The 82,681-nt window shown below is 50.7% G+C and carries 54 protein-coding genes, 1 tRNA gene and 1 pseudogene (1 of these 56 running past the window's edge); 20 read left to right on the top strand and 36 right to left on the bottom strand.

The genetic code is table 11. The features are described from left to right. From GK091_RS25665 to GK091_RS25645, 5 genes are all read right to left on the bottom strand, one after another. On the bottom strand, positions 1 to 1,584 hold a 1,584-nt coding region (locus GK091_RS25665; RefSeq protein WP_212593008.1), incomplete at its 3' end, for a choice-of-anchor Q domain-containing protein. Positions 1,585 to 1,635: 51 nt separating this feature from the next. Next, positions 1,636 to 1,788, bottom strand: coding sequence for a hypothetical protein (locus tag GK091_RS25660; protein WP_164043584.1), 153 nt, complete (start codon positions 1,786 to 1,788; stop codon positions 1,636 to 1,638). A 45-nt stretch (positions 1,789 to 1,833) separates the two neighbouring features. Further along, complete coding sequence (locus GK091_RS25655; RefSeq protein ID WP_164043583.1) at positions 1,834 to 2,226, bottom strand: hypothetical protein; 393 nt, start codon at positions 2,224 to 2,226, stop codon at positions 1,834 to 1,836. A gap of 172 nt (positions 2,227 to 2,398) precedes the next feature. Beyond that, complete coding sequence (locus GK091_RS25650; protein WP_164043582.1) at positions 2,399 to 6,541, bottom strand: hybrid sensor histidine kinase/response regulator transcription factor; 4,143 nt, start codon at positions 6,539 to 6,541, stop codon at positions 2,399 to 2,401. Positions 6,542 to 6,712: 171 nt separating this feature from the next. Beyond that, positions 6,713 to 6,922, bottom strand: coding sequence for a hypothetical protein (locus GK091_RS25645; RefSeq protein ID WP_164043581.1), 210 nt, complete (start codon positions 6,920 to 6,922; stop codon positions 6,713 to 6,715). Between the two features lie 2,398 nt (positions 6,923 to 9,320). Between GK091_RS25645 and GK091_RS25640 the strand changes: the two genes are divergently transcribed. The 3 genes from GK091_RS25640 (at position 9,321) to GK091_RS25630 (ending at position 11,418) form a co-directional block, all read left to right on the top strand. Next, a tRNA-Lys gene (locus GK091_RS25640) sits at positions 9,321 to 9,396 on the top strand. Between the two features lie 874 nt (positions 9,397 to 10,270). Next, positions 10,271 to 10,642: a LytTR family DNA-binding domain-containing protein gene (locus GK091_RS29715; RefSeq protein ID WP_317166355.1), complete on the top strand. Its 372-nt coding sequence runs from the start codon at positions 10,271 to 10,273 to the stop codon at positions 10,640 to 10,642. 59 nt (positions 10,643 to 10,701) lie between these two features. Next, positions 10,702 to 11,418 (top strand): CPBP family intramembrane glutamic endopeptidase, encoded by a 717-nt coding sequence (locus tag GK091_RS25630; protein WP_246202409.1) that lies wholly within the window; start codon positions 10,702 to 10,704, stop codon positions 11,416 to 11,418. 267 nt (positions 11,419 to 11,685) lie between these two features. On the opposite strand, the gene GK091_RS25625 is transcribed toward GK091_RS25630, so the two are convergent. Continuing rightward, positions 11,686 to 12,771, bottom strand: a complete 1,086-nt coding sequence (locus GK091_RS25625; protein ID WP_164043580.1) for a glycoside hydrolase family 43 protein — start codon at positions 12,769 to 12,771, stop codon at positions 11,686 to 11,688. A gap of 569 nt (positions 12,772 to 13,340) precedes the next feature. On the opposite strand from GK091_RS25625, the gene GK091_RS25620 reads away from it, so the two are divergent. Continuing rightward, positions 13,341 to 14,663, top strand: coding sequence for a DUF4932 domain-containing protein (locus tag GK091_RS25620; RefSeq protein ID WP_164043579.1), 1,323 nt, complete (start codon positions 13,341 to 13,343; stop codon positions 14,661 to 14,663). A gap of 475 nt (positions 14,664 to 15,138) precedes the next feature. Here the strand turns inward: GK091_RS25620 and GK091_RS25615 are convergent, their stop codons facing one another. From GK091_RS25615 to GK091_RS25590, 6 genes are all read right to left on the bottom strand, one after another. Continuing rightward, entirely contained in the window at positions 15,139 to 15,402 is a 264-nt protein-coding gene (locus GK091_RS25615; protein ID WP_164043578.1) for a hypothetical protein, read from the bottom strand. Between the two features lie 39 nt (positions 15,403 to 15,441). Beyond that, positions 15,442 to 15,843, bottom strand: coding sequence for a hypothetical protein (locus GK091_RS25610; RefSeq protein WP_164043577.1), 402 nt, complete (start codon positions 15,841 to 15,843; stop codon positions 15,442 to 15,444). A 43-nt stretch (positions 15,844 to 15,886) separates the two neighbouring features. Continuing rightward, the gene (locus GK091_RS25605) at positions 15,887 to 16,930 is read right to left on the bottom strand and encodes an AI-2E family transporter (RefSeq protein ID WP_164043576.1); all 1,044 of its coding nucleotides are present in this window, start codon (positions 16,928 to 16,930) and stop codon (positions 15,887 to 15,889) included. A gap of 450 nt (positions 16,931 to 17,380) precedes the next feature. Then, the gene (locus GK091_RS25600) at positions 17,381 to 18,361 is read right to left on the bottom strand and encodes a mechanosensitive ion channel family protein (protein ID WP_164043575.1); all 981 of its coding nucleotides are present in this window, start codon (positions 18,359 to 18,361) and stop codon (positions 17,381 to 17,383) included. Between the two features lie 201 nt (positions 18,362 to 18,562). Continuing rightward, a complete protein-coding gene (locus tag GK091_RS25595) occupies positions 18,563 to 19,468 on the bottom strand; it encodes a hypothetical protein (protein ID WP_164043574.1) in 906 nt (301 codons plus the stop codon). A gap of 95 nt (positions 19,469 to 19,563) precedes the next feature. Next, the gene (locus GK091_RS25590) at positions 19,564 to 20,115 is read right to left on the bottom strand and encodes a sensor histidine kinase (protein ID WP_164043573.1); all 552 of its coding nucleotides are present in this window, start codon (positions 20,113 to 20,115) and stop codon (positions 19,564 to 19,566) included. Positions 20,116 to 20,527: 412 nt separating this feature from the next. Here GK091_RS25590 and GK091_RS30145 point away from each other — a divergent pair. Continuing rightward, positions 20,528 to 20,645 (top strand): annotated as a pseudogene (locus tag GK091_RS30145) (transposase); the annotation flags it as partial. 308 nt (positions 20,646 to 20,953) lie between these two features. Here GK091_RS30145 and GK091_RS25585 read toward each other — a convergent pair. The 9 genes from GK091_RS25585 to GK091_RS25545 form a co-directional block, all read right to left on the bottom strand. Continuing rightward, positions 20,954 to 22,150: an MFS transporter gene (locus GK091_RS25585; protein ID WP_212593007.1), complete on the bottom strand. Its 1,197-nt coding sequence runs from the start codon at positions 22,148 to 22,150 to the stop codon at positions 20,954 to 20,956. 350 nt (positions 22,151 to 22,500) lie between these two features. Further along, positions 22,501 to 24,153, bottom strand: a complete 1,653-nt coding sequence (locus tag GK091_RS25580) for an insecticidal delta-endotoxin Cry8Ea1 family protein (RefSeq protein WP_164043572.1) — start codon at positions 24,151 to 24,153, stop codon at positions 22,501 to 22,503. Positions 24,154 to 24,351: 198 nt separating this feature from the next. Continuing rightward, positions 24,352 to 30,687 carry a putative Ig domain-containing protein gene (locus tag GK091_RS25575; RefSeq protein WP_164043571.1) on the bottom strand — a complete coding sequence of 2,112 codons (6,336 nt, stop codon included), beginning with the start codon at positions 30,685 to 30,687 and terminating at the stop codon, positions 24,352 to 24,354. 272 nt (positions 30,688 to 30,959) lie between these two features. After that, on the bottom strand, positions 30,960 to 32,534 hold the full coding sequence (locus GK091_RS25570) for an insecticidal delta-endotoxin Cry8Ea1 family protein (protein ID WP_164043570.1): 1,575 nt from the start codon (positions 32,532 to 32,534) through the stop codon (positions 30,960 to 30,962). An 86-nt stretch (positions 32,535 to 32,620) separates the two neighbouring features. Then, positions 32,621 to 33,904 (bottom strand): serine hydrolase domain-containing protein, encoded by a 1,284-nt coding sequence (locus tag GK091_RS25565; RefSeq protein WP_246202408.1) that lies wholly within the window; start codon positions 33,902 to 33,904, stop codon positions 32,621 to 32,623. 707 nt (positions 33,905 to 34,611) lie between these two features. Continuing rightward, on the bottom strand, positions 34,612 to 34,878 hold the full coding sequence (locus tag GK091_RS25560; RefSeq protein ID WP_164043568.1) for an ATP-binding protein: 267 nt from the start codon (positions 34,876 to 34,878) through the stop codon (positions 34,612 to 34,614). A gap of 1,175 nt (positions 34,879 to 36,053) precedes the next feature. Further along, positions 36,054 to 39,590 (bottom strand): hypothetical protein, encoded by a 3,537-nt coding sequence (locus tag GK091_RS25555; RefSeq protein ID WP_164043567.1) that lies wholly within the window; start codon positions 39,588 to 39,590, stop codon positions 36,054 to 36,056. Positions 39,591 to 39,925: 335 nt separating this feature from the next. Beyond that, the gene (locus GK091_RS25550; protein ID WP_164043566.1) at positions 39,926 to 41,530 is read right to left on the bottom strand and encodes an insecticidal delta-endotoxin Cry8Ea1 family protein; all 1,605 of its coding nucleotides are present in this window, start codon (positions 41,528 to 41,530) and stop codon (positions 39,926 to 39,928) included. 226 nt (positions 41,531 to 41,756) lie between these two features. Continuing rightward, positions 41,757 to 43,043: a serine hydrolase domain-containing protein gene (locus tag GK091_RS25545; RefSeq protein WP_164043565.1), complete on the bottom strand. Its 1,287-nt coding sequence runs from the start codon at positions 43,041 to 43,043 to the stop codon at positions 41,757 to 41,759. Between the two features lie 178 nt (positions 43,044 to 43,221). On the opposite strand from GK091_RS25545, the gene GK091_RS25540 reads away from it, so the two are divergent. From GK091_RS25540 to GK091_RS25525, 4 genes are all read left to right on the top strand, one after another. Then, positions 43,222 to 46,320 carry an ATP-binding protein gene (locus GK091_RS25540; RefSeq protein WP_164043564.1) on the top strand — a complete coding sequence of 1,033 codons (3,099 nt, stop codon included), beginning with the start codon at positions 43,222 to 43,224 and terminating at the stop codon, positions 46,318 to 46,320. A 630-nt stretch (positions 46,321 to 46,950) separates the two neighbouring features. Beyond that, positions 46,951 to 47,760, top strand: a complete 810-nt coding sequence (locus GK091_RS25535) for a 2Fe-2S iron-sulfur cluster-binding protein (RefSeq protein ID WP_164043563.1) — start codon at positions 46,951 to 46,953, stop codon at positions 47,758 to 47,760. Positions 47,761 to 47,782: 22 nt separating this feature from the next. Continuing rightward, complete coding sequence (locus GK091_RS25530) at positions 47,783 to 48,787, top strand: FAD binding domain-containing protein (RefSeq protein ID WP_164043562.1); 1,005 nt, start codon at positions 47,783 to 47,785, stop codon at positions 48,785 to 48,787. 54 nt (positions 48,788 to 48,841) lie between these two features. Continuing rightward, on the top strand, positions 48,842 to 51,124 hold the full coding sequence (locus tag GK091_RS25525) for a xanthine dehydrogenase family protein molybdopterin-binding subunit (protein WP_170312805.1): 2,283 nt from the start codon (positions 48,842 to 48,844) through the stop codon (positions 51,122 to 51,124). Positions 51,125 to 51,511: 387 nt separating this feature from the next. On the opposite strand, the gene GK091_RS30140 is transcribed toward GK091_RS25525, so the two are convergent. Further along, positions 51,512 to 51,694, bottom strand: a complete 183-nt coding sequence (locus GK091_RS30140) for a CPBP family glutamic-type intramembrane protease (protein ID WP_394351899.1) — start codon at positions 51,692 to 51,694, stop codon at positions 51,512 to 51,514. A gap of 444 nt (positions 51,695 to 52,138) precedes the next feature. Between GK091_RS30140 and GK091_RS25515 the strand changes: the two genes are divergently transcribed. Together GK091_RS25515 and GK091_RS25510 are read left to right on the top strand one after the other, a co-directional pair. Next, the gene (locus GK091_RS25515; protein ID WP_164043560.1) at positions 52,139 to 52,315 is read left to right on the top strand and encodes a site-specific integrase; all 177 of its coding nucleotides are present in this window, start codon (positions 52,139 to 52,141) and stop codon (positions 52,313 to 52,315) included. An 18-nt stretch (positions 52,316 to 52,333) separates the two neighbouring features. Beyond that, positions 52,334 to 52,639 carry a site-specific integrase gene (locus tag GK091_RS25510; RefSeq protein WP_164043559.1) on the top strand — a complete coding sequence of 102 codons (306 nt, stop codon included), beginning with the start codon at positions 52,334 to 52,336 and terminating at the stop codon, positions 52,637 to 52,639. Positions 52,640 to 52,876: 237 nt separating this feature from the next. On the opposite strand, the gene GK091_RS25505 is transcribed toward GK091_RS25510, so the two are convergent. Beyond that, positions 52,877 to 53,770 (bottom strand): MBL fold metallo-hydrolase, encoded by an 894-nt coding sequence (locus tag GK091_RS25505; RefSeq protein WP_164043558.1) that lies wholly within the window; start codon positions 53,768 to 53,770, stop codon positions 52,877 to 52,879. A 95-nt stretch (positions 53,771 to 53,865) separates the two neighbouring features. Further along, the gene (locus GK091_RS25500) at positions 53,866 to 54,756 is read right to left on the bottom strand and encodes a helix-turn-helix domain-containing protein (protein WP_164043557.1); all 891 of its coding nucleotides are present in this window, start codon (positions 54,754 to 54,756) and stop codon (positions 53,866 to 53,868) included. 623 nt (positions 54,757 to 55,379) lie between these two features. Here GK091_RS25500 and GK091_RS25495 point away from each other — a divergent pair. Then, complete coding sequence (locus GK091_RS25495; protein ID WP_246202407.1) at positions 55,380 to 55,952, top strand: class I SAM-dependent methyltransferase; 573 nt, start codon at positions 55,380 to 55,382, stop codon at positions 55,950 to 55,952. Here GK091_RS25495 and GK091_RS25490 read toward each other — a convergent pair. Continuing rightward, entirely contained in the window at positions 55,949 to 56,335 is a 387-nt protein-coding gene (locus GK091_RS25490; protein ID WP_164043555.1) for a hypothetical protein, read from the bottom strand. The genes GK091_RS25495 and GK091_RS25490 overlap by 4 nt on opposite strands. A gap of 509 nt (positions 56,336 to 56,844) precedes the next feature. On the opposite strand from GK091_RS25490, the gene GK091_RS25485 reads away from it, so the two are divergent. From GK091_RS25485 to GK091_RS25475, 3 genes are read left to right on the top strand one after another with little or no spacing between them, the layout of a single operon-like run. Further along, on the top strand, positions 56,845 to 57,894 hold the full coding sequence (locus GK091_RS25485; protein ID WP_164043554.1) for a sensor histidine kinase: 1,050 nt from the start codon (positions 56,845 to 56,847) through the stop codon (positions 57,892 to 57,894). Between the two features lie 14 nt (positions 57,895 to 57,908). After that, positions 57,909 to 59,396 (top strand): TlpA family protein disulfide reductase, encoded by a 1,488-nt coding sequence (locus GK091_RS25480; RefSeq protein WP_164043553.1) that lies wholly within the window; start codon positions 57,909 to 57,911, stop codon positions 59,394 to 59,396. A gap of 8 nt (positions 59,397 to 59,404) precedes the next feature. After that, positions 59,405 to 60,097, top strand: coding sequence for a LytR/AlgR family response regulator transcription factor (locus GK091_RS25475; protein ID WP_164043552.1), 693 nt, complete (start codon positions 59,405 to 59,407; stop codon positions 60,095 to 60,097). A gap of 293 nt (positions 60,098 to 60,390) precedes the next feature. On the opposite strand, the gene GK091_RS30135 is transcribed toward GK091_RS25475, so the two are convergent. The 7 genes from GK091_RS30135 to GK091_RS25440 all read right to left on the bottom strand — a co-directional run bounded on the left by GK091_RS30135 (position 60,391) and on the right by GK091_RS25440 (position 70,015). Continuing rightward, positions 60,391 to 60,657, bottom strand: coding sequence for a transposase (locus tag GK091_RS30135; RefSeq protein WP_394351898.1), 267 nt, complete (start codon positions 60,655 to 60,657; stop codon positions 60,391 to 60,393). 235 nt (positions 60,658 to 60,892) lie between these two features. Next, positions 60,893 to 62,989 carry a discoidin domain-containing protein gene (locus tag GK091_RS25465; RefSeq protein WP_164043551.1) on the bottom strand — a complete coding sequence of 699 codons (2,097 nt, stop codon included), beginning with the start codon at positions 62,987 to 62,989 and terminating at the stop codon, positions 60,893 to 60,895. 65 nt (positions 62,990 to 63,054) lie between these two features. Beyond that, positions 63,055 to 63,441, bottom strand: a complete 387-nt coding sequence (locus GK091_RS25460) for an L-rhamnose mutarotase (protein ID WP_164043550.1) — start codon at positions 63,439 to 63,441, stop codon at positions 63,055 to 63,057. After that, the gene (locus GK091_RS25455) at positions 63,428 to 65,782 is read right to left on the bottom strand and encodes a PDZ domain-containing protein (RefSeq protein ID WP_170312804.1); all 2,355 of its coding nucleotides are present in this window, start codon (positions 65,780 to 65,782) and stop codon (positions 63,428 to 63,430) included. The genes GK091_RS25460 and GK091_RS25455 overlap by 14 nt, the downstream gene beginning before the upstream one ends. A gap of 57 nt (positions 65,783 to 65,839) precedes the next feature. Next, the gene (galA, locus tag GK091_RS25450) at positions 65,840 to 68,275 is read right to left on the bottom strand and encodes a beta-galactosidase GalA (RefSeq protein WP_164043549.1); all 2,436 of its coding nucleotides are present in this window, start codon (positions 68,273 to 68,275) and stop codon (positions 65,840 to 65,842) included. A 112-nt stretch (positions 68,276 to 68,387) separates the two neighbouring features. Then, complete coding sequence (locus GK091_RS25445; RefSeq protein WP_164043548.1) at positions 68,388 to 69,455, bottom strand: aldo/keto reductase; 1,068 nt, start codon at positions 69,453 to 69,455, stop codon at positions 68,388 to 68,390. A 263-nt stretch (positions 69,456 to 69,718) separates the two neighbouring features. Further along, a complete protein-coding gene (locus GK091_RS25440; protein WP_317166354.1) occupies positions 69,719 to 70,015 on the bottom strand; it encodes a RagB/SusD family nutrient uptake outer membrane protein in 297 nt (98 codons plus the stop codon). A gap of 406 nt (positions 70,016 to 70,421) precedes the next feature. Here GK091_RS25440 and GK091_RS25435 point away from each other — a divergent pair, with 406 nt between their 5' ends. After that, positions 70,422 to 71,033: a helix-turn-helix domain-containing protein gene (locus GK091_RS25435; protein WP_212593005.1), complete on the top strand. Its 612-nt coding sequence runs from the start codon at positions 70,422 to 70,424 to the stop codon at positions 71,031 to 71,033. A gap of 640 nt (positions 71,034 to 71,673) precedes the next feature. Continuing rightward, on the top strand, positions 71,674 to 72,087 hold the full coding sequence (locus GK091_RS25430; RefSeq protein ID WP_164043545.1) for a serine hydrolase domain-containing protein: 414 nt from the start codon (positions 71,674 to 71,676) through the stop codon (positions 72,085 to 72,087). 696 nt (positions 72,088 to 72,783) lie between these two features. On the opposite strand, the gene GK091_RS25425 is transcribed toward GK091_RS25430, so the two are convergent. The 3 genes from GK091_RS25425 to GK091_RS25415 all read right to left on the bottom strand — a co-directional run bounded on the left by GK091_RS25425 (position 72,784) and on the right by GK091_RS25415 (position 78,733). Further along, positions 72,784 to 73,812, bottom strand: coding sequence for a sterol desaturase family protein (locus GK091_RS25425; RefSeq protein ID WP_164043544.1), 1,029 nt, complete (start codon positions 73,810 to 73,812; stop codon positions 72,784 to 72,786). Between the two features lie 311 nt (positions 73,813 to 74,123). Continuing rightward, complete coding sequence (locus GK091_RS25420) at positions 74,124 to 75,632, bottom strand: RagB/SusD family nutrient uptake outer membrane protein (RefSeq protein WP_164043543.1); 1,509 nt, start codon at positions 75,630 to 75,632, stop codon at positions 74,124 to 74,126. A 17-nt stretch (positions 75,633 to 75,649) separates the two neighbouring features. Beyond that, complete coding sequence (locus tag GK091_RS25415; RefSeq protein ID WP_246202417.1) at positions 75,650 to 78,733, bottom strand: SusC/RagA family TonB-linked outer membrane protein; 3,084 nt, start codon at positions 78,731 to 78,733, stop codon at positions 75,650 to 75,652. A gap of 983 nt (positions 78,734 to 79,716) precedes the next feature. Here GK091_RS25415 and GK091_RS29925 point away from each other — a divergent pair. The 3 genes from GK091_RS29925 (at position 79,717) to GK091_RS29985 (ending at position 81,222) form a co-directional block, all read left to right on the top strand. Then, positions 79,717 to 79,845 carry a hypothetical protein gene (locus GK091_RS29925; protein ID WP_262889226.1) on the top strand — a complete coding sequence of 43 codons (129 nt, stop codon included), beginning with the start codon at positions 79,717 to 79,719 and terminating at the stop codon, positions 79,843 to 79,845. Continuing rightward, entirely contained in the window at positions 79,845 to 80,084 is a 240-nt protein-coding gene (locus GK091_RS25410; RefSeq protein ID WP_164043541.1) for a hypothetical protein, read from the top strand. The genes GK091_RS29925 and GK091_RS25410 overlap by 1 nt, the downstream gene beginning before the upstream one ends. Before the next feature lie 436 nt (positions 80,085 to 80,520). Next, the gene (locus GK091_RS29985) at positions 80,521 to 81,222 is read left to right on the top strand and encodes an AraC family transcriptional regulator (RefSeq protein WP_164043540.1); all 702 of its coding nucleotides are present in this window, start codon (positions 80,521 to 80,523) and stop codon (positions 81,220 to 81,222) included. Positions 81,223 to 81,363: 141 nt separating this feature from the next. Here the strand turns inward: GK091_RS29985 and GK091_RS25400 are convergent, their stop codons facing one another. Next, positions 81,364 to 82,681, bottom strand: partial view of a sensor histidine kinase gene (locus GK091_RS25400; protein WP_164043539.1) — the 3' portion only. The gene runs 326 nt beyond the window's last position; the window shows 1,318 of its 1,644 coding nt (coding positions 327-1,644); the start codon falls outside the window, past its right edge — the gene reads right to left on this strand; its stop codon occupies positions 81,364 to 81,366.

The raw sequence follows: 82,681 nt of genomic DNA, 5'->3' as shown, positions 1-82,681 counted from the left end.
AGCATAGCTGCCCGTGACGTTGCCCACCGTGGCGGTGAAGGTGATGGGGTTGCCCACACAGACGGTGTTGTCCAGCGTGCTGAAGCCCCCAATGGTGGGTGCCGCGGGGACGTTAGTCAGGCTGAAATTGACCGTGGGCGATGCCCCGTTGGCTGTGGCTGCTATGGTATAGGGGCCGCCCGTTGTAGCATTGGCCGTGACACTGGCCCCGGCTATGCCACTGGCAATGCTGGCCGTAAACGATGCTGAATTAATGCTGGCTCCCGAACCCGGCCCGGTGTAGGTCACTACCCCATCGTTGACCGGCTCGCTGTTGCTACTGCTGACGGTTACCCGCAACGGATTGGTAAAAGCCGTACCGACTGTGGTTGACTGATTGTTGCCGCTGGTGAGGGCCAGCGTAAAACCCCGTGACTCGAAGGCTCCGGCATCGGGGGCACCCACGCGGGCAACACCCCGGGCATCGGTGGCGACCGTCGTGCTGACACCCGCATTGATAGCCACACTACCCGGTAGTAAAGGAATGGTTGGCAGGCAGTCGCCGGTAGTAAGTGAGCTTAGACCCAAACCCGCCGTGCCAACGTTATTTTTATCAGACGAAATCGGCGTAAAACCCGCCCCGCTAATATTGGCGGCTGTGGCATTACCAGTAAACACATTGCCACCACCCGAAACACTGTTTAGTGTTCCGGACGTGCCCCCAAAAACAAAGAAAGTGGCGCCTGTCGGACCAAATACATTGTTTTGCAGGTACAGAGATGTTGCATTTGTACTTTTCTCGGCTTCTATACCCCACCGTACGGTAGGCATAGTAAAGGTCGAATGAATAACGGATAAGGAACCAGGCCCGGAGATACATCTGAGACGAATACCGCTACTACCATTACCAGCGGCAGCACCTCCGGTAATTGTATTATTAATCAGCAAAACAGAAGATTCATAAATATCTATCCCTACATCACCAATATTATCATTGCGAATAGTACAAGTAGTAAGGCGAGCCGTTGCGCCCTGATACATGGACATAGTTGAACCAATATTGCCAGTATTATTGTCGAAGAACGTTTGATTGATTATTGCAGTACCTTCAAACAGTGCTATTCCGCCACCCAAACCGGCTGCGTTGTTTTTGATTAGGCAGCTTGAGATAATAAGCGTATTTGACGCTACGTTACTATTAATTGCCCCGCCTATCTCATCCGGGTCACGACCATTTCGTAATTGTAGATTTGACAAGGTTAACCGATTGGCACTACCGGCAAACGTTAATAACCGGAAGTTCGACGCACCTGTGCGGACAATGGCGGTTCCGCCCACGCCCGTAGCGGGGCAAAGCGTGCTGCCGCTGGTAATGGTACCACTAAAGGCCAGCTCAGGCAGGGCTGAAGTCAGACTAATGGTCTGGTTGGCAGGTAGCGTAATGAGGTACGAACCTGAACCGGCATTGGCCGTGGTGATGGCCGCGCGCAGGGTATTGGAGCCGCTGTTGGCGGTGCTGGTGACGGTGATGGCCGTCTGCGCTTGAGCTAGTGGGCCTGCCCTTACAAGGAGCAGGAAGAAAAGAAAGTAGAGAGTTGGTTTCATAACAATGTATGTAAGTATTTATAAGAGAGAAATGATGACTTTCCATTAAAGCTATTCTAGCCCAATGTCCTTACTGCTCTCTGCACCCGATGACGTACCACCACCAATGCGAGCATTATTGCTCCCATTGGCATTGCCCCCCGTGATGACAAAGCCATTCAGCACGGCGGTGTTATTAATGCCACCCCCGTTGTTACTGACCACATGGTAACTGTTGTCGCTGGTGGTGCTGGTGCTGCCAATCTCACCCTAGAGGGTGCTGCTGGAAGGCTGCCCGCTGACGGGATTGATGGCTGGGCGCTGAGTCAGGACCATCTCGCTGCCCGCAATGCCCCCGTAGATGGCCATCCCGTTCTTCATGGCAAAGCTGGTATTGCGAGTCGTGGTACTAGTGGGCTTGTACACCCCGGCCGCAACCCACACCTGCTGTCCGGCACTGCTGGCATCGATCATAGCTTGCAGATCGCCCGAGGCACTGGCCCACGAGTTACCACTGCCACTACCGCTGGCCACCGGCTTCACGTAGCGAATTGCTTGGGCCTGGGCCAGCAGGCTGGTGTAAAGCAGGACTATCAGGAAGAGGCCGGACCGATAAACTTCCCGCACGAACCCTTTTGAAAAGAAACGTAGTGATGTATGCATAGAAGCAGTTGGAGAGAAATAGTACGACCGGAAATCACCCCGGCAAGTAGCACCCATGCTCCTTTATTCCTTACCACTTATGTCGCATTCTTTACCACTCAGGTCGCACTGACACCAAAAAAGCCCGGTTTCCTGGGCTTTTTTGGTTAATTTGGTAACTCTTTATCTTATTTTAGGAATTATTGACTGATTTTTCGGCCCTTTTATAATGAGAAGGTAACACGCCATACTGCTCCTGAAATACCTTGGAAAAATAGGACAGGTTGTCGATTCCGACGGCATAGGCCACCTGAGAGACGTTCTCTTCCCCCCCCGCCAGAAGTTCAGCCGCCCTGGCCAGCCTGACTTTCCGGATGAAGTTGACCGGCGATGTATTAAGCACCACTTTGAGTTTTCGGTGCAGTTGCGAGCGACTCAGGTTCACCGCTTCGGCCAATACCTCCACCCCGAAGGCCGGTTCGTCGATGTGCCGATGCACCACATCGGTCAGCTGCTCAACAAACTGTTTTTCTACCGTCAGCAACACCGATACGAATTCCTGCCCGACGGGTTCGTTTGCCTTTGGTGCCTGTTCATTCGCGCTGAACCACTGATAGAGCCGTTGCCGCTGCTGCACTAAGTTCCGCACCCGGGCTACAATCTCGGCCCGGTTGAAGGGCTTAGTCAGGTAATCGTCCGCCCCCAGTTCAAAGCCTCCGATGCGATCTTCGACGGTGGCTTTGGCCGTCAGCATCACCACCGGAATATGGCTGGTAGCGGGCTGGTTTTTCAGTGCCTTGCAGAAACCAAAGCCATCGAGCCGGGGCATCATCAGATCACAGATGATGATATCGGGCAGACTAGCGGTGGCTTTTCCTAGTCCATCCTGCCCGTCGACTGCTTCGACAATCTGGTATTCCTGCTCAAAAATACTGCGGACAAAGGTGCGGATATCGGCATTGTCGTCGATGATGAGCAGGATATTGTCGGAGACCGTTGCCGACTGCCCGTTGGTGACTCTCGGGTCAGGGTCAGGGAAACCCGCGGAAACGGACGGCTCCGGTAGCGGCACCTCCCGGGGCAGCCGGGCTAAAGGTGGGATCGACTCAGCCGCAATCGGTTCGTCTACCATCGTCAGCGGCAGATAGACGGTAAACGTCGTACCTATGCCTTCGGTGCTATCGACCGAAATCGTACCCTGCAGGACTTTCACCAGTTCGTTGACCAGGGCCAGCCCAATACCCGTGCCTTCGTAGTTCCGGTTCGAATGGCTATCTACCTGATAAAAGCGGTCGAAAATCCTGGGCAGATTGGCCGTGTCAATACCAATCCCCGTATCCGTCACCTGCAGGGTTACCCCACCGGCCTCATACGCAACGTTCAGGCGCACTTCGTTGCCGTCGGTGGTAAACTTAAAGGCGTTGGAAAGCAGGTTCGTGGTGATTTTCTCGACCTGATCGCCGTCGAAACGAGCCCAGTAGGCCAGTTGATTCTGCGTGACGATGAACCGGATGGCCCGGTTGTCGGCCAGCGAACTGAACGAACTGGTCAGGGTCCGGAAAAAGGCGGCCATGTCGCCCGGTTCGGGTTCGGGCCGAAGCTGGTTGGCTTCTAACTTACTTAAATCCAGGAGCTGGTTGATGAGACTAAGCAGCCGGTTGGCATTACGCTGGATTAGCGGAAAGCGGGCATCCTGGGCGTAATCGTTAACGGCTTGTTCGATAGGCCCCAGAATGAGGGTCAACGGAGTACGAAACTCGTGGGAAATATTGGTAAAAAACTGGGTTTTCAGCGCGTCTAACTCGGCTAACCGGGTTGCTTCCTGCTGCTCGAAGTCGATTTGTTGCTCCAGCAGCAGTCGTTGCGTCTGAAACCGGTAAAGCTGCCAGACAACGAAGCCCAACCCAAGGGCATATACCAGATAGGCCCACCAGGTGCGGTAAAATGGCGGATGAATCCGAATGGTCAACGCGACGGGTTTGCTCCAGCTCTCGCCATCAATAGAGCCTTCCACCTCAAACGTATACGTACCATCGGGCAGTTGGGCGTAATTGGCAAATCGGTTCGTACCGGCCTCTACCCAGCGTTCGTCGATGCCGCCGAGCCGGTAGCGGTACTGATTTTTGGCCGAGTTAGCATAATCCATGACCGCAAATTCGAGTGTCAACAGATTTTGCGTGTGCGACAAATCGAGTTGTCGGGTCTGTTCGATGCTTTCCGGCAAAATACCATCGGGGGGCCCCACAGTAACCGGTTCGTTGTTGATTTTCAGTCCGATGATATGGACCGGGGCAACGGGTCCGACGGTAGCCACCACGTCCTTAGGCTGAAACGCCGTCAGCCCGTTCACCCCCCCGAAGAGCAGTTCGCCGGAGGCTGTTTTAACGAACGAGCCCGTGTTGAATTCGTCATCCTGCAACCCATCAGCTTTTGTATAATTACGAAAAGTCAATGTCTTTGGGTTGAACTGAGCCAGACCCCGGTTAGTACTCAACCAGAAGTTCTTGAACTCATCGGTCAGGATACCATAAACGACTTTGTTGGGCAGTCCCCGGGCTTCGGTAAAATGCGTAAACCGGCCGGACCGCGTCTGTTTATCGAGTTGCTCTAGCCCGCCCCCTTTGGTACTTACCCAAAGGTACTTATCCGGTTGATAGGGGTCGTCGATGCAACTCGACACAAAATCATTGCTCAGGCTTTCGCGATTGTCAACATCATTTTTATAGATCGAGAACACGGGGGTTGTCTGCGGATGATCGGCCCGAATAAGACCATTCTGGGTACCGATCCAGCCCGTCCCGGCCCGATCGAAATACAGGGAGAAGGTTTCAATATCAGCACCCCGCTTAGGCAGCAAGGACTGGTAGGAAAATACCCGAAACGTTTCGCTAGCCGGGTCGAACCGCAGGAGATTACCATTCGTGGCCCCAATCCAGAGGTGACCGGCCTTATCTTCCCGGGTTTGGTTGCCGTAAATCCCGAACGCAGTGCCCGGCGGCAGCAAATAGGTGTTGAGCCGTTGCCAGTTTTCCGAAAATTTGACCAGTTCGTACCGCTGCGCATCCGCATAAGCGACAGACATCCAGAAAAAACCCTGTCGATCCTGCATCAGGTAGGATTGCAGACCATGCGCGGGCAAGTTCGTGTTGCCGCCAAGAGGCAGCCGGCGATTGGCGGACCGATCTAACCGGCCATAGTCGAACTGATTCCGCACATAAATCTGTCCCCGTCGATCCCGCATTACGTACGAGAGGGACGTATTGGGCAAGAATGTCTGAAACTGTTTGATACGCGGACTGAATTTACGCAGACCATAGCCCGCCGTACCCACCCATATATTACCGGTCTTGTCAACGAGCAGTTTAGTAATGCCATACAGATTCGGCGGCATGACGGCAAATGCATTACGTTCTGACAGTTGATCCTGCGCGTAGAGTTGCGCAGGCGACATCAGCCACAAAAAATCGGGCGTCGCCACGGCTACCGTTTGAGGATCAAGGGCATCCAAATACAGATTGGCGTTTTTGGCAGGTGGTAGCTTAATTCTTTTTCGGTTGGTCTGCTGCCAGCCAACGAGCGTATCAGCACTGAATCCAAACCAGTAATCAGGTTGTTGTCCGTCTGGGGTTGCCTTGAACAAGGTGGCTAACGAGCCAAACCGCCTGATCTGCGAATAGCGGGTCGGCTGCGGATGCTGCCAGTTCAACGTGTATAGTTCTCTGGCCGCACTAACCACCGCCTGCCCATTGGCACGAAATAAGATATGGCTCGGGGAGCTGCTGCTGGCTACCCCGGGGAGCGGAAACGAGAATCGGCTAAACTGGACGTGGGGTGTGGCATTTGCCTTGTCAGGAAAACCGGTTTTAAGGGCCCCGGACAGCGTAATTTTAACGAGTTTATTCTGGCTGGTGCCCACCCAGATATTGCCTTCGGGATCTTCGGTCAAGAGAATAATCTCATAATTACCGGCATCGGGCAAAGCCGGGTCGCTCATGTCGATATGATAAAACCGGTGCGTTCGATCATCGTAGAGATTCAGACCCTTATTGAGCGTTCCTATCCATAACCGGTCCCGACTATCCACCAGCAGGGCCGAACACGCACTGGTCGACAAACTATACTTATTATAGGGGTCGTGGGTAAAAACGGTAAAATTATAGCCATCGTAGCGGTTCAGCCCATCTTTGGTAGCTACCCAGATAAACCCCTTTTGGTCCTGTTTGATACTGAAGATCATGCCCTGCGACAACCCATCGGAGATGGTCAGTTCCTGCCAGCCTTTAACTTGCGCAAATAGAGTAACGGGAAGCAGTATTAATAAACAAAGAAGACGCATTTTGTGCGAATAATAGAATTGGTATAGTACGTAAATATAACTGGCATAGTACATAAAAGCAGGCTCGTTCCGATAAAAGCAGGCTCGTTCCGATTGGTAACCAGCCGCATTACTCTGCCCAATTAAGCCCCCAGCAAGTAGCCTGCCAGAAATACGGGTTTACCTGAGAGCCTACAGCAGCGGGCAATGCAGCTGCCACACACCCAACTCATCGATAGGGTAGTCCCGCTCGCCGAGCGTTTCCAGCCGCAGAAAACCACTGGCAACTTCCCGTATGTTAATCGCTAACGTTTTGCCTGCCACCGGGTTGCCCAACACCGATACTCGCAGCGATTCGGCCATCTCAGCACTCAACCGGCTGCCCGAATCGCAGGCTGCCACTAAGTTTTAAGCATAGCTTACCTCGGCACTACTACCATCCGGACTCGCTCGCAAACTAATCACGACGTCGTTGGTGTAGAAGTGAGCGAGTAGGTGACCGGATTCAGAGTAGCCGCCAGTTCGTTGACCACGGAGAAGCTCACCGGGTTTCCATTCCGCCCCCGTACTGGGCACAAACGTCACTGACCGCGACCTGTCTTACACTGAAATAGGTTGTCAGATTGTGTTACACTGATTTTACTTGACAGATTTACATTCATTTTTATGCGGCAGATATTGACTCCGCCGATTGCACTTTTGCTGCTTGTCGGCGTTTCGTTACCCTCCATTTCTTGACCGTTTCACCCTGCATGCGATGGGCCTGCTCGGGCGTATAGTAGCCACAACTTCGGTGCGGCCGTAATTGATTGTAGTTCTCAATTGCTCGTTAAACCGCTTCTTTGGCAGCTGCGTAACTGATAAAGCCCGGGTTGAGCAACATATCCTGCTTTAATTGGACGATTGGTTAAATTTTTGGCTAACTCAATTCGTTATATACCGCTTACCAATGCCAAGTTGATCCCATCATTCCTGTCCTGCGATCACTTGGTGAGAACCAATAAGGGCTCGACTCGTTGACTGATCGGCTACACCAAGTTGCTTCCTCGATCCGTGTGCTGTTCGAGTACCGGTATGCCCTCGGTTTACCTCGTGGGTGTACTTCTGCTGTTGTTGGGCTACACCCGGTATACTACGTTCTTCGTTACACCACCTTGTAACGATTCGCTTATGACCTTTTTTATGGGGTATATCGGAGCCGGGCGGTGTAGCTGGTTTACCGCTTTTCCAGCCAATTGAGCTGGTTTACTGAGACAGGTGTACTTCTACAACCCCGACTAGTAGGCCAAATGGATGTTTACAAACGGTTTGGGTATTACCGTGGTAATACCCGAGGTAATACCACCAATAATACCGGTAATACCTCAGGTAACACTTTTCCTCGCACAGGGTCTGAGTCGGTGTTGCCTACCGGTCGCTTTTGGCGGTAATACCTCGCCAGCTCGGTAGTACCGGTAAACCGGCTCAGTTGGCTGTAAAGGCGGTAATCTAGATTCGGTAATACCGCCTTTAAGACTAGTTTCAGGCTAATTTGATAGCTAAACAGATTTCGGTAATACCAGGTAATCCTGAGTATTACTCGAGGTATTACCCGGGCGTAAAAAGTAATACCCGCATCGACATCGTGTCTGGTACGACATCGTTTAGTCGTATCCGCAAGAGGTAGTACCAAGTTGATCCTGTACTGGTGGTAAACCACTCTAATTCGCGGCAAAAGCGGTAATACCGACCTCGGTATTACCTGTTCAAGGGGAGCAGTGGCCCATTCGACCCGCCAATTGCTGCGGGTAAGGCCGGGTGTTACGGCGTATTACTGATTAATAGTACGCGGTCATATCGAGGTCGTAGTTGGCCACTTGTCCCTGAGTGGCAATGCGTGTATTCGCTCTACTTCCTGTGCTGTATTGGGTCGGTAGTAGGCTTTCAGGTGCTCACATGCCCATTCGCTGTTTGTGCTGTAGGCTTAGCCAGTAGCTGCGTTGTTGTTTGGTTCGTATTACCATCAGGTACACACCGTGTACCGGGTGTACCTAGCACACCAGATTCATCGTTACACAAGCTTGTAACGGTTCACCTACTGTTCTTTTTTAGCCACTACCCCTAAACGACAGGTGTACCGGGTGTACCGCGATTCCAGCGAGTTGAAGGGGTTTACCGGGCTAGGTGTACCTCGTCGAGGAGGCTCATGAGGCCAAATGGATCGTTACAACCGTTACAGGTAATATTAGGTGTACCTGTCGGTGTACCGATGAGCAGTCAGATACACCCCATACTAGGTTGTCATGAATTATGACGGAGTGGAGTACTCAATATGCCTGTTTTAAGCGTACGTCGGTACACCCCGTTTCTGTGGGTGTACCGATGGCTCAAGAAGAGATTTTCGGCTTTTTGATTTTACAGACGTTAAACGACGGTTGTGGGGTGCCTACTTCTTGGCCGCCGTTAAGCTCGCCGCGCATCAAGTTCGTCCCTAACAATCCATGTTGGGCGTCACCGAGTTGGCTCGCCACTCCGCGCCAACCAACTCCTCGCTACGAAATTTTCCGTTTGTAGCGGTAAGCCTCCATATTAATCAAATCCCCTTGGCGTCGATAGATGACCTCATCCCGGTCAACCAAGTAAATACCCCCGCCCGGGAACACTATCTTGTTTAGCGACAAATAGCCTCACCGTCTCAAGTTGGAGCGTTTCAAGAGACTGTTACATTTCATTATATATCAAACATCATTATTTAGGGCATTAATCATGCTAAGAAAGGCACCCATTCCCGGTATAAATGATTATAGACCAAGACTAACATGACTCCGTAGCTCAGTTGGTAGAGCAATTGACTCTTAATCAATGGGTCGACAGTTCGAACCTGTCCGGGATCACCAATGAATACAACAGGCCAGCTTTAACATGATGTGTTAGAGTTGGCCTGTTGTATTTATTCTCGGCCTAAATCAAACCAGCGTTTTAGGAGACGATAGCTTGTTGATACTTCTTACCTGTATAGTCTGTTACAACAACCGCTAGCGGCCCTGCCTCTTTGGTTGGTTGGAACCAATTCTACACAGGGATACGGGTTTTTAGCCCTATTTTTTGCCCCTATGCTCCCCTCACTCCGCTCGTTGCTGAACCAACCACTAGCCGAAAATTTCGATGCCCGAACGCAGTTTCGGCTAGCCTTGCAGTCGGGGCTATACGTGTTTTTGCTGGCGGGGCTGCTTAACGGGGCTTATCGGGGAGGGGAGAGACTGGTCGCTGTAGTTTGGCTGTCGCTGGGGTGCGTGGCGACGGTGTCGTTGGCTAATATCGTGCTACCCCGGCTGCTCCCAATTGTATACGACGAAGACAGCTGGACTGTAGGGCGGCATGGTCTGCACACGCTGGTGGTCTTGCTACTTATCACTAGCAGCAATGAGTCGATGCTGGAAGGTTTAGGCATGGCTCGCCCCTGGTTCGGTAAAATGTACCCGATCGTGACCAGTATTGGCTTATTCCCAATTATGCTGGGGGTGTTTGTTGCCGAACAACGGCGCCGGAAACGCCATCTGGCGCAGGCGCAGGTGCTCAATCAGCAACTCGACCGACATCCAACTTCTCCAGATGACCAGCCCAACCCGTTGCCTGGTACTATGTTGCCACAACCGATCGTGCAGTTAACGTCGGAGAACGGGCGGGAGCGGCTGAGTCTGTTGCCCAATCAGCTATGCTACGTCGAGTCGGTGGACAACTACATACAGGTGCATTGGCTAGACGACGGTACTGCGTTCGACGCTGAAAGGCATAGAATCCGCACTTGGTCAACACCCGCAGTTTTTCCGCTGCCACCGGGCGTTTGTGGTGAATTTGTCGACGGTGGTTCATGCCGATGGCAACGCCCGTGGCTATCAGCTTCCGCTCGAGGGGGGTGAAGGAGACGATACCGGTTTCGCGCAGCCTCCTGAGCGCGTTCGATGCCCGCCTGAAGGCACTCAGCCGCTTTCCTATTCATCCCTAATTGTCCCCAATAGCCCACAAACAGCCTGTTTGTCCCGTTCCCTTTGCCGAGTGTCCCACCCCCTTGCGTTGGCTGAAAACACCAGCCATGTTTGTCCTAACCAATGGTCACGAAAAACCCGGCTAACGGATAATTAGCCCTACGATCATAAGGCTAAGAGACAACAGGAAAAACGTAGGCAAGATAAAAACGATCCATGATGGGAACCACTCAATTCATCTTCGATAAGGCAGTCGCCCTAAAACTCACCCGCTACTTTGTTTTGGCCTTTGGGATTTCCTATGGCTTTCATTTACTGCCCAATCTTCTGGCTTCACCTGGAATTAAATGGATTTTTACGGTTGGATTCGGACCTTTCTTATCGGCCATACTAGTCAGCTATTGGTCTAAAACACCCTTGCGACTGCGACTCTTTAGTAAAACGGGTTGGGTTAGACAAATGGAGTTTATTGGACTTGGACTATTTCTTGTTGGTACACTCCTTGCCAATATCCTAGCCGGCAAGACTAATTATTGTCTGATCATTTTCTGGACCCTGTATGCGCTTTTCTATGCTCTTCTGGAAGAATTGGGGTGGCGCGTTTTCTTAGGCAACGAACTGAGTAAGTATTCGTTTTTAACGATTGTTCTACTAAGTGCCGTGCTTTGGTTTGTCTGGCACTACTCATTTCCTAATCGACTGACGCTGGCCAATCCGTTACGGTTCATAGGCATGATAGTGGCAGGGAGTGCAGGGCTAGCCGAGTTTTACCGAAAAACAAAATCGTGGCTGATTGTAGCCCTGGCACACGCCCTTGTCAATGTAAACCCGCCAAGCTTGCCCACATTGCTTATTTTTTTAGCGATAACCATTGGCTTCCTGAAGTTCCATGAATTTAAAAACAAGAAAGAGGCTATGACCCGTGTACCCTGAAAGTATAGCTAGACTAACAATCCACTTGGCCGTCTTTATCGGTCTGTTGTAAGCTCTCGAATGGTACAGAAAAACGCCCGAATTTATAGATAAGCAAATCTAGATTCGTGTCGGGCAGGAGCTATTTATAAGACGATCAACTCTGTTGGTTACTCAGATAATCTATGTCTATTGAAACGTCGATACCTCCAATTATACACCAGTTTTGGTGAAAGAGAATACAACATGAACCTCAACCAATCGTAGGCTTTACAGCTAGTAATCCACTCAGTGTGTGTTGCCAAATGTTGCGTGTAAAGTTTGTGCTTCTTGGGCCGTTAAGAGCGAAATACAACCATGCCGGGCTTCAGCAGGGAAAGCTACGTCTTTTTCCACGGTCCAGTGACGTAAATCAGCCGAGTAAGAAGCCCCAAAACGGTCCGTCATACAATAATCATATAACAAGAGCCAACCGGGTTTGAGAGGGTCCTTGATGACCGTCGGTCCTTCCGTAATGACAGGAACAATTTGGCCCTTATTTAATGAGCCTTGTACAAGATTATAAGGACCTCCAAGGCTTTTTGACGTAGCTACCCGGATAGCCCTTCGTTCCCCTGTTTTGACCCCAAACTCCTCTTCCTTATGAAACAAATAATAGGTTCCTTTGGCCTGTAGCAAGGTACCATCGATCACCGAATAGGGTGGATGAAAAAATACCCTGGCCGGAGTGAAGGTTTTCCAATCCCGGGTTCGACAGGACCAAAGTCGACTTTGTTTCCAGCCCGCATCCTCAAAAGAGGAAGACCAGACCAGCAAATACTCACCGGTTTTTTGGTCATAGTACCATTCGGGTGCCCAGATATTTCGGGCCAAGGTGCCTGAGTCATTGCGCACATCCTTCATGAGCGACAAAGGCCCTTCAAGCTGCCAATGAATTAAGTCTCTGGAGGTAATGTAAAGGCAGCTGGGCCCGACTTCCTGCCGGTTGTTGCCCGTGCCTCCACCCGTTGACAAGAGTCGCCAAATCCCGTCGGGTCCTTTGCGCACAAAAGGATCCCGAACATGTTGGTCCCATACCGGTTTGTTGTCGTTTAAGGGTGTCCAATGCCTGCCATCGGTGGACAAGGCAATGTGCAGCTTATTAATTAACATCGGGTTAGGCAGCGGTACCTCAACAGTGTTTCCTTTAGCATCAATTTCAATCCGGGTCGGATACCGTTGCCGGAAATAAGTCAGCATGTAGACGGGTTTATCCTTCTCCAGGATAAGGGGTTTGTTGAGGGTAAGCTTTTGGGGAGATGGCTCCTGTTTGCTTGGTACTAAAGCGGCTCCCAGGCAGATTATCCAGAGACTACCAAACACGGAAAGTTTCATGGTTGCGTAATTCGTTCAGTACTGCAAAGCGGTTGATACCTGATTTCTCCTGTAAGGCACCTGATGGACGGCTGGGGCACAGCTTGTCAGTAGGAAGTGGCTCAATCGCTGCTTTACTGATTAACTTTACTTTGCTCGGTAGTACAATCCGTGTCGTGGAGGGGAGTATCTAGCGAGTGGTATAGTAGGGGTTCTCGGCCAGGAGTTGGTCGAATTAATCGGATGCGCTTATGGCCGGTTTTAGGGCGAATCGGTTGCCAGGTAGTAACCTGGATTGAATGATTTGAAACCTGTCTTGAACTTATATTATGCGAGCGATATTTTAAGACCGGGCAGCGGCCGTTAAATTATAAATCTGACGAACCGTTGGTTCAGCCACCCTTTTGTATTTTGACTGACAAAACGGTTCAATAGATAGTAACCTTCGCGTCATCAAATACAGGACAGGTATGATTAGTAAGATAGTCGTGATCAAAACATTAGTCGCTGTTCTCGTCTTTGTTACCTCATGTGCATTCGGACAGTTGATTCCATCACAGAAACCTCAAACACAGTCTTACCCCCGAAGCTTGAAGCTCGACAGCACCCAATTTGCGGTTCTTTCCTCCGGTTCAACCAGGCCCTTTCCACTCACTGCACTGGTGGGAGATACCGTTGACTTAGGTAACGACGGCTATCCGGGGGCTTATGCTATACTCCTGACGGGCCGAGATAGCGTCCGATTCAACTATACTAATAGTCCCTTTGATCAGCATATATATATTCCGTTAGAATTACCCACTGGCAGGGCTACCTATCGCCTGCGATTCAACGGAGTTCCTGGTCAGTTTTCGGATAGCTATGTCCACAGCCATACCGACCAGGATGAATTTGCCATTCCTGAAGTCTATGAATTAGCTAATATCCTTTGGCTGCTATCGGAACACGGTAAACAAAACGCGAGCTTACCCAGGTCAGGCCTTTACTATCAACAGGTAATTACCCATTTTAAACCCTTTCTGAATCATCCTGTGTTCGTAAGTATCAACCAACTGGCTGATACTTACGCCAACTACTACGACTTTCGGGAAAACAGTTATGCCTATCATTTCGAACACGACAAGCTGATGTGGACAGGGCCACACTACTATGTAACCGGACCGGATTGGGAGACTTTCAACAGCCTTTTTCGCCAGTTAGCCCCGCAAATAGAAGATTTTGCCAAGAAATCAGGCTACCGCGCCTTTTATCAACGCCAACGGCCCATTTATCAGCAATTGATCGTGCAGGAGCGAAAGTTGATGCCCGTTCGCAAGATGTGGACTTGGCTGGAAGCTCGTTTTCCGCAACGGTTCAGCTGTTATCGGATTGTCTTTTCGCCCCTGATCGGTGGTTCGCACAGTACTCAGCAATACGCGCGTTATATTCAGGGCAAGCTTTATCGGGAAGCCGTTATGTTTATTAACAGTCCGACCGCTTATACGACTCGGAGCGACCTAACTTTTCCTAAGCAACAGGGCTTAGCGTCGGGGGTCGTGTTTACGGAAATAGACCACAATTATGTTAATCCAACGACTTCTCGCTTTAAAAAAAGTGTAGATTCTATCTTTGTAAATCGGTCAGTGTGGACCCAAACCGGTGGGGATACTGAGGACTACTGTAGTCCTCAGGCGGTGTTCAATGAATACATGACTCATGCCTTGTTTTGTCTCTATATCAAGGATCAGTATGATACAAAAACTGCGGCCTATGTAGTGGAACAGCGGATAAAACTGATGGTGGAACACCGCCACTATATTCGGTTCGCTGAGTTTATGCAAAAATTGAGCGAACTCTATAGCTTGCTCAAGCCGAGCGAGCCGATGGCCAACTTATATCCTGCGCTACTGGATTGGGCCAAGCAGGTCAAGTAGGAGGCTGTTCCATTAAATGCCCGTTTTTCCCCAACAGCATGTCTCCCTCCCAGAAGTTCTACCCGGACATTATTAGCAGTCTCAAATTGCCGTCTCACTAATCAACTGCTTATTCTCATCGTGGCAATGAGTTTATGCAACATGTACGAGTAATTGTAGCTTGCCTTGGCCCGAGTGGGAAGTCGAGGTTTCCATGGACTAATTTTCTTTAGTTTCAAATTGAATATAGCTAGCTAGTTTATCGCAAGTTAGGCTGTTCAGAAAACTAGAATAGCGGGCAGTTAATTGAACGATTTTGAGTAGGGGAGCGGTAGAGTTATTCGTAAACAGTTCTAATAACTGTCAACTCTGATCTGTAGCATGCAAGTACGTAACATTACTGGAAGTATTCTCAAAACTGCAAAACGGCAGCTTATCCAGAATAGTAAGCCACCGTTTTGATTCTTATTGGTTTATCGTATTACCTGGGTTACATTCAATCGTAGGCAGGTTCGTCGATGTCCGGCTTATCGTTCGGGTTCCGGTTGGGATTCATTATCCGAACGTTTTCGCCCGGCTTGTCAGGGCCATCGGTGTATTTCTCGTTCAAATCATCATTGGGCAGTTTCTCGTCAGGCAAATCGCTGGCGGGTTGTTCACTGCCTACGTCACTGTGTCCTTCGGCCGACTGATTTTCCAGTCCATTCGGTGAAATGGCCTGTTTGGCCCGGATGATGTCTTCTCTGTCTTTGCTTTCCATAGGGTTTTATAAATTAAAAAATTTAACGTAGTCACTCTATTATTTTTCGGTCGTTAGTACCGTTTGACCCGCCGGATACAGAATCTCAGCGTTATCTTCAGCGGTGATGAAAACCTCCTGAGGTTTGGCAACCGCCGTTGCGCTTAAGGATGCCGTGAGGGTTTTGCCGGAAGGGTTTAACTGCCCCAGTTTCTTAACCGACCGGTCATTCTGCTTCATCCAAACCAAATAACTGCCCTTCGATGGTGTCAGGTTTTTAGATTCCGCCAGATTATGTACGTTCACTTTCAGGGTGTAATTCTCGTTTTTGTCTTTTTTTACATTGATGGTTCCACTCGCTGCGGGAACTACGGACGAGGATGTAAAAGCCATTTTAGGTGTGCAGGCATTGAGGGCAATCGCGATAACCAGACTTAGGGTGATGTGTTTAATCGTTTTCATCTTGTTGAGCTTTTTATTAGAGATTGGTTTAACTAAAAATGCGTTAGGTTTTCTGTTCCAACCGGTCTTTGACGTATAATTCCTCCACGATAATCATCAGAACAGCAATCAGCGGGGACGCAAACAGGACGCCGACCAAACCTACCAGAATGCCCATTAGGACCTGCCCGAATAACAGTAGCGCGGGGGGCAGCGATACAAATTTTTTATCCAGTAAGGGTGTCAATACGTAGCCTTCCAGCGACTGCACGCCCATGTATAGGGCGAAAACGTACACTAGGTACTCGGTGCCCTGCGGTAAGGCAACCAGCAGGGCCGGAGCCAGCGCAATATATGGACCCAGGTTTGGAATGAAGTTCAACACCCCGGCAATAATACCCAAGACAATGGCGAACGGAACGCCCAGCAGCGCCAGTCCGATTCCAGTTACTACGCCCACCACCGTCATGGTAATAGTCCGACTGATAAACCAGTTCTTCAGCGTCGAGTAACAGGTATCCATTACGTCGAGCAGCCGATTCCGGTAAGATGGGTTGAACAACCGTACGAACCCCCTTCGATAATTACCGGGATTAAATGCCAGGTAAATTCCTGTGATGATCACAATCAGTACGTTGACCAGGCCGCCCAGCGTACCCGAAAAAATACCCGTTAGTTCCGAAAAAACCCCTTTGCCTGGTACACCTGAGGAGAGCAGATCGCTTGGGTTTTCTGGAATGCCATCCAGCAAGTTCTTTCCCCACTCGGTTTTCTGTAACGTCATTTTTAATTGATCGACCGATTTTGGTATCGATTTGGCCAGGTCATTGGCCTGTTGGCTGACGGTTGGTGCCAACCCCCAGATGGTACCTCCGATCAGGCCGACAAGCAGGAGTAGGACGATAGCCACCGATGGCCCATATGACAATGGTGTTTTGTGCTGGATAAAATGCGCCATGGCACTGATAACTACCGCGAACGTAATCCCGCCAAATACCAGAAAGAAAAAGCTGGCTGCGTAGCCAATCAGCCAGAACAGGGCCGCTATCAGCAACGTAATGAAGGCCGCCGTAGCCACCCGGCGCGAAAAAGAAGATCTATGTTCCATTGATAAAAGTTTATGTATTATACCTGATTTCGATCTGTAGCGAGCGGCTGAACATTATGAGGGCTGGCGCATCGCCTGCCAGAGATAATTCCCGTTGTGAAACAGCAGGGTGGATTCACTTTTGATCATGCACTGAAACCAGGGTCAGCGGATGGATAGCCAGGCAACGCTATACTGTAGAGCAACCAGCAGCGCCAGTGCCGTTAATCTGTCGGTTAAGCCCGTCTGGCGAGAGATAATACTGGTCGAAAAGGTGCCATCAAGTGTCGCCGTTATCACCAGATCAAATCGGACCACCTACGCGGGCATTCATTTTCGATAGGGTCCGTTTTCCTGAAATCCGCAGAAAAAACAGTAGGTCAATGTAGGCTATTATCCCCACAAATACGACGCGTCTGATGCTTTCCCATCCCTTGAATATTCCGTCGTGTAGGGTTGATGTTACATCAGTCATATGTTCTGACCGTTTAAAGAAGAAACGGCTTTCGCTTTAGCCGCCGGACGTGATAAGATGGCCGGACCATCGGCGTTGGATTGTTTTTCCAGCAAGACCACCGTGTGCGGAAAGGGCATGTCGATACTGGCTTTGTCGAGGGCCAGTTTGATACCCGTCACCACCTGATCGCTCACTTTCAAGGCATTGGCCTGTTGAGATTCGACCCAGAAGAAAATCGTCAGGTTCACCGATGAACCCGCCAGTTCGGTTACGTATACCCAGGGAGCCGGATCTTTCAGGACGCCCTCGATGCCATTCAGTACGTCGTGAATGACGCTGCGGGCTTCTTCAATGGAATCCGAATAGCCAATGCCTACCACAAATTTTAACCGGCGTTTATGATAAGCCGTTCGGACCAGCACGGAACTGGTATAAACGTCACCGTTCGGCAGAATGGCCCGCTCGCCATCGTAGGTTTTGAGCCGGGTGGAACGCATATTGATATTCTCAACGGTGCCTTCAAAATTGTTGACCCGAATCTGGTCGCCTACTTTGAAGGGCCGACGCCACAGAATAAGGATACCGGCAAAGAAATTCTGGAGAATATCTTTGAAGGCAAACCCGATGGCCACCGACGTAATACCCAGCCCCGCAATGATATCGCCGGGCTTGAACGACGGAAAGACAACCACGCAGGTAGCCAGAAAGCCAATGATGGTAATAAGCGTACTGACGATGCGGCTTACCAGGCTGGCCAGCGTTTCATCTATGGAGTGGCTCTGAACGGCTACTTTGTTAATCACTTTCTGAACGGCTTTTGCCAGCAGCCAGAACAGCAGAAAGACCACCGCGCCGACGATAAGATAGGGGAGTCGTTCAATGATTCCCTTCATAAAGTCGCGAACAGTGTTCCAGAATAAGATCAGACCGTCATTGATGGTAAAAGGTGGTTCATTGACCCGGGGCGGCTGGAAAAAACTCCAGAGTAAAAGCATAACGTCGTGTTTAAAAAAAAGTATTCCATTGGTTGGAAAGTAGATCAGCTAAAATTCATTAAGGTTTTTTTTCCTGCTGACGAAGGAACCTAATGAATTTATACATGAGTACTTAGCTAATCTAATTCTATCAAAATAGTCTAAAGTCTGGCGGGCAGAACAACTGTAGTGGTATCCATACTACCTCTCGTTAATGTTTTCCTAAAAAAACCAGAAACTGTCCCGTAACTGAACCGTTACTGATCCCAGATAGGCATCGTTTATATACACGGACGCCCGGTAGGTGCCCGGCTCAAGTTTCACCGCTGGATGAAACCTAAAATTTATTTGCTGTTTCGTTCCGTTGAACGTAACGGTTTGTCTAGCATCGACGGGTATCATTATGTTGCCGGAGGGCAGCGTGATAGTGACGGATGGCAACGGCCTCGCCGGTGATCGGCCCGACTCATGGACCAGACTTAAGTAAACGTCTTTCGTTCCCTCCAGACGTCGTTCGGCCGGCACCGTGAACGAAAGATTCAGTGCGTCTACTTTTTTGGCTTTCGCTGTTACTTTTTGGTTTGATTTCAGGAGACTTACCTGGAAGGCATCCCCCGTAACCGCTGAGGTAGATACCATCGTTTTCAGTTTAGCGTCCCGTTGGTTGAGAGCCTGCTGCAATTCTCTATTCTGTTGATCGACGGTACTCAACTGATCAGCTTTTCCACGCATGAGGGCCAGTTGGTTCGATAAACTGTCGCGGAGTTGTCCTGGGTCAACCTCAATGTTTTTCGGTATGGCTGGAAACATTCGATCAATGCGGGTGCCTTCTAAAGTGCCAAGCCGATCATAAGTTCGTGCTAATAATTCATTCAACCCATTGAGTTGATCATTTAACGAAGCGTTTTCCTGCTTGGCAATCTCAAGTTGACTACGTAGTTCATCTAATTGATCGTTTCCCTGCGTTTTGTCCGTTTGCGACGAGTCAGCCAGCCGTTTAGTATGATCGCCGGTACCCTCGGGCTGGCGCGACTGACTCCAATAATAAACGCCACCAACGGCTAGTAGAAGCAGACCAAGTAGCAGGAGGGCCTTATTCGTTTTGGATGAATGCGCTTCTGTTTCCATAAGGCTGGTCAGTAAAAAATAGGTTAGAAGAGCCGTTTACAATTTGGATGGGAAGCGTATATCAATGAGCACGTAGGTAGAGGAAACCTTAGTGATTAGTCCGCAAGAATTGGTGTGGGTTTGTAGAACATAACCAGGGTTCCTAAACGTTTGTTAGGACCGGTAACGGGCGCCGACAGCTCATACGGTTTTTTTTCGTTAAAATAAACGTCCTGTTGCTGAAGCAAATAGGTTGGAAAACGGCTGGCGAAACCAATTCCCTGGTTTTTCTTATTGGTTGAGATTATTACTTTCCCAGCAGGGTCAACCAGCAGGACTTCCTGAACACCTTTGTCTTTAACCAGCGTGTTAAAGTATTCGTTGACTTCGCCCGGCTTATTCTGCAACAGGGCGTTACGTACCGCCCAGACAAACGTTTTCATGCCGAACGTCAGTTGCTGGCGGTCAATAGATCGTTGATTTGTCTGGATAGCACTGCGCAGGGTTTCGCGCCCCTGGGTATATTCTTTGGTCAATTGGGTATTCTTATACAGTAAATACCCTGTGCCTAGTACGAATAGAGCGAGTACGCCATAAAGGACAAGCACCAGTCTGGAACTGGGCTTTGGAAGGGTTGTTTCGTATTCTTTGTGTTGTTCGGTAGTCATAGTTGTAATCGTTATAGTACCAATTCGGCCCGCACTAGATCAACCGCGCGCTGTTACCTGCCGTTGAGAATAGACAGCCTGTTACGGCCTGCTTGTTACTTAACTAACACCGGTCGACTTAGACAGAACTTAATAAAACCTTAGAATTTAGTTAGAATGAAGTTTCGGGCCAAACATTCTGGAAAGCGCAAACGTAGCAGCATTTACGCGGCAACACAGCGGCCCGACCACCGACGTGGAGAACTACCGGAAACTGTGTTTTTTTGTAAAAAACAGGAGGAGTATGACAACGCTGGCGAAAAAACAGAAACTGGTCGAAAAGATGGAGATAGTGACGTCCCCCAGAAAAGTGTTCCAATATAAACTAGAGAAAACCGGGCGATTTGGATTAACTTAAATCAAACAAATCGTCATAAAGAAAACGAAGTTCACCGAAGCGCAACGGGGTGGCCCGAGCCATCGTCTTTGCTCTCAAACAATCTGAGACTGGAGTAGCCGTAGCCGAAGTATGTCGCAAAATGGGCATTAGCTTACCTCACCGTCGGGCAGACAAAACAGCACGGGGCCGAGGACCTGTGATATACAGGCTTCGTCGTTGGTGAAAGGTTTCCCACTAGCAGGGTGGCCCATTTGGGAGTGAGAAAATGACACAAGTGCTTATTGTTGTATAGCCGGAATCATGCGCAGAATGAACTAGTGGTAAACTCGTAAGATCGGTGCGGTAGAGCCGTCGGCGACCATCAACCAGCTATTCCATTGGCACCTCAGCCCGATAACACCGTTAGTACGCCGGCCATCCTGCTGCTGGCAAATCGTATACCGACGGTCACCAAAATCACTAAATCCTGGTCTGGTTGCCCAGGGACCGGTGCAGGACCAGTGCCAGTATCAGACAGGATGCGCCAACGGCACACACACCGGTCCAGCCACCATGCGTCCAGGCCAGACCGCCCAAAACTGAGCCCACCGAGCCCCCGGCAAAATAGCCCGTCATGTATACCGTATTGAGCCGGCTGCGTGCTTCAGGACGCAGTGAAAAAATGAGTGTTTGATTGGCTACATGGGCGGCTTGTACCCCACTGTCGAGCAGGATAACCCCCACGATCAGGCCAGCCAGCAAAGACCCGGCGCAACCCAGTACCAGATAGGCGAGCAGCGTCAAACCGATGCCGAAGGTAATCACCTTATCGGACCCGTATTTGTCTACCCAGGTACCCGCCAGGGGGGCCACTAGTGCCCCTAACGCCCCCACCAAGCCAAACGAACCGGCTACGGCACTACCGTACTGGTAAGCCGGGCTCTCCAGGTAGAACACCAATGTGGTCCAGAAAACGCTGAAGGCCCCGAAAATGCTTCCCCCCACCAGGGCCGAACGGCGAAGGAGGGGCAGCTCCCGAACGAGGACGGCCAGCGAGCGCATCAGCGCGGCATAACTGCCCAGGAAGGCGGGCGGATTAGTCGGCAGTTTCCAGCTCAGCAGACCGGTCAGCACCAGCCCGACACCGGCGGCTCCGGCGTATACCGTACGCCAGCCCAGCTGAGCACCCAGGTAACCACTCACTGTTCGGGACAGAAGAATACCCAGCAGCAATCCGCTCATGATCCGGCCAATGATGCGGCCCCGTTCGGCGGGATGGGTGAGCTGGACCGCCATCGGCAACACTAACTGCGGTACCGCCGAACATCCGCCCAGCAACACGCTTACACCCAGCAGTACGCCATAACTAGGGGCCGTGGCCGACAGGATCAGGCAGGCCACCGCTCCCAGTGACAACCCCACGATCAGTCGTTTGCGCTCCAGCCGATCGCCCAGGGGCACCAGCAGGAGCATGCCCAGCGTATATCCTACTTGGGGAGCCGTGGCCAGTAGGCTGGCCCAGTGGTCGGAGACCTGAAAGCTCCGGCCGATGGTGACCAGCAAGGGTTGATTGTAGTACAGGTTGGCCGCCGTCAATCCGCAGGTGATGGCCATTAGCCAAACCAGCGATGGGTGAAGCGAGCGGGTCAACACCGGCTCCTCAAGGGGAATATCCATTCGCGGAGTGATTATAGAAATGTCGTTAAAGGGAGTTATTCAGGTTTGAATAGCTCGCCGGGTGGCCATCCGTAACCCCTGCCTACGGGATCACCTGAGCCCTTAACCGATTCGGGTATCCTCATTTTAGGGAGATTCTGACAAAAGGCAGACTCTCCCTAAAACAGAGCAGTACAGATTACTACAGGCCAGCGACGAGAGCGGAGAAGTTACGTCCGGGTTTTCCGTTGCTTTGAGGGCCATTGACCCATCGTTTATCAACTTTCCTCTCGCGTGCAGAGGGAGCTGCTTACCAGCTACACTAACACTGCATTCCGTAGCGCCCCGGCATTAGGCTAGCTAAAGTGACTCTATTTGAGTGCTGCAGCGCGCGCTTCAATAGCGACCCAGTATGCCTGGCGAGCCGCTTTCAGGTTGTCGGTAATCAGCGCATCCGAGAGGCTATATGCCGAGGAAGCCTGGGCAAGATCAGCCCCTGACAGTTCCTGCGGGCTTGTTACGTAGAGAATCCCGAGCGCACGTGCGCTTACTGACGGCCCTCCGGTCAGGTATTTCAAGCCATAAACAACACAGTCTGCCCCGTACTGTTTGTCACCCGCCCCGTTGACGTGTATTCTCGAAATGAAATGGTCAGTAAGAAACACCGTTTGCCATTTGCGATGCGGGTCGTTTTCGTTGTTAGTAACGCCACCTATCACGGGTGAAAATGATCTGTCACGAAATACAAACTGCATCGATTGTATATAGTACTGGCCTCCGCCATATAATTGTTTGGCTTCGTAGTATGAGGTAGTGGCACTGACTATCGGGTTATTGGGTGCTATGTCGAGTCGCCCACCATTAGGGGCATTAGACGTAACCTCGTGTCCGAAACCATCCATATTTCCCTGGAAACCCATTCGGGGTGTCGTCGTAACACCGCCGGGTCCGCTTCCAGCCGGATAGGTTAACTGAATCGCATTAATCCTACTCGCCTGTGGATAATTCTGTAGACCAGGGGTTCCCCAGATGGTTAGTTGTATAGGACTCTGTGTTGGCGAAGGAAACACTAAATTGATGGGTCCGCTGTTCGTGTTATCACCCAACGGGTCCGAGTACAGTTCGCGAAGCAATGATACCTTCCCTCCTTTAGGGAATTTTGTGACGTCATAGTAAGGCCAGATATTCATGTAGTCGAGTGCCGTCAGCGTTATCTCGCGGTTAAACCGATTGAGTGTTGCAAAAGGCTCGTTGGGCTGGTCTTTGGGGATAGTTTGAGCCAGCGTGCTTAAGTGGTTCGTATACGTGGTCAGGGTGTAGTTGAGAAAATCGCTGATACATTTTTTTAGGTCTGTGATATCCTGTTGGTGATCACCATCGCTCCTTCCCCAGCTTTTCCCATTGACTACCCCCTCGCGTAATAAAGCCAGGTACATGTTGGCAAGCTGCGCAAACAGGCCCAGTAAGACTACTTCATAGCCTGTCGACTGAAAATGGGGAATTGCCACAGTAAACAAATCTATCGTTCTCAACCATTGCGTTCTAAGGTCAGTTGGATCTGGTACGGGTTTGGTTGAATCCTTCTGGTAGGCCGTGACAGAATCATTATAGTGTTTGAGTTCGTTCAGATAACGGGTCAGCAAGTTATGTAGGCCCTTCAGATCATCCTGTGCCTGCTGGTAGACCAGATCAGCGATTTTTTGGTTTACGAATGCTTCTACCCGATCTTTCACTTGAGACCAGACGTCAGTGCCGGGCCAAAAGATAGCAATCAAACCGGAAAGGATGCTACCGGCTCCGGGTATTAGGCCAAGCCCGGCGACGACGACTGCTTTCGCGTCATCATTCCAGTCGATTGCGTCGGATCCGACAACAGGCGGAACGACGGCAGGTACACCCGGATCGGGAATTCGGTGGTCGGTGCAGCTGGCTAATAGCCCGGGTAGAAAAAGTACACTGCCGGCACCTAGGGCCGTGCGTTCCAGAAATTGTCGGCGGTTAGTCAGACTTTTCGGTGAAAACATAACGTTTTGGGCTTGAATTGTTAAATCGAGTTGGTTCCGTATAGCTACCCACAAAGGGTGCCTATGGCTTGTGTAAAAAAGTGGCAGCCTTAGCCTTGGAAACTTACTGACGAGCGGCCACCAGTGGTAAAATCAATCTGTCGGTCGCTCGTCAGTAGTTGACTGGCAAAAAGGTTGTTACAATCTTTTTCTACATACTTAGTTTTCTTTAACCAATTTAATCGTCTGGCTCTGCGTCGGGGCACTCACCCGCAGCAGTAACAGACCCGCCGGTTGGTTGCCAATTGGCAGGTGCTGTCGCTCCACCCGGCCCGCCTGATCAACCTGATGCCGTTGTAAGACTCGACCCCGCGAGTCGATCAATTCATACTGCAAGGGTAGGCCTTCCGCTCCGGTAACTTCAGTCACCAGTTCATTCCCGCCGATGGGGTTGCCTAGTACCCTGACGTGGAGTCCCGATGCATAGTCGTCTCCCGTTCCGAGCCGCCCACCGGGCTGCGCCGGGCAAGCCGCCAGCCAGTTGTAGCGGTAGGTAGCCACCGTCGCCCCCTGCTGAGCGCTGAGGGTGATGGTGGGATTGTCCGTGTAGAGGTTCAGGCTGTACGGCCCCGGACTCGGGGTCGCCATCAGCTCATTGACCACCGAAAAGCTGATCGGTGAACCGTCCCGGCCCGCATACTGGGGGCTGAAGGTAAGTTTGCGCTGACCGCTACCGACGGATTCACAGCTGACTGTGGTTGCCCCGATGATACCGAATGAGCCCGGATTGGGCGGTTCTACTCCGCAGGCCGCTCGCCAGTTGTAACTGAAACTAGCCTCGCCCGGACTGCCGGCCTGGGTAGCCTTCAGCATGATAACGGGGTTGTCGGCGTATAGCCGTAGCGTATAAGGTCCCGCCGTGGTGGTGGGTGACAACTCATTGACCACCGAGAAGCTGATCGGTTGCCCCGTCAGGCCCCCGTACTGGGGAGTAAAGCTGACCCGGTAGCCCTGCTTGACCGAATCCACCAGCACGCAGCTTACCGGCGACACCCCATCAATGCTGAAGGTGGGGGTAGTACCCGATGGAGAGACCACCGTTAGGGTAAAGCCTACAACGATGGATAGTCCGCCCGGATCGGTGGCTGTGAGGCTCACCGGGTAGGTGCCTGTGTTTGAGGGCGTACCACTGATTAAGCTCTCGTTGAGACTTAACCCGGCGGGCAAGCCCTGGACCGTAAACTGGGGCGTCTGACCATCGGGGTCGGTGACGTAGTCGGTTAGCACCAGCTGGTAGGTCTGGCCCTGGCGCAATGTCTGGCTGGGGATGCCGGCACTGACGGGGGCCTGGGGCGGAGTGGGTGCACCCTGGCAGGCGGCCAGCCAGTTGTAGACAAAGCGGACCTCACCCCGGCCCCCCTGACTAGCTACCAGGGTAATGATGGGGTTATCGGTGTAGAGTCGTAAGCTGTAGGGACCAGGCGCTGTAGTAGGGGCCAGCTCGTTGACCACGGAGAAGCTAATAGGCTCGCCATTGGTCCCCACGTATTGGGGCGTAAAGCGTACCCGGCGCTCACCTCCGCTGATGGTCTCACAGCCACCCGGCGTCACGCCCAGAATGGCAAAGCGGATCAGGGTCACGTTCTCCGGGATAACAACGATTGACGTGGTGGCCGAAGCATTACCCTTTTGACTGGTCACTGTCAGGGTGTAGGTCTGTGGTCCAGAACCCTGGGCGGTCACGCTCTCTATGAAGTCAGGTCCGTGAAAGTCACCCGTCAGGGGTCTATCCTCCAGGCCGTTGGTAAGCGTGTAGCTGTAGATGTCGCTGTCGATCAGCCCCGTCAGCGTGGCCGTAAACTCGACCGACTGGCCAGCCGGTACCTGGTTTCGGTTAGTGCGCAGCCCGGTGATAGTGAGCCCGCTGCTGGGAGCTAGCACGGATAGGGAAGTCGTGGCCGTGGCGGTACCATTCTCGGCGGTCACCGTCAAGGAATAACTCTGAAGGCCTGAGCCGTTAGCTGTTAAGCGTTGGCTGAAGGCCACGCTGCTGGCTGTTCCACTCAAAGGCGTATCGATCCCGTTGGCCAGGGTATACGCATAACTACCCGTCACCTCACCCACTGTAGCGGTGAACAGAACCGGCTGACCCGCCTGTACCGGATTGGGACTAGCGATCAGGGCCGTTATGGTAGGGGGAACTACCGGTTCAGGACAGAATGATACCCCGCCCTGGGTAGCCGCGTAAATTCGATCACCCGCCACATGTACCCCGTAGACAACGTTACTACCCAGCCCATTGGCCGTGTTGGCGGGGGTGTAATTGGTAAAGCTTTGCCCCCCATCGGTGGAAATGCTCAGCCCATTGTTGGTGGCCGCATAGACGGTCCGACCCACGGCGTAAACCGCATGCACATTGTTGCTGCCCAGCCCGTTGTCCGTGGTGCGGTTCGTAAACGTTTGGCCCCCGTCGGTGGATATACTCAGCCCGTTATCGGTGTCCACGTAGACGGTGCTGCCCTGGGCGTAGACCCCCAGTACGACATTGCTGGCAATCCCGCTGGGTGAGGCCGTTGTCCGGTTGACGGCAAACGAACTGCCCCCGTTGGTGGAAATACTCAGCCCGTTGTTGGTGGCCGCATAGACAATATTGTCTACTACGTATACGCCATTGACCTGGTTGTCGCCCAAGCCGTTGGTGTTGGTTCGGTTGGTAAACGACTGTCCGTCATTGATTGAGACCGCCAGTCCCCCCGGGGTAGCTACGTAAATGGTATTGCTCGCCACATAAACAGCCCGCACCTGGTTGTTACCCAATCCGGTGGTGTAGTTTGTAAAGCTTTGGGCTCCATCAGTAGAGACGCTCAACCCGTTATTGGTGGCGGCATAGACAGTGCTGCCCTGCGCATAGACCGCATTGACCTGGTTTGCCCCCAGGCCGCTGGCGGTGGTGCGGACGACTGGAAATGAATTCCCCCCATCGGTAGAAATGGCCAGTCCCCCGTTAGTGGCGGCATAAATGGTACTGCCCAGCGCGTATACCCCCGTCACCGGGTTGGCAGTTAGTAGGGGGCGGTTAACAAAGTTGGTACAGGCGGGCCCGTCGGCTACGGCCGGACCGGAGCTGACAGTAACGTCAACCGTGGCACTACTCGCCGTTGGCTCATCGAACGAGGTCACCGTTAGTGTGTAGGTCTGGGTTCCCGCGTTTTGGGCGGTGAGGGTTTGGCTAAGCGGACTGGCGTCAGCCGTGCCCGTACGGGTGCTACCCCGGCCGTTGGTGAGCGTGTAGTAGTAGCCCCGGACAACGTTGGCCACCGTAGAAGTGAACGTGATTGGCTGGCCAGCCACCACGGGGTTAGGACTAGCCGATAATCCGGTGATAGTAATGGGTAGCGCCGACCCCGTCAGGGTGAGTGAAGCCGTGGCCGTGCAGCCGTTGGCTGTTGTGCCGGTCACCGAGTAGGGACCCTCGGTGCTAACGACGATGGGATTAGCCGTCGAACCGGTGCTCCAGACGTAAGAGTTGGCCCCACTGGCCGTTAGGGTGGTCGACTGGCCCTGGGTGATGGTCAGGCTGGGCGTAGCCGTGATGCCGATGGTGGGTACGGACGTATCCTGGCCGACCGAGACGCTGGCTACCCCCGAACAGCCATTGCCCAAAATCACGGTCACGAAGTACAGACCTGGGCTGTTGACCGTTGCCTGATTGGATGAACCAATCGGAGTGGCTCCCGCGCTGAACTGGTACGTTTGCCCGCTCGGGCTGGCCGTCAGCGTTACGCTGGGCTGCGCGCAACTCAGCGTACTGGATGGACTGGCCGACAGGGTGGCCGGGGGTGGTGCGTTGACGGTCAGGCTAAAAGCCGTGCTGGTAAGCGAGTTGCAGCTCGCCGTCACTTCGACCGAGTAACGGCCCGCATCCGTAGTCTGCACATTGGCCAGGCTGAGCGTGGCCGATGTCTGCCCACTAACGGGCTGGCCGTCTTTGTACCACTGGTACGCTGGTAGGCCACCCGTCACACGTACCGGTATTTCCACCCGGCCGCCCACGCACACCGCCGAAGCCGACGGGGGCTGCTGGCTGAAGGTGATGGGTTGGGAGGTCTCCTGAGCCTCGACGGCGCCCATATCAATGCGCCCCCCGGTGGGATAGATACGGGGGTTACCCAGCAAATCGGTCGGGGGCCCACCAGCGTCTGTATAGGCTTGATTACTACCCGCGTCGATGGCCGCACCGCAGGCGTTGAGTACTATGCTGGTAAGGTTGGTAAAGGGCGAGGTGATGGTCGTGCGGTTGTTGCCCCCGTCACTATAGCCCGTCACGGTGTTGTCAAACAGACTGTAGCTGGCCGACACGGTAGCACTGTTACTGCTGAACAGCGTGTTGGTTCCGTCATTGTCAAACAGCACACAGTTGGTCAGGTGGGGAGTGCTGGTACCCTGATAACCCGTGTTATACATAGCGGCTCCGGAATTAACAGCCCGGTTAGCCAGAAAGGTGCAGTTAACCAGGCGGGGGTTGCTGGTCCCATTGGTACCCTCGTTGACCATTGCCCCGCCAGAGTTAGCGGCTGCATTGGCCACAAAACCGCAGTTGATCAGCGTAGGGCTGCTTACACCGTTTTGCCCCGTGTTGTAGATTGCCCCACCGTCGTAAGCCGATGTGTCGGCTACGAAGGCGCAGTTGGTTAGACTCGGACTACTATTACCCCCAGCACGACCATCGTTGACCATTGCCCCGCCGATACCAACAGCCGAGTTGGTTACGAAGGTGCAGTGGCGTATCTGAGGACTACAAACGGATCCACTGCCGTTGTTATAGATGCCCCCTCCAGAGTTGTCAGAAGAACCATTACGTCTGGCGTTGCCGCCGGTGATGACAAAGCCGTCGAGGATGGCCGTGCTGGTCAGGCTCAGACTGGCCGGGTTGTAGATGACGTGAAAGCTGTTGTCGGTCTTGTCGCCTACCCGGCCAATATCGCCACTAAGCGTGCTGCTGGATGGCGTACCCGCCACGGGGGCAATGGTGGGGCGCTGGTCCAGGCTCGTTTCCGTACCCACAAAACCACCATAGATGGCTACGCCCTGCTGCATGGTAAAGCTTTTGGTAGTGTCTCTGCCAGCGGTGGGTTTGTATAATCCCCTTGCCACCCAGATCTCGGTGCCGCAGGTGGAAGAGGAACTCAGCGCGCTTTGCAGGTCAGCGAAGGCCGTGGCCCAACTCCGCCCGTCGCCCGCTGTGGCCGTCTGACTGGCCGAAACGTATAACTGGCTTCCCCGAAATTCGACGGCACCCATGTCAATACGCCCCCCGGTGGGATAGATGCGGGGGTTGCCCACCAGATCGGTCGGGGGCCCACCAGCCTCCGTGTAGGCTTGATTGCTGCCTGCGTCGATGGCTGGCCCGCAGGCATTGAGTGCCACGCTGGTGAGACTAGTAAAGGGCGAGGTGGTGGTCGTGCGGTTGTTGCCCCCATCATTATAGCCCGTCACGGTGTTGTCAAACAGACTGTAGCGGGCCGTCACAGAAGCCCCATCGGTGCTAAATATCGTGTTGGCCCCGCCATTACCAAACAGCACGCAGTTGATCAGCGCTGGCTTATTAGTGCCTCCGTCACGACCATCGTTGAATAGTGCCCCACCCCTGTCAGCCGTATTGGCCACAAAAGAGCAATTGACCAGAGTGGGGTTACTGGTGCCACGACGGCCATCATTGTATATTGCTCCACCGTAGACCTCCCCTGCGGTATTAGTCACAAAAGCGCAGTTGATCAGCCGGGGGCTGCTAATGCCACTATTATGACCATCGTTGTATATTGCCCCGCCGAAGTTAGCTGAATTGGCTACAAAAGCACAGTTGCGGATATGGGGACTACAGACCTGATCCAGCCCACTACCTTTGTTATAGATGCCCCCCCCGTATAAGCTTTCAGCATTTCCTAGACCGTCAGCATTGCCGCCGGTGATGACAAAGCCGTCGAGGATGGCCGTGCTGGTCAGGCTCAGACTGACCGGGTTGTAGATGACGTGAAAGCTGTTGTCGGTCCTGTCGCCCATCCGGCCAATGTCGCCACTAAGCGTGCTGCTGACCGGCTGCGTTGCCCCGCCCGAACCGCTCACAGTGTTGCTGGTCGGGCGCTGGTCTAGGCTAGTCTCGGTACCCACAAAGCCGCCGTAGATCGCGACACCCTCTTTCATTGCGAAACTCACCGCGCGGTCAGTGTTGGCCGGGCGGCCCGGCTTATACATCCCGCCCGCCACCCAGACCTGGTCGCCCGAGCGGCTAGCGTTGATAGCAGCCTGAAGACTGGTGCCTGGCAGGGCATTAGCCCAATTGGCACCGGTCTGGCTACCCGCTCCCTGAGGGCTCACGTAGCGAATGGTTGCATTCTGAGCCTGGGCACTTGGGAGGCCTAGGCCAACCCACACCATCGTTACCAGTAGCCACGCCCAGAGCGGGCCGGGCTGGCGGGTCAGGCCCAGAAAGTAAACGATCCACCTACCCAAATGGGAAGTCGCCCTCAAGGAGAATCTATGTAAAAATAAGTGCATGGCTTGTAGAAACTGAATATTTAGTTGATTGAGGGCATACCATAAAAAGCTCGCCAGAGTCGGCTAAGTCCCCTAATCCAGATTGCCCAATTTTAGTCCTTCACAAGCTACCAGGTCCATAAAGGGCCTCCCAACTAAGAGCTCATGGCTAAATAGGAACCTTAGTTGGGAAGCCCGATAGTTAGTCTACTTTGAGCATCTGATGCCGGGAGGCTTATCCGCCATTCCAGTATATCACTACAGGCCCCGGCGTCCGGCCGTTTGGCGAGACGCTATCTGGGCTCGTTAGCTTGCGCAATGGCTGCCCAGTATGCCTGGCGAGCCGCTTTTAGGTTATCGGTGATCAGAACAGCCGTAGCCCCAAATGTGGGGGAAACCTGAGCAAGATCAGTCCCGGATAGTTCTCGCGGATTTGTTACGTAAAGGCGTTCAAGGGTACGTGAGGTTACTGACGGCCCTCCGGTCAAATATTTAAAACCTATAACGACACAATCTGCGATAGAAGGTATACCTTGATCATCCTCTAATGATCCATTAATGTATATGCTTGATATGAAATGGTCATTAATTTCTACCCAATCTGCCTGCAGGCTTGTATCGTCTGCACCGACCTTATTTATAATGGTGCCGTCATGAAGTCCAAATTGCATTGTATATACACCGTACCATTTCGGACTATTAGAAACGAAGTTAGTTGACATACGTGCTCGAACTAACGGGTTGTCAGTTGCTATGCGTAATATCAAGCCATATGGTTGATCTGTGGTTCCTGAACTACCATGACCGCCACCGTCCTGACGACCCCTGCGGGGCGTTGTCGTAACACCATCGGGGCCACTTCCGGACGGATAAGTTAATTGAACCGCATCAACTCCATCCGTAGACCCCCATACAGTTAACTCCGTAGGGCCCTGAGTCGGTGGTGTGGGCAAATTGATAAAACCGCTATATTTTCCTTCAGAGCCCACTGGATCCGAGTACAGTTCGCGTGGTAACGATACTTTAGCGCCATTTGGATACTTGGTAACATCGTAATAAGGCCAAAATTTTGCATAATCAAGCACCGTAAGCGTTGTCTCTCGAGTATATCTATTAACTGTCGTAAAAGGCTCGATCAGTCTGATGGTGTTGGGTCGTGTATTTACGGTTAACTCTGCTACTTGAGCCGCGTAAGTGGTTTGGACGTATGATAGGTGATCATTGATATACGTTTGCAAGTTCTTAATGTCTGTTGCGCGCTCAGTTTCGCTTCTACCCCAACTTTTTCCGGCTATGACCACATCGCGTTGTACAGACAGGTGCATGTTGGCAAGCTGTGCGTAAAAGGGCAGTAGGACAACCTCAAATCCAGATGCTGAAAAAGGCCCAACACTACCACTTAAGAAATCTTGTGCTCTACCCCAATTACTATACATTTTCTCGCCTGTAGCACCGTCCTTAATTTCTTGCGTATAATTATCTAAGATAGTCTTCAGGCTAGTCAGTTTGGCCTGTACTAGCGAGATCACAGCATCATCGATTTTTTGGTCCACCAAAGCTTCCACCTGGTTCTTCACTTTGGACCAAACGTCCGTGCCAGGCCAAAAGATGCTGACCAAAGCGCTGAGGATACCACCTACTTCAGGTATAAATCTAAGCCCAGTGACGATGACAGTTTTTGCCTCGCCGTTATAATCAAAAGAATTATCACCGACCAACGGCGGAATACCGGCAGACGTACCAGGATCGGGAATTCGGTGGTCATTGCAGCTGGTTAGTAGCTCTGGCAGAAAAAGCATACTGCCGGCACCCAGGGCCGTGCGTTCCAGAAATTTTCGGCGATTGGTCAAATTTTTCGGTAAAAGCATAACGTTTTGGGTTAACTAGTTTAGAAATGCAACTGCTGTCAATAGTAGATAATTATCTGATAGTCAGATGTCTAAGGGCAAAAAATTTACAATTGAATGGGATAGCCTAGCGCACCCTTGGCCGCGTAAGCCGCGTAGTACATGTGCCGAAAACAGGTTAGAAATGAGTCCTCACCCTTGGTGAAGTCCCACAAAGGCAACATCGCCACCACCGATACGTCCGTGGCCGGGTCGTAGGCCATCAGGGACAAATAGCCCGCAATGGCCCCATTGTGGCCGTAGCCCAGGTTGGTGAAGCGGATGGTACCCAGTCCGTAGTTCGTGTTGGTGGGCGTCACCCGGATGTCAGTCTGCATCAGTTGCAGCGTAGCAGGGGTAAGTACGTTTTCCCCCCGCATCAGGGAGCGGATGTAGGTGTTCAGCCCCGCCATGGTGCTGTAGCCGTTGCCTTCCCCCACGTGGGCGCTCATGTTGACCGGCCCGAAGCCCTGCAAAATACCCCCCGGCTGGCGAATGATACTGTTCACGCTGGGCGCGGGTAGCAAAACGTCGTTTGGTAAATATGGAAAGGTAACCGGTACGGGCACCCGGGCCGTAGGACCCGTGATACGGTCGCGCAGGTAATCGGCGTAGGTCTTGGCACTGCCGCTTTTGGCTGAATAGACTCGCTCGATGATGCGGCTCAGGATGGCGTAGCCCGTGTTGCTGTAGTGGTAGCCCCCGCCGGGTGCATAATTGTACTTGAGTTGGTAGTCCAGCAGGGGTTTTATGAGCTCCTCGGTCGTGAAACGGTGGCTCGAATCGCGCGACTGCACGTAATTGACGTACGTTTCCCCATTCAGGCCGGGAATGGGATCGTTGTCGGTATCGTAGACTCCGGCACTGTGCTGCAACAGTTGCTCAATGGTGATCTGAGCCTTATTGGGAATGGCCCAGTCGGCAGTTGCCGGTACATAGGGCTGCTGAGTCCCCGGAATCAGGTCGGTGATGTGAGCCTTGTAGTCGAGCCAGCCGTCCTGGTACATTGTCAGAATAGACGTAGCGGTAAAGTTCTTGGTGTTACTGGCAAAGCGAAAAAACGTGTTGGGCGTCAGGGGCTGGCGGCCGGTAGCCACCGAAGAGACGAAATAGGTCTCGCTGGGGGTCTGGATGAGTACGTTCATCGACGGCACGAACGCCTTCAGACTATCTTCCAGCACGCGCCGGACACTGTCAACGGCAGTCTGCATCCGCAGTTGGTTCGGGGTACTGGCAACGGGGGGCTGGTGATCCTGACAAGCCAGGTTGAGGGCCATTAGGCCCAATAGACCAATCCCGAAATAGAGTTGCCGGAGAATGCAGTTCGACTTATTGGCAAAGAGAGTCTTCATAAAGAGTAGCTGAGTAAACATCGGTCGTTATATGGGTATTGAATGCCTACAAAGGTCTGGTGGAAAGAGGGTTGTCAACGAACGGTATCGAACCATTTTAAGCGATATCGAACCAAATTGAGCGTTAAGGGCGATCATTACCCGAAAAAACTCGCTGGAGCGTTCCAATTCGGCTTGCTGCGCTAGCGCGCTTGCTTTGCTTATTCACAGAAACCGGACCCACAAATCCAGCGTCTGTTTTCAGGGGAGGGTTGGCTAATGACGCGTTACTTCGCTTACCCATTGTTAAGAAAGTCCGGGCGACTCACTCGCTTCAGAATGACTAGCACTACGGATGAGCTAACTTGTTAGCGGTCCCGATCAGGGGCAACTTGCCAAGGCTGGTAGCCATACCTGATCAAAGTCCGTTGACGAGCAGATGGCGGAGAAAAAGAGGCTGAGCACCTATCGATGCACGCCTGACGGAAGCTTGTTACAGGTGAAGAAGTATCCATAACCGTTGATTGGAGCAGCAAATGCCAAGGCCGACTTGCCAGTAGGCCTTGGGTGACCCCGGCCTAGCTTATCAGCGATGCGGCTTGTTGGTCCCAAAGCTGGCAAATAGCCGTGTCCCGCGCTCGGAAATGGTCACAAGCGACGGGAATGTGTGCATCAACGACAGGGTTATTATAGTCGGCTGGCAAGTTCCCCAAACGGATACGCATCCGTTAGGCCTGGGCGGGGAGCCACAGTCGGAAGTAGGTGCCCTGCTGGCTGGTTAGGCTCATTTCTCCACCCAGTTGCCCCGTCAACTCCCGAATGAGTCGCTGACCGAATGAAGTCCGCCGACCGGGGGTTGGTTGTTCCGGCAGGCCGGGTCCATTATCCTGCACTTCCAGCAACAGGCCACCCGGTGGTTCGGCCTGGAGCCGAACCACCAGCAAGGGGCGAGTCGAACCCTTCTCCGCCCTCAATTCATTCTTGGCGACAGGCAAGGCTGGAGGGGAGGGCTGTCATCATCGGAAACTGCTGATATTTAGGGCCTCTGAGGGTAGTGTGACAACTCTTTTTGGTTACAGAATGGTTTCGTTGGAGCGAAGTTCACCCCCGTACGCTATCCGTTGGGTAGGGCACTATTTTAGTGGCTACGTAAGACTTTCGCAACGAAATCCCGCTCCTACTTAAAATCGGTCAATTAAATGATACAAGTTCAACATGAAATCGTTCATTTAAAGGCTAAAGAGTAGTGGTAAATCAACGCCGTAAATGACTGTAAACTAAAAGATTGTACGTGTTCAATTATCTTCCTCAAACCGTTCAGGAAAACACTTGGCCAACTGGACGCTACTTGTTGAGCAGAGGAAAACTCTGACACTTTTTTCTAGTGCCTGAAATCGTTCTGAGGGCTACTCCGCTCTGAGCAACCTGACGGGCTGACTTAGAACAGGTGGGCGCACTTGCGGCAGGGGGGCGTTTCAAGCACAACAGCTGCCGCTCCAGTGCCCCGGCTTGTTCGGCCAACTGAGCAGTCACATGCCAGCCTCGCTCGTCCTCTGTGATAGGTACAGCAATCGATCATTGGCTACACAAATCTCCACCACCGTCCATTCGCTCACCACAGGCTTGCCTGGGATCATGACACGCAGCGGCTCTTCGGCCGCAGCCTGCCACAGCTGAACTGACTCAACAACTAAACGCTCTCCTTAGATGATTTGAACGGGTACGTGGTAACAGTCAATAACGAGAGGGCCAACAATATAGGTCTTCATATTCTATGATACAGCCGGTAGAAAACCATTTGAATCGGCCTCAGTCCGGGCTGAGGCCGATTCACTAAGAGTGTCCATTAAGCACCGATTATTTTTCTCAATAACCAGGAAATGGCTGTTCATCAGTCAGTTGTTATTGCTGGATAGACAACTGTCAATAGCATGAGCAGCACTTGTACATCCATGCTAGGCAGGTGCATTGTGTGATGGAAATTGAGCAGACCATACAGAAAGCTGTGTAACGAAATTCATACGAAGAGTCCGTTCAGTGAGCTACGGTTTTCCCTTTCGCTAGGGGGAACGTTTACTATCAATAATGATTTGTGACTTGATGATAAAGCCTTCAGTACTGAAAAATCTTTGTTTGCAAGTCAGGACAATTTGTTCATTTTCAGGGTTGGTTAGTATTCCTGAATGACCTTCACCGTCTGCTGTTGGAAGCCGCCGGTAAGCGACTCGATCCGTACCCGTAACAGCAACGGGCCGCTCCACGCCGGATTTGTCTGTAACTGGTACTCTTTCATGCTACCCGGCTTCTCAATGCGTTGATTCAGCAAGGTCCGTCCGCTCAAATCCATAAGCGTCAGTTCCAGGTGTTGTCCGGTTACGCCTTTTACTTCCACCCTGATTTGATGATTTGTGATTGGGTTGCCCAACAGTTTGACCTGCAATCGCTCCACATCCTCCTGGGCTGACGCCCTGCGGGCACGATTGAAGGAGCCACAACTAGCTAGCCAATTGTAGGCATACCGAGTCTGGACGTTGCCCTGCTGAGCCACCAGGGTGATGACGGGCTTATCGCCCCACAGGTGTAGAGTGTAGGGGCCGGACTGGGTGGTGGGACTCAGCTCATCGACTACTGAGAAGCTAATAGGCTGAGCGTTGTCTTGATTGGCGTATGAGGGTTGCAGGCTGACTCGGTATTGCTGACTGAAGTTGGGATTCTCCAACTGGCAGTCCACTATTCGCGCCCCGGTTAGGGTGAAACTGCCGGGCGAAGTGGAGCAATGAGCCAGCCAATCGTAAGAGTAGCGGGCCTGGGCGTTGCCCTGCTGCGCTACCAGAGTAATGGTGGGGTTGTCAATGTACAAGCGCAGGGTGTAAGGGCCTGGCTGGGTGGTGGGACTTAGCTCATTGACCACCGAGAAGCTAATAGGCTCGCCGTTGGCGCCTGCGTACCGGGGCGTGAAGCGCAACTGGCGTTTGGTCTCGCTGAGGGTCTCACAATCTACGGCCGTCACGCCCAGGACAGCAAAGCGCTCCAGACCAATATCATCCCCAACAACCGTGACCGATATGGCAGCTGTTGCCGTTCCCTTGTCGCGGGTAACCACGGTAAGGGTAAAAACTTGAACGCCAGCGCCCCTAGCGGTTATGCTTTCTCGGAAAGACGAACCGTAGAAATTACCTGTTAGGGGTACCGGCTCCTGCCCGTTGGTGAGCGTATATTTGTAAAGGTCGGTGTCGATCAATCCCTCAAACGTGGCGGTAAACTCGACCGATTGACCTGATTGTACAGGGTTCGCAAAGGCTTTTAAATCGGTGATGGCAAAGGATGCCACCGTAACCACTGTCGTACCAGTGACCGTATAGGGGGAGTTACCAATGGTAAGCGTGTAGGTCTGAGGACCGTTTCCCTGCGCGGTCAGGCGCTGACTGAAGTTCGAACCGCTGGCCGTACCAGTCTGATCGCTTCCGGCTCCGTTCGAAAGCGTGTAGTTGTAGGGAGCCGTCACGCCACCTACTGTAGCGGTAAACTCGATTGGCTGGCCTGGTGTCACCGATGTAGGAGAGGCCGAGAAGTTTGTCAGCGTAGGGGTGCACTGGCTCTGAGTGAAGGTAGCGGGTTGGGAATAAACGGTGCAGGTACCGGCCATGACCTTCACACGGTACTGACGACCGTTGGCTTCGGTGCCGTTGGTGGTCAGCGTAGGCGTGTCATAACCCGGATAGAGGGGGGCATACTGACCACCCAGCGACGCCCAGTCACGACTACCGGTATCGTTGAACTCCCATTCATAGGTCAAGTTCTGTCCATCAGCCTGCACACTGTATGTGAGCCCCTTGCCAGAGCAGGCGATTCTACTTTGGGGCTGTTGGGTGATGGTGGGTGTGGGGGCAAGTATGAGGATAGCGGGGTTGGAGTAAGCGCACCCATTATTGATTTTCACGCGGTACTGGCGACCGTTGGCTTCAGTGCCGTTTGTCGTCAGCGTGGGCGTGTCGTAACCCGGATAGAGGGGGGCATACTGACCACCCAGCGACGCCCAGTCCGTCGTAGCAGGGTCTTTAAATTCCCACTCGTAGGTTACTGGACCAGTGCTCTCGACGACTACTGTGTAGGTAAGTCCAGTGGTGCTCCCCGAGCAGGCGGTTCGGCTCTGGGGTTGTTGGGTGATGGTGGGTGCGGGTGTAATTGTGAGAGTAGCCGCTTCAGAATAGACCGTACTACCACAACTATTCATGATTTTCACGCGGTACTGACGACCGTTGGCTTCGGTGCCGTTGGTGGTCAGCGTGGGCGTATCGTAACCCGGATAGAGGGGGGCATACTGACCACCCAGCGACGCCCAGTCCATCGTAGCAGGGTCCTTAAATTCCCACTCGTAGGTCAGGTCATCTCCGGCGGCCTTCACGCTGTAGGTAAGCCCATCCTCATTACCCGAGCAGACGGTATGGCTGATTGGCTGTTGGGTAATGGCGGGGGGAGTTGTGGTTAAGGTGAAGGTGGCCGACTCGGAATAGACCGTACCACAGTCGTTGATGATCTTCACCCGGTACTGGCGGCCGGGGGTCTCGACTCCGTTGGCGGTCAGCGTAGCGGTGGTATAATCCGGATAAGTATCAACAAAATTACTGAATGACTCCCATTGAATCATACCAGGGTCTTTGAATTCCCAGTCGTAGCCCAGGTCATCTCCGTCAGCCAGCACACTATATGTAAGCCCCTTCCCATCACCCGAGCAGATGGTATGGCTGATCGGTTGTTGGGTGATGACTATTGCTCTCAGCTTCGTGAAAGCGACTGAGTCGGAGTAGATGGTGCAATACCTATTGTTAATTTTGACCCGATATTGACGACTAGTTGGTTCATCTATCTTGATGGTCAGGGCGCCAGTGTTATAGCCTTTATACACATTCGTATCGGCAAGCAGCGAGGCCCATCCTCTTCCATCATTAAATTCCCAGTAATAGCTCAAGTCCTCTTCCTGCTTGACTTGTACAGTATACTGGAGCCCTTTGCTCGAACAGGCGATTTGGTCGACCGGCTGTTGGGTGATGAGCGCAGCTGGCAACTTCGTCAAGGTGGCTGGCTGAGAAGTGACAGAGCCATAGCCGTTCGACACAACCGCCCGGTACTGCACCTGGAATTGCTCATTATTAGGGGTGAAATTATCGGAAATAGTTAGCGTATTGGTTTTAAACTGATCTAGAGTGACCCATATACCCCCTACAGAATCGTAATACTGCCAGGCATACCTTAAGTCCGTTCCATCGGCCTGCACGCTAAACTGAATTCCATTGGCTGAGCAAACGGTTCTGCTTAAGGGCTGAACAGTGATACTGGGCGGTGCTTCCTGCGTGAAGGTGGCCGATTGAGAAAAAACGGTTCGGGGACCGCTCGTGCTGTTCGCCCGATACTGGCGCTGGTTGCCCTTAGCACCGTTGGTAATCAACGTAGTAGTTTTGCTGGCTGGCTGTTCTATACGGGATAGGGTAGGCCAGGAGCGGGAGCCAAATCCACCCTCATCGCACGGGTAGACAGAATAACTGGCCCCGTTCCACCCCAAGGTAGGCTGAAGACCTAACAGCCATAAACACAGCAGCCATTGAAGGAAGGTCCAGCGCTGGCTTGTCCTATTTTTGTTCGTCAAAAACAGAACGAGCGCGTACCTGAAAATTTGCTTAAAACTTGCCGGGAAAATAAAGGTTGGCATAGTAGTATAAGGATAAATACGGCCAAAACAGATAGGCCTACGATACAGAGTTAATCGAAAGAGTGGTACATATACCGAAAGCAAAGGACGAGAAAGGCATCTTGCTTGGAAAAGTCCTACAGGAGCAACATGGTCACCATTGGTATGTCGGTATTCGGGTTATGGGCCATTGTAGATAATACTCCGCCATGACCCCGCTGTTATACCTTGGATTATACGTTACCAGATTGCCATATCCTGGGTAGGAAAGTGGGCGGCCTCAGCCGGCATAAGGCGGTGTATTGTACGCCACAAGCAAGTTTCAGCAATCAGCCGCTTCGCTCAGAGCAGATTAGTTAGTTGAGGGCTTTCGCTCGCGCTTTGATAGTAGCCCAGTATTCCTGACGCGCTTTCTTCAAGTCGTCAGTGATCAGAGCCTGTGTAATACCAAGTTCCGGGAAAGCTCGGGCAAAGTCAGCCGCCGTCCGTTCTTTGGGGCTTGTTTTATAAATGAGCTGAACGGCGTCTGTGCTTTTGGGGGCCTCTAGGTTTATGTATTGGAGGCCAAACACTACGAGATAGGCACCGAAGTATACACTTGATATATAATGCCCGTACGGAGGTTTTACCTCAACGATATTGGAATTGTTCAGAGTACCGGTCCAGGGGCTAGTTGCCCCGTCTTTATACACAAACTGAATCGCCGATACGCCAAGAATATCAGCGCTGTAGTCGGGTGGGTACTTGTTAAAACTGAGTCGAATAAGGACAATTGGGTTGGTAGGTGATAGATTAAACATACCCCCACGTGGCGGCTGGGTACTCCCTCCATTCAAACTATCAAGTCCCATCCGGACCGTTTGTGTAATACCGTTTAGTCCACCACCTGTCGGATACGTTACCTGCACCCCTTCAATAACTTCCCCGCCCCAGATGGTTAGTTGAGTAGGGACCTTTTGGGGCGGAGTACTATAGCCAGCGTAGAACGAATCTGTAGGGTTAAACCCATATTTTTTTACGAGATCAAATCCCTTGCAATAGCCCTGCAGGCCCGAGTAAATCTCACGTCTTAACGGTATCCTTGGTCCGTTAGGGTAGAGGGTCACATCAAAATAGGACCAGGTTGCAGCGTAGTCTTGTGCGAGTAGAGTCATAGTACTCGCATAAAGAACACCGGCTGCCGCAGCATCACAAGGATCTTTACCGTGGTCTAACGCATAAGCAATGGCATTAGCATAACCTAATTCAAGTGTATCGTAAGTGTAGTCAGCATAACCTTTTATCGCTTTCTGTAAGTCGAGAATATCTTGCTGCTGGTCGGCATCGCTCCTGCCCCAGGCTTTTCCACTGATTACCCCATCACGTAATAACGATAGGTGCATGTTGGCAAACTGCGTAAACAGCCCCAGCAGTGACACCTCATACCCTTTCGATTGAAAAAGAGGAAGGGCCGTCACAAAAACAGTCCGGGTAGCTACCCACTGCTCTCTAACGCTGGTTGGATCTGCATTTGGATTTGTCTTAGAGGTCTCTACATAGGCTTTGACTTCATTTAGATACAATGTCATTGCGCCAATCATGCCTCCTGGTACAGCATCGCTCAAACTGCCCAATTGATCCTTGATCTGCTGGTAGACAAAATCACTAAGCTTCTGAGTTACTACTTGATCTACCCGGTCTTTTATCTCATCCCACGGGTCTGTCTGGGTGTTCCAAAAGATATCAACCAACGCGCTTAGGAGTGCACCCACGTAAGGTATCTCACCAAGTATGGTTGTGACAGTTGTTTTAGCAATGTCGTCATCCGACGCGATATCCCCTACCGGCGGAACAACAGAATTACCGGGATCAGGAATACGGTGATCGGTGCAGCTGGTCAGCAGCCCTGGGAAAAAGAGCATACCACCGGCACCCAATGCCGTTTGCTCCAGAAATTTTCGGCGGTTATTTTGTAAAAACATGTAATTTGGGTGTAAATAGTTTACGGAAGTCTAGTCATAAAAGGTGGTCCCCGAAATACGTCAGTGGCGCGACACCCCGAGTTCTCTTCGCACAATTGCTCACCAGTCCCTAGTTTATGGATAGGACACTATTAAGAAGGCTACCCATTAATATCGCTTTGGTAAAATGAATGAAGCAAGCGGAACCTGTAGTCGCCGGCCAAGGCTAGCAATCAAGGCATTCCCACTATCGTATAATTGGATAGCCCAGGGCCCTCTTGGCCGCATAGCCCGCATAATACATGTGAAAGAAACAGGTGTTGAAGGATGCCTGACCTCTGACAAAGTCCCAAAGCGGAAGCATCGCTACCACCGATACGTCGGTGTTCGGATCATAGGTCATCACCGACAAGTAGCCCGCAATGGCCCCGTTATGGCCGTAGCCCAGGTTGTTGAATAGCTCAGTGCCTAAGCCATACTCTCGTTTGGCCGCTGATACGTCGGTTTGCATCAACTGCACGGTTTGTTTGGAGAGTACGTTCTCACCCCGCATCAGCGAGCGGATATACTTGTTCAGGGCCGCCATAGTGCCATAGCCATTGCCTTCGGCCACGTGGGCACTCATGTTGACCGGACCGAAGCCCACACCCCACTTGGTTGAGTTCCGGATCAGGCTGGCTACGCTGGGCTGGGGCAACAGCTGGTCGCTGGCTTGGTAGGGAAACGAAACCGGAATGGGTACCCGGCTGTTGGGTCCGGTTATGTGATCGTAGAGGTAATCAGCGTACGTTCTGGTCCGACCGCTCTTGGCCGAATATACCCGCTCTATGATGCGACTGAGTATGGCGTAGCCAGTATTACTGTAGTGCTGTCCATTACCCGGAACGAAGTATTTTAACTGGTGATCGATCAAAGGCTTGATCAGCCCTTCGGTGGTAAACTGATGGGTCGAATCCCGGGTTTGGACATAGTTCGTATAGGTCTCCCCGCGAAGGCCGGGTATGGTATCATTATCGGTATCGTAGACCCCGGCGCTATGCTGAAGCAGTTGCTCGATGGTGATCTGACTTTTGTAGGGAATATTCCAGTCCGGGGTAGTGGGCACGTAGGGCAGGTTGGCACCCGGAATCAGATCGGTGATTTTCGCTTTGTAGTCAAGCCAGCCATCCTGGTACATCGTCAAAATGGCGGTGGCGGTAAAGTTTTTACTATTGCTGGCAAACCGGAAGTAGGTATCCGGGGTAAGGGGCTGCCGACCCGGGGCGACCGCCGAAGCGAAATAGGTTTGGCTAGGGGTCTGGATCAGCACATTCATCGAGGGGACTGGCTGCCCCAGACTATCTTCCAGTACGCGCCGTACGCTATCGACAGCCAGCTGAACACGTCGTTCTGAACTTAAATCGGGTACCTGATGATCGGTACAGGATACCGCTAGAATACACAGACAAATCAGGCCAAACTGGGTGATCCGACGCCCTACTAATGAAGTACGACGAGCCGTTGAAAACACGGATGAAAATGAAAAGGAGAACATAACAATCGATTAGATAAACGGTTAGTGAACAGGCTATTTCTAGGAGTTATTTTGAAGACACAAAGAAGTGCTAACAGCCGGGTCCAGGTCTATCACAATCGTTCCATTTTTTGTACGTATGTTCCATTTTGCTGATTGATAGCTCTTTTTTATCTTCGAGGCACGCTTTTCTCTCATTATGTTATCATTCTTACGTCCTGTATTCGTTGGGATTTTGATTGGCATGAATATGGGGGCATCCAGCTGGGCGCAGCAGGTAATACCCCGGTTCGTTCACCGATTCAGACCACCGGCAGGTACCAATTTCAACGTTACGGGGGCAGTTGAAGATGCTCAGGGCAGGCTATGGTTTGCAACGAATGAAGGAGTTGTCCGATTCGACGGACAACAATTTCGGGTTTATCATGATCCCGTTCTGGGCCACGGCGACGACTATTTTCACCTGGTGTCTTCGCCCGATGGACGTATCTGGTGCAAACTGGGCCGGGGTAGCGCCCTGTCATACATCGATCCTAAATTAGACCGGATCATTCGAGTACCGGACTCCTCTAGGCTGGTGCGGGAGTATTTGTCACAGTGGCGTAGCAATTACGTTTTTGCCGATGCCCAAGCTACGGTGTGGATAGCCCTGCGCCGACGCGGGTTGATTCGCTTCAATCCCCGTACGTACGCTGTCGAGAAAGTATTTGATCAACCCGATGAAGCCGCCCGCTGGATTACCCAGGACCCCGCCGGAACCATCTGGTTCACGACCAACAAAGCGGTGTATGCCTACAACCCCGTCTCGCGCGTGCTAAAACGCTACCGGGATGAACTGGGCTCGCCAAATCGAACGCAATCGGGCACAGCTGCGGGTTCTATGGAGGATCTGTTTGCGATTGGTATTCACGCCCGTCCGGATGGCCGCATATTGGTCGCACTAAGCGATGAGGTGGATGTTATTGAGCCGACCACGGGTCAAGTAACTCGGTTGGAACTGCTGCCCAATAAGTACTATCCGGCCCAGATTGCCCTGGACTTTCACGAAGATCCGCAGGGGAATACCTATTTCAGGACCATGGCCGCCAATTATCGGTATACCCGGGCGGGGCGGTTAGAGCAATTGGAATTCAGCGGCCTGTCGGGGCGTGTCAACTACCTGCTACCCAGCCGAACCAACCGATTGTGGGTAAGTTCGGAGCAAACCCTGCTGGCCTACGATTTGGCGCACGTTCGCCCCCTGCCAGCCCTCAACCTGCTCGATATTACGGTTAACGGTACCCGCCTGGAAAAGGATACCGAACGTCATCAACTGAAGCGCGATTCGCTCGGCCACCCCACGCTCATAGTAGAGGAAGGGGACTTGATTACCCTGCGCCTTTCGCCCTACATCGACAATGTGACGCGGACATTTCGGTTTCGTTTGGAAGGCTACGACCAGCAGTGGAACGTAACCGAGGACGCGACCGGTACGGTTTCGTATCAGTTGTCGGCCGGTACCTATACGCTGCTGCTAAATCGATTCATTTTGCCAAGGGGTTGGTCCAGAGAGGTACCGAGCCTGACGCTGGTGGTACGCCCGCCGTTCTGGAAAACCGGCTGGTTCTGGGCTTTTGTCCTGGTGGCGACCGGAATCTTGGGAACGGTACTGCTACAAAGCTGGAACCGACGGCGTATTCTCCGACAGGAGCTGGCTCGCCGGGAGTTTGAAGCCGCAACGCTGCGGAATCTGGATGAAATGAAAAGCCGCTTCTTTACCAATATTACCCACGAGCTACGGACCCCACTAACTATTATCCTGAATGCAACTGAACAATTGAGTATAGCTCCTCTTAACACGTCGGACCAGAAACTACTGCAGGCCGCCCGGCGCAATACCCAGCAGTTGATGCGGCTAATCAACGAAACGTTAGATATGGCCAGACTAGATGCGGGAAAGCTGGAACGGCACGAGCAACTGGGTGATCCGCTCATGTTGGTCGAGCAGGTGGTTGTCCAGTTTGAGGGATTGGCCGATCAGAAACAGCTTAGCCTAACCTGGAAAGGGGAGTCCCCTATCAGCGCTAACCAGTTTCTGTACCGGTTCGACGCGGATAAACTGGAAAAAATTATCTACAATTTATTGGCTAACGCCGTCAAATTTACCCCCCCCGGTGGACAAGTACGGGTAGAAGGTCGTATCAGCGATGACCATCTGTTTTTGCTTCGCGTTGCCGACACGGGCATTGGTATCGCGGCTGATGACTTGACTCATATTTTTGAACGCTTCCACCAGGTCGATAGCTCTTCAACCCGTGCATACCCAGGCACGGGAATTGGCTTGGCGCTGGTTAAAGAATTAACCGAATGGCTCGGTGGTACCATCACGATTGAGAGTGCTCTGGAGAAGGGCAGTACGTTCACGCTTAACTTACCCCTTAGCCTGAGTACAGCCGCCCCCAGGTCTACAGAAGAGCCAACGGGTCAATCCGTTACATTAGTACCCCAACCCAAGCCGGTTCGAGAGGACTCCCCAGCTAACGTTTCATCGAATGATACCGCCCGGCCGTGGCTGCTGATCGTCGAAGATAATGAGGAACTGCGTCGCTACATGAGCGACGCCCTCTCGGATCAATACCAGCTCATTACAGCAGAAAATGGCCTTCTTGGTTGGGAACAGGCACTGGAGGAGATACCCGACCTGATCGTTAGTGACGTAATGATGCCTGAACTCGACGGATATGAACTGGTGGAACGCTTGAAGTCGGATGAACGGACGAGTCACATTCCTGTTCTGTTGCTGACGGCAAAATCCACCTACGAGAGCCGCCTTAAAGGATTTGGAGCCGGAGCCGACGACTATGTTGAAAAGCCATTTAGCTTAGTCGAGTTGAGTCTGCGAATTCGTAACTGTCTGCGCACCCGTCTGCAATGGCAACGTCACTTGACCGGGGGCATACAGAAAGGGCCAGTTGGAACGTCATTCCACCCGGAACTTGACAGGGAAGAACAGTTTTTGGCCCGGTTGCGGACGGTAATCCTCAAGCATCTAACTGACGAATCGGTGGATGTTGACTGGCTGGTTGAGCAGGCCGGTATGAGCCGCACCCAACTTCACCGAAAAATAACCGCCCTAACCGGTATGAGCACCTCCCGGTTCATCCATAAGGTGCGGCTGGAGAAGGCCGTTGAACTGTTACAAACCGGGCAGCTCAATGTGGCGCAGGTGGCGCAACAGGTAGGTTACAGTTCCCAATCTTACTTTACCAAAATGTTTCAGGAGCAGTATGGGTATTCACCCATTCGGCTGAGAGTCTAGTTCGGTTTATTGAACGATTAGTAAGTTCTGCCGGAATATTCCGTCGGTCGACCACCAAAGCGATTAACGAACTGCCTCGGCTAATCTGTACTGTTAGTTCATGTGAACCGTGTAATCGTAGACCCAGCGAGTTTTAAGCTTGGTGAGTTTATCAATGGTAGCCTCTGGAACAATGTCTTGTCTTCCTTTTATTCGTTCAGCTTTTTTACTGTTTCATTGCATTGACGTATCGAAAGAGACCTTTAGTGGGACTATTTATATTACTTACTATAGATTATCGTTGATACTCACTAAAACCCTTAATGTAACCAAGGTTTATATATTTTAAATTTAGGTTACATTGAGGGGTATCTTTTTCGCACGATCACAATGAAACGTACAAATAGCTTAATGGGAAGCCTAATGCCTGTATTATACCCAGCATAACAGTAAAATACTACTTTGACTATTTACATGTTCATGGATTTATGTATGGACTTGGTATTGAACTGGGTCTTGATACTCTACAAAAAATTTGCTGTTGGTATTCAGCCATAAAAAGCTTTATCGTTGCCTGAAAAGTCTATCGCCGAAATTAAAACAAGTCATGGTTTAAACGCTTACCTTTAGAATAACCTTCAAACAGATAGCATGGAAGACCAGCCCAAGTTTCCGGATCTGACCGACGCCGAGCGCAAGGCTCTTGAAGAGCTCCTGCCCGATGACATGAGTGAGATCATTACCTCAGGCTTGAAGCGACGTCATTTTCTGAAGCTCATCACCTTTACCGGTACTAGCTTACTGGCTACCCATTTACTGGGTATTGAGCAACTAATGGCCCGAACCACCGCCGGAGCACCTCTTCCCCCTCCCCCGACAGGAATAGAGAATGGTATCAACGTAGCCCTCCAAATAAATGGTCGTACGCAGAAACTGTTAGTGGATTCACGCATGACCTTACTGGATGCCCTGCGGGAGCGCCTGGCGCTGACGGGTTCTAAGAAGGGGTGCGATCATGGTCAGTGTGGTGCCTGCACGGTGCTACTTGATGGTCGGCGTGTCCTGTCCTGCTTAACCCTGGCCGCCACCTGCGAGGACAAGGCCGTGACAACCATCGAAGGCTTAGCTGATGGCGACAACGGTCCGACGGGTCGGCTTCATCCGATGCAAACTGCATTTATTAAACATGATGGATTTCAGTGTGGCTATTGTACACCCGGGCAGATCTGTTCGGCGGTTGCCCTGATGAGTGAGGCTAAGAATGGCGAAGCCAGCTATGTCACCCGGAATGTGCGCCAAACGGCTAAGCCCGTGAAACTCTCCGATGAAGAAATTCGGGAACGGATGTCGGGAAATATTTGCCGCTGCGGGGCCTACCCCAATATTGTGGATGCCATTCGCGAAGTGCATGGCGACAAGGCCGTGGCTCAGGTTTGGCAATTTGCGGACGGCACGATTTGATTCAATTAAGCACTCGTCAACCATGAGACCATTCAAATTTTCGAAGGCTGGTGATCCGGCCACGGCGATTACCCTTGTATCGGCGAATCCCAATGCCAAATTCCTTGGTGGCGGAACGAACCTGGTTGATCTGATGAAAGAAGATGTAATGCATCCTTCTGAGCTGGTGGATATTACCCGGCTGAAACACGCCAATATTGAAAAGATCGCAACAGGCGTAACCATTGGCGGCTCGGCGACTAACGCACTCACAGCTAATCACGAACTGATTCGTACAAACTACCCGCTGCTCTCCATGGCCATCCTGGCCGGTGCTAGTGCACAGATTCGAAATATGGCGACCAATGGAGGCAACCTAAACCAGCGCACGCGCTGTACGTATTTCTATGATGTAAACCTACCCTGTAATAAACGCGAACCAGGTTCCGGTTGTGGTGCTTTAAAAGGCGTCAACCGTAACCATGCGATATTCGGATGGTCTGAAAAATGCGTCGCGGTTTATCCATCGGACATGGCCGTAGCGCTGGCAGCGCTTGATGCGGTGGTGCAGGTGGAAGGTAAAAACAACGCCAAACGCACAATACAATTTGCTGATTACCACCGTCTGCCAGGTGAGAATCCCGAAAAAGATAATAATCTGCAACCAGGCGAATTAATTACCTCGATTGACTTACCGACCAATGGTTTTTCCGAACGTTCCTATTATCTGAAGATCCGGGAACGCTCATCCTATGCGTTTGCGCTGGTTTCCGTGGCAGCGGCCCTGGCACTGGACGGAAACCAGATTAAACAAGTTCGGATTGCCCTGGGCGGTGTGGCGCATAAACCCTGGCGGGCATTGATCGCTGAAAAATGGCTGATCGGCAAAGAAGCCACAGAGGCTAACTTCCAGGCAGCCGCCGAAGCCGAACTTAAAAATGCTAAACCCCTAGAACACAACAAGTTTAAAGTAGCGATGGCCAGGAAAGCCATTACGAGGGCCTTGCAGGGGGCTATGCAGGGTGGGGTGTACGGGCTTGACGGCTAGCCACCGGTAGTGGATTGGAAAAGTACTATCGTTCAACAGAGAAGGAGTCAGATTATGAGTGAAACCGGCAAACCAATCAGTCGCATCGATGGCCACCTGAAGGTGACGGGCAAGGCAACGTATTCTGCGGAATTCAACCAGCCAAATATGGCCTATGCGTTTCCCGTACGGGCCACGATTGCTAAAGGACGGATTACCGCTTTAGATGACGCGGCCCTAAAGAAAGAACCTGGCGTGATCAGCGTGGTCAGCTATAAAAATGCCGTAAAGCTAAAACCGCTCGATATGCCCGCGCAAGCGGAGGCCGGTGCCGCGTTCCTGGGGGAGAACCTACCGCCCTTGCAGGATAACCAGGTGCATTACCCCGGACAGTTTATCGCCGTGGTGGTGGCCCAGAGTTACGAACAGGCCCGCGCGGCTGCTTATAAACTCAAGGTGCGTTATGCCGTGGAGAAAGCGGCAACTGATTTGAAGACGGAGCTGCCCAACAGTAAGAAACCAACGAAGTTCATGGGAGAGGAAGCCCAGGTGAATGGGGGTAAGGCAGCGACCCCGCTTGCTACGTCGGCCCACCGCGTGGATCATACCTATTCGACCCCGGTCGAGCACCATCATCCGATGGAGCCACACGCAACCGTGGCCGTTTGGGAAGGAAGGGACAAGCTAACTTTATACGATGCTACCCAGGGCGTGGGCCTCACCGGCGCCATCGCGGCTTATTTTCTGGGTCTACAGCCGGAGAATGTCCGCGTGATCGCTCCTTTTGTGGGTGGCGGCTTTGGCAGCAAAGGACTCTGGCTTCATGCCCTTCTGGTCGCGATGGCCGCTAAGGCCGCGGGTCGCCCGGTCAAACTGGCCCTTACCCGCCAGATGATGCAGACCAACGTCGGACATCGGGCCGCCACGATCCAGCGCGTGTCCCTGGGTGCGGATACGGCCGGGACGTTGAAGGCGATTCGGCATCATACCGATACCTACAATAACCTGACCGAGTTCTTCGAACCGAGTGGCAAGCAGTCACTGGTCCTGTACAAAGCGCCGGTGCGCGAAGTTACCTATAACGTAGCCAAACTGAACCGGGGCACACCAACCTTCATGCGCGCGCCCGGCGAGACGCCAGGCACTTTTGCCCTGGAGTCCGCGATGGATGAGATGGCCTATCAACTCAAGATGGACCCAGTGGCGTTTCGAATCGCCAACCATACTACTCAGGACCCGATGAATGGGCATGACTTTTCCAGCGAGTTCCTGGTTGACTGTTACCGGATTGGTGCCGAGAAATTTGGCTGGTCGGCCCGCAGTATGGAACCCAGACAGAAGCGAAGTGGCAACTACCTGGTAGGTTACGGCATGGCGACCGCTACGTATCCCGGTGGCCGAAGTGCGGCTTCGGTCAAGGTATCCATGACCGCGAAAGGTGATGTCACGGTGATGACGGCCTCGATCGACATTGGGACCGGAACCTATACCGTCCTGGCGCAGACAGCGGCTGATGCGCTGGGCGTACCAGTAAACCGGATTCAGGTAAAGATCGGTGATTCCAGTTTGCCGGCGGCACCGCTGGCTGGTGGTTCTCAAACGACAGCCAGCATTCATCCGGCTGCGATGGAAGCCTGCGTTTTGTTGAGAAAAGAGCTCGCAGCGCTGGCGATCGCCGACTCCTCGTCTAAACTCCATGGCCATAAACCGGACGAGATCGGTTACGCCGATGGTAAACTCGTTCTCATTGGCGACGAGCGGAAGACGGATTCCTATGCCGACATCATGAGCCGTGCCAAGCGGACTGAAGTGGAAGCCTGTGCGACCACCCTGCCGGTTTCCGGTGCGGGTCTTACCGTTCCCAGTGCCTTGTGTACACCCCAGCAGATTCCAGCCGAACAGAACAGTGATAGTAAACACTATGCGTTTCATTCGTTTGGTGCCCAGTTTGCCGAGGTGTGGGTGGATGAGGATTTGGGAACCATCCGGGTGAAACGGTTCACCAGCGTCCAGGACGTGGGTCGTATCATGAATGAAAAAACGGCCCGTTCTCAAATCATTGGTGGGGTCATTTTTGGCATTGGTGCCGCCTTGATGGAAGCCACGGAGTACGATAAACGCTGGGGCAGCCCGGTCGTGCGAACCCTGGCCGATTATCACGTGCCTGTCAACCTGGATGTGCCGCCCATCGATGTCCATTTTATTGGGAAAGCCGATCCTCATATTTCACCCATTGGGGCCCGGGGTATTGGGGAGATTGGTATCACCGGTGTGGCAGCCGCTATTGCCAACGCCGTGTTCAACGCAACGGGCAAACGACTACGGGATCTTCCTTTGACACCCGATAAATTGGTATGAAAACGGGGGTAAGTACCAATAAATCGTCGCGTCAGCACTCAGGTACAAATGATTTAATAGTTGTACTATTCAATTACACGATCGTTTTGCCGGAGTGCTGACGCGACGATTTTGATAGTTGCTGATTGGTCAGTCAGCGTCACTGTAGCCTGTCATGTGTTACAGGCATGACACCTGTTAGTAGAAATGTACTAGTTAGTTATCGTTGAATTTAGCTATTAGTGTATTATTTGTATCTTGAATAAATACAATTAATTATGTGTTTGAAGTCATCCACAAAAACGCTTTTATTTGTGAACGACTTCTCCATCGAATTTGCGATTTGGCAACACCAGCTAGCTAGGGTAAAAAAGTATCGACAATCATGTCGGTCAGCTGATGGCTGGTCTAACCCGCCCACAAACTTTTGGCCTTTAGCACGACCCAAGCCATCAGACCAGCTCCCAAGGCAAGGGCAATACTTTTCTCAGTTAATCCGTGGGCTAAGCCGAACACCACTGACATCCAGACGACTGCCGATAGTCTATTCCAGTATTTAACGCAACAAGCCAAGAGCAGCCCTCGACAAATTACTTCTTCATATCAGTTGGTTATACCATTTATACCGCAGCGATAAACGTCAACTTTAGGACTGAATTTTTGTCCCGTTGACGCTACATTTAGTACTGGAATTGCGCAAGTACTATTCCGGTAATAAATCCACCTTTTAAAAAAGGTAAGTTATAAGCAGTAGTACCACTCCATTGCAAATAGTAATCCATTTTTAGGCGATATCTTCCAATAAAAAGAGTGATCAGGGCTAAGAGCAGTAAACCGAACAGGCCATTTCCATAATCGTAGAATAGCAATCTATTTACTTTCTCACTGAAGCCCAGGAAAAGAATGACGAATTCCCGTAAAACAGCAACGCCGTAAAATCCGATGAAAATGAAACTGCTTAAAACTAAGGCAACATAAACCTTATGGCTGGACCGCTCCAAAACCAATCAGTTTGGGGAAGTCGAAGAGAAAGCGGTGGCCTATGCCACCGAGCCTGAATATTGCCCCCTCACAGCTCTGCAAGCTTGGCTGTCGGTCATTGGCCGGGCGGAAGGGCCTTTGTTTGTCCGGATTCGGAAAGGAGAACGAGTGACCAGTGATCGGCTGTCGGACGAGTGGGTCAATCTATTAGTCCAGCAACAATTGGGCTAACCGTTCACGGCCCACTCCTTGCGGGCTAGTTTTGTCACCATTGCGAAAGCGAACGAAGCGGATGATCTGGAAGTGATGAATCAGACCAAACACCGTACTACGACCATGATCCAACGCTATGACCGTCGTCGTAATATCCGCAAACACAATGCGTCAGGCAAACTGGGGCTTTTGCCAGGTACTAAACCAGTAAACTCAGCCCACAAATGGCCTCCTTTATCCAGCCATACAGTGTTGTCCGGTACAGCCTACCGTTGCGTACAGGCACCCAGCGAAGCCGCTTTTGGCGAAGCAGGCATGCGTCCAAATCCTATCGTCAACTAAGTGACTAGTCTATTTATCGCGTTATCAAATAAATGATCAACCACTTAATTGACAACGTGACAAATAATACGGAATTTTCCGTTTGTTTCTGGTACTATTCATCAGCTTACAACGGCGCTCAATTGGCACAGCGGAGAAGAGCCGGTAGAGTAACTTCTACAGCGCAGCTCAAGCAGGGGGCGGCAGTCATACGATAAGGAATTGGGTAGCCAAGGCGGGCAAACGAGCGGAGTGCCCTTATTCGTAATACCGTTGGAAGGACTCGTTGAGAATCTTTTTTACGTCCACCGTTAGGTTCTGATAGGAGTAAAATCCATAGACTGTATCAAAGGAAAGCTGGGCAAAACGGTTTCTTATCCGTACGATTTCGTGCAGAGGGAGCGGAATTCGGTTTGGATAGCTGTACATCAGGGCAAAATGGGCCATGCTGGGCGACAGATACAGAGTATCACCCACCAACAGGGTTCCCTCAGGGGATAAAGCGGGCACGTGTAGCAGGCTGCTGCCTGGAAAATGGCCGCCTATATTGATCAGCCGAGTGCCGTCCCATAAAGGCTGCTGCTGGCCTGTCCACAACTGGACATACTCACCCCGGTCATGAATAAAGACTTCGTCGCTCTGATGAATGTATACTGGGCAATTGAACTGCTCGGCCCAGTCGCACATATTGCTGTAATAATGCGGGTGGGAGATAGCAATCGCTTTCAAACCGCCTTTGCCCTGGATAAACGCCATCGTCGGTTCATCCAGAAGGGGTATGCAATCCCAGAGAATATTGCCGCCCGGCGACAAAACCAGTAAGGCCCGTTGACCAATGGCAAACTTTGGGTTGATAACCAATTCATAGAGATGCTCCTGAAGCTTAACAATCTTGATACTATGGCTTATTTCCATTTTCTGGGAAGTCGTCCAGCCTTGACCCGTGTCGGGAATATACTGCCGGTCATCCAGGCAAATCGGGCAAAGTTCGACCACCTTACCCGTCGGGTAGTGCGTACCGCAGGTCGTGCAGACTTTTGCTTCTTTAGTCCTGTCGGCTTGTTGTCGGTCGAGACGGGTAGGGACCGTACCCTGAACCAGTGATAAGGCACTTAGGGAAGCGGTCTGTTTAAGGAATGTTTTTCGTTGCATCGTCGTCAAGGTTTACGCGACAAAGCTCTGAAGACCCCGGCCCTTATTCAATGGACAAACGGGAAGAAGGCTTGTGTTTTATCGGACTCTTTTGATCACTCCGTTCGTTGACGCTGGCGAAACTGGTTTGGGGCAAGGCTGGTGTTGCGTTTAAAGAAGCGATTGAAGTAAGCTTGATCCGCAAAGCCCAGGCGAACGGCAATTTCCTTAACCGATAAGCCGCTATGGTAGAGGTAGCGTTTCGCTTGCAGTACTAATCGCTCCTGAATCAGTTGCTGGGGAGGTTTACGGGTGAACTTCAGGGTCAGGTTCGCTAAGGATTTGGTAGACAGATGCAGCATATCGGCGTAATGAGCGACCGAATGATGACGGATAAACCCCTCTTCGACCAGTAGCTGAAAGCTTCGAAATCGTTCCAGGTCGGCGTTGGAAAACGTTGCGGACGGGACAAGCTGCTTTTTGAGTGTATAGATTTTGTACAGCAGGATTTTCAAATAAGCCGATAGAATCGCTTTGTTAAAAGGTCCTTCGTTGTGATACGCCTTAAGTAGATCCGTGAAGGCTTCGTCAATCAGCTCGTTACTGCCCTCTTGAAGGGGTAAAACGGGTAGGACATCGGTATCGTCAAAAACATGGTTGATGAGTAGGGCCATCTCCTGGCCATCCGCATTGGTAAAAAAAGAAGAAGCGAATTTTAATATCCCCCCTTTAGTGGGACAATCTTTCCGGATTGTATGGATGTTTCTGGGGCTAAGCAGAAACAGGCAGGGGCCACAAAACGAGTAGTTCTCAAAGTCAATGGTATGAATTCCCCGACCTTCCAGCACCCAGATAATTTCGAAGTACGTGTGCGCATGCGGTTCGATGCGCTGGAGGTGTTCCGGTTGAGTATCCTGATAGGAGTTGATCTGAAAATCCTCAAATTTTTGATTAGAAAAACTTTCCTCTTCCGTATAAACCGGTATAATCGGTGTGGAATAACTCATGGCGTCAGTTCTATGCGTTGTCGTGGATTGTACACAGCTATCCGCATGTCAAGTGTAAACTCCCTTGTTTATGCTGATGAAAGTGTCACCTATTGTGGCCCTTCTACCATCCAGGTGGCTGCTCTCCGTTTTGAGGTTCAACTTGTTCAAACAGTTGAACTGGTCCAGTGATGAATTAAACTACACCCAGCCTATCATCGTTTCGAGGTTCATGGATCAAAAATAGACCGAAATTGACACCCGACGGTTGGACAGATGCGAAAATGACCTGCACTTTTCGGAGGTGTTAAACGAGGTATATATAGGGTCGTTTTACTTAGTGAACTGCGAAGCCAAGCGTGGCAGATGGTCCGGCCAACCGGCACTCTACGATCTGAATAATCAACCTAAGCTACAGCGGTGTTTTGGTATAATTACCTTTTCCGGTAAACACATCGTCTGTCGCCCGATAACGTATGCTACGTATAGCATTGGACAGATGTTAAAAAAGGGCTGTCTCACGAAAACCCTCCCACCTGAGACAAAATAGATCTTATTAATCCACTAGTGGGGTCGATTTTCCAGTACAGCTATGCTGGCAACGTAATTACGGATATCTTTCGAATACAATGGCGATGAAGATAATGGACAAATCAAACGGGTACGAAGACTTCGCAGCCAGTTTTATCAGTACTCGCCAACAAGCCATTGGCGCATCTTCTGTTCGTCGCTGGGCCAAAACTCTATCCCCAAAGGCTACCGTGCTCGACTTGGGCTGCGGAACGGGTATACCTGTTTCTAAAATATTGATGGATGAAGGGATGCTCGTTTATGGGATTGATGCATCGCCAACGCTGGTGCAAACCTTCCACCATAATTTCCCCAACACGCCAGTTACCTGTGAAGCTGTCGAAGATTCTTTATTTTTTGCGCGGCAATTTGATGCTATTATCGCCTGGGGCCTGCTGTTTCTTCTACCAATGGATGCACAGATACTAGTGTTACGAAAAGCAGCGGATGCCTTGTCGACCGGCGGCAAGCTATTGTTTACGGCCCCGTCTCAAGCCGCTACTTGGCGGGATATGATGACTAGCCGAACGTCTACCTCTCTGGGAACTCAGGCGTACAAAGACTTACTAGCTGTTTGGGGACTGAGACTGCTAGAGGAATTCGACGATGAGGGCGAAAACCATTATTACCATGCCGTCAAAATCTAACGGGTAAGCATCTGTTGGCTATAGACAACCCCGCATTTTTGAGAGAATGGAAATACCATTCTCTCAAAAATGCTCTTACCTGAGATGAAGCAGATTTCATAAATCAGCATTGTAAAAGGGGCAATTAATAGACTACCAATTCCAACTCTTCTCACAAACTGGGGATCATGTTCGCAAAGTTGTACGATATGAGAGCGATATTTTTCCCATTTGTAAGCTTGTTGTTGATCATAGGCTCTTGTAAAAAAGAAGAGGTAATTGCCCCCCGCTGTGCTAATGCTGGTGCTTTGGTTAAACAGGTTAAAAATGTAAGCGGTGTGGTGTACTATGATTCCACGCAAAGCAGCTACTTTATTCGGGTCCCGAATAGCTTTGATTCCCATGATCTAGGTTACACCTGCAACCTGCCTACTGACTATCAAAAAACTGGTCTGAAAGTCAAATTTAGCGGTACCTACTATCAGAGTGACAAACAACTAGGCTTTGTGGGGGGTGACAAGAATTATTACTTATCACTTAGTGCCATCCAAGAACAATGATGCGCTCAACCAGCGTATGATGAAGGTCCTCATAAATCACTCCCAACTGAGACGATGAGAATTTTATGTGTCTACTTCAGAAATAGGCGACTATAGGCACTTTGATAAGAAATTGTCATACGAGCCAGAATAGGCGGCTTATCAGAGGGCCATTTAAATTTGTTCAGACTTGTTTTTGCCCGTCAAAAATAAATTGGAGCCTAAAGCGCTACCAACGTTTTCAATAAACGACGACTCATTAAAAGTCATTTTATCAACTTACCCCAAACTTTGTCCCACTTACCCCATTTAATTGCGAATAACCTAAATGCGGGCTTGATTTGAGATGTCTATCAATCGGAGATCGCCCCACAATGAACGTACCCCGGCTAACTATCTGGCAACAATGGCTGCTGCATGCCCTGCTCCTATGGACGGTTAGTGAACTCAACGATGCCCTAACCTATTGGTACGAAGTCCACTCCAATGGCGTGTACCTGATTAACCCGGATGGCTCTTCGGTCACCCAGTGGCAGCGATTTCTTAATCATAACTACTATCAGGCAGTTTGGGCCGTTATTTTAGCGGGAACTCTACCCATCGAAATCAACTACCAGCTTCTCTTTAAAAAAAGGCCTTTCGTCTATTTTCTTTTTAGCATCAGTTTGTGTTCCATCGGTTTTGTCGCCCTACTCACGGTGTATAATCGATGGAAATTCGGAGGGCAGGTAAGTACCCTATGGGCGCCTGCTATCATTATTACGGGCTATAGTTTTGCCTACGCCCTGCTGCGAGACTTTATCCAGCAGCGTACCACCCGGGCTCAACAGCAGATTCAGCATACTCAGGCCGAACTCACGGCACTGAAAGCTCAGATTAACCCCCACTTTTTCTTTAATACGCTCAATACACTCTACGGAACGGCTTTACTAGAAAAGGCGCAACAAACGGCCCAAAGTATTGAACAGTTAGCCAGTATCATGCGCTACACGATCACGGAGGCCCAGCAAGACTTTACTCCTGTCGCTCATGAATTCACCTTTATTACCGATTATTTACAGCTGCAACAGCTTCGGCTGCCTCAGCGCGATACGATTCAGATTAAAACGACTCTTCAGTACGATGATCTGCCCGCTCTAATCGCTCCCTTACTGCTCATTCCTTTTGTCGAAAATGCCTTTAAATACGGCATCCGAATGGATCACCCCTGTTTTATTACGCTCCAATTGGTCGTTCAGCAGCAACAGCTGGATTTGGTCATCGAAAATAGTGCCTTTCCGCTTCGAGAAGACCAGGCTGGGTTAGGAACGGGGATTCAAAATACCCGAAAACGCCTTGACCTGCTTTATCCTGGAAATTATCAATTGACTATTCAGCCGAATGTGGACCGATACCTTGTCCACTTGCACCTACAGCTTCACTAATCTCCAGCTTACTTATGCGACTGATTCTTTTTCTGATAGCCCTGATTGGGCTTAGGGATACCCATGCTCAGGTAATGATTTCCGGACAGATCCTACCAGCTAAACCGGGAAGATCGCTCGTTTTGAACGTGCCCTTCGATTGTTGGCTATATGAACCGAACTCCCAGGAGATAGTTTCTGATAGCCAGGGCCGCTTTTTCGTTCAACTAGCTGTTCGACAACCTCAAATCATCTTTTTAACCTACGCGGGCAAACGCTTGTATCTGTACGTCGAACCGGGAAAGAAGCTGTCGATCCAGTCCGATGACTCCTTAAAAACGATTCGATTTGGGGGAAGCCTGGGAAAGCAAAATCAATTTCGTCAGCAGCTGGGCCTGACTTTTGCCGCCCTGGGTAAGCCCACCTGGAATGACTCCCTCTCCAAGCCTGACCAGATCCTGGCAGACCTGCAAAAGGCCCAACAGTCTGCCCGGCTAAAGCTGAAGAGAACTCCGTTCAAACCCTCTCCGGCTTTTTTACGTATGATCCAGGCCGATGTTAACTACTTTGCCGCCAGTACGCTTTGGGATTTGATCTGGCGCAATGGAGTGTGGACCCAAGCCAACAAATCCCGCTACGGCAGGGACGAATGGCGGCAGGCGTTGAAACAAGCACACCAGGCGATTACCTTATCGAATGCAGAGGCCTTAACCAGTTATCACTACCAAATTGTGATTGCCTATTACCCCCGCTACCTTCAGCATCTTGCCGCTACAAAAGACGAATTTGGTCTCATTGCCGAAGCCATCTTTAAAAAACCGTTTGCCCAAATTAATCAGGAGGTTCGCCAGAAAGGGGAACGCTATTGGACGTATTCCGCCTTAAACTACGGACTGACAGGGCATTCGCTGGAGCGAGCCATTGCTTCTTTCCTGACCAATGGCATTTATCAGGGAGATCTGGCCTATCAGCAGGAAGCGTATCAGGATTTCATGAACCGTTTTCCGGATAGTCCCTACCGACCTTACGTACAGGAGGTAATGAAACCGTATTTGATCAGCCTGGCTAAGACGAAAACCGATCTGGTCGATGTTCACTTTGTCCCAAATTCTCAACAGATACTTACCGTTGATTCGCTGGTTGCCGCCCACCGGGGACGAGTGATTTATGTGGATATGTGGGGCACCTGGTGTGGTCCCTGTCGTCAGGAATTTAGCTTCAATCAGGCCTTGAAAGATCGCTTCAAAGGAAAACCAGTTGATTTTGTTTACATAGCTGTCGAACACAGTCCCAATCCGGAAAAACACTGGCAGAAAACCGTCGCTTTTTATGGGTTAACGGGTTACCATATCTTGGCCGGAAAAGAATTGGAACAGAATTTACGGAAACTATATGCCCAGAATGATACGCTTCAATTTCCATCGTATATCTTAGTTGATAAGTCGGGTAAGATTGTCACCCTGCATGGAAAACGTCCCTCCGATAAAGCCGCCCTGTATGAGCAAATCGAGCAGTTATTGTAAAAAAGGATATGTCTACGATCCGTTGTATTTTGATCGATGATGAACCCATGGGCTTGAGCGTACTTCAGGCCCATGCCAGCAAAGTGCCGTATTTGACCGTTTTAGCTACGTTTGCTAGTGCGACCGAAGCGCTGGTCTACTTACAAACGCAACCCGTTGATCTGCTCTTTCTGGATATCCAGATGCCGGATTTATCAGGTCTGGAAATGGCCCGTCTCTTGGACTCTTCCATGCCTATCATTTTTACCACCGCCTATCGCCACTACGCGGTTGATGGTTTCGACCTGGCAGCCATTGACTATTTGCTAAAGCCGATTAGCCTTAGCCGTTTTTTACAGGCTTGCCACCGTGCGGCCGATCGACTAGCCAGTTTGCCTTCCCGAAAACCAGCGACCAATGATCATCTATTTGTCAAAACGGGTTACGACTGGGCACGGATTGATTTGGCTTCTTTGCTGTACATTGAAGCCGATGACAATTATCTAACGTTTTATGAGCTTGATCGGCGCACGTTAAGCCGGATGAAACTGTCCGAAGCGATGGATAAATTACCGGCTGATCAATTTGTGCGTATCCATAAGTCCTATGTTATTTCGCTGGCGAAAATTGATAAAATTGAGCGGCATCAAGTTACCTTGGCGGGTCATTCTCTGCCTCTATCGGCTACTTTTCGCCAGGAACTGCTCGGTCGTTTTAGTTAATGTTGAAATCCGTTGAGTGTGCGGAATAATCCTTCCGTTCTGTGTTAACTACTTAGGTCAGATGTGAAGCACGTCGATCATAGCTTCAACTCACCACATTTCCTATCTAATGAGAAATGACTACGAATGAATAGGTCGTCGCACGAAACGCTCCCTCGTGAAACGGTAGAATCGTCATTTGTCTGCTTCAGAAAATGGGACGTGGCTGTTGCATAACTCCGCTTTCTTTACCGATTTTTCAGCGTCTGAAATGGTAAATCAGATTTTTCTATCATCGTCTGCCCTTCTCCCTTCTAGTTGAGAAAAAGCACGCCAGGGCCTAAAAAAGGGTCTCCAGAAGGCAATGAACATTTTGCCTCTAGGGCTTGGGCCTGACTAAGAACTGACTTGGTGGTGAATTTCATATACGCCTTCAGGTTGAAAGCAATAGCTGCCATCAGCATCATTTTGTGAGCTCCCGCTTTACCCCGTACATTAATCTTTCGCAACCCAGTGTATGCCACCCGATTACCCAAGACGGGTTCCACCGTCCGTTTGTAGTTTTTGCGGCCAGCATACAGGATTATCCTGCTCAGATAATATCCAGAGGTTTACTTGGACTAATTATTAAATAATCTGTCCAAGTGAAAAGCTTAACTTTATTTGAAAAATATAAAATGATCCCATGGCTGAAGACGTAGAATATTGAAGAGTTTTACCAACGAAAAGTTGAGTGGTTGCCCGATTCAATGCGCCCGGCGATTGACCATTTTAATGTCTTTCATCTCGAGCCCCGTATGCTTCAGTGGCTATCGCTCAATTCGTTAACACGTCCAATTCGGCGTAGCCAGCCGCGTCGTTGTTTTGCGTGTTATGAGTAGCCCTTAGCCGAACATAGCGCGCTTTTACAGGATTAAAGGTTTTGATTTGCCATAGAGGATTGTTTTTGATATTTGAAAACTCGCCTTCACTGACCAATTTCCACTGCTGATTATCGGGCGAAACAGAGAACTCATAGGTTGTAATAACTCCGTTTATCCGAGCCTGGTCAGGCAAGTATTTGAAGCCTGCCAGATTTTCTTCCTGACCCAAATCGATGACAACATCGACGGGCATTTTTTCACGCTGTGGCTGATACCAGGCCGAGCCTGGGTTTCCATCAATGAGGTTGTCTGCTTTTTCGTCGGTTGTGCCAACAATCTTCCAGTTTTTATGCGCAATATCGAATTTTTCAGTCGTCACCGGGCTGCTTTTTCCCGACACGGGGTCGTAAGCGATGGCCTGAATGGTCACTTTACCGGCAGCCGGTATAGGAGCATTGTAGGATTGGGAGGCTTTCGTTGGGGTGCTACCATCCAAAGTGTAGTATATAACGGATTCTTTGTCAGAGGCTTTAATCATTACGTCGCCTGCTTTATTTCGTGTGATGGTAGGCGCAATCAGTATCTGGGGAGCGTTATAAACGCCTAAATTGGCGATGATCGGGCTGCTTTTGGTGTCGGTTATCGTAAACCGAAGTTGGGTGGCCGTTACAGTGGGGAGAATAAGGATACGTTTATAGCCAATAGTGGTTTGCCTGGCCAATTCTTTCCACGCCCCGTTGACAAGTGCCTCCACGGTAAAGGCTTTGACGCGTTGCCCCAGACGAATGTACTCCTGTGCCAAAAAGCGGTTAAACGTAGTTGGTTTGCCAAAGTCGATAGTCAGAGACGCCGTTTTTACCGCATCGTCGGTGGCCCAGTATGTATTTTTGTTACCGTCCAGGGCTTTATCAGCGCTAAAGTCTTTGGCCCCAGCCCGAACGTTCGACGCGGTGGCTTTCTTCTTCTCGGCCAGATTGACGGCAAAGGCTTCTTTGACCACTTTGGCCAGTTCTTTAGACGCTTTCGCGTCATTTTCATGAATCATTCCCCTTTGGTCAATGGGGAAGTTAAGCAGCATAGTACCATTTCGTCCGAAAGAACTATAGTAAATGGTCAATAACTGCGGTAACGTTTTTACTCGACTATCCTCATACGTATGGTAGAACCAGCCCGGCCGGATGGACGTATTGACTTCGCCCGGTACCCACGAGTCGCCGTTCTCCAGACCATGACGTAACATATCTTCGGGTACGTCGCCGGTAGCATTTAACAAACTCCAGTTCGTTTCGCCAACGTAACCTTGTTCGGTACCTACCCAGCGCAAATCTCCTCGTTCTCCACCATCGTTCCAGATAACAATCTTGGGTTGTAGCTGGCGAATGAGCTGATACGTATTCTTCCAGTCGTAATAAGTGGTCCGGTCGATTTTCCGGGTTTCGCGGGCACCCCCATAATAGCCCGAGCCGCCGTTGGCCCCATCGAACCAAATCTCGAAAATATCGCCATAATTGGTCAGCAGTTCCCGAAGCTGGTTTCGAAAATACGTGATGTATTCAGGGCGACCGTAGCCGGCATAGTTCCGGTCCCAGGGCGATAAATAAATGCCCAGTTTCAGCCCATATTCTTTGCAAGCATTGGCCAGATCCCGAACAATATCGCCTTTGCCATTCTTCCAGGGCGAATTCTTTACCGAATACTCGGTGTATTTGGAAGGCCATAAACAGAATCCGGAATGGTGTTTGGCCGTCAGGATAATTCCTTTCATCCCGGCCTCCTTGCAAACGCGCGCCCACTGACGGCAATCGAGTTTATCCGGATTGAAAATTTTAGGGTCATCATCACCGTAGCCCCATTCCTGATCGGTGTAGGTGTTCGTCGAATAGTGGATAAAGGCGTAGTACTCCATCTCCTGCCAGCGCATCTGATTCTCATTGGGTATCGGACCAAATGGTTTAGGTGCTTTGGGCTGCGCACACACGATGCCAGTGAGCCCTATGCAGAGCAGTAAAGCGCAAGAAAAACGTTTCGTTACGTTATTAACGTTATTCATAAAGTTACTCGTCAATTTATAGTGTCATTACGCAATAAGGGTAATCCGGAACCAATCCTGTACCTCTATTCCATTTTATAAATCTGCTCCATCAGCTGCCATTTCTGGTTAGCGGTGGCCACCGTTGTGATATCCTGGAATTGCGACACGTGGGCCTCCCATTCGTCCTGGTAGGGTTTGCTCGCTAGTTCGGCCATAGCCCGGTCGTGAACAAAGTCGGCTACGGTATCCATAATCATAAACAGTGTGGTCCCCAGCAGGTAAAGCTCCATCGCCATAATCCCAACCTCCTTCATTCCCTGGGTGATTTCGGGCCATCCTGCTCCGGGCGCATGGACTTTTTTGTAGGCGTCGATCAGTCCGGCATCATTCTTCAGCTCCATTGTCTTGCAAAAACGCTTGTAATAGCTGGCTTTCAGGGGTTCTACCAGGTCTGAGCTATCGTTTTTCATGTAATTCGATTCCTTGTTTTAATTCCTTTTGATTACGAAAAACCACTACGGTAGTGCTTGAACCGATCACCAGAAGACGTGCCTCGAACAGGTCTCGTAGCGTATTGATTTTTTTGTCATTGAACGATAGAATAACATCATTGACCTGTAGGAGTGTAGATGCTTCGGATTCGGAAGGCACACGTACTACCAGTACTCCCCGCGCTTCGTCCATCCCCGTTGCCGACCGTTCCCCCAGCGACGTCAGATTCTTGACCGTTGCTCCCATAAACTGGATCGATTCGGTGTCACCAACTTTGGTCAGTTTAATGAGGGTTGGCAGCGGCACTGATTTAGCGTGCTTTTTCAAGCGGGGAGAAACTACGCCAAAGCTGTCCATCGGAAAGTTTTTGAACCCGGCGGCCAGCGCAATCGACCCCTCTTTTACCCGAAAGTCACCCTTTCCAGGATCGATGAACTGAGGATCACCGTACACGGAATGCTGGTCTGTTCCGCGTTGTCGCGCCTGGGCCAGGGCCACCGAATCGGGAAAAATATTGTGATCGATTTCCTGGCCCCAGTTGGTGATGCCAATGGGCAGATACCCGGTGGTTACGATGTTATGGCGGAATACATCATGGCTGTTTTTGAACCACACATGGGGATGAAATGTATTGTTGATCATGATGTTGTTTTCCACCACCCGCCAGACACCCTCGCGGAGCTTTAGGCCACCATTCAGACACAAGTTGTTGTAGATGAGGTAATTGCTTGACCCATCGTCCAGATCGATGTCCCAGCCGTGATCGCACCGCATCCGGTTATACCGGAGAACAATGGGTTTTACGACGTCGAGCAGGGCAAGGTCGTAATTCGTTGCTACAATCGAGTCGAGTACCCGTTTGTTCGGGTGCCAGTAGCGATCCCGGCCCCAGGAATTGAACGAACCGTGATCTCCGCTTTCCTTCACGGTATTGAACACGTCGTTGTATTCGATGAGGTGACCGCCCCAGGTTCCTTCGCTTACGTTGATGCCCGCCCTGGGTACGTCGTAGATCGTATTATGGCTCACCGTAATCCCCTGGCACATGGACAATTCCACGCCTGCTGACTGCTTTTCAACGTAACCCAGATCGAACATCAGGTTATCGTAGACTTTACAGTCGGCTGGGTAATTGGTCGTTTTAGGACCGGGCGCTCGGTCAATCTGAGCCAGCGGGACAAACTGATTGTACTCAAAGCTCGGCGATCGAACGGCCTTGGGATCACCCACAAAACAGACGGCACTGGCTCCGATGTCCCGAATCAGGCAGCCCGATACCTGACAGTTTCGGTTGAAATTGTTGAAAAAGATGGCATTAGTACCCAGATTGTAGAGTGTACACTGGTTAAGGCTGCAACTCACGGCTCCTTCATACAGCACGGCCCCACCCCGGTAAATGGTCCAGTCGCTTCGTAATAGTGGCTCCCGATTCAGCATGAAGGTGCGAATGGTTTGCGTGAGCGTCAGGCCAGTCAAGTGAATGTTTTTTACCGGACTGGCTTCCGTACCGGTAAACTCAATCAAATGAGCCAGCTGCGGAGTCTCGAACGTAGCCGTCTTCATCGCGAGCTCTTTGGGCGGCTTGAAAAACAACGTTTTACCCGTTTTGTCGTAATACCACTCATTGGCCGTATCCAGTTCTTCCAAAACGTTCTCAACAAAACGGTGTCGGGCGTGCATCCCCATCCGGCGGTTATTCTGCCAGCCACCTTCGAGAGTCGGTTCACCTTTTTCATTTTTCCCGGTGATTTGGTAATGAAAATCGCCCCATTCGGCTCGATGCAAAGCATGGACGTAGCCCCCGGCTGGTGATTTCCATCGAGCCGCCCGTTCCGCGCTGACGGCGTCGGCGGCTGTTCCCCCCAGAAACCGGGCAGAAGGGTCGTAGTTGGGATAGCGGGCCATGCGTTGGCGTTGCCCGTTGACAATGAGCTCATCAAAGATCAGATCCTGCGCAACCGGTGTCTGCCAGATTCCGTTAGAGCCCTCTTTCCAATGCAGGTTCGTCAACACGGCTCCACCGCTCAGGACTACCGGCTGGTTATCTACCGAGGTTAGGGTTAACGGCTCGTTAGCCTTCCGGGAATCGGCGTCCGTAAACCGGATGGGCTGAGTCAGGTGATAGGTTCCGCCAAACAGCCTGATCGACACGGGCCCGGTAGTTCGGTGGGCCGTCACCAGCGCCTTGCTGATTGAAGCAAAAGGCTTTGTTCTCGTTCCTGGATTGGTATCGCTGCCGTTGAGTGAAACATAGAAAACAGTCTGGGAAAAAGCCCAGAATGGAAATAGGCCCAGAACCAGTAGCAGCCGTCTAAGCATGGATTGTGTTCGGTTCTTTATGAAGGTAGGCCTGGGTGACTTCATCCGTAAAAGTGGTTAGTGTACGTGCAGAATAACTTCGGCCCCTTTTAGCGTTTCAGCGGTAGCACTCAACCGAATGTCTCCCGCTGATTGATTGGATTGGACCAGAACCTGACAATACCCGTTGAAGGCCATGCGCTGGCTGGCTTTGTCAGACTCACGGCTGCTGGGGTTGCCATTGCCTGTGCCGATGATCCGTCCCGGCCCGTTGATGGAAAACTTCACCTGATTGCTGGCCGTAGGCACCACCCGGCCTTTGGCATCCCGAATGGCAATGTTGATAATTGCTACGTCGGTGCCGTCCGCTTTGAGTGACGTTACATCGGCGTTCAGTGTCAGGTGAGCAGGAGCCGTTGTGGTTTGGAGAAGTTCTCGGGCAACCAGTTTTCCGCCCTTATACCCCCGGGCTTCAAATTGGCCGGGCTGGTAGACTACCTCCGACTCAATATACTCGAATGGTTCTACTTTTTGTTTCAGCACCCGTTTTCCATTGACTAGCCACTCGACTTCATCGCAATTGGTGTAGCCCCGCATTTTCATCGGTTTACTTTCCTTGCCCGGCCAGTTCCAGTGCGGAAACACGTGAACCAGCGGTGTATCGGTCCAGGCGGCTTTGTAGGCATAGTAGCCATCTTTGGGGAATCCGCAGAGGTCCATTATCCCAAAATGAGAACTCACACAGGGCCAGCGGTAAGGCGTCGGTTCGCCCCGGTAGTCGAAGCCGGACCAGACGAACGTACCACTTAAGTACGGGTACTGAACGATGTGCTTCCAGTCCTGACCCGGTTGCAAGCCCCAACTGAGTCCCATACCGAAGTTAGAGACATAGCCTTTCTGCTTGTTGTCTTCGTGTTCGCCCCGGGTAGCGACATAACTGGTCGACTCACTAACGATCATTTTACGTTGCGGAAATTTTTCGTGGTCTTTGACGTACTGCATCCCCCGTTGCCCGTAATTATAGCCCACGACATCCACTGCATCGCTGTAGCCGCCCTCGTTCCAGCCGTGGTTCATAGCCGCCGTAGTGGGGCGGGTAGTGTCGATCTTACGGGCGGTTTCAACCATCTTGGCCAATATGCGGGTACCCGTTACGTTGCCTTCCAGCGATTCTTCATTTTCCAGACTCCACATAAAGATGCTCGGATGGTTCCGATCCCGGTAGAGCAGCGTTTTTAGATCATTCAGCCCGTTGTCGGTGCTGGTGAGCAACCGGTTTTCGTCCATGACCAGCAGGCCCATCTGATCGCAGAGGTCGAGCAGTTCCGGCGTGGGCGGGTGGTGGGCCGTACGATACCCGTTACAACCCATTTCTTTGAGCAGTTTGAGTCGGTACGCATTCAGTTTGTCGGGCAATGCTACCCCAACGCCCGCGAAATCCTGGTGATTGGCCGTCCCTTTGATTGGATACAATTTTCCGTTGAGAAAGAAGCCCTCTGTCGTCAGGGCGATGGTTCGCACGCCGAACGTCGTTTCGTAGGTATCCACCAGTTTTCCAGCCTCCGAAACCTCCGTCAGGACTTTGTACAGGTTGGGTGTTTCGGGCGACCAGCGCTGCGGCTGCGGAATGGTTCCCGTCTGAGCAATTTCTACCTGATCGAACGCGGCAATCGACTGCGATACGGTTTGGGTATTGAGCAGGGCTCCCTTACTATCGACCAGTTTCGACACCAGCGTAATCGTTTTGGGATCCTTGTACTCGTTTTGGATCGTCGTTTTAACGCTTACCACTGCTTCCCTATCGGATACCGAAGGGGTCGTTACAAACGTACCAAACCGGGCAACGTGGAGCGGGTCCGTTTTCGTAAGCCAGACGTGGCGATAAATGCCGCAGCCTTCGTACCACCATCCTTCATAGTCCGTAGCATCTACCTTGACCAGAATAACATTTTTGCCTTCCTTTCCGTACCGAAGCACATTCGTCAGATCATACCAGGCAGGCAGGTAGCCACTCGGATGGTTTCCCATCAGATGGCCGTTGACCCAAACCGTGCTGTTCCGGAAAATACCATCGAATTCAATCGTGATTTTCCGGCCTGAATCTGCTTCCGATACCTCGAACTCTTTCCGGTAAAAACCAATCCCCGGTAGCCGATATCCATTCCCGGCTGGTTGACTACCAATGTTATCATCATGGATATATGGCTCCTCGATTAACCAGTCGTGCGGCAGGTTTACATTGATCCAGTCGCTGGGCTTGTAATTAGCCACTTTGTTCTTGTCGGTATAGGCAATGATCGCTTCTTCGCCTTCTACTACCTTGACATTGGCATCGGTAAGGCCACCCTGTTTACCCGCTTTTACCGCTTGCTTAATGGCGATATCGCCCTTGTGAAACTGCCAGAGCTTATCGAAATTCTCACGGGACCGTTGAGCCTGAGCCGTTCCGAGCCATCCTATAGAGTACAGCACCAGACTCAGAACAATCGTCAACTTAGGAATACAGGGCTTCATACTATCGTTTAACTGATTCACGTACTATTAATAAATTAGGCAGACAAGAAGGATGGCTGAACTAGCTGTCTACTTTTGGTGAGCCAATCCACCTAAAATCCTTACCAGATGGTCATGGTTGATGAGTCGCTACGGTTAGTCGGTCGTCCGGCGTAATGAGCCCTTCATCTACCAGGGCTGTCCAGAAGGCCGGGGGAATTTTTTTCGTCGCCATCTCGATGTTGGGCTTCACCTTCGCTGGTTTCGTCGTACTCAATGCCACGCTGCTAACACCGGGAACCGTAAAGCCAAAGTTGAAACAGGCTTCTGCCGGCTGTACGTCGAACCGCTGGCAGACCGACCAGAATTTATCCCGCCATGCATATAGACTTTTTCCTTCGGTAGTCTGTTTGTCCACCAGTTGGTAATTGTAATAATCGCTGCCAATCAGAAAACCGCCATTGAAAACCGCCGAATTTATAACCCGTACGCCCCTTCTGTTGAGGGTTTGGATAAAATCAATCAGAGCTGCCGGGTGATCATGAATCGTAAGGCTATTGGCGATCATGACCCAGTCCAGTTCCACATCGCTGGCAAGGCGTTCGATGACCCGCCATTGTTTGGACCCAACCCCCACACCGGCAATCTGGCCCGCGTTTTTTAACTCGGCGAGCGCTCGGTAAGCGTCCAGTATATCCCGATAAAGGGCCTCCGCTTCGTCTGGGCTGGTGGCCCGGGCCAGGTATTCATCCGGATCGTGGACAGATGCCAGCTGCGAGCGATACGAACCCAGCAACTGGTTTCCCTGATGAAAGCACTCCAGAATACCCTCGTAACTGATTTTCTGGATAGCGTCATGGGTTAACCCTTTCCACACACCCGGCTCAAACGTAGGCTCTGGCGTGGTGAGGGGCACCTGATACCAGCCCAGCTTATTACTGATGAGCACGTCTTCAGGCGCTACGTTCAGGTCTGAAAGGCATTGCCCCAGCGATTCCAGCGCCAGGCCAGCCCCGTATTTACCGGCACTATCGAATACTGCTTTTGCTGGCGAGTGGTCGATACTGGCTTTTACGATGGCGCGTTTTGTCTCACAGGGCGTCGCTTCATACAGATTTCCCAGTCCGCTGGTACCAAAAATAACCGGGGGAAGATCAAATGCTGATGCCTGCTGGTAGGGTACGGTTTGTATGTTACTCATAAAATACGTTTATCATTCTAAGGGCCTGGTTGATTTGTCCACAAAAAAATCCCCAAACAGAAATGTATATCGTTCTAACTTTTTAAGTCGTAGTGCTATCTGTGAGATGAAAGTCATGGTACGGTCAACGTGCCTGAATGGAAGGTGAGTTGCAAGGTGCATACTCGTCTTCCAGCTCATAGCTGGAGTCGAGTCTTTTAAGCGTAGCAGCCCTTTGTGAACAATGAACGGTAGCCTCCGATTATTTCACCAATCGATCAAAGCTACCATCCTGGATTCTGCGGCAGTAACTTAGCGTTAAGATTCAACTCCTGTAGGGGTAGTGAAAATAAATACAGCTTGTCACTCCAGGTACGGGCCGTAATGTTGGGATAGATAAGGATATAATTATCGGCGTTCAACACGATTCCACTCAGATTGACACCCGCGGCTTCATACGCTTTGCGTAAGGCCGGGGTCAGTTTCATGCTCAGGGTTGTCTCTGAGTTCTGAATGAGTCTCCCGGCCTTCCAGCGGATCAAATCATCATACCGGAATGAGACGCTTCCAAATGGCTTTATCTAATTTTTAGACTGACCGATTATAGGGCAAATCTAAAAGAGGTCCATAAGAAATTTTTCGCAAAAACAGACTTTTTTTTGCTCAAAACAGACCTTTACTATCTTTAGGTCGATTTTATGCTGAATAATGAACAAACATTTTTTAAAACATACCTTTTCTTTATTGAATATTGACCATGTCGAATTGAATTCGCGGTGGAACTATAAAAATGTCGTTAGCCCCTATCACCGCATTTATTATATAGATAAAGGAGAAGGGCAACTCTCTGATCAAACAAAAACACTGAAACTAGAAGCGGGCTATCTGTATATGATTCCCAGTTATACATTATGTAATTTGATATGTACCAGTTATCTCAGCCAGTACTTTGTTCAGTTTTTCGAAGAATCCGCTGATGGTACATTCATGTTTTCTACTGTCCGCCTGATTGCCAAAGTAAAGGCGAAAGAAATTGATGTAGCCAATTTTCAGCGATTGGTAGAAATCAATCCAGGCAGGGGCATTAACCGATCGGATAATCCTTCGGTCTACGAAAAGAATATTTATTACAAGGAATACCAGCAATTGAATAACCAGCAGAAGTTTTCTGATTTTCTGGAGACGCAGGGAATTCTGCTCCAGTTGTTATCGCGTTTTACGGTTCCCGAAATGGTTCAGGCTAAGGAGGCCGAAGCGATTCCGGTAAAGATTCTGGACGCTATGCGATTTGTCTTCGTCAATTTACATTTACCGCTCACGATCAAGCTTTTAGCCGAAAAGGTCAATCTGAATCCGGAGTATTTTTCCCGTCTCTTCGAAACACATACAGGAACACGTCCATTAGCCTTTATTCAGGAAAAACGAATCGAACGGGCCGTGCATATTATGGCGACCAGCCAGGCTTCCCTTTCTGAGATTGCTAACTTGACTGGATTTACAAGTCTGCCTCATTTCACCCGAATGTTCAAGAAAATTATTGGCCTTCCACCCGGAATGTATAGAAGGCAGTTACAATCCCCGTCGGTCCCATCCTTGTAAGTTTAGCGATATACTCTCAGGAGGAAAATCTTGACTTCGTATCCTACGGATTGAGTTGGACATAAATTAAAAAGTTAGTGTCTCGCAAAAATGCTCCCACTTGAGACCAAGATCAAAATTAGGTTTTTCATCAAATTGGCTCCTACGCCGTTCTAGTGTTCCCATAAGCCGATGCCAAGTAAAGTCAAACCAATCAGGGATGAACCTACAGCAATGGTGGTACAGGCCTTATTGAGCTCATGTTAGGAAAAGGATTGAGTAGCCATTTGTATTTGTAGCACCCCATAGGCAAACAGGGCAACGATCACTGTCGTAGCTACGACGATTCCTCCGAAGTCAGCTTTATTCACCAACTTATCGGCACTTGCTAAATGGATGACGATCCTGGATAGTAATCTTGGCTAAAGTATCCCCAAGGCCAGTAGGGGCAAGCTTAGGGCAAACCAACGCATATATGGGCTCATGGCAGTGGGATGATTCGGGTATTAACGATAAGCTTCGAACTTCTTTTCCATCAATAATCAAGCTAACGATTTTCGTGCCTGGCTTCTCAAGGTACGAAAATCGTTAGCTTGATTATAAGCAGGCAACCTTTGTTTTAATCTCAATAAAGGCTCCTACCTGAGACGGTAGAGTCTTCATGTATACCTACTCGCTAAACCCAAAAACCAACCAGTTTTATAACGATATACCCTATTATATCGAAAATTTTTTCACCGCCGGAGCGATGTATTCTACGGTAAGCGATGTATTGACGTTTGCGAATACCTTGTTTACCAATAAGCTGTTGAAACCCGCTACGGTGGCCTTGCTCTTAACTACCTCACCGAAACTTGATAGTTATGGGTATGGGCTGTGGGTCAGAAAGTATGCCGTCGAGGGTAAGACCTACACCGTAGCTGAACGACCCGGACGCATCGCCAGGGCGAATGCCCTATTATCCCATTTGCAAGAGGAGGATCTTACGATTGTGAGCTTGAGTAACACCAATGCAACCAATCACGAACATTTTCACAATGAGATCAGGAAATCGTTGGGCATACGAGTCTGGTAGTAAGTGACGGTACGTTACTACCTGGCATTGGCAATCGTAAAAAACAATTGTCCCATAAAAAGCTCCTGTTTGAGACAGACGAAAATGGATAGTGGTTGGGTTGTTGAATAATGAAGTAAAATGCTGGCAGATACTTTTGTACAGATATAAAACCAACTGATTGCTGGCGGCATCTTCTTAAAAAAACAATAGTCAAGACCATGAATAGTCTATCAAACCTCTCCTTCGCAGCACTCCTTTGCGTTACATTTTTGGCCGCTGTTGGGTCAAGTTCGCTGGCCCAAAGCGGACTTAACGGAGGTAGCCATTTTTCATCATGGGGGCAGCTATACCCTGGCTGACAGCACCTACCGTGAGACAACAGGGTATGCCAATACCAGTACGGCAAACTACATTGGCACAACGACCGTGTTCTCCGTTCGAATACAGCGAAATTCTATGTACCTAAAAGGCATTAGCAATCCCTGGAATGAGGTTTGGAAACGTCTTCGATGAGTTACTTTCCCGAATCGCTGGGCGTTAGGATTAACAAAGTAAACTATAGTCTATTAACTTGACCTGTTTTACTCGTCATTCCCCTATTGATCGTCAATTAATCTCTTAAAAGCTCCCGGATGAGACGAAGGCGCACGCTTACATAATTTCGGTAGATATGTTTGTTAGTCCACCCACTGATAATAAAGACGACGGCTTAGGCTAGTTTGTATAAGTAGGATTAGCCTGATCCGCCGGCTCATCGCTGGCCTGCTGAAGATAATTGTGGCGAACTATTTTTGCCGTTTTATGATCACCCGTGTGACTCCAGCCAGGGGGCATAACGATGTATAAAAGCTTATTTATCAGGCCGGGAGCCCGTTTCATGTCGATGAACAGAGCGTAGAACTCCCCAAAATAAGCATCCCCAAAATGACCCCGCCTGACCTGCCGGGATATGCCATATTCAATTTTTATCTCTTTTTCTTCCGTTTGTAAGGTACCGAATGCTTTGTCCCAAATAGGCAATAAATTACAAAAGTTAGTGTCCATGTAAAGCGGGTTCTTGGCATGGTGTACGCGGTGGTGTGAGGGGGTAAGCAGGATTTTATTGAGAAAACCCAGCCGACCATCTTTCAGAAGGTTTTCGCCTACGTGGATAAAAGCGCCCCAGGTCCCATCAATGAACATGATCAGAAACAAAAGGGGAGGATTCACTCCGAGTAGCAGACAAATGGTAGTCCGTATAATGTCGGCGTATGGAGCCTCCAGGAAAAAGTGAGCATACGTAACCGAAAGGTTCATATCTTCCGGTGCATGATGCGTAGAATGCAGGCACCAGAACAGCCGCACTTTATGACCTAAATAATGGTAGACAAAGTGGGCAAATTCCCAAACAATGTACCCGTAGATGAACCAGTACCAGGTAAGGGTAGTCGTAAACAACGCGTGCCCTTCAAACAAACCGATACAAAAAGCAACGGCACCAACCGAGAGATACCGGGAAATGAAGCGGTTAACAATATAGATTAAAAAGGGCATCTTATAGTTTTCGACCTTGAAGGTGCGGTATAAACCTCCCCGGACCATCTCGATCAGTAACAGCACTGGAATCAGGGGGGAAAGTGCCGCCTGGATGCCCTTCCAGGTAAGTAACGAATGGTAATCACCCGATCGGAACATCGCCATCCAATGGTGAATACCAAAAAAACCGGTAAACTCGTCGACAAGAAGTTGCATGATATCGTTCATGATGAGTTGCTTTTGAGTTAACGTAACAACGCTTCTTAATGAATGAGAAGCTAAAAAAGGAGAAAGCCTACTACTGGCTGAAGCATTCCGGAGAACTATCCTGACCAGCTTGTCAGCCAGACGCCAAGAGCATTATATAACCGCCGACTACGCGAAAACGGGCAGCCTGACATCGTGATAAACAAGAGCCTGCAGCCCGTCTTGTTTTTTGTAGTTCTATAAAGTTACAAAATTCTCAGACCGTCAGTGGTACATTCAGTTACGAGCGTACCACTGACGGTTTGGCAGACTTGACTCCCCCGGAAAGCTTCCTAGTAACCGGTATTATTAGGTAACAGATTCGGGTTTACGTTCAGCTCCTGAAGAGGCACTGGAAAGAGCAGATTTTTCTCGGTAAATGTGGCGTCAAAAACTGTTTTGTGCCCCACAAAATCGTCCCAGTTGCCCGTTACGTCGTTGTGTACTTTGCGGGTGCGGATCATATCGAACCACATCTTGTTTTCGAAGCATAGCTCGAAGTAGCGCTGCAACCAAACCTCCTGTTCGAAAGCGCTTTGGCTCAACGTACCGATTGATGCCAGTTTGGCGCGGGTACGAATTTTATTGACGTAATCAACCGCTTTCGCATTAGGCGAGCCCTCGGCCCGGTTGGATGCTTCGGCATACATCAGATACACATCGGCCAGCCGGTACAATGTATAATTGAGGTCGGACTTAGCGGTATTCGTTACAGCGTTCACGTCGAACCACTTATAGATATAGGTGTTTCTGAATGTTACGGTCTCGCCCGTTTTCAGACTGGGATAGGACCGGTAGACGTACTGCCGATCCTGCACCCGTTTGTCGCCCGCCGGAAACGACTTTATAAACTGATCCGTCGGATAAACAGACCCATATTCATCCGCGTATTTCGAGATGCCCGAATAGTTAGGAATCGTGAGGGGTGTCAGCGGGTTAATGGATGGAACACTGGCGGCATACTGAACCTGCAGTATAAATTCGCCCAGGTTTTTGTTGGCCGGATTGATCATGTCCGTGTATTCCGAAAATAAGGTATACCCACCGTTTTGAATCACATTCAGCGAACGTTTGGCCGATTCGGCATAATACGACGCTCCACCGTTGATGGCGGCACCTGCGTAGGTCAGGTACACATCGGCCAGGAGCGATTCGACAGCGCCCATCGACACCTTCCCGGTATTATCCTGCCAGGGTAGCGTCGATTTTTCGGCCAGCAGCAGATCGGGAATAATGATTTTGTCATAAATGTCCTTCGCCGGTGTGCGGGGAACATTCAGGTTCAGGTCGGTCGGAGTACTAGTCACACTCGGTACCGCCCCGTACATACGCACCAGTTGAAAATAATACAGAGCTCTCAGGGTATGGACTTCAGCCAGCATATTAGTTTTCTGCTCGTCCGTTAGTCCGCTGGCATTGATCGAGGGAATACTCTGAATGGCCAGATTACAGTTCCCAACTCCCAGGTACATCTGCTGCCACCAGGTATCAAAGTAAAAGGACGAATTATTGTAGGCTAGCTTCTGAAAGGTAGCAAACCCGGTCTGTCCCAGATCACTGTTGACTTTGCCGGTTACAAACTCCAGCAGGTTCCAGGTATTGCCACCATAAGACGCAGGCTGACCAGCCAGAAAACCCTGCAGGCTGGCATAGCCCGCATTGGCGTAGGCACGAGCCACTTTTACGCTCGAAACATTCGAAGAAGGCGTAATAAACCCGGTTGGATTTTCCTGTAAAAACTCTTTACAGCTCCCCATGGTCAGCAGGGCAATGACCACTACACTATATCTGATTAATTTCATGACGTTTCGTGAAAGAATTAAAAGGTGAGGTTTACGCCCAGATTCCAGACACGGGGACGGGGATAGGAAAAGAAATCGAGGTTTTGCGAAAAGGCACTGTTCGACCCGTACCCCGCATTAAACGTGTCTACCTCCGGGTCATAACCGCTGTATTTGGTGATGATGAACAGGTTCTGTACACTCGCATAGACCCGCAGCCGGTTTATTTTCATACGCTGCAGGGCAGCATTGTCGAAGTTGTAACCCAGTACAAAGTTTTGCCCACGAATGAACGAGCCATCTTCTACCCACCACGTATCGAAGTGCGAATCCTGCGCAAATTTGTAGTTCCGCACCTGCGAAATCATGGTGTTCTGATGATCTGGTGTCCAGGCATCCAGCACGGTGGCCAGGCTATTGGCCAGCGTCTGCCGGTCTTCGGTAGAATGCTTGAAGGTGGCTGCGGTATTGATACCCTGCACAAAGCGGATATCGGCGGTGAGGTCCCAGTTTTTATATTTGAACGTGTTGCTCAGTACGCCCGTCCATTTGGGGGTGGTGCGGCCAATGATGCTGTAGTAGTTGCTTCCATCGGCATTGTAGATATATTTCCGGTCGCCGGGTTTGAGGTTGTGCTTGGCGGCCTCGTCGGCCTCGTTGGTACCGTACGTACCCAGCCGGGTCATGCCCCACAAGGATCCGATGGGTTCGCCCACCCGCAGAATGTTGGTCTGACCCAGAAAATTAGGACCGGGAAAAATATCCGCGTTGCCGTTATTCAGTTTTAAAATCCGGTTTCGGTTCGAAGTGAAAACGATACTGCTCGTCCAGGTGAACTTATTCTTTCTGATGTTCGTGCTGTTTAAGCTCACCTCCACACCCGAGTTTCGGACCGAGCCGATGTTCTGATAGACATTGGCATTTTGCTCACCCGCCGACCACGGAATGGGGGCCTGCAACAACAGGTCTTTGGTCACCCGGTTATAATAATCGACGGTCAGGTTGAGGGCTTCACCGATGCCCAGTTCGACCCCGGCATCGAATTGCTGCGATCGTTCCCATTTCAGATTGGGGTTACCCAGATAGCTGGGCAGCAATGCCGATTGCTGGGTGCCACCTAGTATGGTGTTGGTAGGCTGAATCTGGGCAATAGAGCGGTACTGACCAATTTCCTGATTACCCGACAAGCCATAGCTTGCCCGTACTTTTAAATTGGTTATGGTTTTATTGCCTTTCAGAAAACCCTCTTCCGATACGCGCCAGGCAGCTCCTGCAGACGGGAAAAAGGCAAATTTATTATTGGCCCCGAATTTCGATGACCCATCGTAGCGACCCGTAGCCGTGAATAAATACTTCTCGTTCAGGTTATAGCTCAACCGGGCGTAGTAAGAATTCATGGCCCACTTATAATCCGATGAGGTCGACGAACTTTTTACCGAACCCGATCCGAGATTGTGCCACTGAAAAATATCGTCGATAAAGTTCTGAGTCTCAACGTAGGCAGTTTCCTGGTTGTACTGCTGCCAGGATGCTCCCAGCAACGCGGTCAGATGCTGACGCTCATTAATGGTTTTGTTCCAGGTCAGGTAATTTTCCGATTGCCAGTACCGGGTCGAGTTGTTGGTAATACCAGCTACCCCGCCCTGATCCGCCGAGATGTGCGGCAGGTTCTGAGAAGAGAAGAAGTTATTTTTCTGGTAATTGACATTATAGCCTAAATCCGTCCGGAAGTCGAGGTCTTTGGTGATGTGAAACAGCAGGTAAACATTGCCCAACGCCTGCAGGGTATTATTGAGCGTGTATCGGTTTGTAGCGGTGTTGACCGGGTTAGGGGCTCCTTCCAGACCGGCAATGTCGTTATTGCCCGCCCAGGTACCATCCGGGTATTTTACGGGTACGATTGGCACTTCTTCCGATACCGAACGGGGAACGTTCAGACCGCCGTTTCCGTCCGAAACTACTTTCTGCTGGCTGGTGATACCCGAAATGGTACCACCAATTTTCAGCCATTTGTTAACGTTGTTGTCGAGCGTTAACCGAACCGAGTACCGCTTGAAACCGGAGTTGATCATCAAGCCATTCTGGTTCAAATACCCAAGCGATAGACTGTAAACGGTTTTGTCATTGCCTCCCTGAACGTTCAGATTCTGATTCTGGGAAAAAGCGGGCTTATAGACTTCTTTTTCCCAGTTAGTATTATACAGAGGCTTGTTGTTTGTATCGAACAGCAGCGGGAAATGAGCGTGATCAAGTGGAGCGAGGGGCGTCCAGGTTGCCCCATTGGGGTCAAATTTGCTGCCGTTGGCAAACGCCTGGTTGTAAACCTGAATGAACTCATCTGAATTCAGTGTTCGGACGTGCCGGTACAGGTCGCTCACGTTTACGTCGCCGGAGTACGTAACACGGGCAGCTCCTGACCGGCCCCGTTTGGTCGTAATCAGAATAACCCCGTTGGCACCCCGTGCCCCATAGATTGCCGTTGACGAGGCATCTTTCAGCACTTCCAGCGAGGCAATGTCATTCGGGTTAATGGAGTTGCCATCCACCCCAATCACGCCGTCGACAACGTATAGCGGGTCGATGTTCGAGTTGATTGACCCTAACCCACGAACCCGTACTTTGGCGGCTGCTCCCGGTGCGTTGCTGTTTACGCTGACTTCAACGCCGGCTATTTTCCCCTGCAACGCCTGGGAGACGTTGGGTACGGGTTTATCCATCAGCTCTTCTCCTTTGATGGTAGCTACTGCCCCGGTTAAGTCTGATTTTTTTACTGTGCCGTAGCCAATAACCACAACTTCGCCGAGAGCTTTTGCGTCGGGTGCCAGCGTAATATTAACCGTGCTCCGGTTATTTACTTTTACTTCCTGACTATTATAACCGACAAAACTGAACACTAAAGTTGCCGAAGCATTTGGCACAGAAATCTTATAATTTCCTTCTGTATCTGTTGTTGTTCCGGTACCGGTTCCTTTAATAATAATATTTACGCCCGGCAACGCTGTTTGAGTTTCTGAATCAATAACTTTTCCAGTAATAGGTATATCTACTAGCCTGGGAACAGGAATTCCGGCACTTACAGTAAGTAGTTTTGACAGCAAAATATTCAATAGAATAAACTGCATAAGCCAACCAACTTTACAGATGCATTTCTGTATATTCGTCTTCATACGTTTGTGAGTTAAAAAATATAAAATATAAAAATCCACACTGAATTATATATGATAGGGCAAGATTTTCCTCTGCCCAAACAGCGCCCATGTCTGTAAGATATACTACTTACAATCAATTAGTTAGCCGGTTGGTATTTAGGTTATTTTTATGCCAATCATAAGGAGCCTTTATGAAAAATTTAGTCTTTTTTAATTTTTTATAAAGGCTCCTTATGATTAATTCGTTGTTAATGATTAAATAATTTAATGAGGACATTTTATTTAGTTCCTAACGTTTTTCCTCACTTACAGATGACTACTTTAAATAAATTAATAAAGAATAATAACAGAACCTTTACTCACAGAAAAGATTAAAATACTATTAAGCAAAGTCTACTCTTAAACTGTTCTGACGGTAACGGTAAATAATAGAAACGATGATCTATTCTAATGACAGGGTATGCCTTTGAGTTTATATCAATTATATCTTTTTGAAGGTTACTTTATTGGTATAGCTACTTTCGATAATTCACGAACGTAATTTGCCCTTTTCGACGGTACTACCCACTAAGTTGCTTTAAAGCGCACGTTGGATAAGACCGCCAGGCGACTCGATTTATCCCGTAATGAGTGCGGTTCAGTAAAGCAGCTACAGTTGATTGACTACCATGCTAAGCGCTATCTAACTTGGTTGGCTACAGAAACGAGGCCTGAACGGGGCTGTGTTCCTTTTACTGGATACGTTATAATGCTCAGAAGTGGGGGTTGTTATCAATTTCAACGCGTCTATTACCGGAACAGAGAAGGCTGAAGATAACGGTGCTTTTTCGATACAGTAAAGGGGGTTACATTCTTCGGTAAGGGTACTTTAATCAGTGCCCATACCCATCACTATCTAAACCGCTCGTAGGCAAAGACGGCAAGCTTTCGACCTGCGCCATCACTCAACAAATTCTATGACAGCCAAGCCTTCCTCACTACGTGAGCGGGTCGATAAAGCGATCGACCAAGGAATTGACTATCTGCTTCACCACCAATATATCCCAACGGTGAGTTTTGCTGTTACATCGCAGCCAATGAGTTGATGCTAGACTGGACAGTGGCTGACAATACCATTTTTCCCACCGCCTTAATCGCTACTTCACTCTTGAGCCTGGCGAGCAAAAGTCGGGTCGAGCGTATCCTTTACCGCACACGCCCCTTTTTTAAGAATCAGACGATGACAGGAGGAAGCTGGCATCATTTTGCACATCTGCATCCTCTGCGTCAGTATTTCCCCGTGAATATTGACGATATGGTATACGTCTCCAACTTTATCCGGTAAGGAGAGGGGGGGGGCGGTGCCCAACAATTGAGCCCTAGTGCTAGCTAATCGAAACTCATCGGATCTATTTTATACCTGGTTTATCCTACGAGTTCATTGGCGCCGGAGCCAGGCCTAATGGCGGTTGGCAGACAAAGAACTGACCACGGGATTTTGTTTACTGGTCTTGGGTCGAGGTAGGGTTGTTGACCGACAGGAGTGCGTTTTCCATCTCTTTAGTTAAGATTGAGCCGTTGACTTGTTGGAATAGGGTATCTGAACAGGTGACCACAGTACAATACCCACTTAAAGTTATTCTATAAGGAAAACAGATGGTAGGAACCGATTTTCAACAGTCAAGCGACCCCAATCATGATTCAGAAAGGTCGGTAAGGGCATTGCCTTTCTCACAAAAGGCTCCTGTCTGAGACGAGGAGGGCATTCATATAGCTGCTTTGTGAAACGGGGGTTAAAAGAGCCAACTGCTGATTTGATGAATAATTGGCCCTCACCAAGTGCTTTTCGCTTATTGTTGCAGAAACAGCCTGACCAAGGTCGTTTTAAGACAACTACCGTCTTCTTCAGTGAAGATTTACTAAAAAGCCTGAGCGAAGAACAGGGGTACCAGGCCGACGTGCATCGCCAAAAAAGCGCTCTGATCCAGATTCAACCCAATCCGCCCCTGCTACGCTTTATCAATGACCTCATTGAGGAGCAGGCTATGGACAAACCCGAGGGCGAACAAAACCAAGTTGTTGCAAAGAAAGCCTTGGTTAAGCTATTAGTTGAGCTTGATTCTAGCTTGACTAATGTACTGTTTAATTTCAATACGCCAGGTAAGATCGATCTGGAAGCGTTTATGAATCGTCACTACCGGTTCAATGTAAGCTTGGCTCGGTTTGGGTACTTAACGGGTCGTAGTTTAAGCGCTTTCAAACGAGATTTTACCCGGATTTTTGGCCTCGCTCCGGGTCGTTGGCTAGTTGCTAAGCGGTTAGAAGAAGCGTACTTTTTGCTAACAAAAACGGAGCGGAGCGTTTCGGATGTTTGCTTTGCCGTAGGCTTTGAAGATCTGTCACACTTTTCGTTTTCGTTCAAGGCACGCTATCAATTAGCGCTTACTCAGTTAAGGAAAGTTTTGACTAAGAATATCAAATAACGCTCCCACCTGAGACGCAGGAGTTTTTAGGAATCTGCTTTCGAAGTGGGACCTTCTTGTTAACATAAACCTCAACTTTATCCACTTCCCATAGCACATCATGAAAGCTGCTAGCCAAGAATGACTCGCTGAAACAGACCCTTAAGCAGGCAGGTATACCCTAAACGTAGCCCCCTGTCCGGGTTGGCTGTTGGCAGTAATGGCCCCTCCGTGGTTGAGCGCCACTTTTTGACAAATGGCCAACCCAATGCCGGTACCAACAAACTCGTTTTGAGAGTGAAGCCGTTGGAAAACTTGAAAAATGCGGTCCAGATATTTCTCCTCAAATCCAACCCCGTTATCGCTTATGTCAATACGATGGTAGGTCACTGCCGGGCGGGTGGGCTGGATCGTCAGCGGCAGCTGGGCATGCGTGATGAACTGGGCACTAATCCGAATTTGTGGCGTGGTTAGCTCGCCAGCCCGGTTGGTTCGACTAAATTTAAGCGCGTTGGTCAGCAGATTCTGAAAGAGTTGGCTCAACTGAATCGCATCACCCATCACCACCGGCAACGGATCAACAGTGATGACCGCGCCACTCTCACTGATAACCAGGTCCAGATCACTCAGGAGTTGGGTCAGCAGGCTACCTAAATCGACCGCCATCGCTACCGGCTGACTAGTCGAGATACGGGAGTAATTCAACAAGTCCCGGATTAGTCTTGACATCCGGCTGGCGGCCGCCTGCATGCGCTCCAGGTAGGTGCTGGCGGGACCCAACGACTCCGCGTACTGGCTCGTTAACAAGTCCCCAAACTGCTGAATTTTACGCAGGGGCTCCTGCAGATCGTGAGAAGCCACGTAGGCGAATTGCTGGAGATTATCGTTCGAGCGTTTTAGATCATCGATCGCATCCGCTAGTTCCTTCGTGCGCTCGGCTACGCGCTGCTCGAGTTGCTCGGCTAGTAATTTGTAGCGTTGTTCACTTTCCCGAATGGCGACCACCTGCCCGGTTACATCGGTGGCCGTATTGATGAGGCCCAAGATGGTGCCGTCCGGGGCATATACGGGATTACAGGAAAAGTTAAACCAGGACTCCTGCCAGTGGCCATCGATGACAAGCTGCCCCCGGGCCTGTTGATGATGATACGGTTCGCCCGTATCATAAACGCGCCGTAACAGGTCCACAAAGGGTTGCCCGGCCAGTTGAGGCATGACCTGATGAACGGGCTGACCCACAACCGATTCATCCTTACCCCAGATTTGAAGCATGGGCGCATTGACCGTATCAATCACGATCTCTTCGCCCACAAAGAAGACGGTGGCCGTCGGGGAGTGAAGCACCAGGCTGCGGAAACGGGCTTTGCTGATCTCTAATTGTTGCCGCGTCTGAACCTGGGCCGTAATATCGCGCACAAGGCCTGACAGCCGGTAGGCAGCCCCCAGGATATCTACGTAGGCACGACCTTGCGCATGCAAC

Source organism: Spirosoma agri (assembly GCF_010747415.1).
GTDB lineage: Bacteria > Bacteroidota > Bacteroidia > Cytophagales > Spirosomataceae > Spirosoma > Spirosoma agri.
The sequence above is the reverse complement of the archived record's forward strand: the minus strand, read 5'-3'. Positions and strand labels throughout refer to the sequence as shown.

What these genes read in the sequence shown, in the direction of transcription:
- GK091_RS25580 (WP_164043572.1), bottom strand. Translation starts at nt 24,153, where the DNA reads ATGTTTTCACCGAAAAGTCTGACTAACCGCCGACAATTTCTGGAACGC.
- GK091_RS25555 (WP_164043567.1), bottom strand. Translation starts at nt 39,590, where the DNA reads ATGCCAACCTTTATTTTCCCGGCAAGTTTTAAGCAAATTTTCAGGTAC.
- GK091_RS25575 (WP_164043571.1), bottom strand. Translation starts at nt 30,687, where the DNA reads ATGCACTTATTTTTACATAGATTCTCCTTGAGGGCGACTTCCCATTTG.
- GK091_RS25500 (WP_164043557.1), bottom strand. Translation starts at nt 54,756, where the DNA reads ATGAGTTATTCCACACCGATTATACCGGTTTATACGGAAGAGGAAAGT.
- GK091_RS25530 (WP_164043562.1), top strand. Translation starts at nt 47,783, where the DNA reads ATGAGACCATTCAAATTTTCGAAGGCTGGTGATCCGGCCACGGCGATT.
- GK091_RS25615 (WP_164043578.1), bottom strand. Translation starts at nt 15,402, where the DNA reads ATGGAAAGCAAAGACAGAGAAGACATCATCCGGGCCAAACAGGCCATT.
- GK091_RS25550 (WP_164043566.1), bottom strand. Translation starts at nt 41,530, where the DNA reads ATGTTTTTACAAAATAACCGCCGAAAATTTCTGGAGCAAACGGCATTG.
- GK091_RS25485 (WP_164043554.1), top strand. Translation starts at nt 56,845, where the DNA reads ATGAACGTACCCCGGCTAACTATCTGGCAACAATGGCTGCTGCATGCC.
- GK091_RS25605 (WP_164043576.1), bottom strand. Translation starts at nt 16,930, where the DNA reads ATGGAACATAGATCTTCTTTTTCGCGCCGGGTGGCTACGGCGGCCTTC.
- GK091_RS25625 (WP_164043580.1), bottom strand. Translation starts at nt 12,771, where the DNA reads ATGAAACTTTCCGTGTTTGGTAGTCTCTGGATAATCTGCCTGGGAGCC.
- GK091_RS25415 (WP_246202417.1), bottom strand. Translation starts at nt 78,733, where the DNA reads ATGCAGTTTATTCTATTGAATATTTTGCTGTCAAAACTACTTACTGTA.
- GK091_RS25655 (WP_164043583.1), bottom strand. Translation starts at nt 2,226, where the DNA reads ATGCATACATCACTACGTTTCTTTTCAAAAGGGTTCGTGCGGGAAGTT.
- GK091_RS25425 (WP_164043544.1), bottom strand. Translation starts at nt 73,812, where the DNA reads ATGAACGATATCATGCAACTTCTTGTCGACGAGTTTACCGGTTTTTTT.
- GK091_RS25565 (WP_246202408.1), bottom strand. Translation starts at nt 33,904, where the DNA reads ATGAAGACTCTCTTTGCCAATAAGTCGAACTGCATTCTCCGGCAACTC.
- GK091_RS25490 (WP_164043555.1), bottom strand. Translation starts at nt 56,335, where the DNA reads ATGGGAATCAAAGCTATTCGGGACCCGAATAAAGTAGCTGCTTTGCGT.
- GK091_RS25535 (WP_164043563.1), top strand. Translation starts at nt 46,951, where the DNA reads ATGGAAGACCAGCCCAAGTTTCCGGATCTGACCGACGCCGAGCGCAAG.
- GK091_RS25545 (WP_164043565.1), bottom strand. Translation starts at nt 43,043, where the DNA reads ATGTTCTCCTTTTCATTTTCATCCGTGTTTTCAACGGCTCGTCGTACT.
- GK091_RS25525 (WP_170312805.1), top strand. Translation starts at nt 48,842, where the DNA reads ATGAGTGAAACCGGCAAACCAATCAGTCGCATCGATGGCCACCTGAAG.
- GK091_RS25430 (WP_164043545.1), top strand. Translation starts at nt 71,674, where the DNA reads ATGTATACCTACTCGCTAAACCCAAAAACCAACCAGTTTTATAACGAT.
- GK091_RS25570 (WP_164043570.1), bottom strand. Translation starts at nt 32,534, where the DNA reads ATGCTTTTACCGAAAAATTTGACCAATCGCCGAAAATTTCTGGAACGC.
- GK091_RS25455 (WP_170312804.1), bottom strand. Translation starts at nt 65,782, where the DNA reads ATGCTTAGACGGCTGCTACTGGTTCTGGGCCTATTTCCATTCTGGGCT.
- GK091_RS25480 (WP_164043553.1), top strand. Translation starts at nt 57,909, where the DNA reads ATGCGACTGATTCTTTTTCTGATAGCCCTGATTGGGCTTAGGGATACC.
- GK091_RS25460 (WP_164043550.1), bottom strand. Translation starts at nt 63,441, where the DNA reads ATGAAAAACGATAGCTCAGACCTGGTAGAACCCCTGAAAGCCAGCTAT.
- GK091_RS25495 (WP_246202407.1), top strand. Translation starts at nt 55,380, where the DNA reads ATGGACAAATCAAACGGGTACGAAGACTTCGCAGCCAGTTTTATCAGT.
- GK091_RS25475 (WP_164043552.1), top strand. Translation starts at nt 59,405, where the DNA reads ATGTCTACGATCCGTTGTATTTTGATCGATGATGAACCCATGGGCTTG.
- GK091_RS25410 (WP_164043541.1), top strand. Translation starts at nt 79,845, where the DNA reads ATGCTAGACTGGACAGTGGCTGACAATACCATTTTTCCCACCGCCTTA.
- GK091_RS25610 (WP_164043577.1), bottom strand. Translation starts at nt 15,843, where the DNA reads ATGAAAACGATTAAACACATCACCCTAAGTCTGGTTATCGCGATTGCC.
- GK091_RS29925 (WP_262889226.1), top strand. Translation starts at nt 79,717, where the DNA reads ATGACAGCCAAGCCTTCCTCACTACGTGAGCGGGTCGATAAAGCGATC.
- GK091_RS25420 (WP_164043543.1), bottom strand. Translation starts at nt 75,632, where the DNA reads ATGAAATTAATCAGATATAGTGTAGTGGTCATTGCCCTGCTGACCATG.
- galA (WP_164043549.1), bottom strand. Translation starts at nt 68,275, where the DNA reads ATGAAGCCCTGTATTCCTAAGTTGACGATTGTTCTGAGTCTGGTGCTG.
- GK091_RS25540 (WP_164043564.1), top strand. Translation starts at nt 43,222, where the DNA reads ATGTTATCATTCTTACGTCCTGTATTCGTTGGGATTTTGATTGGCATG.
- GK091_RS25630 (WP_246202409.1), top strand. Translation starts at nt 10,702, where the DNA reads ATGATGGGAACCACTCAATTCATCTTCGATAAGGCAGTCGCCCTAAAA.
- GK091_RS25585 (WP_212593007.1), bottom strand. Translation starts at nt 22,150, where the DNA reads ATGGATATTCCCCTTGAGGAGCCGGTGTTGACCCGCTCGCTTCACCCA.
- GK091_RS25465 (WP_164043551.1), bottom strand. Translation starts at nt 62,989, where the DNA reads ATGAATAACGTTAATAACGTAACGAAACGTTTTTCTTGCGCTTTACTG.
- GK091_RS25445 (WP_164043548.1), bottom strand. Translation starts at nt 69,455, where the DNA reads ATGAGTAACATACAAACCGTACCCTACCAGCAGGCATCAGCATTTGAT.
- GK091_RS25435 (WP_212593005.1), top strand. Translation starts at nt 70,422, where the DNA reads ATGTTTTCTACTGTCCGCCTGATTGCCAAAGTAAAGGCGAAAGAAATT.
- GK091_RS25590 (WP_164043573.1), bottom strand. Translation starts at nt 20,115, where the DNA reads ATGACTACCGAACAACACAAAGAATACGAAACAACCCTTCCAAAGCCC.
- GK091_RS25600 (WP_164043575.1), bottom strand. Translation starts at nt 18,361, where the DNA reads ATGCTTTTACTCTGGAGTTTTTTCCAGCCGCCCCGGGTCAATGAACCA.
- GK091_RS25650 (WP_164043582.1), bottom strand. Translation starts at nt 6,541, where the DNA reads ATGCGTCTTCTTTGTTTATTAATACTGCTTCCCGTTACTCTATTTGCG.
- GK091_RS25505 (WP_164043558.1), bottom strand. Translation starts at nt 53,770, where the DNA reads ATGCAACGAAAAACATTCCTTAAACAGACCGCTTCCCTAAGTGCCTTA.
- GK091_RS25595 (WP_164043574.1), bottom strand. Translation starts at nt 19,468, where the DNA reads ATGGAAACAGAAGCGCATTCATCCAAAACGAATAAGGCCCTCCTGCTA.